Below are 87,533 nucleotides of genomic sequence, written 5' to 3'. Positions count from 1 at the left end.
CCTGATTGACTGACAAAAGATACTGTCTCTAGTGTTGAAGTGACCGTCAGTTCTGGATTGTAGAAAATTGAAAAGGAAGTGGGAGTCCAGCACTCTAGAATTAGATACCACTCAAATTATAGAAACGCTGTGAAAAAAACTCCCGTCTCTACGATGCCTTGAAAGCCTGGCTAGGTCAAGGCGAAAACTGGGTACATCTCACTCATTTAACGACATGTCTATGGATGGTCGTTGCGCTGATTCATACCGGTGAAGTGAACCTAACGAAGTGGGCCAAGTATATTCCCTGCCGAGGGCAGTACGCGCAAAGTCGCCAACGTCGTATACGTCGCTGGCTCGGGAATCCACGCATCAATGTACATCGGTTGTACAAGCCAATCATTCAAGCTGCGTTGGCGAATTGGGAAGACGAGTGTCTGTATGTGAGCTTAGACACCACCCAGTTTTGGGATGAGTACTGTCTGATTCGGTTAGCCGTGGTTCACCGAGGACGCGCCCTCCCGTTGTCTTGGCGTGTGCTCAGGCATTCGAGTGCAACCGTTGCCTTCAGCGAGTATCACGAGATGTTAATGCATGCGGCTCGATACCTGCCGAAGGCCGTGAAGGTTGTTCTGCTGGCGGACCGAGGATGTATTCACACTGATGCAATGGAAGCCTTGGGCCAATTGGGTTGGCACTATCGCATTCGACTCAAGAGCAACACGTGGTTATGGCGCTCTACCGGAGGCTGGATACAAGCGACCTCAGTGCATCTGGCAGCTGGTGACGTGCGCTGTTTCCACACGGTTAAACTGCACAAGCGACAGTGGTATGGTCCAGTCCATGTCATCGTCGGTCGCAATCCTCTCAATGGCGAACTCTGGGTCGTTGTCAGTGATGAACCCACTACGCTCAAAACATTGCAGGAGTATGGCTTTCGCTTCGATATCGAGGAACTTTTCAAGGATGAGCAGTCCAGCGGTTGGAATTTGCAAAAGTCCGAGATTCGTTCGGTTTGTGACCTCTCACGTTTATGTTTCATCTTAGCGCTCGCGACACTTTACGTGACCGCGCAGGGCGTTGCTGTCGTTGAGTCAGGCAAGCGGAGATGGGTTGATACTCATTGGTTTCGCGGCAATAGTTATTTTCGTATTGGTCTCGATTGGATTCATGCGGCCTTACTCGATGGCTGGCAGCTAGTGAATCGTGTTTTATTCTCGTCTAACATCGACCCTGACCCGGCGATGGCCTCTCGCTGGCAGCATGAAAAACGCTCCTTTCAGTTTGAATTTCAGGTCTTTACTACTCTGTTCAATCCTGACTAAACTTTTGTCAGTCAATCAGCAATAGATCACCAATGCTGCGCATTAACAAAGACATCAAAATTAATTGAGATCCAACTGTTGGCTGTATAGACGCAACACATTCAGGCCTTTAAAGGCTAAATCATTAGAGCACTCTCCTACGAGGACTACAACAACCTCACTCAACGATCATAGAATTGGACAAAGCAATGACACAGTCCCGACCATTATTTTTAGCATGGTAAAGTGCTTGATCAGCACAATTGATTAAAGTTTGAGGTGACTTAGAAAAAGCAGGAACAATAGCGACTGCCCCAATGCTTACAGTAACTATAGACTTTACTTTAGATGAAACATGAGGAATAGCAAGATTTCGCAGTTGCTCTTGTATTAATTTACCAACATGAATAACACCTTCAAGTTCTGTATTAGGCAAAATCAATGCAAATTCTTCTCCTCCGTAGCGAGCGGCCAGATCAGCAGGACGACGAGCACAATCATTAATTATTTTGGCAACTTGACATAAACACTTATCCCCATTTAGATGGCCATAAGTATCGTTATATGCCTTAAAATAGTCAATATCAATCAGGATAAGTCCAAGTTGTGATTGTTCTCGACATAACCTCTTCCACTCATCCTCAAGCCTTTCATTAAATACACGACGATTAGTAATACTAGTAAGACCGTCAATTGTCGCAAGGCTATGTAGTTGCTGATTAGCAATTTTAAGTTCTTTAAGGAGTAATCTTTCTTTCGCTAAAGCTTGTTTAAGCTTTTGATGAGCGAGATGAGAACTGATAGCTTGACGAACACGCCCAAGGAGTACAGCCCAATGAAAAGGTTTTGTTACGTAGTCCACGGCTCCTACCTTATAAGCATGCTCTACCGAATCGGTATCATTTAAGCCTGTAATCATAAGAATGGGAGGACAATTTTCACCATACAATATATGTAGCGAGCGACAACAGTTAAACCCGTTCATAACAGGCATAACGGCATCCATTAAAATAATATCTGGCAACTCTTTTTGACATGCGATTAAAGCAGCCTGGCCATCTTCAACTACTGAAGTCTTATAACCGTCTTTGTGTAAAACTTCAGAAAGCATCAAATTCGAAACGGCATCATCGTCTACGATTAGAATTAATGGAATATGCTCTGAGGAAGGAGTTATATCTAAGGCTGCATCCATAGTATTTTTAGAATCGTGGCAAGTATAACCACGGCAGATTATTTCAGCTTAAACCAGATAACTTATTATTAAAATTCCCTATTCCGCTTACAATCCTGAAAATATCTACTAAAACTAACAGATGATAGTTGATTGAAGAATAGATGCTGTATTACTTTAGTTAAAATTACAACACAAAATCAATTTATTCACATCTGTTGTTAATACAATTTTTATTGTGCGATATTCGTCATGCAAGTCTTCTAAAAGTTTTGTTGCATCATCCATCTGGTTCTCACGACCTATTTTTTCCAATCTTGCACATAAGTTAGACAATTCAAGTGCCCCTAAAGCATGACTACTTGATTTCAAAGTATGGGCATTATGTTCTAGGGCCAACGCATCATTCTGTATAACGGCCTTATCCATCCTCTGGATAAGATCAGGTGACTCACTAATGTAGGTGTCAACCAGTTGCTTCAAGACGGCTACTTCGCCTCCCATCATAGATACCAAATTACATAGTTGATGATGATCTATAGCTGATTCTATAGCCCGTACTTCCTTATCAATCTGTCTCCCATCCTTTACTGAAGAAGCTTCTGTTAATTCTTGAGCAAGCAACTGAACATCCTCATGCTCTTGAACTTTTGCATCAGCTTGTATTGCAGATTGTCTTTGGAAATTTTCTCGAGAACTACGGGAGGGCACTTGCTGTAAAGCTGTCACAAGTTCTTCAATTTGAATAGGCTTACTAATATAGTTATCCATGCCTGCTTTTAAGCAAGCCTCACGATCACCTTGCATCGCATTTGCAGTAACTGCAACAATCCAAGGCCTAACAGGAGCAGGCCAACGTTCACAAATCTTTTGTGTTGCTATTAAGCCATCCATCTCAGGCATTTGTAAATCCATCAAAATTACATCATAGGATTGGCGCTCTAACGCATTAATAACTTCCAATCCATTACCCACTACATCTGCACGATAGCCCATCTTTTTAAGCAACTGTGTTGCAAGTTGTTGATTCACACCATTATCTTCAGCCAACAAGATTTGAAGCGGATATTTTTCAGCCAAATGATGATCAATCGTTGTCACTAATTTTTTAGGTTGTTCAAACTTGATAGATTCACCTTCACAAAGCCTAACTAGATTTTCTAGCAACTGAGCCTGCTTAATGGGCTTGTTTAAAAATGCCACAAAATGTCTTTCAATGTCCGCTTGAGAAATTTGATACTTTCCCACAGAGGTTAACATCATCAAAGGCAATGCTTTTTGAGCTGGGAGAGCATGTATTTCTTGAGCCAGAGTCATTCCATCCATTTCAGGCATTTGCATGTCCAAAATCGCTAAATCAAAGACTTCCCCTCTTTCAAAACACTTTAGAGTTTCCGAGCCTGAGGCAGTTGTCCGGGTTAGCATCCCCCAAGTTTGAGTTTGTTTTTCAAGAATCTGGCGATTAGTAGCATTATCATCAACAATTAGTAAGCGTTTACCAACTAACTGAGCTGGAACTGTAATACTTCTATGGCTTCTTTTTTCTAATACGGTCTGCACGGTAACGGTGAAGAAAAAAGTGCTACCTTGATCGACTTGACTATCAACCCAAATATTTCCTCCCATCATTTCAACTAACTGCTTGCAGATAGCTAAGCCTAGACCTGTACCACCATATTTACGTGTAGTAGACGAATCTACCTGGCTAAATGCTTTAAATAATCGTTCTATTCTTTGGGCAGGAATACCAATACCTGTATCTTTAACCGCAAAGCACAGACTCTGATGGGTTTCAGCCAGCGATTGTGAACCTGGCTCAGCTAGTGATGAAGATTTCCAATGAGTCACAGAAATGGAAATCTCCCCTTGATGGGTAAACTTAACTGCATTTCCTAAAAGATTGACCAAGATCTGACGCAGACGGGTAACATCGCCCATAAATGTATTATGAACAGCTGAATCAATATGAAAGGCAAGCTCTAATTGCTTTTCAGCTGCTCTTGCAGAAATTAGATCAAACGCTTCTTCAATACATGCTCGTAAATTGAATGGATAGGCTTCAAGTTCAAGGTGACCAGATTCAATTTTAGAAAAGTCTAGTATGTCGTTAATCAGTGATAATAATGCATTGCCACTATTGCGAACAGTAGTCACAAAATTACGTTGCTCATCTGTTAAAGCTGTATCTAGCAAAAGGCTAGTCATACCGATAACAGCATTCATAGGCGTACGAATTTCATGACTCATCGTCGCCAAAAATTCACTTTTAGTCTTAGTAGCTGCCAGGGCATCATCTCTTGCCTTAGCGAGGGTAATTGCAGCTTGCTGACGTTCTATTTCTCGACCAACCCATTGTGCCATCAGCAGTAAAAGTTCTTTATCAAGAGCACTAAAAGCCTCTTCTCGCTTTATCTGGCTTGAGAAATTAAGGGTGCCATAAATTTGACCATCCACTGAGACAGGTGTTCCAAAATAAGCTTCTAACTTTAGGCTTTGGTAGCAGGCACTATTTGCCCAAGATGTATCTCCTGCCGCAAGAATACAAAGAGTTTTATTACTTGCAATCACATCTTGGCAATATGTATTCTCAAGATTTAAGAGTACTCTTTGAACAGATTTTCGAGTAGGTAATCGAGCCAGGCATACTTCATACTGCTTGTCTTGAATCCTAGACAAAACCCCTATCGGCAAGTTGAATTGCTCACAGCCAAAGTTGAGTAATTCTTCAATTGCCTGGTCGAAATCTAGTTTAGGAGAGGCTGTGACTTCATAAAGAGCACGAATCGCGGCTTCACTTTTAACTAAAAGTTTTTCAACTCGCTGACGTTCTAATAGCTCAGCCTGCAAATGCTCGTTAACATTACTTAGCTCAAGCGTTCGTTGCTCCACTAAGGACTCAAGCTTTTCTCGATACTTTTCAAGTTCTGCTTCTGCTTTTTTTCTTTCCGTGACGTCACGAATTGCTAATACTGCACTCGTTGATTGCGCATCTTCAAATTGAATCGAAGCCCAAGAAATCTCAAGAATTCGTAAAATGTTTTCCTGACAGAAATCATAGAAATTAGTGCCCTGACATTGTTGCGATAAAGCTAAATTTCCTGGGTGTTCCGTTGATGATAATACTTGATTGCTTTGAGAAAGCGGTAATACATCAATTAGGTTTTTACTCAGCAGCATTAGCTGCTGCTTCTGAACTAGCTTCTCAAATAAAGCATTACACCACTGTATTCGCCCTCGTTCATCTGTCCAGACGATAGCATCAGTCACAGCATCTAACGCCACTTCCATCTTTCCCAAGGTTTTACGTAGCGTGTGTAGTTGGTTTTCTAATGCCTTAGGATCAGCCTCTACAGACATTTAGGAGATCTCTTTTACTTTAAAGTGATAAGCTTGGACAATTATGCTGACTTAATTGAGGGGAGTAAGCATAGCGCCAAACAACCAATCATCTTCCACTTTCTCTGCAATGATGTAGTGTTCGGTCATAATCTCCTGTTGACTTTTCGTGATGGTCATTAATTCTAGGGGATGATTTAATACAGTAGCCTTTTCTGACACTTGAAATCGAGAGAACGCCAGATTATGAGAGTCTTTAAAGCTACTAGGAAGAATCATGGTAATCAATTCTCCTAAGAGATCATCTCGGGACCACCCTAAAACCCTTTCAAAACAGTCGTTGATATAAGTGATTAAACCTTGGCTATTGGCAATTACAACAGGCACTTCTTGAATCACTTTAAGGTCTTCAATGTTTTGAGGTCTAACTGCATTAGTCATCATTGTTTTCCCTATTTTCAGCAGTATGTTTGCCGCTAATTTATCTCTGCTTGTGAGAGTGCATTACAGTAAAGTTATGAGCAAAAAATTGCATCACTCAATTCTGACTTACGGAATCGAGCACCTGTCAGATTAGTCTTCAAAAACTTGGTATTTTTAAGGTTAGCTCCAGTTAAATCTGCACCTCGTAAATCCGCATGAGTCAAATTTGCTCCAGTTAAATCTGCACCTCGTAGATCCGCTTTGTAGAGATTTGCTTGACTTAGATCAGCACAGCATAAATCAGCTACGGTAATGTCTGAGTGACTCATATTAACTTGACATAATTTAGCATCCGACAAACAAATTCCTTCAACAATAGAAATAGAGAGATTAGCACCACTTAAATCTATGTCGCTCAAATTAGACCAGCTTAGAATTACATCGTGCAGATCAATATCTCGAAAATCTCGTTGCCCCATACTGTAACGGTCAAATAACTCACTAATTGCCAATCTTGTTTTCATAAAAAGTTTGATAAATTGTTTCCTAGTTTTTTGATCTCTCATGTATTTTTTTGACACCAGCACTCTTAAGGGGTAAAGTTGTTGCCTTCCTACTTCATTCTTTCTCTCTCAACATTGAGATGAAATCTATGTAATCAGTCAAATGCATGATGCTCTGACGTAGAGAATATTTTTCGAAGAATTGTTTGAGTTCTCGAAGAAATGGCTATTTGAAAGCCTCTGAACTTAGCGATCTCAATTTCATTAAAGACCTGCGCTGAACAAACAGCATCATACTGCATGCATAGTTATCCTGAAAAATAGTGAACGATTTCAAATTTATTAGTTTCCTCTAATATGCAAAGTTACTTAAGTCATAAAGATGATGAGTATATCCACCTAAGGAATTATGTTGAGAAACATATTTCTAGAACTGAAAAATCATCTTCTAAATTTGTCCCGCCATTTATACTAAAAGCTTTATCTGACAAAGGTTTCAGGTTAGTAGACTTAGTCTTTTTATGCTCCCTTAAAGCTTGTGCCCAAGCATCTAACCCCCAAATTTTGTGGTCATCTCCTACCGGAATCTCATAGACTCCATCACTAAAAAGATAAAGACTACTACCAATGGGAATTTCAACTTTCCTTACATCAAACGGAAAGTCAGGTAACAATCCAATGGCAATGCCATCACTGTCTAAATAGCAGGTCTTATAGTCGTCACCCTCAGGCATAGCCAACACAGCAGGGGGGTGACCAGCAGAAGCAAATGTTAATTCTCGGTTGATAGTGTTATAAATCCCATACCAGAAAGTGAAATAATCTTCACCATTATCACTAACTTGAAAAACATCATTCAAAGCCGTCAAAACTGTTTCAGGCTTATAAAAATCAGCTCCTTGCAATGTTCGTTTCCGCAAGATATTCAGAATCGAGACTGATAATAGTGCAGATTTAACTCCATGTCCTGCCACATCTAACAAATGAAACATCAGATGATTGTCATCTAACCAGGCATAGTCAAAAGCATCACCACCTAAGGTATGCGAAGGCTGATATTGAACATTAATCTGAATATTTGCCTGAATATTCTCCTTTGATTTCCTAGAATCATCGGTATTAGGAAGCAAAGCTTCCACATATTCAGCTGCTCGACGCAACTCTAACCGAAATCGTTCATTACTTTCCCGAACTTCTTTCTCAGCCTGCCAAGCCTTCAGTAAATAACGTACACGCCCTGTTAAAATCGGCATTTGAACAGGTTTAGTTACATAATCAGTGGCACCAGAGGCAAAGGCTTGATCCACTGATGATTGATCCTCAAGTCCAGTTACCATCAGAATAGGAATATGCTCTCCGTCGGGAAGTTGCCGAATTTTGCGACAACAGTCAAACCCATCCATGCCTGGCATCTTGGCGTCTAATAAGATGAGGGAAGGAGAATTCCTTTGACAAAGTTCTAACCCCTTCTCACCGCTATCAGCTTCAACAATTTGACAACCTACTTTTTGCAGCATTGCTTGCAATAGCTTGCGTGAGAAGAGATCGTCATCTATTAGTAGAATTTTAGAATCACTCTTTTCCATCTATAGTTATATTTGAAGCTCAAAAAAAGGGACTACTTTTTTCTAGACTTTGTAGATACTACTTTAGATATACCCGCAAGCCTAAGATGCTGAACAAGATATATCACTTTGCATTAAAAATAGTTGAAATTACTGATTATATATAGTGAAGGTAAAAGTTAATTTAGAAGCTGCCTCTTTCTGTCTACTACGATAGAGTTCACTAGTTGTTGCAGATCAATTGCTGTTGCATCTGCTGAAGTGGTAATGCATATGAATGAAGAAGACTTTATAGGGCCTCCAACTATTTGGGTAGTGCTCACAGTGCTTGGAGGTATTGCCACAGCATTGGGGTTGATCATCACCTTGGAGTATGCCATTAGACGTTTATCTCCAAAAACTGGTTCGGCAACCAAATTATCTTTGATCGTTTCTGTAGAAAGTCATTTAGAGAGAGAGTTTATCCGTTTTTAATTGTTCATTTAAGCGCATGGCAACATTCCGCTTCTAAGCAAGTGGAGCATTTCATCTTCTAGAACATCAATTAGCTCAACCATTAAGTTAATTTGAATCTGTATTTAAATAAGTTGTTCCTGTAGAAGTGTTAACACTATTGGCTCGTCATCGATTCTGGATCAGATTGATTGCCTATTGGCTTGTAGGCATATTTATTGCCCTACGTATATCCATTTTTCATATCTCTCCCGTTGTTGCACAAAACGGTCCAGAACAATGTGCTGCTATTACACAGCCCTTGACCCCCGAAGAAACGGGCTACGCTCAATCGGCCTGGAATTATTTTGTGGATAATGTTCAAGAATCCACGGGGCTTTCCAATTCTGCAGGCGGCTATCCATCAGGAACTCTGTGGGATTTAGGTAATTATCTGGCAGCCATGAATGCGGCCAGGTGGATGGGGTTAATTGATCAAGCAGAATTTGATAGCCGATTAAATAAGTTTCTCACTGGCTTGGGACAGCTGCGCCTATTTGAAGATACGCTACCTAACAAGGTTTATAACAGTGCTACTGGAGAAATGGTGGATTATGGCAACAATCCATTGGAGCGAGGCATCGGTTGGTCAGCCCTGGATATTGGACGCCTGTTAGCCGCATTTCATATTGTGCGTACATGTCATCCCCAGTATTCTGAGTGGCTAGCTGGCATTCTTTCCAGTTGGAATATTGCGGCTTCGGTCAGAGATGGTATGCTCTATGGAGCTGCTGTTCTGCCAGACGATAGCACGCTCCCAGTCCAGGAAGGACGATTAGGATACGAGGAATATGCAGCGAGAGGTTATGCATTGTGGGGATTTGATGCGTCTCAAGCTATAGCTTACGATCCGTTTGATTTCGTAGATATTTATGGTCTACAAATCCCATACGATACTAGAGATTTTCAAACAACGAATGCTAACAACTATGTTGTAAGTGAATCCTATATCCTGGATGCCATTGAATTTGGGTTGGCAGGTGATCAGGCGGATTATGCACGTCGAGTCTTCGAAGCTCAAAAACGACGCTTTGAAGATACAGGTCTGTTAACGGCTGTTTCCGAAGATAACATTAATCAGGCTCCTTACTTTCTCTACAGTACGGTTTACTCCAATGGTGTGCCTTGGGCCGTTATTACGGAGAATAATGAACTACACCCTGAACTGCGTACTTTAAGCACCAAGTCTGCGTTCGGATGGCGCTATGTCTATCCTGATGATCCCTATGCCCACAAAATTTTCGATCATGTAAAGGATACAACTAACTCTGGTCGGGGCTACTATGCAGGCATTTACGAATCAGGGCTGTACGACCCTCAGCCACCTATCAACGACATTCTCACTGGGAACAGTAATGGACTGATTTTGGAGATCCTTTACTACAAAGCTCGTGGACATGTACCGATGTTGGCAAGCGATAGTGCTCCTATTTCAGTGCCCACTGTTCCACCAGGGGAAACGACAGGGGATTTACCGCATCCTCCAGAAACAGCCAGTAATCCCGAGCCACCGATACCTGCTGAGCCACCGCCTCCTACACTTTCTCTAGAAACAGCCAGTAACCCTGAGTCATCGCCATCGACTGAACCATCATCAGCGGCAGCACCGCCGCCTGAAGCCCCTGAAAAGATCACTGTTGCGGCTATTGCTCCTGTTGAAAAACCGCGTTCATCAGCTTGCTCATCCGTAGCCAGTCCTTTAAATGTTACGGATATGCGTTATGCCAAAACAGCCTGGCAATATTTTGAAGCTAACCATACACCCTCAGGGCTAGTCCCTGATCGCAGCGACCTGGATGGTGTCACGCTTTGGGGGATAGGAGACTACCTGGCTTCACTCCATGCTGCCCGAGCTATGGATGTGATTAATGCTGAAAAGTTTGATGAGCGAGTCCGACATTTGTTAGGGGCTCTGCAGGAAATTGAACTGTTTGCAGGAGAACTCCCCCATCGTTCCTACAGCACTTTGACTTTAGAACCTATTGACTACGGCGGTAACTCCCTCCCTCAAGGAAATGGCTGGTCTGGCTTAGATATTGGGCGTCTATTAGCTTCTTTGCATACACTCAAAACCTGTCATCTTGAATATGCCGACGTTGTAGATCAGCTGGCCTTAGACTGGTCTTATCTGCGGGTAGTCAGAAATGGTCGTATTGCTAATGCGCGTTTAGCCCAGGATGATCGGGGTCGAGATCGCATCCGAGTCAAACCAGCAGAAATCCTCGGCTATGAAGAATATGCTGCCCGTGCTTTTCAGTTATGGGGATTTGATGCCTCTCGCTCAGCGGTGGGTGGCAATTATGTCACCGCTAAACTGGAAGAACAAGCGGTTCCCACCAATCGCTCTCAACCAGAGCAGCGTCGTCGAAACGAACTATTAAATACCACCAGCACACCATTCATTTTGTACGGTCTAGAATTTGGGTTTGACCCCCAAATCCGTTCTCTAGTAGAAGCGATCTACCAGGCTGAAGCCAACCGATATAGACGGACAGGTACATTTAGTGCCTCGGGAACTACCCTGGTGAATCAAGCCCCTTATGTGGTTCATAGCACGCTTGTGTCCGATGGCCGTTCTTGGGTTGCTGTGGACGATCAGGGCAACGTTATCCCAAACTCCCGCATAGTCAGTACAGCTGTAGCGTTTGCCTATCACACCCTATTTCCCAATAACGATTATGGTCGAGAACTATGGCTAGCAACTCTAGATTTATACAATCAACAACTAGGCTACTATGAGGGCTTTTATGAGAACGGTGGTCGCAGAGCCATTGGATTTACAGGTTCGACTAATAGTCTAATTCTTCAGGCTTTACTCCATAAAAATACTCGACAACAACCTCTTATCTATCCCCACGACGATATGGACTCTCCATGGTGGGATGCAATTCGTAATGGAGATGAGTTGGGGTTAGGTCTTCCCGAAAGCTCTCGACCAGCGATTGAAATGGTGACTAATGAGCAAGGGGCATACTGGATTGCAAAAGATACAGAAGTAGACATGGCCTTATTGCCCAGAGATCTTATTGAGGAAGTTCTTCCGGCAATACCGCTTGAGGAAAAAAAAAAGGCTCCTTCACAATCTGAACTATCTGAGTTAGTTAGTCCGACTCTACCTTTGGACAATGTGGAACAAATGGCAGATTCCCTAGATCGAGCAGCGGCTCAACGGGCATGGACGTATTTTGAGAATAATTGGAATCCCGATACCGGTATGGTTAATGCTGTTGACGGACTACCTTGGGCTACCTGGTGGGACCAGGGTAGCGCTCTTTTGGGCATCCATGCTGCTCGTCAACTGGGGCTGATTTCTGAAACAGAGTTAAATGAAAAGTTATCGATTCTGTTACGTACCCTGGAACAGTTGCCCTTACCAATAACAAGGTTACCAAACAAAGCCTATAGCACTGACACAGCTACAATACGGACATTGAGTAACCGGCCTGACCCCAATGGGACCAGTGGCTGGTCGGCCTTGGATCTAGGCCGATATCTGGTAGCTCTATACACCCTCAAAACCCATTATCCAGAGTTTCGCGATCGCATTAATACTATCGTAGCCAGCTATGATTTAAATAAGTCTGTTAAAGATGGTTGGCTGTGGGGCAGCGGAGCGAGTCGCAATGGATTGCAGTACTGGCAAGAAGGACGCCTAGGCTACGAACAATATGCAGCCTATGGCTTCAAACTTTGGGGAATTGAAGCCGATAACGCTCTGTATCATCCGCCTGCCCAGAGAGTTACCGTGGAAGGTGTGGAGCTGTTGGTAGATCAGCGCGATCGCAGTTCCTCAGGAGCTAGCAATCACCTCACTAACGATCCTTATCTACTCTGGGGTATGGAGTTAGGATGGCCCGATACAATCTTACCACAAATTGAAAATCTCTTGCAGGTTCAAGCAAATCGATATATTGACACGGGCATACTAACCGCAGTAAACGAAGATGCACTTGATCGCAAACCCTATTTCCTCTACTACAGTGTTTACGCTGATAATCAGTCTTGGCCAGCGACAGATGTAAAAGGAAAGAATCACCCAGACCTACGTTTCTTAAGTACAAAAGCAGCTTTCGCTTGGAGTAGTCTTTTACCTGACAACAACTACAGCCAAATCCTTAGACAAGCGGTGCAAAACCTTGCCGATGAGCACAAAGGATATCTATCAGGGCGATACGAAAACCCAGACCTTGGTCCCAACAAAGCGATCAATGTCAACACTAACGCCATTATCCTTGAAAGTTTGTTGTACAAAACCCAAAACGGACACCCACTTGCGCATACCTTTTAGAAAATATGAATTTCTATCAATCTCGAACTTTTATAGGTTTGTTTGCTAGCCTTCTAGCAATGGGTAGTTTGACTGCTTGTGCTAGTGGCACTATTGGTAGTGGGGGCCAAAAGTCTGATTTTCAAGCCGTCACAACTGATGCACCCTCTAACAACCTTTGTGGTCAGTTAACCGCTCCTCTAACCGAGCCCGAGCAAGAGTATGCTGCAACAGCCTGGCAATACTTTGTCAACAATCGACAACCAGATACTGGGTTTATCAATTCAGCTAATCAGTTTCCCTCCGGTACCCTTTGGGATCAAGGTAATTACCTAATGGCCTTGAATGCGGTTCGGTGGATGGGTTTAATCGATCAAGGTGAGTTTGATCTGCAACTCAATCAATTTTTAACCTCACTTGGTGACCTACCATTAGTAGAGGGTGCTCTCCCCAACAAGGTGTATAACAGCGCTACTGGAGAAATGGTAGACTATGGCAATAATCCTACCAAAAAGGGATTGGGCTGGTCGGCTCTAGACATTGGTCGCTTTCTCACAGCGCTGCATATTGTTCGCACATGCCACCCCCAATATGATAATTGGATCTCTGGTCTGATGTCAGGTTGGCAAATTCCTCGCTCCATCAAGGAGGGACAGCTCTATGGGGCAGTCTTCAAGTCTAATGGCCAACTTCTGCCAGTACAGGAAGGCCGCCTAGGGTACGAAGAATATGCAGCAAGGGGCTACGAACTCTGGGGATTTGAAGCTCCAAAAGCGTTAGAAACAGAACCGATGAAGTTGGTGAACGTGAGCGGAGTGAAAATCCCCGTAGACCAGCGTAATTTCGAAGAAACTGATGCCAATAACTACGTAGTTAGTGAGTCCTACATTCTAGAAGCCATTGAGTTTGGCTGGGATGAAACCCTGGCTGAGTATGCAGAAGCCATATTGACTGCTCAGGAAAACAGATATAAGGAAACAGGACATCTAACCGCTGTCTCTGAAGATAACATCGATCAAGTGCCTCATTTTCTCTATAGCACTCTCTATGCTAATGGAACTCCATGGGCTGTGATTACAGAAGAGAATGAATCTCACTCAGAACTACGTACACTTAGTACGAAAGCAGCCTTTGGTTGGTACTACCTATTTCCCCAAAAGCCCTACACATTAAAACTAATAAAGGCTGTAAAAGAGCTACAGGATCCCGATGGGGGTGGTTTTTATGCAGGTCTCTATGAAGAGAGTGACGAAATCAATGCCATCCTAACCAGTAATACTAACGGCCTTATTTTAGAAATCCTTTACTACAAAGCTCTTGGTAATAAACCTATATTAGATGTCATCGAACATTAAAAGTATAGTTTGACATCTTTTTAGCAAGCTTTCCAGAGCTTATTTCTTTGAGAACCGTCAAAAGGAAAAGAGCTGTATTCGATGCGGAATACAGCTCTTTTCCTTTTGATAAATCTCGTAACTAGACAGTGACCATCTTCTCTTGGAGAAAGCTCTGAATTTGGGATAGCGCTTGCTCCGCTACTTCTGCTGTAAAGTTTAAGTGGATCATCAAGTTTGGATTACTACTGTAGATATGAAGAGAGCCATATCCAGGCTGCCAACCAGAAAATCCAGCAATTTCTGTGTAGGGAATAAACTGAAAAGCGCCACTGTCTATGTTATGGTAATGCACCCCTGAGTTTGTCAGTTTAAGTGCGATTTCATTGGAGACGTCCTTAGGGTGAAATCCCTTGAATTCAAGCATGTTGGTTTCCTCAAAATGAGTATTAAGGCGATATTATCTATCGGGCTAAGATAGGTAGACTGGCTAACAACTTATATGTGGGACGTTCATGAACAAGAATATAGAAATCGGGAGTCAGAACCCATCTCATTAATGACTTCTGACTCCAAGATTCTAAAATTCTATCTGACTGAATGTTCCCGACTTAAGTAGACCACCATCGATCAAAGTTGTTGACTACACGTACAGAATTGATGTGTTGGATAGATCCATACCTAAAGTTCCCTCCAATGTAGCAATCAATTCATCCGATCCACTCAAGCTGCCGGTACCATCACTATCTAGATAGATGTTAGTGCTGGATCCAGAAGAGCCAAGGACATAATCACTAGCTGCACCGCTCAACTGAAGAATATCCTCTGAACCATTGAAATCTGTAATTAAGGCGTAATCAGACGTGCCAGCCGTTAGTAGGTCACCATCATCATAAAAGACTTGTCCTGATTCACCGAGGATAAAGTAATCGCTACCACCACCTCCAATGAGAATATCTATTTCACCTGCACCGTCTGTAGCACCTCTAAGGACATCAGCTCCCCTGCCACCTAGTAGGGTATCATTACCTTCACCACCAAACAGGCTGTCGCTACCTTCGCCACCATCTAGCGAATCATTCCCAGCATCTCCATAGAGTTGGTCATCACCAAGCTCGCCAAGGAGCTGATCTTTCCCTATGCCGCCAAAGAGTTGATCACTACCCTCGCCACCATGGAGTTCATTTTCGCCAGCAACACCATAGAGTTCATCGTTACCAGAACCACCGTAGAGGAAGTTATTACCGCTACTGCCATAGAGTTTGTCATTACCCGCTCCCCCATCAAGTAAGTCATTACCAACTTCGGCATTAAGGGTGTCATTGCCACCACCACCAGAGAGGATGTCATCTCCTAGGCCACCAGAGAGAGAGTCATTACCCTCACCACCGTAGAGAGTATCGGTATCATTACCACCTAGCAGCACATCATCCCCAGCACCACCTTCAAGGATGTCATTGCCTGCACCGCCATCTAGAGTATCCACACCGTCTCCAGCAGTCAGAGTATCGTTCCCGTTACCACCTTTCAGGGTGTTGTTGCCCCCAGTGCTGAGCAGGGTATCGTTACCGCTCCCACCTTCAAGGATGTCATTGCCTGTACCGGAAGTAAGCTGGTCATCACCAGTACCACCTTTCAGAGTATTGTTACCACCAGTAGTTGTAAGAATATCATTGCCATCACCACCCTCTAGTCGGTCATTGCCGCCTTCGGATGTGAGGATATCATCACCGTCCTTACCGTATAGTTTGATTTGGTTATTACCAGTGGCTGAGAGCTGATCGTTACCACTGTTCGCATAGAGCCTCTCAATGCCAGCATCAGTGACATTGATGTTGAGATCTGTATTGCTCTGGAAATAAGCGGTATCGGTACCGGTCCCTCCATCAATAACAGTATCGTCAGCATCAAAATAGAGCTTATCGTTACCGCTGCCAGCGATTAGTTGGTCGGTACCGCTGCCACCATCCAATGTATCATTGCCTGCACCCGCATCCAGGGTGTCATTGCCATCACCGCCATTTAGGGTATCGCTGCCATCACCGGCGGTGAGAATATCATTACCGTCACCACCGAGTAAAGTATTTTTGCCGCCACTGGTAGTCAGGACGTCATCACCGGTACCACCTTCCAGGATGTCACTATCATTACCACTGGTGAGACTATCATTACCAGCACCACCGATGAGAGTATTGCTACCACTACCAGCGTCTAGAACATCATCACCGCTGCCGCCTGCTAGGGTGTCATTACCGCTACCGGTGGTAATGGTATCATTGCCACCATCACTGTAAACGGTGAAATCCTGGCCACTGCTGGCGGTGATAGTATCGTCACCCACATTACTGTGGAGTATTTCAATACCGGTAGCATCTAAATCGATGGTAAGAGCATCACTACTTTCGTAATGGGCTATATCCTCAGTACCAACACCAGCATCAACACCAGTGTCTGCCGCATCAAAATAGAGGGTATCATTACCAGCTCCTCCAATGAGGCTATCGGCACCAGCTCCTCCTTTTAAGACATCATGGCCGTCTCCAGCAATGAGAACATCATCTCCAGCATCGGCAACTAAGGTATCGTTACCATCTCCTGTAGTAATAGTGTCATTGCCAAGACCACCCTCAATGTAGCTGTGACCACCTGTGGATGTAATGGTATCATTACCTTCGCCACCAAAGAGCTGATCGCTACCGTTACCAGTTTCTAGAGTGTCGTTGCCAGCACCGCCGAACATCTTTACAGCATTACCAGCGGTTGAAGTAAAGGTGTCATCCCCGACATTACCGTGAACTTCTTCCAGACTTACATCATCAATATTGAGATTAATACCTGTAAGCCCCTGGTAAACACCAACGTCACTGCCGCTACCACCATCTAGGGTGTCATCTGCATCAAAATTCAGGGTGTCATTGCCTTCGCCACCGGAAAGAATATCAGCACCTTCACCGCCTGTGATGGTGTCATTGCCACCTTCTCCTTGAACGACATCATTTCCAGCACCGCCTAGAACGATGTCATTACCAGTACCGGCTGCGATCGCATCATCCCCAGCACCACCATCCAGAATCTCATGCCCAGTCCCTCCAATGATGGTGTCATTACCCCCGTCACCATGAATTTCTACACTGTTGTTACTGGAGTTCGTAAAGACATCTGCTGCGTCAGTACCGTAGGCTAACTCAATCTGACTAGCACCCAAATCCAAAGTGACACCCACATCTCCCTGAGCTCTGGCAACATCGTAACCATCGCCACCATCTACAGTATCTGCTGCATCAAACTTCAGAGTGTCGTGACCATCACCACCAAGAAGAGTATCCGCACCATCACCGCCATCTAGAGTGTCGTGCCCGTCACCACCATCCAACGTATCATTGCCAGCGTTACCCTCTAGCAGATCGTTACCCGCATCTCCACTGAGGACATCAGCGCCATCACCACCCAGAGCGTAGTCATCACCCGCTCCACCACTGGCAACGTCATCCCCTGCACCAGCATCTAAATAATCATTAGCCGCTCCGCCAGTCAGAGAATCATTTCCGGCGTTACCAAACATGGCAACACTTTCACCACTGGCAGCACCTGCTCCATTCGTATTGGTAAATGTGTCGTTACCGGCATTACCATGGGCTTCGTTAAAGCTGTTAGCGCCCAGGTCTAAGCTGGCTCCCTCAGAGGTTTCCACAATGGCAACATCGTAGCCGACATCTCCTTTGACTACGGTGTCAGCAGCATCAAAGAATACAGTGTCATTACCAGTCCCCCCTTGCAGTTGATCGGCACCAGCCCCACCGCTCAATACATCATGGCCAGCACCGCCATCAACGATATCAGCACCTGCTTGACCAGATAGCCAGCCATCATCACCAGCCCCACCATAGAGCGCATCGGCTCCGTCGCCGCCTTCTAGGACATCAACGCCGTCACCGCCTTCTAGGACGTCATTGTCAGCACCGCCACTCAGGTAGTCATCCCCGAGACCACCCTTAAGAGTGTCATTGCCAGTCTCACCAAACAGGGCATCATTGCCAGTTTGGCCCTGGAGTAAATCGTTACCAGCGCCACCCTCTAAAACGTCGTGACCAGCACCACCATCTAGACTGTCGTCTCCGGCATCGCCCTTAAGAATATCTTCCTGGTTTCCACCACTAAGGGTGTCACTACCGTCGCCCCCTTCCAGAATGTCATAGCCGTCACCACCGTCGAGGGTATCGTTGTCAGCTCCACCCTGAATGGTATCGTTGTCGGCTCCGCCAATAAGAGTATCGTCACCTGCACCTCCAGCCAGGTAGTCATGACCAGCGCCGCCATCAATGGTGTCGGCCCCAGCATCACCCAGCAGGCTATCGTCACCGAGATCACCAGTAATGTTATCGTCACCTGCGCCGCCCTCAGCGTAGTCAACACCGTCACCGCCGTGAATTAAGTCAGCACCGTCAGCACCTTTAAGGGTGTCATTGCCAGTCCCCCCTTCGAGGAGGTCAGCACCGTCACCGCCATCAAGAATGTCATCGCCTGCGTCACCAAAGAGCTGATCGTTACCGGCATCCCCCAGCAGAGTGTCATTACCAGCACCACCGATAACAACATCGTCACCAACTCCACCTGTGGCGACATCATGGCCAGCACCAGCGTCAACGGTATCATTGCCTTCGCCACCATCAAGCCAGTAGTCATCGCCTTCGCCACCTAGGAGAACGTCATTGCCCGCATCTCCCAGGAGAACGTCATTGCCGGTGCCGCCCTGGAGCTGGTCATTATCGACCCCACCAGACAGGACATCGTCACCGGCATCACCAAAAATCTCATCTTGGCCCACACCACCGGATAACCAGCCGTCATTATCAGCACCACCACGAATTACATCGTTACCAGCACCGCCTTCAATGGTATCCATACCAGTGCTACCATCCAGGGTGTCATTACCCTCACCACCGTCAATATAATCATGGCCCTCGCCGCCATCAATCAGGTCATTACCGGCATCGCCGTAGAGGATGTCTTGACCGGTACCGCCTGCGATCTCATCATCGTTATCTCCTCCGTGGATGTCATCATCCCCAGAGTTACCCTCGATCACATCGGCCCCTGCGCCACCATCGATACGGTCAATGCCTTCACCACCATAGATCCGGTCAGCGCCCTCACCACCTAGCATCACATCGTCTTCACGGCCACCATACATGAGGTCATTACCGGTACCGCCATCCATAAAGTCATGGCCAGCCTCACCGTAGAGGGCATCATTCCCGCTGCCACCGAGCATGGAGTAGTCATCACCGGCTCCACCAATGAGAACATCTTCGCCATCCCCACCATCTAAGGTGTCATGACCGTCTCCACCTAAAATCTTGTCATTACCAAGGCCACCGGTCAGCTGATCGTGTCCAGCCCCACCGTCAACTAGATCAGCACCTTCACCACCATCAGCGATATCTTCACCGTCGCCCGCATAAAGAGTGTCCTGACCTGTATCACCGGTCAAAATATCGTTGCCATTACCACCATTCAAAAGGTCGTTACCAGCTCCTCCCTCTAGAATGTCGTTGCCATCATCTCCATTAATAGTGTCGTTGCCATCTCCACCTGCCAGCCAATAATCATTACCAACACCACCGTTGATAATATCATTACCTAAACCTCCTGAAATAGCATCATCCCCCCAACTACCGAGGATGATGTCACGACCCAAACCACCAAATATTAAATCGTTATAGATGGCTGAATTATCGCCAGGTGGAAACGCCAGGTTTTGTCTATTGCTTTCCGTTGAATTAACAGAAAGACTTAAGGGGTTATAGGAATAATTACCATCAATACCTAATTCCCAACCACTTCCCTCCGAAAAATCTCCATGCAATAAGTCATTACCCTCACCACCTGACAAAATATCATTACCAGCACCACCTGCTACCAGATCGTTACCAGCTTCACCACTAAGCCAAACATCATTACCCTCATATCCTTGAATTTCATCGTTGAATTCTAAACCGATAAGGACATCACTGAGGACACTGCCCTTCAGGACATTATCAATAACAGAAGAGTTTGATTTTGAGCTCATGATTAAAGATCACTGAATTAACAGGTTGAAATTGGCCAGAGTTTTCCTGACAGGAAATGTCAAACAAAACAAGGAAAACAAACCTAAAGCACAATAGCTTTGAGATTTTCTAGCCTCCTCAAACCATCAAAGTTTTGTTTTGAATTAGTAGATGCAAAAGACACCACAAAAGAAATGTGCCTTCAAATACCATATTGCTCCAGTAAATCTTCAGAGAGAACGACAGTTACACTGAACAGTTCCAAAATTCAGTAATCCCCATATCGCAGGACTCTTGAAGTGAAACGCCCTACAGAATGATGGTCATGACTTAAGCTTCAAAATTTAGCACGTACCTGTCCTGTAATTGTACGGTTATTAAAAGCACTACCCCCGGTTTGACCGATCACATTACTAAAGGCATAGCCCAAATCCATCTCCAGGGATTCTGCTATCTCAAAAGTGCATTTGGCATTATAGCTATAGGCCGATGACCAACTGCCGTTCAACCGCTGACGTCCCCAGGAAGCTACTGCGCCACAGTCTAACCACTCTAAGACTTCTCCTTGCCAGCCTATTTCAGCATTGGCAACTAAAAAATCAGGAGGCGAAAAGTAGCCACTCGTAGATTCAGCATCTTCTCGATATCTCCAAGTAAATAGATTACCTGCGACATAAAAATCCCCAAGTTTTTTTTCTAGTCGACTAAACGATTGTTGTTCTCGATTACCATCGTTATAGCGCCCCCAACGTGCTAACGAGAAAAGATACATATCGGGAGTGATCTGCCAATATAGGTTCGGCCCGTACCGCCAGGCTGTTATTTGATTATTTAAGGTAGTGGTATTAAACTTATACGGCCCATGATCCACAAAGAAGGAAAGTACGGCTTTCTTACCTACTGGAACAGAAGTACTCGCAATAAGATTAAGCGCAACTGGTAACTGATTAAAGAGATCAACACCTCCTCCAGCCGTTGTGGTAAAGTCCCCCATTTCCCTAGTCCATGAAGCTTTGAGAGGCACATTAAAAACGGTATCAACATCTGATTGAGCATATCTATTAAAACCCATCATAATTGCAAGTTGATCGCCATTAGGTAAAGAACCTGTCATAGTCGGTTCAATAATTCGGTTACCCTGACCAAAATTACTAAAATCGTCTGATAAATTGACTGTCAAATCATCAATTTCCCAAATTGGGACAGAGGTGTTTTCAATAGATTCAGGTTCTTCAAAATCCGGAGCGATTGGTTCTGGAGTAATCGGTTTTGACGATGGCTCAACTGGCGTTGGAATATAAAGGCCTGGATTAAGATTTTCTGGTGCTGCCAAGTATAATACATCAGAACTAATTTCTCCATGAGTAAGTTCTGAATGGATGCTTTGAGAAGTTTCTGAATCTTCTAAGGTGTATGAACTAACTGGAGAAGAAGTTGGGCTTATTGACGTTGTCTGCAGCACCGAAGCCAATAAATCCATAGAATCGGAGTCATCTTCAGGACTTGTTTGTAAATTACGTAACTCTAAATTAAAGGGGACAGATATTCCCCATGCTGCTTTTGGCAATTCCGCAGCAAAAAGGAGTAGGCACCAAATTGCATGCCGTCCCCAAGAATAGTGAATAAGTCTGAATAATTTGAGGACGCGATTGCTAGACAACATCTGTTTACTTTTACCTATGTTCGATACTACAGACCTATGCGATGTTTCAGGAAACTCTGTCAAGAAACCGCATAATTTTCGGTTCTTAAAAATCCAGTATTCAGGTTGGCAATAGAGATTTTTAAAACAGACTGTGACCATTTCACTTATGTCTGCCCACTACCCCCTTACTAGCTAATTGCTGTAACACTTCTGTTAAATCATTTATGTAAATTGTTATGAGAGTCTTATGATTTTATTGATTTTAAGTGAAATCACGCATCTTTCGAATATTTCAACAAGTTATACTTTTATATGAAAAATTCATATGTAGAGGTAAAATTGCCATTTCTCTTGATTGAAAAGAATAATATTTTCCCGGGAAAAATAAGTACTTCCAGCTATTATAAAGGCTAAAATGGTTGATGGATTCACTCGCAAACTCACGCATTGCGGGCAACGAATAGCAATAGCACTTGTCACAATTTTAGTTGTTCTAGGTATTAATTTTCAATCAAATCCATGGGTCGATGCCCATTTTATGCCTGATATGGGAGAGAGTAGCAATCACTTTTCTCTAAATGGAACTTGGAGGATTTGGCCTGAAACGATTGAACAGCAGAATAGACCTTCTCATGTAGCAGCTACCAACAACACAAAAGTTTTACCTGATTTTTCAAATATTACTTGGCAAGATATTTACGTGCCTGCCAATTGGTATCTACAGGGGCATGATTTGCATGATGTTGTTTGGTATCAGCGTATTTTTGAAGTGCCTCAGAGTCTGATCAATGAGAATAATGTCGTCAAGCTTGTATTTGAAGGTATAGATTATGAAGCTGATGTCTGGCTCAACGGTCACTATCTAGGCTCGCACCAAGGCTATTTCGAACCCTTTGACTTTAGAGTTAATCAACTTCTAAACCGAGATAGTTCCAATATTTTAACGGTTCGAGTCAATAGTCCCTTAGAAGAACAGGATCAAGATTGGTCTTTGCATAAACGTTTTATTAAAGGAATTTTTGCTCATCATGATACTCGTCCAGGTGGGGCATGGACAAAGCGTGGTCAAGAAAAAAATACTGGAGGTATTTGGGCTCCTGTTTATCTACAAAGCTCAAATACGCTAGCAATTGATAATATACAAGTAACCCCCAAACTGAATCATGACGGGAGTCATGCAACAGCAGATGTAGTCGTAGAACTTGACTATCAAGACACAGAAAGCCAGGAAATCACCTTAGACTTTCAACTGGTTCCTGAAAATTTCCTAGGAGATGCCGGGGAACACGTACGTATCCAACAGCGTATTCATCCTGATAACAACTCTTTTAGGATTCACTTGGAACAAAATAGCCCTAAACTATGGTGGAGTTGGGAACATGGTGATCCTAACCTATATCGTCTTAAATTAAAAATTACTGACTCTACACAGCTCTTAGATCAACATGAAACTGTATTTGGCTTTCGCTCTGTGGAATGGGACCACAAGCAACAGATTTGGAAGCTAAATAATAAGAGATTATTTTTACGTGGGACTAACTATATCGCAAGTCAGTGGTTAAGCGAGATGACTGCGGATAAATACCTGTTTGATATTGGTCTTATGAAAAAAGCTAATATTAATGCAGTAAGAGTGCATGCCCATATTACAGGTCAAGAGTTTTACGAAGGTTGCGATCGCAACGGTCTCCTAGTCTGGCAAGACTTCCCTTTACAGTGGGGATATGTGGATGACAGCCGCTTTCGAGAGGAAGCAATCCGCCAAGGGAAAGCCATGATCCAGACCTTATATAACCACCCCTCTATCTTTGCCTGGAGCCTACATAACGAACCTCCTTGGGATGCGGACTGGATGCAATACAAGTATAAAACCTATGACCCTCAGCAAAACTATCAGCTTGATCAAGCTCTGTTTAATGGGCTTAAGGGATATGATCCATCACGTTACTTGCATCAAGCTTCTTTAACATCTGAACATCCATGGTGGGGTTGGTATTCCAATACGTTCGAAAAGTATGCCGAACCTACGGAAGAACCTTTAATTACTGAATTTGGGGCTCAGGCTTTACCTGATATCAATGTACTTCGTCGGATATTTTCTGAGGATGAGCTCTGGCCAGATAACAAAAGTGACTGGGCTAAATGGGAATACCATAATTTTCAACAGCATGAAACGTTCAATCTAGCCCAAGTTCCTATGGGAAAAACTCTTAATGAATTTGTCAACAATACTCAACAGTATCAAGCCGTAGTCAATCAATTTGCATCAGAAGCCTACCGTAGACAAAAATATCAACCGGTTTCAGGGATTTTTCAGTTTATGTTTACTGAAAATTGGCCCTCGATTAACTGGGGAATTGTAGATTATTGGCGGACTCCAAAACCTGCATTTGAAGCACTCAGGCGTGCCTATCAACCGTTACTGCCCAGCATCGAATGGACTCAACAGCGCTGGCATCTTGGCGAAAAGGTTAATTTACCCGTTTGGCTGATTAATGATTTGTGGGAAGATTTTCCCAACGCTCAGATCACATTTTCTCTCAGTCATCAAAATAAAGTTATTGACAGTAGGCAATTTACTCATAATATTCCTGCAGACAGTAGGCAGCGTTTAAGTGTTGCAAACTATGCTCCCACTCAATTGGGTGAGTATGAGTTTATAGTGACTCTACGGGATCATCACGGTGATTTTCTCGCAGATAATTTATTTTTGTTTCAGATTGATCCGACCGCTGCTAGTAATACTGACAGATAAATCATTCGTTAACAAAAGAAGTCACTGCATAAGCTATGCAACGAGTTTACAGACTTCTTCTTTCAGTACTCATTACCAGTCTTTTAATTACTTGCGGTGCGCAATTCGGAGGACAAACCCAGACTCTAGACTCTCCAATGAAAGTCTTGCTAAACCAAGTAGGATATCATCTGCAATGCCCAAAGTGTCCTTTCTAGCGGATGCTCCCCATTGAAGCAACGGATCTGTAATTATTTTGAGTGTGAGTTATTGCCACCTTTTGCAAAAAAGACTGCTTGATTATGCATTAATAAAGTAATATTGTTTATCCATTCACACTAGCGGGCAAACTCATTAGTACTGCCCCACAAACGATTGCCAGCTTAAACATCTACTACCTCCATCAACAGAAAATTGAATTCCAGCCTCAGCACTCTTTGGCAGCTTGAGAGTTCATAGAAACATGAGGCAATTGGATTAGAGCAACTAGCATAACTTCATATAATCATTATTGTTGATCATGAGTAGCTTAATTGGTCAAATCGGCCAGAAACCAGTGATGAGCAATATTCAAGTGCGTCTGCGCGATCGCACCTTGCTTTTTCGTTATTTGGTTTTAGTGAATCTAATCGTTGGGGCATGGTATCTACAATGGCGATTAACCCAATCCCTTAATATAGATGCCCTTTGGTTTTCAGTCCCTCTCTTATTAGCTGAAATATATATGTTTGTAGGAGGAGTACTGTTTTTAGTTGGACTATGGCGACCCATTGAGCGTCAGGTCAAAAACCTTGATCAACTCACTCCAACGTTACCAAAAGCTGACTACCCAACTGTTGATATCTTTATTACCTGTTATAGTGAGCCCGTTGACATTGTCAAAGAAACGGCAGAAGCGGCTCTAAAAATAGACTATCCTGCCAACAAGCTTCGCGTTTATATACTGGATGACGGAAATTCTCCAGGTATGAGGGCTATGGCAGAACAGCTTTGTCTTGCAGATCTTAAATCACCAATCTTACAATTCATAGCTGAACAGATAGAATCTAAACGCTATTACTTAAGTAGTCGTCTAGAACAATTGCAGTATCTACAACAAGATTTAGAAACTGTTGAAAAGAGTCTCAGCTGTCAGAAAATTCGAGTCAAAACTGATTTTAATGAGTTGGATTCAATCATGGCTTGGTTTAGCACTCTGAAACAGCCCATGATTCCTGACAATGCTTGGTTCTCAGTCCAAACCTTATTAGGTGAAGGATTTGATAATGTAGTCAGCCATGCCCATCAGCATCTGGCATCGGAGACCCCTATTGATTTAGAAGTTGTCATTCTCAACTTCGCCATTATTATACGCATTTGGGATCAAGGTGCTCCCTTTGATTTTGAGAAACATTTGAAAACACTCCCCAATGAAATCGATCAAGATGCGGAACGTGGACGTGGCATCAGCATCTTGAAGCAGCTTGCAGATCACCTGGCCTATGTCCGTGAACCAGATGATCGTAACTGCCTAGTAATGATTAAGACATTTGTTTCCCAGAACTCCTCAGAAGGGTCGCAAGCTTCACAAACACAAGGACACCTACAAAGCTTACGACAGCTATTGTTGCTCAGTCAGTCAGAATACTCAACTACAACCGTAACGCTGGACTCTGAGATTCGTAAGTTAGAAGCACAGATTGATGAAAAAACATTTGCTTTGAGTGCTTTAGCACGCTGTCGCTATATTGCTCGACACAAGCCTAAAGATCGCCCACACCATGCTAAAGCAGGCAATATTAATCACGCTATTTTCTGTGGTGAAACCCAAGGAGACTTTATCGTTACGCTAGACGCAGATCACGTTCCTAAACCACAGTTTCTACAGCGAGTGCTACCCAACTTTTTTCGATTTAACTTAGATCAAGGGCGTTATGAACTCAATAAAGTAGCATTTGTGCAAACTCCCCAGGCATTTTACAACTTACCGAAAGGCGATCCCTTTGGTCATGAGGCCCACTTTTTTTATGGCCCCATTCAACAGGCAAAGGATGGTATGAATGCCGCATTTTATACCGGAACTAATGCAGTTTTACGGCGAGAAGCATTGGTAAGTATGGGTTTACAGCACTTTGCCGACGACTTTGCAGCTGATGAAAGCCGATTAGACGAATTTGACCTGATTGGTGGAGTATCCAGTATCAGCATCACAGAAGACATGAATACAGCTATGCGACTCCACTCAGCTGGCTGGCAGTCTGTTTATCATCATGAAATTTTAGCAGAAGGGCTAGCTCCAGACGACCTCAGTTCAACTTTGACTCAAAAATTACGCTGGGCTCAAGGAACCTTACAGGTACTAGTCCGCGATAATCCTTTGATTAAGTCAGGTTTAACATTCTGGCAACGACTGCAATATTTTCAGACAATGTATAGTTACTTTGCAGGCTTTTTCGTAATCATCTTTATAACCTGCCCGATTATATCTTTGTTCACAGGGTTAAGCCCTGTAAGTAGTTACGGCCCTGCATTTATACTACACTTTGCACCGACCTATGTAATCAACCGCCTAAATTTGCTAGCAGCAGGCTGGAAGGTACCCAAAAAGGAGTTATGGCGAAATGAACAATATGCCATTGCTCTTTTTCCACTACAAATTCAAGCTGTCTGGAGTGTTTTGACTGGCAAGAAAGTCTCATTTAAGGTCACTCCCAAACAACGACAGTCTGGAGTATTTTGGGGACTTGTACGTATGCAGTTAGTTGTTTTCGGTCTTACTATTGCAGGTATGCTCTGGGGGCTAATCCAATTGATCTTGGGGAACTGGCCAGATCCTTTAATATACCTAGTTAATGTTGGATGGGGATGCTATCACTTAGCGTTACTTTGGGTTGTTATCCGGGCAGCCTATTGGCAACCCGAGACAACCTCTTGAGACATACAGATTTAAGCCTGTGGTTTATACTACTATTTACCTCGAAGGTATTCTTGCAATTGCTGTAACCACAACTAAGCTCTGTGATCAACGGTAGGCATCAAATTCTCAATCCTATAAATTTCGAACACATCACTGTAGCAACTTAGGAGATTTTCTTATGGCAATCAACCTTAAAAAACTTGAACCAACAGGCATCTTAGATGGTGCGACAACCAACGAACTTAAGCTTCAAGTAAGCGACTTGCTGCATCAGGACATTGATATTGTTTTGTTAGATATGAGACAGGTCACCTTTATGAACAGTACTGGTATTGGTGCCATGGTTGCTATGCTAAAAATTGTTCGTGCCAAAGGAAAACGGATTTATCTTTGCGGTCTGACTGAGCAAGTTCAAATCATCTTTGAACTCACAAAAATGGATCGGGTATTTAAGATTTTTGCTGATCAACAGGATTTTGAGACCAAGGTTTTGGTAGCTTAAAGGAAATTGAAGCCTAATTTGTACTTTTACAAGGAATAGACGATAGAATAAGCCATTTTAGATGGCAATTTCAGCCGTATAATACTACTTGAAATGATCTCGGAGAATTACTTCTAGCTGTTCGTTTAGCTATGCTATCTCTGCTTAAAAAACTACTCGGTCCTTTCAAAGCACGTCTTTCCAGGCATATTGCTCTGTGGGTTTTTAGTAGTATTGTCTTGATAGAAGCTTTGATTGTTATTCCCTCTTGGGCAAAAAAAGAAAAAGATCTACTGCAACAGCTTGAAAATACAGGACTTGTTTCTATCTATCCTTGGGCAAGCATCAACAGTGTTGATATTGAGAGACAAACATTAGCAGAATTTCAAGAGGATCTTACTCTGGCCCCTTTAGTCAAAGGGGCCACTCTTTATGATCTTGATGGTCAAATCCTCAGTCAGCTAGGAGAGTCCCCTACTCTAACCTTTGATCAAGTAAAACCAGATCGTCCTCGACAGCGACGCAGTACTGATCGTCAAAGATATGATGTAGCATGGCCTGCCAATAGTCTAGGAGGTGAGTATATTGTCATCGCCAGACTCGATGCATCTAATATCCAGCCTGAAGTCATAGATTACTTTTGGCGCATGGTTTTTTTTGTTCTGGTAATTTGTTTGTTTGTAACAACAGCGACGATGTTGGCCCTAGGACCGGCAGTGATTCAACCAATTTTGCGTCTTCGGGATGATCTACTGCTGGCAGCTGAACAAGGAATAGATATACAGCAACAACAAACCGCTAACTTTTATTCCTTATCCGTAAAGCGTCAAGATGAATTGGGAGAGGTGATGGCCGCTTTTAATACCATGTTGAGGCGGACTTCAGAACATGTGACTCAGCTGAAAGATCTGGAAATCAAAATGTTAGAGAGGCGAGAGCAAGAAATTGCGATCGCACGAGATGAAGCCCTTGCCGCGGTACAATCAAAAAGCAATTTTCTTGCTAACATGAGCCATGAGATTCGCACTCCAATGAATGGAATCCTTGGAATGTCTGGCCTCTTACTCGATACCGAACTTACCCAGCAACAGCGTAATTTTTCAGAAACAATTTGGAACTGTTGTAACTCATTAATAACCATTATTAATGATATTCTCGACTTTTCCAAAATCGAATCTGGCAAACTTGATCTGGAAGAATACCCCTTTGAACTACGTACTTGTGTTGAAGAAGCGCTAGATCTGCTAGCCCCAAAAGCATCTAAAAAAAAACTAGAGCTCGCCTATATTACACATCCAGCTATACCCAATCGATTAGTAGGTGATGTTACTCGGTTAAGACAAATTTTAGTTAATTTGATTGGCAACGCTGTCAAGTTCACCCATGAAGGAGAAGTATTAGTCAAAGTTAACACAACTCCTTTAGAGACCTCGGTTCAGTCAAATACAGATGATGATATCGAAAAAAAATATGTCACTGTTCATTTTGATGTGCAAGATACAGGAATTGGTATTCCTGCCGACAAAATGGATCGTTTATTTAAATCATTTAGCCAAGTAGACTCATCCACGGCTCGTCAATATGGTGGTACAGGATTGGGGCTAACCATTAGTAAACAGCTCTGTGAGCTGATGGGGGGGACTATGACTGTAAAAAGTACTATAGGAGAAGGCTCTTGTTTTTCCTTTTCAATCGTGGCAGAAGTTTTACCTACATTAGCTAGTGAACAGGTATCAAACCTAGTACATCAACTTCAAGATAAACGGGTATTAATTGTTGATGATAATGCAACTAACCGTGAGATTTTGACCCTCCAAACCCAATCCTGGAAAATGCAACCCATAGTGGCCCAATCAGCCTATGAAGCCTTAGGCATCTTAAGTTGTCAGTCTTCTTTTGATGTGGCTATTCTAGACATGCAAATGCCAGAGGTTGATGGTCTCACCTTAGCCCACAAAATTCGTTCTCAGCCCTATGGGAAAAAATTACCTCTGTAATGTTAACCTCCTTAGGAAGGCCTGAGGTTGGTTCTGAGCCACTTAATGAGGCCAACTTCAGTGCATTTCTAAACAAACCTATTAAACAGTCACATCTCTACAATGTTCTCACTCAAGTATTTGTTGACCAACCTATCAAAATACAAAAGTCCACATCCGAGCAAAAATCTGGACTAGATAGCACTCTGGCTCAAACTTATCCTCTCAGGATATTGGTCGCAGAAGATAATCTGGTAAATCAACAACTTATCCGTCAATGGCTAGATAAGCTGGGCTATCGCCCAGATATTGTCGGGAATGGTTACGAGGTCATTGATGCGCTGAAACGACAAACTTATGATGTGGTTTTGATGGATGTCCATATGCCTGAAATGGATGGTCTGACTGCCACAACGAAAATCTGCGAGGAGTGGTCTGTTACAGAACGGCCTTATATTATTGCCTTAACTGCCAGTGCAATGAAAGGTGATCGTGATCTATGTATAGCCACTGGAATGAACAATTACATTAGTAAACCTATTCACGTACCAGACTTAGTTGCTGCTCTAAAACAAGTGCAACCTTTAGAGCCATCTCACCATAGTCCTTCTTTAGATAGGAGTCTACTTGAACCAACATTAATAGCTTTAGGTGGCCTAGAGTCTGACACCTTCTCAAACTTTAAACAGCTCTTTATAACTGAAGCATCAGACTTAGTCTCAAAAATTGTAGAGGCCATCGAAACAAATAACCATGAACAGCTAGAACACAATGCTCATGCATTAAAATCTAGTAGTGCTGCACTAGGTGGAATAAATCTTCAAACTTTATGTCAAACTCTAGAACAAACAGGTCGACATAAAAAAACTATGGAAGCTCATTATATTGATGAGATAACGTCAACATTCACAACATTCAAAGAAGCTTTAGCAGGCCTTTAGTGGCTTATCTTCCTAATGCACTTACTATCTCTAATACAATTTCTGTTAGTTTTCAAAATAATGAAGGAATATTTTATTTATAGAACTATGCGGCAATATTGTTGAATAGCCTTGTCCGCTACAACTTTATATACTATAACTCTAGGTATTATGTATTTTCTCTCGTCTAAGTCTGTCAACCTTAAAGTAATTCCTCTATTATTAACGCTACTCTGTGCAGCATGTAGCTTAAATAGTTCGGTTTTGAAAGACACAGACATTAATGAACTAAGTACGGTACAAGAGAATACCTTTGTAAACGAGGAGCCTGTTTATTTTGGAGTTTTAGCGATTGATAGTGCTGTATCAGTCAATGAACGATATGGTCCTCTTATTGATTATCTATCATCTGAAATTCAACGTCCAGTAGAATTAGTGATTCTTTCACAAGACAATCAATTTACAAAAGTAGAAGAAGACACATTAGATTTTATAACCAATAATCCATTGGCGGCTGTCCAAGTCCAGAGGCTTTACGAAACAAATTTCTTATTGACTCACACCCGCCCTAAAACCGGCACGAAATTCAGTGGCCTGATTATAGTAGACAATGATAGTAAAATTACTAAGATCGAAGATTTAAGAGGTAAGCGTGCCGCTTGCGTTAATTTCCAGACGGCAGCAGCAGGATGTACATTTCAAATTTACCATCTGCTCCAAAATGGTTTTGACCCTTACAAAGATTTCAGCAGCTTTATTGAAAACAAATCTCAAGACAACATAGTCTTAGCCGTACTCAATGGCAAAATTGACGCTGGGTTTATCCGCACTGGCCAACTTGAAAAGATGGTTAACAAAGGTTTGCTTACCAGTCTAGACGAGGTACGCATTATAGATGTTGCAGAAGATAACTTCTTCTATTCTCACACGACAGAACTTTATCCTGAATGGCCAATTGCCGCTTTACCAGATACTGAGCCCGATTTAGTCCATCAAGTTCAAGCAGCTTTGAGCAAACTTGCACCCGATCATCCTGCTTTAGCAAAGCTAAAAGCAGATGGCTTTGTCCCAGCAGTAGACTATAACCAACTACATGACCTGATTGAAACTTTAAAGCTAAAGAGTTGGGACGCTGGTAACAATGCTCGATAATGCTAATCTTGCAGGCATCTATACTAGATATGGCTTGTAATGCCTGCTCACGAATCTCCCTTCAATTTAATATGAAGACTTTGCCAGAAGAAATTTTCTGCCTCTATCTGAAATAGAACGTATCTTTAAAGTGAGCGATCTCTATTTGTTTATTAAAAGGACTTATCTGTTATGAACAGTTTGCAAAAGCAGATTTTGCGACGGTTTCAACAAAGTCTGGCACTACGCTACTTAACTATTGCAAGCTCTTTTGTGCTAATCATACAATTGGGTTTCGGTCTAGTTCAGATTCAGCGAACCCAATCACGCCAAATAAAAAGTTTACGTCATCAAGTACAAAACAAAGCTGATTTTCTTAGTAATGTTGTTCCAGAAGCAATACTGAACCTCGATCTTCTGTACTTAGAAACGCTAATGCAAAAGACTACAGAAGAAGTCGATATCGTTTACAGCGTGATTGTAGACAATGAGGGAAAGGCAATCACACAATATCTTGACCGTGAGAGATCCCTAATTGTATCTACATTAGAGAAAACTAGGGCATCATCTGAAGACATATTAGGTATTACTGAATCTCTCAATTCTCTACCTCAAGTACACCACATAAGAGCCCCCATTGAATCAAGTGGGCAGCCTTTAGGGGAAATTCAGTTAGGTTACTCACATCAAAGATTACGTCGAGAAAGTACCCTAGCAATCTTATTTAATATCAAAATAGCAGTATTTATAAGTTTGTTATTAGGCCTACTTACAATCATACTCTTTAACCGGCAAGTATATACTCCCCTAAGAGCTTTAAGCAAATTTGCCCAATCATTTGAAGAAGGAAATTTAGAACAACGAATCCAAATTAAGTATCCAGATGAAATTGGGCAAGTTAGCCAGGCTCTCAATCGAATGGCTGATCAACTACAGGAAAACTTAGTTGGGCTTGAGGTCGCAAGAGATGAAGCACTTGCTGCTGCTCAATCCAAAAATGACTTCCTTGCTAATATGAGTCATGAAATCCGCACCCCTATGAATGGGATTTTGGGTATGTCTGGCTTATTACTCGATACTAATCTCACCCAAGAGCAGCAGAATTTCTCAGAAACAATTCGAAATTGTTGTAATTCCTTAATCACTATCATTAACGACATTCTTGATTTTTCAAAAATTGAGTCAGGTAAGCTCGATATGGAAGAATGTCCTTTTGAGCTTCGAACTTGTATTGAGGAAGCTCTAGATTTACTGGCTACTAAAGCCGCTGAAAAAAACCTAGAACTAGCTTATCTAGCTGAATCAGGTACACCTAACCGATTGGTAGGCGATGTCACGCGCCTACGTCAAATATTAGTAAACTTGGTTGGTAACGCAATCAAGTTTACCCACGAGGGAGAAGTACTCATTAAAGTACACACATCACCTTTTACACCAAAGCCTCCATTAACAATAGAACAAAATATCGAGAAGGATTACATTACTGTCCATTTTGATGTACAAGATACAGGTATTGGTATCCCCGCCAATAAAATGGATCGTCTTTTCAAATCCTTCAGTCAGGTAGACTCTTCTACTGCTCGAAAATACGGTGGCACAGGGCTTGGCTTGGCGATTAGTAAGCAACTCTGTGAACTTATGGGAGGTACCATGAGCGTAACTAGTGTTGTGGGAGAAGGCTCTTGTTTTTCTTTTTCGATTGTTGCTGAAGTTCTCCCACCATCAGAACCTGAAATAGCTTCCGTTCCGCATCAACTTAAAGGAAAACGAGTACTTATCGTAGATGATAATGCCACTAATCGTAAAATTTTAACCCTTCAAACTCAATCCTGGGAGATGCAGTCAACAGTAGTCCAGTCCGCTTATGAAGCGCTAGGTATGCTAAGTTGCCATCAGGATTCCTTTGACGTAGCCATTCTTGATATGCAAATGCCAGAAATGGATGGGCTAACACTGGCTAATGAAATTCGCACTAAGTCTTATGGCAAAACTCTCCCTTTAGTGATGTTAACGTCTGTAGGAAAACCAGAACTCAATACAGACGCCCTGAAGCAGGCTAATTTTCAGGCATTTCTTAATAAACCAGTTAAACAATCCCATTTGTATGATGCTCTTAATCAGGTATTTGTTGATCAGCCTGTTAAGATTCAAACACCTGAATTAACAAATAAATCTGATTTAGATAATACTCTAGCCCAACAACATCCTCTTCGGATTTTGGTCGCAGAAGACAATCTAGTAAATCAACAACTGATCCAGCAATGGCTTGGGAAAATGGGTTATCGCCCTGATTTAGTAGGAAATGGCTATGAAGCCATTGATGCCCTAAAGCGACAAACCTATGATGTAATTCTGATGGATGTCCATATGCCAGAAATGGATGGACTGACTGCTACAGCTGAGATCTGTAAGAGCTGGTCTGAAACTGAACGACCTCATATTATTGCCTTAACAGCCAATGCCATGAAGGGTGACCGTGATCGGTGCCTGGCTGCTGGAATGAATAACTACATTAGCAAACCAATTCATGTACCTGATTTAGTTGCTGCCTTAAGACAGGTACAGCCATTGATTACCTCTTCCCAACCTCCAGCTTTAGATAGATCGGTGCTTGAATCAACGTTAGTAGCATTGGGTGGGTTAGAATCAGAAGCTTTTTCCAGTGTTCGTGAACTTTTTATCACTGAAGCTTCGACATTAGTGGATAAAATTGTTAAAGCTATTCAAATCAGTGATCATGAACAAATAGAGATAAATGCCCATGCATTAAAATCGAGCAGTGGGGCGTTGGGAGGTGTAGTGCTTCAGAACATGTGTCAAGCTTTAGAAAAATCAGGTAGACAAAAAGAAGCTATAGATCCATGTCTTACTGATGATTTAAATTTAGCATTTTCTAATTTCAAAACAGCTCTAACGAGCTTATAAGAGCAAATAGCAAATCCAGCATTACATCATTAAGGGATGAAAACAAGGTAAGTTACCCTGCAATCAGGGTTGGTTCATTGTGATAGGATAAAAAGTAGAATAGAGAATATGTATGACTGTTCTTTCTGATGCCCCTGATAGAAACCTTACAAAGGATTCCCGATCATTACTCGTCACAGACATAGCGTTGTCGAGCCGAATAGGTCGTATGCTTCCCTCCCTGAAAATGGCTTTCGCTCCACACTCAATGCAGAGAACGCTCTCAGGCCAACGCATTGTGCGAACAATCTCGTAGCATTTGTCCTCATCGATTAACGTAGAAAGCGTTATCAGAGGGGGGCTGATAGGGGGCTTTATTCCCTGACACTACTCTGCTCAACTTGAATTTAGCAACCTCCCTAAAACAGCTATTGAGCCAAAGGACAGAAGAGCCGACGTCTGTCATTGATTCTGTCCTTCTTGTGGAGGGCGGTATCCTCCTGCTTTTTGGAGAGGATTAGCCACTTGTTAGTAACCAAACATTTTCTATCGCTGCACATTTTCCTTTTAACCCACCTGGTACGTCTGTGCTTTGCAGGAGAGTTAAATCATAATTCTTTCCATAGTGCTGATTGACCTCCTCGTTACTAATGGAAAAAGGAGGGCCTGCTATCAAAGTTTGATCATAGTCATAGGTGACCAGCAGCTGCGGCACGTTATCTGTGATTGCCATCAGATGTGCAGTATATCGCTTGCGCATGTCTGTGGGCAAGGCTACCAAAGCGGCTCGGTCATAAATAGCATCGACTGGGCCAAGCATTTGGTTAGACAAACCAAAAATATCACCTACAGAAATGTCGATATTGGTTGCACTGTAGTGTTTTGTATCACCAGTTTCCGATATTGTTGGCTCCACTCCAAGCTCCATAAATAATTGCTCAATAGCTATTTCGATCAGCTCAGCTCCGACCACACGATAGCCATTGGTAAGTAGCCAGGTAATATCGAGGGTCTTTCCACATAACGGCACAAATACGCGATTGCCCTGATCTAAGGAAAGCTCTTTAAAGTGTTGCACCAGTAGGGGGTTGGCTTCACTTTTGTGAAAAGCAATATTGTTGGTTTCCCACCTCTGCAGCCAAAATGTTGTATCCATACTCACTCCTTTAAAGATTTGCTTAGCAATACTAGTGCTAACAGCGAATGTAGACCAAATGCTATTGTAGTCCGTTATCTTGGCATTATTAGCCGGTTACTGAATGCAGGCTAGCATCGCCTCATGGTAAGGGATTCCTGATTACTTTTAACCACTTCAAACCCAAAACGCCGGTAGAGCCTCACGGCTGGATTATTGGCTGAGACGCTTAATGAAATCGATGATTGTTCAGATGCAGCAAACAGATGCGTGAGCAATTGGGTGCCGATACCCTGACCACGATACTCAGGAAGAACCGCAATACTCAGTTCCGGTGTGTTGTCATCTATATGGCCATAGCCTTTGTTATTACTGATGAGTAAGCGTAACCATACTGCACCGATAGACTCCCCCGTTACCGGGTTGCTGGCGAGAAACCCACAATCTCCCTGATCGCCCCAACCGTTAACGTAGTGAGCAATCTCTGGAATTTGAACGATTTCCCGTGGCCAGGCAGGATGTCCTGCAGGTACGTAAAGAGCCTGATATAACATTTCCCAGAGAAACGGCTCATCTTCTAATGTGAGTGGTCGAATGATGCACTTCATAGTCTACTGACATGTCCTCATTTACTTGACCATGTTATTGAGATGGATACAGTCTCACGCAGGGAAAAATAATTATTAGGGGTATCAACTTAACGCGAAACATTTTCTTTAGGATAGGAATTAGTATCTAGAGATCAGCATCCAAGCTTTTCCACTTTCCATTTGCCGCTTTCTTCCCTGCTACGATTTTCTAACTTAAGTTGATTGATGCCCATTAGTAGTTAATCCTAACCAATTTAGAAATAGCTATGGCAAAACGAATATGGTGGCAACGGCCTTCGCTGCGCACAGATGAAGAAGAAGGCCGAGAGCGCTCAGTGGGTTGGCTAGAGCTGTTTTTTGATCTTTATTTTGTGGTGGTGATCGCAGAGCTAGCCCATCACTTGAAAAACCATGTATCTTGGTCAGGAATCGGTGAATTTATTTTTCTCTTTCTCCCTATCTGGTGGATTTGGATTGGGGCTACCTACTATACAGAGCGATTTGAAACGGAAGGAATTGAGCAACGGCTAATCGTATTTGCTCAAATGATTCCCATTGCTGGGCTGGCCGTATTTGCTCATGATGCACTCGGCGAAACGTCGGCAGGATTTGCCTTGAGCTATGCAGTGTGTCGCACATTTCATATCTTTTTATGGTGGCGTGCGGGACGACATGACCGAGGGTTTAGGCCAATATCTAAGCGCTTTGTTCTGGGCTTCTCAGTCAGTGTAGGGATCTTTTATTTATCAGTCTTGATGCCACTGTCTGCACGTTTTTGGCTATGGAGTGCAGCACTGCTAATTGATATGATTACTCCATTATTTACACTCAAGCAACAGGTGCGTTTGCCCAAGCTGAGCACGTCTAAGCTACCTGAGCGCTATGGTTTGTTTATGATTATTGTTTTGGGTGAATCTGTGATGGGTGTGGTTGCTGGTTTGGCTGAGCAGGAGGAATTGTCTCTTTTTGTGGCGATCGCAGCAATTCTAGGCATAGCGATGGCCTTTGGTCTCTGGTGGATTTATTTTGATTTTGTCGGTCGTAGACTCTTCAAGCCGGGCATTGGGTTTACCTTTGCTTGGAACTATCTGCATTTACCTTTAGCGATCGCAATGACGGCTGCGGGTGCTGGTGTTCTCAATGTAATTGCCGCTGATGAAAATGGACTAGACTATGGTGTTGGTCTCTTGATTGCAGGAGCTATTGGTAGCGTTTTAATTACCATAGGGCTGCTTGAAATAGTATCGCGTCGAGAGCCTGATGAGCCGACACATCCTGTTATTAGTCCTGCTTTGAAGTTTGTGGGGGGTGCGATCGCATTCCTGATCGGTATGATCAGCCACGGCTTTAACATTGTCGTCCTCGAAGGGCTACTCCTCATCCCAATTTCAATCCAAATGATTTATGGGCTACATGCATGGTTTACCCAAGAACTGGAAGCAGAAAGCCTGGATGTCATCTAGCACTTGTTAGATGCAGTCCATAACTGGATTTAGGCAGATGAGAAAATTGAGGTATTGAGAGTTTCTGCTGAGTCTTTGAACATAATCTCAAGTATCCACTTAAAGGACATTTTTTCAGGAAAGAAGTCGGTATTGGGAGGTCAGAACTGAGTGTTGTTCCAACTTCCCACTTCTTCCCTGACCCAGATCTTCGAGCCTAAGGGATCAGGATTTTATAAGATCCAAAAATGTTGTCTGCAGAGGCGCTCTATGGAACGCCTCTGCAGACAACAGATAGGACCTCCTCATTCCTAAGTTAATGCTCAAAATGTGTATGGAGCTGATTGAATCTACAAGAATGCTACGGTTTACGATCTGTATTACGCTGTCGTAGCGTTTTTGCTTTAGCAGTAAGGTCTTGAAAGAAATCAGTTTCTACAATCTTTTTGACCTGCTGTTGCTGCTTAACATCATCGATTTCAATTTTTAATGCCGTTACCTGTCTTTTAAGCTGCTGCTGCCGCGCAGCTACTTGCTGAGCCATCTTTTGAAATACGCGTGCGAGCTGACCAAACTCATCGTTGCGAATGGACAATTTGGTCAGACCCTGCACTTCAAAAGTCTCAGACTCAAGATCAGAGGCTGCCTGAGCCACGGTTAAAATAGGCTTAGCAATCAGCCGATCGGATAAGAAAACTGCCAGTCCAGCCGTCACTAGAATAAAAAAGATATTCACAATCAGCAAAATCTGGCGGCCTCTCTGGATTTTTCCTAAGTATGCATCGGTTGGCACAACAGTACCAACCATCCAATCTAAATAGCCTAAATCAGAAAGAGAAATATAGTAGCTTTGTCTAGATTCATTGTCTGTATGGAGAAAACTATCTGATAGCAACATTTCATTGCTCTCAGGATGGGACAGGGCATCATCCACTTGTCGTAACAATGGATTGTCCGCCTCACTCAATAATTTCAGCTCAACATTGTCGCCATCAAAGCTTTTTGGATGTATTTCCGTGACATCGGTGGATGCTAAAATTTCGCGATTTGAATTGATAATAAAAATTTCGCCACCCGACTGAATGGATAATTCTTTTCGCAAAAACTGTGAGAGTTGTTCCAGGCCAATACCAACGCCAACAACGCCAAAAAGCTCATTATTACGAGAAAGACTTACGGTGGCATCTAATCCAGGACGCAATGTAGAGCGATAGATATATACGCTCCAAACCTGCTCACCCAGATTCTCTACAGCAGCTTTATACCAGGGGCGGTCAGGTGCATAGAATGCAGGCTCCATCGGCTGAGATGTTTCGAAAATCTTAGAGTCTGGAGCAGAGGTCACATATGTTTTAACATTTTTTTGAGTGGTTTGAGTCTCTTCGTCCCAATCTCTAAAATGAGTTCTGAGATTACCATCATATAGCCGCTGTGCCCCTAAGAAGTCACCCTTTTCAAACCCTAGCTGTATCCAAGTAAAATCGGGATTAGATTCTAAAAGATTTAAAAAGAAAGATTCACTGGCTTGAGGATCTTCAAAATCTATGAGTTCATGTGAAAAGCTTTTTTGAATTAAGCTGTTGGCAGCACGAGCACTGCCTAATAGGCGTTTTACTTCGTGAGAAGCACCTAATACAATCTCTTCATTATTTTTCGCTACCATGGTCTTGAGATTGCGCCTGGAGGCGATCGCCCAGGGAATATATACAATAGCCGCCGTTAAGGTGACAGTGACCAAAACAGCACCTACCAGGGAAGCCTTTATTCCTAACGTTTTCTGAAAGTCTAAAGGCTTTTTAGTCTGTGATGCTCTATCCGGCATAGGGTCATATGATTCAGCTTGATCTAATATTGTCATGGCACGTTTTAAGGGCTTCGGTAGTATAACCAATTAAGCATTAGCGTCAAAGATAAGCTCACTGTTATAGTGAACAGATGATGGAATAAAAGCTACAGAGAAGACTAGTAAATCTAGGGTTTGATCGCGTTCAGGATAGTAAAGATATTATGGAGAGAGATAGATCGGAATTATTTAGGAAATAGGCTTTTGTAAAGCGTCGCTCATTTTTGTAGAGGCGTGCCGATGGGTATTCTTTGAGATGTATGCCAATGCCCAATATTCTACATAGGGAATAAGCTAGACGCTCCTAGCACCCCATGCAGAATATGATTTCTCTAACACAAAATTCAGAATTCGGAGTGCGGTCCCTTGCCGAAGGTCGAACTCTAACCTGGCCTGGATTTCTTGGCTTCAGTTGATGCCCGATTCAATCACCAATCATATCCCAAAGCTTTTCTGCAGAAGGTCTTTGAGGACGACTGCTTATGGCGATCTGATAGCTATCACTCTCAAGGTCTTTTGAGAGAAAGCCGTCGGTAACCAGTTGATTTAAGATAGGCTGTATATCCGCTACAGTTTTTTTGAAGTGATGAGAAAGCTGTGCTGGCGTACTACGCCGCTGACGCATAATATAGTGTACTACGGATCGTTCTACGTCTGCAAGTGACAGCACATCGATCATAGTTCGACGATTTTTCACATTGTGAGTCATGATTGCATCTGAAGTAATTGTTGTGCAACCTGCTGTACTTCTTGAGTAAACGGATGATCGCGATAGTGCAAGCCAAAAATACCGCTGCTAGCTAACTGAAGCATTTCATCATTTTCGTAGAAAAGCCCAGCCATTGGAGCGCCATAGCGTTCAGTTACCTGTTGTTCTAACGATCTACGCTCAAAAGATGGGGAGGCCTTGTTGAGTAGTAGCATGAGATTGGGCACGTTGAGTTTTCGAGCGACTTCCAAAGTGACGGCTGTACCCATAAAGTCTTGGCGATCGGGACGCAAAACGATCAGGGCCGCATCTGAAATGGCAATAGAGAGTAAGGTCTCTTCATTGAGCCCAGGGTGGGTATCAATAAACAGAAAGTCTAACTCCAAGGTATCGATCAGTTCGTGGAAGCCATCGTTAAGTAGACCGACATCAAAGCCCTGGCGGAGAATTCTAGCAATTTCACCTGCTTTTATACTGGAAGGTACTAAATAAATGTTGCCAGCAATATTTGCGGGGTTGCCTTCACCATCTACAAGATTGCCCCCGACTTCATAAGCTGTTTCTTCGACAGTACACTTACCCCAGAGATAATCATTGAGTGAGAAGGTGAACTTGTCTTCATCTAAACCAAAGATGACATGGATGCCAGGCGATTGAATGTCAGTATCGACAATGCCGACGCGCTTACCCTGTTGAGCAACAGCAACGGAAAGATTAGCGGTCAGGTTCGACTTACCGGTGCCACCTCGGAATGAATGAATGGATATGATTTGTGTCATGGTGAGAAATCTTATCGTATTGTCTGATGTTGCAGCGGGAACTGAATCTCAAAGTCGACGGACGGCTAACATAGTGATGTCGTCAAACTGGGGGGCGGTTGAAATGTGGTGTCGAACAGCTTTTTCGATTCGGTCTATGGTGTCTGTAATGGAGTCAGTGGGATGAGCTAACAGCTCAAGGATACGTTCGTCGGAGAACATTTCACCGGAAGGTGCATGGGCCTCAGGTACTCCGTCAGTATAGGTAAAGAGACTATCCCCTGGGCAGAGCTGGACCTGTTCTATCTTGAACTCCATGTTTGGCATCATGCCGACCGCAGGGCCTGTGGAGCCAAGATGCGCTTTAATCGTGCCGTCTGAACCACAAATCAGAGGAGCTTCATGCCCCGCATTAATGTAGATCATTTGGCCATTGGCCGGATTTAAAACGCCGAAGAACATAGTAGCAAACATGCTGGTGCGAAAGTGGGTTTCGGCAATATAGTTATTTGTTAGGGTAATAGCATTTTGTAAACCCTGGGTGCCGGTGCGTGGTAGATGAATGCGTGATCCGGTTTTTCGAGCGTTAGCTGGGCGCTGAGGTGTTTCGCCCGTGAGCTGATCTATCAGGCTCAAAGAATAGTTTTGACGCGCTAGTATCCGCACCAGTGTACGAAAAAGAGACATAAAGAGGGCTGCACCCACACCTTTGTCACAGACATCGGCAATTACCAGACCAATTCGACCGTTGGGCATGGGGAAGGCGTCGTAAAAATCTCCAGCAACGTCACGAGCAGGATGGAAGGTGGCGGCGATTTCCCAGCCGGGAATTTTTGGGAGGGTTTCGGGTAGAAAGTCGAGCTGAATTTGACGGCCAATTTGTAAGTCGCGTTCGCCCTTAAGAAAGTTAACCTGCTGTTGGAGAAGTTGTTGGTTATTAAGGGCGGCGGTAGATTGGGCTGCTAGCCACTGGATCACGTGCTGCTGGTAATCGCTGAAGGGAATAATGTCGCCGCTGGGAGTTTTGCTGTTAAAGAGTTGAAGAACGGCGATCGCACTACCATCAGTGTCGTTTAGCGGTACGGTTAAGCAAGAAATCGTCTCATAGTCATACTTAGCATCAAATGCTCGAATAACGGATACTTCAGCATCCTGTAGCTGCCTAGCATCGGCTATGTGTAACGTTTCACCGGATTGGGCTGCACGAACGACCAAGCTACTGGCATGTGTAGCAGCATCTTCTAATGACACTGGCTCGGTAGGTCTGTCTCTTTTTATAGAGTTACCTTTTTTTTCAATATTGAGCGTGTTGTTGTATAGGGCGACTAACTCTAAAGTATTATCTCTGCGCAGGTAAAAACAGCCCGCGTCGGCGTAGCAAAGTTTTCTGGCGGCTTTGAGCACGAGTTCTAAGAGGCGATCGCAATCGGTCTCTTTAGATAATGCTACGCCCAGAGGTAAAATTACTTCGGTGAGATCGGCAGCAAGCTTTTGAGCCTCGGGGGCTGTAAATTTTAACGGGATAGAAGGAGGGGGAGAGAGGGTTGGCATAATCATTTAGCGAGTAAGCTTGGTAACGGAGCGGTTAAGGGTGAAGTGGTTACGGTTACGGTTGTCAATGAATTCGTAGGTAAAGTCATCCACACCATCTATCGCTAAAAAGACGCCCAGCCCGCCGATGTCTCTTTCCGCAAGAGATTGATGTAAGTCACTCTCATCAGGACAATTGTGCTCAAGCGGATTGTAGGGAATAGCTGAATCTTCCAGAGTGATGGTAATCGTTTTATCGGTGATTTTGGTAGTAAGATCAATGTTGCCAGTGAGTCCAGCCTCTTCATAGCCGTGCAGGACAGTATTAGTGGCAATTTCATCAATAGCCAGTCTGAGTTTGTAGGCTTCTTTTTTCTCCAGCCCTGCTTGCTCAGCTGCAGACATTACATAGTTAGCAATGGTCTTAAGTGAGTCGAGCGTGCCGGGAACAGTCATTGGTTCCATAGGGCAAATTGCAGTGAGAAGATGTAACTGTTTGGCATTGCTGATCCTCGGGATGACTTGAGTTAGGAGACACTGTTAAAGAGGAATGGCGCTAGATCGGTTCAGCCCCTGAATCAGCAATCGCAACTATTTTTCTGCCCTGGCTCTAAGAGATAAGGATTTTACAAAATCCAAAAATTGTGTCTGCAGAGGCGTTCCATGGAACGCCTGTACGGCATTCCTAGGTCATATAAATTCCAGGGCAGAAATCGATTAAAAGAGGGATATTTCGGCTAAGCGGTTACAGCTTTTTCGTATTTATCAACAATCTGAACGCTGTGGTGGAAGCCAGTCTTTTCAATCGTGCTGCGCACGAGTTCTTGAGGTGAAACCAAATAGATATCTACGTCTTTCCCCATTTTTTGATTGGCAAAAATGAGAACACGCAGACCAGCACTGGCCATATAGTCAAGTGAGGTCATATCCAAAATGAGGGCCGTAGGCTCGGTGGCTGCGGCCTCCTCTACCTTTGCTTTAAATTCGTTGGCAGTACTGGCATCTAGATCGCCGGAGAGAATAATAAAAGCGTCGTTGTTACGGGTTTCAAGGGTTGCTGAAAATGTCATGGGTTTATCTCTTAGTAAAAGTTAGGGAAAGTTAGGGAAATGGAAAAGAGGGGCACCTTTAGAGATCGGCTAAAAATAAGATCCCTGGATTAGAAAGGAAGGAAGGAAGGAAGGAAGGGAAAAAGCACATCGGTGGTACTTTGTTTACCTACGAGTCTTTTATCGGTCCGTTTATCGACCGACAAGAACTACAACCGATCTGTCGCGGAGCAACAGTCCTTTTTGATCGTCGAGCAAAGGTTCGTGATTTAGGCCAAAGTGATCTGTTTCATCAGCCCCTGTATTTGCAGAAATATACCACTGTTTACCCTCAGGGAGCCCAGGCACATCAAACCACTGGGTTTGCCAGTGCATATTCATAGCCACGTAAATGAAATCGTCTTGAACGCGACCACTTTTGGCGTGGCTACCACAGAGCATAAAGGCAAGGCAATGACTCCCGTTACTCCAATCGGCGTTCCAGGCTTGTGTACCATGCCAGGTGATGTCAGCGTAGCCGCTGCCCATATAGTCACGATTTTGGAAGTGCTGATCGGAACGAAGAACCGGGTGGGCTAGGCGAAAGTTGATACAGTGCTTGGCGAACTGAAACAGGCTTTGATTGGCGTTGAGTAAATCCCAATTAAGCCAGTTGAGTTCATTGTCATGGCAATAGGTATTGTTGTTACCATTTTTACTGCGACCCATTTCGTCCCCCATGAGCAGCATGGGAACACCTTGGGACACCATGAGCAGCGCGATCGCATTTTTCATTTGGCGCGATCGCAACGCATTAATGCCAGCATCCTCAGTCCAGCCCTCAGCCCCACAGTTCCAGCTATGGTTGTCGTTGTCGCCATCATTATTCCATTCCCCATTGGCTTCATTGTGCTTCTGATTAAACGAGACCAGATCGGCAATGGTGAAGCCATCGTGGGCGGTAATGAAGTTAATTGAGGTAGCCGGAACCCGGCCTGCGGGTGCATAAAGATCAGGAGACCCCTGCAAACGCTGTGCCATTTCACCAATAGTGTCGGCGTCTCCTTTGAGAAATTGGCGCACACAGTCGCGAAACTTACCATTCCATTCAGCCCAACGGCCATAGGCAGGAAAAGACCCCACTTGATATAGACCACCTGCATCCCAAGCTTCAGCGATCAGCTTGCACTTAGCCAAAATCGGGTCAAACGCCAGGGTCTCTAGTAAGGGGGGATTGGCAAGCGGGGCTCCCCAAGGATCGCGCCCTAAAATGGCCGCTAGATCAAAGCGGAAACCATCGATGTGATATTCTGCCGCCCAGTAGCGTAGACAGTCCAGCACAAAGTTGCGAACAATGGGATTGTTGCAATTGAGCGTATTGCCGCAGCCACTAAAGTTGTAGTAATATCCCTCGGGCGTCAGCATATAGTAGGTCTTGTTATCTAACCCACGAAAAGAGATTGTTGGCCCCCGCTCATTACCTTCAGCGGTGTGGTTAAACACCACATCAAGAATCACTTCAATACCGTTGGCATGGAGTTCTTTGACTAGGGCCTTGAACTCATCCACCTGCATACCGAATCGACCAGTGGCAGCGTAGCCAGCCTTGGGCGCAAAAAAGCCTACGGTACTGTAACCCCAATAGTTATACAGGGTTTCTCCAGTGTCTGGATTAGGTCGAGAGTTTTCAAACTCATCAAATTCAAACACAGGCATCAGTTCAACCGCGTTGACACCTAGCTCTTTCAAATAAGGGACCTTATCGCGGATACCGGCGAAGGTGCCTCGATGACTCTCTTTAATCCCAGAAGAGAAGTGGCAGGTAAAGCTGCGTACGTGCATCTCATAAATTACCAGGTCCTCGTGGGGAATCTCCAATGGCCGGTCATCTTCCCAATCAAAATCGTCCAGCACAACCTGGGATCGATACTGCTGAGGCGCACTCCAGTCAGGTGTTTTGCCCCAAGTTTCTCGCCCGCCGAGCACCTTCGCATAGGGATCTGCCAGTACTTTACTGGCATCGAACCAGTCTCCAGCCTCCGGATTGTATGGCCCATCCATGCGATAACCGTATTCAATGTTCTCGTGATCGAGGCCGAAGACGGTCATCGCGAAAACGTTACCCGTGCGAAACTCCTGGGGAAACGGAATTTCTGCAAAGGGCTGACTCTCCCGTCGCTTAAATAACACGAGCACACAGCTAGTCGCACCACTAGAAAAAACTGAAAAATTGATGCCATTGGGAACCAAGGTTGCACCATAGGGAAAGGGGCGACCGCGACGAATCTTAAATCCAGCCTGGGTGTGGGTGGGCCGCGCATCAATGCGTTCCATAATCATGGGTAAAGCCTCCTAGCAGGGCACTTGGTTTTGCAATTTTTCAAGGCCCGCTGCTCGGGTCTCACAAATAGTGAAGAAGTTCAAAAATCCGGTGACAGACATGGTGTCTTGAATTTCTTCGGAAAGACCTACTAAGACAAAGTCAATCGCTTCAGCCGTCACTTGACGGTAAATAGAGAGCAGCACCCGCAGGCCAGCACTCGACATATAGGGCACGTTGGTGAGATCGAGGAGTACGGGGAGCCCTGCTTTAGCAGCAGGCAAAATCTCCTCCTGGGCAGTGGGTGCAGTGCTGGCGTCAATATCGCCACTGACCTCAATAACCTTGATCTGATCGATATCAGTGATTTTGATTTCCATAAACTATAGCCAAATAGGAAAGAAGAAAAACAAAGAGAAAAACATCCTAGTGCTTTTTTGATGAAGCACTAGGAAACGCAGGATTACACAACAGCTTCTAAGCGAACCTTGACCTTTACGGGTTGATCAGCGTTAGGTAGAGAGACTGTCAAATTTTCAGCATCAAAGTTATCGTAGGGCTTGCCATCAATCTCTACTTTACTGATGCGAACGCGACCGGCAGGCAAAATATCAGGGGAGACCCGCAAGATGCCGTCAGGGAAACCGTTGGGCTGGGGTTTGAAGTACAGATCCATGGGCTGATTTTTCACTAGCAGGTTGGTGTAAATCGCGGCTAGGTAGCAAAGCTCTGTAGAGTGATAGCCACTCATAGAGTGAGATCCTTTGCCCCGTTCGTTACCGCCAGCGAGGAAGGGTAGACCATTGGCCAACACATTGAAGTATACGCCGCCATCTTCGGTGTCGAGGAACCAGGCATTGTAGAATGCAGAGGCTTCTCTTGCATGGCGCAGATATTCATTGTTCTCATTACCCAGACAGCCTGCCAAAATCAGGTAGGCTAGGATGGCTTGCTCCTGTTGCCACCAGGCTTTGCGATCGTGCCACACCACCCGATGAAATTTTTGACCAAGGGGGACAACTCGCTCAACGACATCGTACCAACCACCGCGCTGCTGGTCGCTACCGACGGAGGGCATTGTTTGAGCCAGCTTTTCAGCCAAGTCCACATACTTATCTTTAGCCTTGAGGCTCTGCATACGCATCAGGTTCCACGCGATTTTGAGGTTGTGACCAACCACCGCGCGATTTTGTTGCCAGCCATAGGTTTGATCCTTTGACCAGTCTTCAAAGAAGCGCTCTTGCACAAAGGGACTTTCTTCAAAGTCGGGCATCCGGGCTTCAATGGTGTCAAAAGTATATTCCAGCATATCGGCATACTCCTGGCGACCGGTGGCCAAAAAGAGATTGACCAGATAAGCGGGCGCGTGATCACCCACGGAGTTCCAGTTTTTCTTGGCTTTGTTAGGGCCAAGAGATTCACTACGAGGATCGAGTGTGAAAGGGTCCAGGTGAGAGAAGTAACCACCGTGCTGAGTTTTATCTAAGAAGAACTTATCAAACAGGCTGATGGTCTTCTCAGCATCGTCAAGAATGCGAGGATCGCCTGTGACACGATAGGTTTGGGTAGGGCCAGCCAGGGCATAAATTTGCTCGTATGCGGGGATGGCGTCGTAGTCGTCACCGAATTCAGAGGCAAAGATTTTTTGTTCGCGATCGCCCTGTACATCAATGCCGTGGTACCAGTAAACGATGTCTTCATCCTGGTCCACAAATCGCATGTGCTCGCGCAAATACTCAGTGCCCTTTTCAGCAGCTTCGAGGAATTTGTCTTCCCCAGTCATCATAAAGGCGGTTGCAAATCCGTACACTAGGCGAGAGATCGTGTCGGTTTCTTGGCGATAGTTAGTGGTGGACTTGACTCCAGAGAGGTTGAGCGTGGTGCGATAGTTACGATAGTCGACAGACTCATCGCCAAACTGTGCTTTAAGATAGAAGTTAGCGAGCGATCGCACCTGATCAATCCACCAGTTTTGCTTTTCAAAACTATAGTCTTCAGCACTGCGACCTAAGAAGACAATTTGCTTGGCCTCGAACTTAGGAGAATCAGGATAAAAGACGCCGTAGGTAAACAACTGACAACCCGGTGTCAGCTGCTCCCGCATACTACCAGTGGCATCGAGGTAGGCGTCATCCAGATTTTGGACGACTTTTGCATAGGTCATATCGCCCAGGAGAACATCATATTCTCTACCATCAGAGGTCTTTAAACCAAAGACATCATGCTCAGCGTCAAAATAGGTCACATAACCGGCGATCAGATCAGACAAGGGATAGGCAAATGTTTGCATAGTGGGAATAGCATATGGGTTTACAAGACAATCATTAGGATCGAGGATTTTATAACTGCCAAGATATTGATGGCTATGCCTTGTTTTACAGGCATTTAGGTCAATGGCGAAGCCATCTATTTGATCCTCGATACTTAAGCTGCGAGCTGAGGGGGATTCTCTTGATCGGTGAAACCTTCGCTAAGCTCAATAATACGTCCGTCAGGATCGGCAATCCAGACTGTTCTCCATCCAGGGATATAGTCGTCAAAGTTGAGTGGGCCAAGGGTCACGTCGGCTGCGCCACCCAGTTCGACCAGCTTGGCATCAACGCTGGCAACTTTGAAGGCCAAATGACGAACGCCAGGATACTGAGGGCCATCATTCGTGGCAGCAGGTACCGGGGAGTCTTCTGTCGCTTGAAACAGTTCCAGATAAAAGGCACTGTCACCCATTTTAAGAAAGACAATTTGAGCACCATCGGGTAGTTCGGCAACGCGGGCACGGCGAAAGCCAAAATATTGGGTGTAGAATTTTTCGGTTGCGATCGCATCTTCACAGGTAATCGCCACCTGTGAAAAAATTTGCATAACGTTCATCAATGATCCCCTCTAGGCAACAGCATAAATTTGACGTTGTTTACGATATTGCTTGGCATTGGCCAACAGACTAATAATCTCTTTTGCAAAGAGATGACAGTGAGCTCCGCTACGACCAGTAATTAAGTCGCCATCATGAACAACATCTAAATCGATATAAATCGCCCCCATGTTTTTGACATCACCATAGAGGTTGTTGTGACAGGTCACCCGGCGACCGCGCACAAGTTCAGCAGTCGGTGATAATAGCCACATGCCATGACAAATAATGCCTTTGAGAATGCCGGTTTCGGCGAAGGCCCGTTGGATAAATTTAACCGCAGGCGAAAGCTGACGAGGATCTTCGCTATAGCGCAGGCGATCGCTGACCATCGCTGATGGCACAATAATTGCATCGTAGCTTTTTAAATCGTCATCACTCATGTTCTCAAAGCTTTCAGAACAGGTGAAGGGCGCTTTGTATTCGTGACCGGTAAACGTAATCGCAGGCTGACCCCATAAACGGGAGAGAAAGTGTACATCAGCGCCTTCTTCAGCAAAGCGATAGTTGTAATACCAAATCTCATGTTCGTAGAAGTCACTCTCGATCAGAATACCGATCTTTTTATCTTTGAGGTTCATAGAATTTCGATAAAGGCGGTGGAATTTACGCGGCGTTGCTGATCCGAACCATGTTTTTCTCTGAAAGATGCTGATATATGACACCTCTAACAGCTCGGTTCATCCTCTAAATCAGCAATGGCATTTACGCTTTTAATTGCTGAACAAGTGTGAACTGATCCCAGTTATTCCAGAGCTGGTTGATTTTGCCATCAATAACTTCAAAGATAGTGATGCCGTTCACATCAATGGCTTTGCCAGTGGGCTCAGAACCAAAGAAGTTGCCAGTTTGAGTCCCGGTGCAGACCCAGCGCGTAATCACCTTGTTTTCAGTAACGAGGGTTTCTACCACTTTGTAGTTGGCATCGGGAATCCCCTGAATAAAGCCACCGATAAACCCTTTGGCAGCTTCAGCCCCTTTAATATCATGAGCATTGACATGGCCAACGTAGTTAGCGCTCAGAATCTCGTCCAGCAAGTCGAGATTGTGGGTGTTGTAGACTTCGTAAAACTTAAGTGCGACATCGAGGTTGGTATTAGACATAAGAAAATGTTCTCCAATCACAGGAATATAAATGAAAAGTCGCCAGAAAGCTGGGTTGAATTCAACTTTCTGAACTGGAGTTACGCAACAGACCCATCAGGATATTGAGTCATACCCGCAAAGTGAATGGCAATTTTGCCATCGCGCAGCACCCAGCTATCGGCAAAGCGCATTTTTGCCTCACCCTCGTCAGTAGTCATCGTGATGGCTTCTACAATCATCAGCGTTGTCGGATCTTCTGTCTCAGCCCAAAAGGCAATCTCCGTCTCTAAACCTTGAATACCCAAAATACCTTGGAAATGCTCTTCAAGCTGTTGATGACCACGATAATAAATGGGCTTTTTTAGAAAAGAACTAATCAAAACAGCATCCTCAGTGTACTGATTCAACAGACCCTTAATATCTTTTTTGAGGATAAGGTTAATGTGCTCTGCATACATCAGCCCCAGCGGGCTATCGGGGACGTTTTTCATGGAGAGTCTCCTTGTAGATAGAGTATTGATAATGGAGTATTGTCAGATTCGGTGTCTGAAAAGATGTCGATCAAACAGCCGTTAGCGATCGCTCCAGACCATGAGATGTCTTGATCAAATCAGCTGCTTTTTCGGCGATCGCTAACACAGCGGCATGGCAGTTTCCAGAAGGCACTGCTGGTATCACACTAGCGTCTACCACCCGCAGATTTTCAACCTCACGCACCCGGAGCTCTAAATCCACCACCGAGAGGTCGTCGATGCCCAATTTGCAAGAACCGCACTGATGATGATAAGTCTCTGCTCGCTGTCGAACAAATGCTTCTAACTGTTCATCTGTTTGCACATCAGGTCCAGGCAACAACTCTTCAGTGCCCCAAGCAGCAAATGCCTCGGTGTTGAATAAAATCTCTTGACCAATACGCACTGCTTGCATCAGCCGCTCTACATCTTCCCGCTCAGCTAGGTAGTTCGGATTAATCAATGGAGCTGCCAACGGATCATTGCTAGCTAACCGCAACCACCCCCGTGACTTGGGCTGAGTTACGCCAGGAATAACACTGACTGAATCGGGATTGGCCTGACCAATGATGATATCAAAGGGCACATGAACAAAGCTAAGCTGCAGATCAGGGGCTGCTAAAGACGGATCTGATTTGGTAAACAGACAGCTTTCAGACATGTTTTGTTTGGGAGCGGGCACAGCCTGGTTAGTCTTGCCAATAATGCCCGTGAGGACATGGTTGTGAAAGTTTTCACCAACACCAGGCAAGTCAACCACCAGGGGAATTCCCAAAGGCGCTAACTGCTGGGCATGCCCCACACCAGAGAGCATCAGCAACTTAGGAGACTCAATCGCACCTGCACTGAGAATCACCTCTCGATCGGCCTGGGCCGTTTGTTGCTGCCCGTCTGTAATATACTCCACCCCGGTGCAACGTTTTTGATCAAACCGTAGCTGAGAAACAACAGCTTCGGTAATTACGGTTAAATTAGGGCGAGCTAACACAGGCAACAGATAGGCCTGCGCCACTGTCTGTCGTTTGCCATCTTTAATGTTGAGATGGTGCCAACCAGCTCCTTCCATCTGGGGACCATTAAAGTCTTCAGTTGCAGGATAGCCCAGTTCTTGACAAGCTTCTAAAAAGACTTTTGATGTGGGATTAGGATCGTGAAGTCGAGCGCTTGTAACAGCAAAAGGGCCACTATGTCCGGCCCAAGGGCTGGTATTGTCTTCTTGGTTTTCTACCTTTTGAAAGTAGGGCATCAGGTCGTCATACCCCCAGCCAGTCGCCCCCTGATTCACCCAGTTGGCATAGTCCGCTTGGTGACCGCGAATGTAGATCATCAGATTGAGGGCACTGCTGCCACCGATAATCTTGCCTCTCGGTTCGTGGGTTTGGCGTCCCCCTAAGGACGGTTGCGGAATGCTCTGATAGTCCCAATCAACGGGGGTATGCCAAAGAAAGGGCCACATTGCTGGGAGATGGACATTTTCAGGCACTTGACGACTACCCGCTTCGATCACGAGTACTTTGATGTCCGGGTTTTCAGAGAGCCGGTTCGCCAAAACACAGCCTGCCGACCCTGCGCCGACAATTATGAAATCATATGACATAGGAGATATTATTCAGATTGCGATTTATACTGCTGCAGGTGCTGCTTCAGGCATAAAGGCCTGACGATTGTCTTGAATAAACTGCTCAAAAGAGCGGGGAGCATGGCCTGTGATCGTGGTGAAATCCTCGGTTACTTCTGCTCCCCAGCCCGTACGGTAAAGGGCAAACATCTCGTTAAAGGTATCGGCTAACCACTCCGGCTGTCCCCAGGCCAGCATATTGGCTTTAAATTCTTCTGGTGCCTGGTCAATATATTGAACTGTGTGACCCAAGACTTGAGAAAAGTTGGCGGCCACTTGGTCAAACGAGAGAGATTCTGGACCTGTGAGGGTATAGGCTTTACCCGCGTGAACGGTTTCGTTTAACAGTGTTTGTACAATGGCTTCACTAATGTCGCGAACGTCGATATGACTGATAGAGGACTGGCCACCTGGTTGTGCAAAAAGACCCTGGTTAGCAATCAACGGGGCAAAGGCGAAGAAGTTTTGCATAAAGCCATTGGGCCGCAGGGTGCAATAGGCAATACCAGAGTCCGCTAACAGCTGCTCGGCATCGCCATGCCAGCGCCCCAAGCGCATGGGCGAATTTGGATCTGCGCCAATGGCAGAGAATTTGACAATGTAGGCCGTACCGGCTCTTTTGGCAGCTTCGATAAAGTTGCGCTGCAGCTCTACGGCATTGGGGGCAATCGGCGGTAGCATGAGCGCTTTGTCTACGCCTTTTAGGGCCGCGTCAAGTGATGCGGGATTTGAAAAATCGCCTTCAACAAGTTCTACATTAAACGCTTTTAGCGGCTCTCCTTTGGCGAGATTACGAACCATGGCCCGAACAGTAACACCTTGTTCAGCCAGCTGTTTAACGATTTCCTGGCCATTGGTGCCAGTTGCGCCAGTAATTAGAATCATAGCTTTGCTATTTGAAGATAAGGGATATAGATTTTGTCAGATCTTGTTCGAAGAGTCGTTCCATGGAACAACTGTAGGTCAGGCAATAGAGCCTAATTAAATCTTCATTCCTGAGTGAATATGAAAAAACAACGTTGGAGAGATGGCGTCTCGAATCCTAGAAGGAGAAACGATTGCTGATGCCAAATACCAAGGCATCGTCGCGATCGCGATACCCACCGGGGTTAATAATGTATTGAACGCTACCAATCACATTCCACCACGGGGCAATATCAGCGCTGTAAATTAGTTCCGCGACGGTTTCTGCGTCTCGAACACTAGTACCCGCAATGCGGTCAGCATCCCGTAATCCTTCGCTGATTTTGGTATAGGCGACCGCCAGCCCAAGAACATCGCGATCGCGATTGGGAATCAGCCCCTCATAGGTCAGTCCGCCCGCCGCATGAAACTCCACCATATTGATGTCTTCATAGGGGGTAAAAACAGTTTTTAAGAAGCCGGTGAGCCCCTGGGTGCGGGAGCCTGGCTCAGCATACAACATCTGGTCTCCCATGGCATAAATCGCTCCATTTCCCCACTGGGTAGTATTCGAATTAGCCGTGTTATTCACGTTGAATCGACCGGTATGAAACTGTATGCCAGCTTTATAATTACCAGGCAATCCTGTCGAACCAGGCCGTTGGTTGGGTTTGTAGCTTAGCTCTAAAATGCCTTCCATACCTTCTTGAGCACTGAGGCCAATGCTGAGATTTCGATAGTTTTCAATGCCCCCACTGGGATCTTGAAACCCGTCGCTTAGCTGACCAATAAAGAAGATTTCAGGCGTAAAGCTGTAGCTGAGCTGTATGCCGAAGGGGGCGGCGGCATAGGGTACGCTCATCCCCAGGGCAGGAGTCGTCCCCAGGAAATGGGGATAGTCAAATGCCGTGTTGGAGAACATGGACGAGGGTTGATTGGACGCAATGCGTACAAAGGGGTATTGTGTCCCTACCCTAACCTCACCTTTGTTGTTGTCGAACTTTTGTCCGTACCACACTTCAAATAATCGAGCGCCGTTAGTGGGTGCATCGTTGAAGTAGGTAGAATTCAATGCACCAATAGAATCCCGTGCTAAACTCTCGGTTTCTATTAGGGCAGCGGTCACATGAATTTGCCCGTTAGGCCACCATCCTAATCGATCGGTGTGTAAATCGGTGCCGACTAGCGTGAGGCTGTTGACCGTAGAACTTTGTGAGAGTCCACCTGTGGGCTGCACATAGGTATCAACAATCTGTAGAGCATACAGATCTATCCCTTGCTCATAGAGCCGATCACGCCAGCCGTTCCAGTCGCCCGTCAAAAAGTCCCGAGTCCAAAATGTTGGATTGTCTGGGCGTTGACGTAAGGGCGCGCTCAACCCTGTATCTAGCACTCTCTCAGTCAGTGGCTTCTTTAGAGCCCGTAGGGCACCCAGATTAAGCGCGCGCGATCGCACAGATGGTCTGGGTGCACCAGCGGCCAATCCTGATTCTTCCGGTTCAGAAGACTCCGCTGGCAGATCTGCTGTCGACATTGAGGGTGACGGCTCAAGCTGCAAATCCTCTGCCTGGAAAGATATCTTCTCTATCGGAGACTCCGTTAACAGATCTGCTGTCAAGGCCGATGGCTCAGGCTGCGAATCCTCCGCCTGAAGAGATGTCTCTTCCTCCTGCAAAAGCAGGTCTGATGGCCCAGGCACTGATATTTCAGATGCTGATGGCTGAAGTTCGACTCGCTGCAGGTCAATCTCATCTTCTATCGATGACTCTACCAACGGCGATGCCTGAACTCTCTGTGTAACCACACTGGTCCAAGCCAGTAAAGTAGCAACCAAAATCAGTGACCAGCGACTAGATACAAACAGTAAATGGAACATAGAAAAAAGCCACTGCATCAATCAACAAACGAATATTGGCTAATTCCTTACTGTCCTGACGGAGTTTCTCCACCACCGATGGGAGGAATCACGCCCAGTTGTTGCATAAAGCCAAACATATCCAACTGAGACCAGCGAGCCACAATCTTGCCATCTTTAACGCGCACTGTTGTTGTTCCCGTTAATACCAAGTCTTTGTTAGTGGGTGGCACCCCAAAAATTGTGCCTTTACTGTGGGTGCCAGAAATCTTCCAGAAATGGGTCACCAAATCACCTTCAGCCATTTCACTGCCTTCAGCTGTAATGCCATCCATGGCCTCATGGAACATGCCAATAATGCCTTTGAAACTCTCAGGCCCGACCCCTGACCCCAGGGGAGAATAATCCTTAGCATCAGCCGGAATCTTTTCATCAATCAGTGCAAAGTCGTTGTTCTCCCAAGCTGTCACAAAAAATTCGTGAACCAATCCTTTGTTGATCTCTAGTTCTTCTAAAGAAAGTGTCCCTCCTACGCAAGGAAAAGGAACGCCAGGGCTTTCTTCAATAGTGCTACAGTTTTTTTCTGAAGCCGCCTCTACAGAGGCTGCAGTCGTCTCAGCTGTTGTTGGATTAGGCGCGACAGCAACCCCACCAGTACAGCCAGCAATTGCTAGTATCAGCAGTACTGAAAATGATTTAAATAGTCGAATGTTCATGGTTCAAGTCTCCTTTGGTATTGATTGTGGCGATAAGTAGGTAAACTCAACTCTTTGTAAGATTTGAATAACCTGTTTAACTTCCTAGGGTCTGCCCCCAAGCCCCCAGGATTGGAGGCTTTGAGTTTGGTTTTTCCCAAGATTGGGGGACAGCAGGAGGTCTGAATATCTTGTAGCTAATTGAGACCATCTACTCAGTCGCTACTCAGTCGCTACTTAGTCGCTATGGTCTTGACTGTGCGCTTTAAACAGCTGCAGGTTCTGGTGGAGCTGATGTTAGCTGCTCCAATAAGCCCAAGTCATTCTCGTTAATCCAAATTTCTGCAATTTGGCCTTCTTCTAAACGAAAGAGGCTTACTCCTTGCATAGTTACCGTGTTGCCACTCGCTGGAATACCGCGAAATGGGCCTCTGTGAGTCCCCGTCATATGCCACCTTAGTGCAGTCATGGTGTTATCACACATTTCTCGTTCTAGGGTGTAGCGAATGTCGGGAAACGCTGTGCGCATTGTGGTAACAAAGCGCTCCAGTCCAGCCTGCCCTCGAACAGGTGTGGGCAGTGCAGGCAGATGTAAAATAAAGTCAGGGGTAACAAGCTCTGCAATTTGGTCGATGTGTCCGCCCGCAATAATCTCTTCAAAAAATTGACGAGAACGAGCTTTGCTCGCCTCAGGCGAAGTGGTGGAAGGAGCAGCAGGAATCACTCCAATCTGCTGCATCAAACCTAACGTATCCTCATTGGCTAAAGACTCAACAATCTTACCATCAACAATCTTTAGCCAGCTCACACCGTCAATTACAAATCTTTTACCACTGGCAGGAATATCTCCTTTGACCGTGTGCAATGGCCCACCGACATGGGTGCCACTACCCATCCAATGACCAACTACGGTATCACCATCTACAAGCAGATGCTGCACCTTCAAATGGACATCAGGGAAAGCTCCGTGGAGCATTGTGACCAAATCCTTAAAGCCATCGGGACCATAATAGGGGTCTGGATGGGTAGGAATGGTGAACATGAAATCTGAACTCATCAGTTCATCAATGACCTCAAGCCTAGCTTCATTGAGAATCTCTTGGTAATAGCGATGTGCGATCGCTTTTTTTGCTTCAACAGAATTCTCTTGATGAGGATGAATTAAATCGACGATATCGGTATTAAGGATACGACGAAGATCCTTTAGGACACTGACCATAGGACTCTCTAAGAAGACAACATAAAATAGATGGAAAGCAGCGTCTTCACTCTCTCAGTAAAGACGCTGACAGTAACTAGAGCTTGGCTGAGCCCTCAGCGTAAACTAACTCATCAACAGTGTAGGTGACGATCAGCGGCTTTAGAGTCTCCTCAGAGCGACGCACCTGCCAGGTTTGGTAGGCATCGAGAACAATTCTCTGGCTATTTGGCTCAGGTGCATTCCATAGGCTAGCTTCCCAGGTTACCACCACTTGATAGGTGGCAACTTTATCGGTTTGGCTCATGAGCTTAACATCTTTGACCGTATGCACCTCGTCAAAGAAGAGATTGATCACCTTGTCGTACCAGCCTGCAAAGCCTGCAAAGCCTTCGACAGTGACTTCAGGGAAGATCATTTTTAAATCTTCATCAGCTAGCAATGGCTTATAGTTAGCCAACGGCTCATGGATATCAAGCTTACGATACCAGGCCTCGGCAAACTCGCGGACTTCAGTCAGCGAAAGGGATTCTAGTGCAGTAATTGCCATGGTTTAAGAATAGGTAAAAAGTAAACAATGAGAAGCATACTTCTGATGCTTTTCTAGATGAGAGAAAGCCTTGATGTCTAAAGGTCGAATTACAGCTCAGATGAACGACTGAGCGCTGCGATCGCTTCTGGCTGAAGATTACCTTCAATGACCACATCTAGTAAAAACGGACCTTGATGGGCAAGGGCCTTTTTTATGGCGGGCTCAATCTCTTCGGACTTCTCTACTCGGATCGCTTCAACGCCCATAGAACGTGCCATCTCGCTAAATTGGATCGCTGGATAAGATAAGTCAAAGCTCAGGGGAAAGGTGTGAGCAGGAATAGACTCTTCTTTCCAGAACTGTTCAATATTGAGTTGAAGCAGCTTATAGGAGCGATTGTTACAGATGACAAATTTGGCATCTATATTGTAGCGAGCAGCAGTCCACAGGGCTTGTATAGTATACATACTACCACCGTCACCGGTAAAGCCCACAACAGTCTTATCAGGATTGGCTAGTTTAAGTCCAATAGCCCCCGGAATCCCCACCCCGAGAGAACCACCTCGGGTAACAAAATAATGACCTGTCTGGCGAGGAGGTAAATATCGGGTGAGCATTGGAGAAGAGGTTAACGCTTCATCAAAGACAACCGTATCTGTCGGTAGCTGCTCTGCAAACGCCTGCATAAAGCTGGAGAAGTGGAGCACATCAGGATTAGCTGCGAGATCATCAGCCAAGGCCTGTTGTCGTTGCTCATCTTTTGCCGCTGCGAGCGCTTGCTTCCGTTCAATCGCTTGTAACCGCTGTGCGTCTGTTTGTAGGGTTGGGATAACATCTGCTAATAGTGCCAGTGTCATCTTCGGGTCACACACCACACCTAAATCAACGGGATGGTTTTTCGCAATCTCATAAGCATTCAGGTCAATATGTAACACCTTGGCATCAGGTGCAAAGATATCGCCGACCTCTGGAAAAACTTCGGGCAACAAATACGTGCCGCAAACGAGATTAACGTCACCACGCTGGAGAGTTGACAAGCTACTACTACCAAACATATGGCCCGTAGAGCCCTGGTACAGGGGATGGGTGGTGTCCATATTCAGTTCACCAGAGTCCACATCTCTGACTTCTGCGCCGAGCAGTTCAGCAACTCTGGTTAACTCTTCCTGTGCACTGGCGTAAGCGATGCCATCTCCTATATAGATCATGGGTGCCGTCGCCTTCACCAACAGCTCAGCCATGGCTTGCACGGTTTCGGCATCGGGCGCTACTCGGGTAGAAGGTAAGGATGTTGGCCTTACCGGCTCTACGGCTATCTCATTTAAGATGTCTTGGGGCAGACAAACGTACACAGGCCCCATGGGTGGTGTTGATGCGATTTTGATGGCGCGACGCAATACTCTAAGCAAAGAGGAGGCGTCAGAGACCATGGTGGACCACTTGGTCACAGGCTCTGCGATCGCAACTAAATCCGCTGCCATTTGGGCATCCAGCGCCTGATACTTGATCCCCGCATCACCGCCGATTACCACCAAGGGCGCATGGCCACGCATAGCTTGATACATGGCGCCCACGGCATTACCCAGACCCGGAGCACTGTGAATTTGTACTACGGTTGGCTTTTGAGTGGCACGGGCATAGCCGTCAGCAGTCATCAGCGCCACGCTCTCCTGCAGCGTGAGCACGTATTTAAGCTGAGGATAGTCGGCGAGGGCATCAATTAGCCCTTGCTCAACGGTGCCAGGATTGCCAAAAATATATTCCACACCATCCGCGAGAAACTGTTCTAGAATCGCGTAATGACCGGTTTTTCCTGTCATGATTAATTTCTGTCAAAAAAACTAACAGCTATCAAAAGAGATTTTTATGGTTAAAGCTTTGATAGGGCAGGGTAGAGGCATAGCGTGCTATGCCTCTACATGCACCCTACAAGAGTCAGGCTGTTGCTTATAGCTCTATTCTCTACCAACCGTAACGCTCTAAACCATTCTCTAGCACTTCAACCATTTTCTCCCCAGTGAGATAAGAATCTGGTGTAGAACGTCCCGTAATAAAGGGATAGTCCACAATCACAGAGGTCTCTTTGCCAAAATTGCCAATGTAAGAACCCTCAGGACCTGTAGCATCGCGGAGAATGTACTCTAAGGGGTAGGGGGGTGGCCCCATATTGAAGTCTGTACCCATAAAGCCAGTGCCGTCATGATAGTCATATTCTTTACAGTGACCGGTAACATGCTTGCCCCAAATCAGACTCTTACGGTTTTCTAGCTCACGGGCAAAGGCCAAACAAGTGACACCGTAACACTCTGCACCAATGGGCTTGTTCATGCGGTAAAAGCTAAGAATAATATCGTGAATTCGCTGATTGTTAGCGAGATCGACGATGGGACCACTACCGCCAACAATTAAGAGGGCATCGTATTGTGTCAGATACTCTCTCTCGACTTTGGCAACTTGAGCATAGTAGGCTTCCAAATCCCTAATCAGACTCGGCGAGCTGAAATAAGGCATTTCAGGCAAGATTTCAGCAATATTAAGAGGATAGTTTAGTCGAGGAGATTGATCGATCTCTTTAACTTTAGCTGCAACTTCTGGAGAGGTCACACTTCTACCTAACGGTGGATCAATGTAGTCCGGATCCATGCTGGGGGGGAGAGCGACGGGTCTTTTGCCATTGGGTGTGGCAAACGTCACTTCATAGCCAGCCTTGTCAAACATTTCCAAGGGACCGATCAGTTCTTCACCCCAATAGCCCCATTCCGAAAGAATAATAAGAATCTTTTTCAATGATTTAATCCCACTGTGAACATGATTGATTCTAAGAAAATTGGAGAGCTGTGCCAGAAAAAGAGCCCCTCTGCTTCGCTCTCCATACTCCTTTTCCCAGGCTTGGAATAACGCCTTAATACTCAAACTGTTTCAATAGAAGCGATAGGGAAAAGAAGACTTTGAACGCTTCAAAATTAGATTTCCCAACACCCAAAAATAATAACAAGAAAAATTGACTGTTCTTGATCTCGAAGATGCACCGATCTGTCAAACCTTTTCTATTGGAAGGCTTGACAGATAAAGGCATTCCCAGAATCGGCAACATAACATTTCTAAATATATGTTGAATTTAAGTGGGCTGATTGATAAGTAGTATCTTTTGTGCTCTGAGCAACCAGAGATTTACATAGAAGCTAACCTATGGCTCGAACAACAAAAGTTAGAAATACTATTGAAAAATGCTCAGCCAGTGTGTAAAGCCCATCGAGACAATCAGAAAAAAGGCACATTACTGCGCCTCAAACAATCGTAAAATAATTGAAAGTTTGTTGATCTCTTCTCTTAGGTATTTTCGATGTCGGCAATAACGGAGGTCGCTGCGATGCCAGTATGAACAATGCCCAGGGTGCGCAATGGGTCCATCATTGGATCAATAGCAATAAATAGTACCAATACAGCTTCAAGGGGTAACTGCAATGGTTCTAACACAATACCTAACATGGTTAATGTGAGAATACCAGTCACACCAGCGGTAGCCATACCTGCAAAGATAGAGCCAACAATTACAATCAGTATATTGTTTAGCCCTACTGGCTTATCATACAGCTGCATCACAAATACAGATCCTAGAGCAAAATAAATCACAGAGCCAAATCGACAAATTGTAATCGATAGGGGGGTCACTAAATTGACAGTCTGACGATTAAAGTTTAAAGCATCGCTCAGTTGGGCAATGGAGGACGGTAAACAGGCCAGGCTGCTAGAGGTGGCTAAGGCTAAAATGCTAGGCTCTCGCAATGCTGCCAGTACCTTTAACAAAGAAACTTTTGACTGTTTCCAAACCACTAATGTACTGAACACATATATGACGAAAGACGTAATCAGTGCAGCGATGACAAAATTAATCATCGATAGCATTACATCTAAGCCTTGCTGAGAGAGTTGATAGGCGAGAAGACTAAATAAACCGATAGGTAGAACAATCGTTAACCAGTCGATCAGTTGATTAAAAGTGCGATATATAGCTTCTAGAATATCGAAACAGGGTTCGGTAACGCGATCGCGAATCAGCCCCAATGAAACCCCCACGATAATAGAAAACATGAGCACCTTGAGGGTGTCTCCTTGACTCAAAGCATTAAAAATATTATCAGGCACCAGACCAATTAAAAATGTCTCCATACCTTGGCTTGCTTTCTCCGGCAGTGGTCCCGTCAGGGTCATTTCTAAATCGATGCCCGAGTTGTTAACCAGCACACCCAAAGATTTTAATGTCTTGGTCGATAGATTGCGGCCAGGCCCAGCAATTGTGGCGATCAAGACAGTTAAGCCACTGGCTGCCACCAGCCCCACAGGAAACACCACTAAGATGCGTTTGATATATAGGGCCGCATCGCTACTGCGCATTAGCCGCCCAATACTGGTGGTTATGGCGGCAAGTAGAATTGGCAACACACACATTTTGAGCAAACCCAAATAAAAGCTACCTAAGGGAGCTAGCAAAACAGCCATATCTTTATGGGCTGTGCCGATGTAGATAGCTAGTACAACGCTGATTAAAATTGCCCAGGGACTCCGCAGCCACCCAATGGCAGGAGTATGCAAGCTAAGGCGCTGTTGTTTTGTAGTCGGATTGATGGTCATACTCGTTACTTCTGTAGGTAGGCCGCGTACTCATCTAGCACGTCATCAGCGGTGAAACTCAGGTTAAACGTGTCTAAATACTGATTCACGAATGCTTGTAAATTTTGGCTATCCCAGGGCAAAGCCATGGCAATTTGGTCTTGGGTGTCGTTGAGGGCAATGGTTTGTAATCTCAAGGCAGCATCTGGATTTTTGAAGATTACTTTTTTTACTTCCAGCTCATCTCGATACGCCGCTTGAATTTCACCATTAACCACGGCTTCAACAATGTCATCCCAGATAGGATATTCCTGAATTGTTGCTTGTGGAAATTTTTGTTTGATAAAACCTACGTAGGAGGACCCCTGGATGACGCCAACATTGCCGTTGAAGTTACGGATAGCCTCAATGATCTGGTTACCTTCACTTTGTTTTGCTAATTGCAAACGGTTCATCAGTAATCCTTGGCGCATAGTGACATAGGGCTGAGAGAAACGTACACGTTGGGCACGGCTGAGGGTACGGCTCAACTTAGAAATGGCAATATCGGCCTCTAGCCCATAAACTTTATCCACCACGTCATCAAAGGTGTGTGCTGAGCGATTAAATTCTAAATTTACACCCAGGGCATCGGCTAAGCCCTGGGCAATTTTGATATCGAGACCAACAGAATCGCTAGTATTGATCTCCTCTGTAAAAAAGGGAGGATTGTCAGTACCCAATAAAGCAACAATCAGCTTACCGCGGTCGAGAACTCGCTGAATGTCGGGAGGCATGGCCGTGCGGGGAGCATTGAAAGCAGACTTTTCAGCCAGCTGACGATGGGTCTCGGCACCCGCTATACCATCGACAGATAGGCCGCTATCTTGTTGGAAATTCTGGATGGCCTGGCGGGTGAGTTCATCATAGACTCCAGTAACATCCAGGTCTACATAGCCTATGGATCTCAACTGAGTTTGTAGTTGTTCAACCAGTGCTCTTTCGCTGCCCAAACCTAGCGAACTGGCCAAAGCCGGATGACTCAGGCCGATTACTTGTAATAAACTGCAGCTGAGAATGAGAACAGTTGTAAAAAGAGTGCGAGATAACCAGTAGTATGGCCGTGGCAACAAAAACTTAATCATGAGGAGACTTTTAAACTGGCACGTGGTTGAGTGCAAGACCATAGGTCAGGTCAAGGGTCAGATTAGCCATCACGTCTAGGGGGTCGATCCAATGAATGGGTAGCTGACTGAGTCGGGCGAGGCCAATGGATATCTCGGTACATCCGGCGATGATCAGCTCTGCACCCTGCTCTGCTAACCAGCGCGAGGCAACAATTAGCTCGATTAGAGCAATGTCTGAAACCCTAGCACCCGTAGCTTTAATACCCCAATCGGGGGAATAAATCGACTCCATTATGCGTTTCTGGATAGGAGATCCCAGGGGCGGCAAAATAGGGGAAATACCATACTGAACGAGACTTGTCCTATAGAGTTGCGATCGCAATGTGCCATCTGTCGCCAAAACACCGACTTGTTGCACCGTTGGAAAATTCTCAGCAATATATTTCACTGTGGCATCCATCATATGCAGCCAGGGAATATCCAACTGTGCCTGCACCGCATGGTAAAAACTATGGGCGGTGTTACAGGTCACCACTAAAAAGTCAGCTCCCATCGTTTCTAGCTGATGAGCACTATCTATCAGGTACGGCATGCAGTCTAGCCCCGTGCCCATCAGACTTTTGGTGCGATCTGGCGTTGATGCAGCACTGAGAACGATCCAGTCGGGATGATCTTGATCGTACTGTGCTCCCCGACGTGTACTTTGATGTAACAAGCGCTGTTCGAACTCAATGTGGGCTAATGGACCCAACCCACCTAAAATGCCTGGAAGCTTTAATTGCCGAGAAGGAGTTTTTAGGAAAGAGTTTGACATTGCTTACCCATGGCGATTTGAGGAGAGATTATTCTTTGGGTGCTGCTGCTCAGGGTAATTGAATCTGAAAAATGCTTATACAGCGGGTTTTACAGATCGGTTCATCCTTGACATCAGCAACAGCACTCTCTGAGAGTGCCCGTGTTGAAGTTGTTATAATCTCAGGGAGATCAACTAGTACAGTGTCGAAGCTAATAGCTGAGGCGGTATAGCTGTAGCTAGCCCTCAGCTATGAATACGGGGAAGAGAAACTGTAAACAAACTACCGCGACCCATCTCGCTTTGCAGCGTCAGATGGCCTTGATGTCGTTGGGCGATCGCCTTAGCAATGGCTAATCCTAAGCCCGTGCTCCCCGTCTTGCGGGAGCGATCGCAATCTACTCGGTAAAATCGTTCAAAGATCTGGCGGTGTGCAGCAGCAGGAATGCCAATCCCCGTATCTTTAATAGTGATCAGGGCTTTTCGATCTTGCGCTTGCAAGTTCACCACCACAGCCCCTCCGGTGGGGGTGTACTGAATGGCGTTGGCGATTAAATTTGAGACCAGTCGGTACAGCTGAGATTCATACCCCGAAACGTAAATTTCAGCGTCCGGCCTGTGGTTGCTCAGGTGAATGTCTGAGACCGTCGCCAGTTCCGAAAATTCTTCCGTTAAATCTGCAATCAAGTCGTTGAGACAGCAGGGTTGCGGCGGTTTAGGGGAAGTATCCTGCTCCAGGCTAGTGAGCAACAGCAGGTCGGCCACCAGTTGGCTGAGGCGGCGACCCTGGCGTTCTACGGTGTGCAACATCGCTGGCACATCCTGTTGAGACGGTAGCCGCAGGGTGGCTTCCACCGTGGCAAGCAGACTGGCCAGGGGCGATCGCAACTCATGGGCAGCATTGGCAGTAAATTGCTGCTGTCGCTGGTAAGACTGGTAAATCGGCTGCATCGCCAGCCCGGATAGCCACCAGCTGGCAACGGCGATCAGTCCCAATGCCAGGGGAAAGCCACCGCCGAGAATCCACCGCAATCGCTGTAGTTCGGCATCAAAGGCGGCCAGGGTGCGCCCCACCTGCAGATAGCCCCAGGAGGGATGCTCATGGGAGGGCTCACCGGCAGTATGGGGGTGGGCAGCACTGTGCAGGATCGTGGTGAACTGGCGGTAGCGGCTGCCTGCTAAGGGCTGCAGGGTTTGCCAGGCAGTGGGATTCAGGGTGGCAGGGAACGATTCCGGCTGGTTGGGAGAAAAAGCCAGCAGGTTGCCCTGGCTATCGAATAGACGGATGTAGTAGGTGGTGCGATCGCTAATGCCGATGGTATGACGTTGAATCAGCGACGGATTGGTTTCACAGGGCTGATTCGCAATACAGAGGTCAGGAAAAATCTGTTGCAATACCTCAGTCGGATCGTCTGAGGTGGGCAGCATCGGCTCCAGGCTGTCGTGCAGCGTGCCTGCGATCGATTCAATTTCTCGCTCTAACGCCACCCAATTGGCCTGCACCAGAACATGGGTCATCCCTAATCCTGATAGGCTCAAAATACCCCCCATCACCAGGGCATACCAGGCGGCTAATTGCAGACGGCTGCGACGAAAAAGCTGTTGACTATTCATGACCTACCCGAAAGCGATATCCCTGCCCTGGCACCGTTTCGATAGGGCAGTTACAGTCGTAGCGAGCAAATTTGCGGCGCAGCAGGCGAATCTGGGCCGCTACTACATTGCTAATGGGTTCTTCGTCAATATCCCACAATTGAGAACGCAGTTTGCTGCTGGGGATAATGCGATCGCAATGTTCCATCAGATAGGCCAACACCTGAAACTCCTTCAAGGTGAGGAGAATCTCCTGGTCAGGTTGATCAGGCTGTTTGACTCGCAGCAGGGTATTGGCATCATCCAGGGTGAAGGCTCCGACGGTCAGCTGCGGCGGCTTTAACTGAGGAGAGCGCCGCTGCAAGGCCCGCAACCGCGCCAACAGTTCTGCCATGACAAAGGGTTTCACCAAATAGTCGTCCGCCCCAGCATCCAGTCCGGCAATGCGATTTTCCGGCTGCCCCAGAGCCGTTAGCATCAGCACCGGCAGCGGATTTTGGCGAGATCGCAATCGCTGGCACAGCTCCAGCCCGGAGAGTTCTGGCAACAGCCAGTCAAAGATGGCCACGGTGTAGTCGGCCCACTGGCTCTCCAAACAATGCCAGGCCTGAGCCCCGTCGGTGACCCAGTCCACCACGTACTTTTCCCCAATCAGCACTTGTTTGATTGCCAGGCCTAAATCTTCTTCGTCTTCGACTAGTAGGACGCGCATTGCACCCACACCCTTGACTACGAAGCCGATTTTACCGGAGTCATGGCGATTTCATCTGGTTTTCATCGGCCCTGTGCCATTCTGTTGGAGCTTTTACTGTAGCGGTTAAATCCAGTGAGGAGATATCGATGAAACGCTTACCTCTGTTGAGTGCTTTACTGACGATGAGTTTGGTGATCAGTGCGCCTGCTGCCCTGGCCCATGTAGGGCATGGGGATGAGTTTCAGGCCGAAGGCGGTGTCAATCGAGTGGAGGTGAATGCAGAAACCGATCCCCTGTTTGGCATTCAGGTGAGTCCCATCGAGGCTGCCGCTGATGGTAGCGGTGCGGTGATGATTCCAGTGTCTGCCCTGGTGGCAGACAACGGTCGGCAGCTGGTGTTTGTGGAATACGAGAATTTTTACGAGCCGGTGGATGTGATCACTGGGGCCAGCCAAGGGGAGCTGATTGAAATTGACGAAGGCTTATCGGTGGGTGAGCAATTGGTGACCCAGGGCAGCCTGTCTCTCTATGCCGAATCGAGAAAAACCCAAACCGCTGACGAGGCTCCCGAGGCGGTTGCAACGGCCTCTAATGAAGAGTCCGTCGTGGAATCTAGGGCAGTGGAATCAGCGGCTCAGGCACCGGTAGAAACTGCTGAAGCAGCGGCGAGTTTACCAATGGGCTTGTTAGCCGCCATCGGCGCGGTTGCCGTCATCGTCATTGGAGCTGTTGTTGTCCGCCGGGGTGGTCAGCAGAAGGGAGGCGTTTAGATCGATGCTGAATACGGGTCTGAACCAAATTCTCAAAAATTCCATTGCTCAACGGTGGTTGATCGTGGCAGGTGCGATCGCAATCACCGTCTGGGGTGTCTTTAGCGTTACCCAGATGCCACTGGATGTATTTCCGCCCTTTGCCCCACCCCAGGTCGATATTCAAGTCGAAGCAGTGGGCCTAGCCCCTGAAGCCGTGGAAACCCAGATTACCGTACCCATTGAAAGTACGGTGAATGGTTTGCCGGGAGTGACCACCGTGAGATCGTCCTCCAAGGTGGGGCTATCGATGGTCAGTGTGGTGTTTAACCAGGATGCTGACATCTACCAGGCGCGACAGGCCGTCACTCAACGACTGCAGCAGATTCAATTGCCAGAGAATGCTCACCCACCAGAAATCTCGCCGCTGGTGTCGCCGTTGGGCACAGTTTTGCAGTATGCCTTCACCGTTAATGGCCAGGGGCCAACCTCAATGATTGATTTGCGCCGCCTGGTGGATGTGACGCTGAAAAATCAGATACTCTCGGTGCCGGGTGTTTCTCAGGTGACAATTTACGGCGGCGACGAACGGCAGGAACAGGTGCTGGTTGATCCTGAGCAGTTAGCTGCCCTCAACCTGTCTCTTAATGAGGTGGCCATCGCCGCCGCCGGAGCCAACGCCAACGCACCGGGGGGTTTCCTGATTGGTGGCGGACAAGAACTGTTGGTGCGTGGCATCGGCCAGATCCAGTCCATTCAAGACTTGCAGCAATCGGTGGTGAAGGTGCAGGATGGGCAGCCGATTTTGCTGCAGGATGTGGCCACGGTGCAGACTGGGGCCGCTCTGAAGCGAGGCGATGCCAGTCTCAACGGTCAACCTGCAGTAGTGCTGATGATCAACAAGCAGCCGGAGGTGGATACGCCTACGGTGACCAATGCCGTCGAGGCTGCGATCGCCACGTTGCAGCTCACCTTTCCTGCCGATGTGCAGGTCACCCGCACGTTCCGGCAGGCCAACTTTATTGATGCCGCCATTCGCAATGTCAGCGGCTCCCTGCTGCAGGGTGTGGTGATTGTGTCGGTGATTCTGCTGTTGTTTTTGATGAACTGGCGCACAGCCATCATTACCCTGAGCGCTATTCCCCTGTCGCTGCTGCTGGGTCTGCTGTTTATGAATGCCTTTGGTCTGGGCATCAACACCATGACCCTGGGAGGGCTCGTAGTGGCCATTGGTTCGGTGGTGGATGATGCCATCGTGGATATGGAGAACTGCTATCGCGGGTTGCGTACCAACCAGGCTCAGGGTAATCCCAAACATCCCTTCCAGGTAGTGTTTGAGACCTCAGTGCAGGTGCGACTGGCGGTGATTTTTTCCACGGTGATTATTGTTGTCGTGTTTGCTCCCATCTTTAGTTTGACTGGAGTGGAAGGACGCATCTTTGCGCCGATGGGGCTGGCCTATCTGTTCTCAATTCTGGCCTCTACTTTGGTGGCAATGACCCTATCGCCTGCCCTCTGTGCCATGCTGTTGGCAAATCAGAATCTGCCGCGCGCAGGTACGTTTGTATCGCGGTTAGCTGAACGTCTTTATCGTCCCCTGCTGAGATTTTCTCTACGGGCACCGCAGCTTATCCTCACCCTGGCTCTGGCGGCTCTGGTGGCATCAGCGGCGATCGTCCCCTCCCTGGGGCGCGTCTTTCTGCCGGAGTTTCAGGAGAAATCTTTGGTGAACTCCATGGTACTGTTTCCCGGCATTTCTTTGGATATCACCAATGGTGCGGGCCATGCCCTGGCCAACTCGCTGCAGGATAATCCTCTCTATGAGTGGGTGCAGGTGCGAGCCGGTCGTTCTCCAGGGGATGCTGATGGGGCTGGCGTTAATATGGCCCACGTCGATATCGAACTAAGTGACGCTGCGCTTAAAGACCGGGAAGCCACCATCAAACAACTGCGAGCAGCGTTTCTGGAACTGCCAGGCGTTGCTCCTAATATCGGCGGGTTCATCTCCCACCGGATGGATGAGGTGCTGTCTGGGGTCCGCAGTGCGATCGCAATCAAAATCTTTGGCCCCGACCTGGCAGAACTGCGGCGCATTGGTGAACAGGTACGCGACACCATCGAACCGATTGCAGGGTTGGTGGACTTACAGCTAGAGCCCCAACTGCCCATCCGTCAGGTGCAGATTCAGTACGACCGGGCAGCGGCAGCAAGCTATGGCTTGACCATGGCTCAGATTTCCGAGGTGGTGGAAACAGCCCTGAATGGTCGCAGGGTTGCCCAGGTACCGGCAGATCAGCAGCTGGTGGACATTACCGTGGCGCTACCGGAGTCTGCCCGCAACAGTTTGGATGCCATTAGTGCGATTCCGATCACCGCCTCTACTGGCGAGTTGATTACTTTGGGAGATGTGGCGGCTGTGGGCTACGCCATGGGGGCCAACGTGGTCAACCGAGAAGATGTGTCTCGCCTGATTGTGGTATCGGCAAATGTGGCCGAGCGGGATCTGGGCAGCATCGTCGGTGACATTCAGACCCAGATTCGAGAGCATGTACAGTTGCCGAATGGCTACTTTATCCAGTACGGGGGACAGTTTGAAGCAGAGCAAAACGCCACCAATAATCTGCTGGTGTATAGCATTCTGGCGGCGATTGCGATCGCGGTGCTGATGTTCTTCTCTGTTAAGTCCCTACCGGCCACCGTGGCGATCATGATCAACCTGCCCCTGGCGCTAGTGGGCGGTATTATCTCCATCCTATTGACCGGCGGCGTCATGTCGGTAGCCTCCCTGATTGGCTTCATCACCCTGTTTGGGGTAGCCGTCCGTAATGGGCTGCTGCTAGTGGACAACTACAACACCAAGTTTGCTGAAGGTTTGCCGCTACAGAAAGCGATCTTCCAGGGCTCTCTAGAACGGGTGAATGCCATTCTAATGACGGCGCTCACCTCCGCTCTGGGGATGCTGCCCCTGGCGATCGCCAGGGGTGCGGGTAACGAAATTCTTCAGCCATTGGCGATCGTCGTGCTAGGGGGATTATTTACGGCCACAGCCCTCACCCTGCTAGTGATTCCGGCTCTCTATGCTCAGTTTGGTCGCTGGTTTATGCCCCAATCGCAACGAACAGATTTAGCAGCGGCCTGGGCCAAGCATGGCACATCGACGGTGATTTATAGACAGTAGTTTGTCGAAATGCTGACCTGAAGGCGCGATGATGCGATCGCGCTTTTCAACCAGCCAAAGGAGACCGGCAATAATCAAACGTCAGCTGGTGCAGCCAGAGCTACCATGGAGCCCGTGTTCGGTAGAGAGATGAGAGAAAATCGGGCGTTGCTGAAAACTGAGGGAGAGCTATAGCAGCTTTTCCATTGCGTAATTGATGAATGTTTCTCCTCGACGAGTCACCGCCTGCTCCGCAACTACCGAAAACCCCATACGCTGAAAAAACAACTTTGCAGTAATGCTGGCATCAGTAAACAATCGGCGTACTGACAACTCCACGGCTTTTGCTTCAATTGCCTGATAGATCTGTCTGCCTACGCCGCAACGTTGATAGTCTTTATGACAGTAAAAGCAATCGATATGCCCCGTCGGCTCTAGCTCTCCAAACCCGGCAATCACCCCGCCATCATCAGCCACATAGGTAAATCGGTTTGCACACACCTCTACCCAATTTCTGAAGTGGATATCATCAGGTGCCCACGCCCTGACCTGATTGATGGAGTAATCATGGACATTGATTTCACGGACTGTTTCATGAAACAGTTGCGCGATTTGTTCAGCATCCTGTGGAGCAAACAACCGGATCTCAATCACAAGCGTACTCCACTACTGAACTCCACTGAACTCCACTGAATCTCCACAAAACGGAGCGAGAAACTTTATACCTCCGCTCCACTGTCATGTTCTATCATCGCTTCAACCTGCTCAGTCACAGACCAAACCCAGTTTTCCATGATGCGGAGTTGAGTATCTAAAGGGATCTCCTTAAATGCATAACGTGTGCGCCCTGTTTGCTTAAGCTCTCGATTACACTGCTCGATCTCAGGGAGGGTAGCCTTGACTAAAGCTGGGCAGATGACTAAAGGCATCTCTGGGACCCCAATATACTGAGGTTGAAATCGATGGGCGACAAAAGCAAGTGAGCTCCCAGGATTAGCAACATTCAAATTTTCACGCTGAGGCAGCTCTAACTCGAAAAAGCCTGAATGCCAAGCATGCTTGGCAAGTCCAGTTGGATCGTGAGGCAACAACAAGATCCAGTCTGGTGTAGTCTTGGCCACCTGGCTGGCCACTTGATTTACCCAGTCCGGATTAGACGTGCTACCCACATAGAAAAATAATCCTGGACTAATACCATGGGCGGAATGCAGAGAGAAATAAGCATCAATGCGGTTGAACTGGGCCAGCCATTGGCGAATGGCCACACACTCAGGATAAGTATCTGTTGTGAAATACCCCTCCAAGTCTCGCTGATGATTGAGATTCAGTAGGGCTTGTAAGGTCACGTTTGCCGGTAGCTCATTAGCATTTCGAGCAACAACGTCTGGGTCTGCTACCGGAACAACACAAAATCGCACAGTCTTAGACGGCTGGCTCACTAGTGTTTGCAGAATGGAGATCGCAGTTAGTGGAGCGATCACTTCAGCCCCATGGAGTCCAGCTACAATCACCACCGTACGCGTTGCCTGTTGAGCGCCAACCGTCACTCCATAAATCGATCGCCCTTCGCCTGATATGCCAATTTCTTCGACACAAGCACCCAGATCTTCAATCTGCCTGATTAGCGTATCAAGCTGTTTCAAATCAACCCATTCCATGGCACCTCCTGTCCCTCCTGCAATCATAGCAAGTGGGCCTTGGCTTAGTTGGGGATGACTTCAAGCCAAGGGTGGCAACAAACGCTAGCACTCAAACGATAGGATTGAATTTAAGCTCTGCAGACTCACCAGATTTAATCAGCATGACAAACCTGTTTGTGGGGTAACCCCTCGGGTAAAGTTCCTGCTCGATAGGCTGCAACTGCTTTATCTGGATGAGTCTCACTGGTTGTCAGCAGCTCTGTATTTCGTTGTTGTAGTCTTCGCCGAACACCCTCACCAGCAGACGCCGCCAGGACAATATCGACAAAATGTAGGGGATGACGATTACCGTCGCCTCGAACATGCCATTCGTGCAGAGACCCCATCTGAGTTAAATCTAACGTCCAAGCGAGGTTCGTTTCCGCTTCATCAGCAACGACATATACTCTCCACTGCACGGCTCTTCCGGCATGGGGGGCAAGGCTGCCATCGTCTGTTACGGCTACAGCAATCAATTTTTCCGTCATTTGATCAAATCCTCTCAATCAACACGATGTCATGAAGTCGTTTTGTGATGCTTATAGCGACTGGTAGAGAGGCTACTAAGCTGGATTCTAGAAGAGATATGCAAATGGTAAGGGATGACAATTGCTAGCGTGCAGATGCTATTAAACCTGTACTCAAAGGCCAGAAGTGGCTGATTTATTGTTCTTCACACAATAGCTTGGGCCAATGCCCAGGTATTTTTGCCTGAAACCGGGAGGCAAATCTACAAGTCCTGCCTAACGCTTGACTTGAGCCGCGATCGCAACCTGGCGTACAAAATTTAGAGAGCCTGCTTCACCGCTCACGTGTTAGTGATCCCAGGGTCCAGTGTTGTCTAGGAAAGGAGAGTATTCTGGAGCTGACCAGCTTAAGGGGATGCCACCTGTCACAGCCAGTCCTTGTTCCACATGATATTTCAATAGGCGCTCAGCCCCCTGGTACCGTGCAATCTCAGGGGCATCATCCCAAATTATCTCAGCCTTTCCCGTCAGATATAACAAATTTCCGCTCTCAAAATCCATAAAGAGTAAGCCAGCACGGGGATTGACTTCGATATTGCCAAAGGTGTTGAACATACAATTGCCAGTAAAATCAGGAACGGTGAGAGTATCGCCCTCAATATGCACAAAGCCTTTTTTTCCACCTCGATGGGAAACATCCACACCTTTAGCCGCCCCGGCGGCGGCATCTAGATACGCCGTAGCGATGAAAAAGGTATCGGCAGCGGCGATCATAGCCTGTTCTGTTTCTGCCAATGCTGTCAGGGTCCGTAGCGGTTTTGTCTCGGCTGGGTCAAACGACTGCAGAGCAAATTGTCGAGCCTGGATATATTTGGGACAGTTGCCAAAGGTCTGACTGACCTGGACCTCGAAGCCGTTGGTCGTCAGCGCACTCACTACACCGTTGATGCGATTGCGGCGGCGAGTGTGAAGCTCGATCCCAAGAAAGCCAATATCGATGCCTGTAGCAAGATTTTGGGTCAGAGGATCGCCAAAGAGAGGCTGGGCCGCAATGTGTAAGGTGCGATCGCTCGGCGTTGAAATAAATCCTGGGGCACCGACTAAAATCGATGCCCAGGGATTACCGTCTACATCCACCGTACCCACTAGCAAATAAGACAGCTGGGCATAAAACCGACGGTGCTGCTCCGGCAAAAAATCACGGATCATGCGTCGACCAAGCGTTTCCATGTGCTCTCTACCTCCCAGCTTTTCCTGGATCGCTTGTTCTCCTGGATGAAAGGGGGATGCTTCTTTTTGCCAGCCGGGAATGGCCATCGTTAGACTCTCCTAATTGATCAACTCGTGGATACCTCTGCTAGGACATGACGACCAAGGTGAAACCATTGAGAAATGGTCATCATGCCGCCCATGCACTGACCGGGTTAACTGGCGGTCGCGGTTAACTCCATGCGAATCCCGCCGGGAATGTAAAACATCATGTGTTGGGTGGGGCCACCACCCAGTAATTCTGGAGCAAATTCGATTTCAACCCCCTCGGTATTTTTGAGCTTTTTGTATATGGCATTGAGGGTTTCTACACCGTCTACTTTGAATGCAAAGTGATGTAGGCCAATATTAGCCTTTCGATCAAATGCAGTAGCACTTTCAGGATCTGTAGCTTGCCAGAGCGTGAGGAGTGTGGTGCCATCGGACAGAAAGCAAGCCGGGTAAGCGGGGACAATCCCTACTTGCTTGAATTCCAATACATTTACAAAAAAATCGCGGGTGGTGTCAATGTTGGGAACGGTCAAGCCAAGATGGTGAGCGCCTTGGGTAATAGCCATGGTGAAAAGTCCTTGAGTGAGGGGGATAGTTTTGGCAAGGTGAACAATTACTCAGACCGAGCTATGCGGCAACGGGAACACGTCGGGTGCCTTCGGTACGGCGGATATCACGCCAGATTTGGGTGGCCGCGTTGGCACCGTCAGCCGCTGCAATGACGACCTGATTCATACCAACTTTTAGATCGCCGACGGCAAAGATGCGGGGATGGGAGGTACGGTTCATGGTATCGGTCACCAGGTTGCCGCCTTTGTAGTCCAAGTCAATGCCTTGCAGGTAATCAGCATGATACTTAGACCCCATGGAAATGAGTCCGGCATCCAGGTCCACCATAGACCCATCGGCCAGTTCCACCCCCGACATTTGATGGTTTTCACCTAGGAATTGATGAATAGGTTGTTCGTTTAGGGTATAGCCTGCGGCGGCAAAGCGATCGCGCAAGTCATCACCCACTGCAAACGCGCCGTTAGTGAATAGGGTGATGTGGGGAGTGAACCAGCCCAGCGGGAATGCGACTTGCAGGCTGCCTTCACTACTGCCAAAGACGCCAACTCGCTGATTGCGCATTTCGTAACCGTCACAAATCAAACAAACGTGCAGATTGTGCCCGGCATAGTCGAATACGTTTTTCATATCCCCAAGCTGAGGCAGATGGTCAATAATGCCGCTGGCGGCGATTAAATAGCGAGTATGGAACACTTCATAGGTGGGATGATTGCGACCAATGCGCACCTTCACTGCAAAGGTTTCGCCTTCATCAATTACCTCTTCCACATAGGCATTCAGATAGTCGCCCTCCAGGGAGAGATAGTGGTCCTTGCCCTGTTTGAGGACGGCACGACCGGGGGTTTCCGGGGGCAAACCCAGATAGTTATGTAACTCCTGCATCCAGAAAGATCGGGCTTTACCTTTGTCAATGATCAGCGTTGAGAGCAGATAACGCTGGAGATAAATGCCGGCAGATAGTCCGGCTGCGCCACCGCCAACCACCAGCACATCGTAAACGTGGTCGGTTCGTTGGTTGAGGGTCTGTTTGGTTAGTTGCATGGCAACCTCTGTGTGTGAGTATGTGAGGCTTGAATAACTAAACCGATCGTTCGGTTCAATACAAATCAACTGTACCGAACGTTTGGTATACTGTCAATAGTTGAATTAAAAATCCCTTGAAATGCCCAAAGAGACCTACATTCCAGGTTTGTTTTCCCTATTTCAGCAGTACGGTTATGACGGTGCGACACTTACCAAAATTTCGGCGGCCACTGGATTAGGCAAGGCCAGTCTCTACCACCACTTTCCCGGCGGCAAAGATGAGATGGTGGCATCGGTACTGAGCTATTCCGAAAGCTGGTTGCAAGCAAATGTGCTGCAGCTCCTTGCTAGCAAGGGAAGTCCCCAGAAACGGTTGCAGAAAATGTGCGATCGCATCAACGATCTGTATGCAGGGGGTACTCAGCCTTGCTTACTAGCAATTTTGCAGGCGGGCACCGGGCGTAATATATTTCACGACCAAGTGAAGACATTGTTGGCAACCTGGATTGGCGCGATTGCCACTATTCTGATTGAAACGGGTCTTGATGAAGCCCTGGCTCTGCAGCGCAGCCAAGACGCACTGATTGCTATTCAGGGTGCATTGATGATGTCGCAATCTTTAGATGATGCGTCTCTCTTTCAGCGAACTATACAACAGCTACCTCAAGTGTTGTTGCATGAGAGAGTGAGCATGGATTGAGAATGGCCCTTTTAGCCATAATTAAATTACCAATCAAGCAGCTAACGGCAGCGTTGCGGGGCAGTTAGCTGTAAGAATTATTCAACAACGCTGGTTTGGATAAACCCATAACGACCTGAGATAAAGCGAACATGAATCCAGGGTTCTCCAGTTTCAGAGAGAACAAACTGCTGCAGTACGATGATCCTGGCCGGTGGATCAAACGTAAAAGTATTGCCATATCCTGGCACCACCCATACAGTAGCGGATTGTACGAGTTCTGCTAGTTGGTAAATTGTGTGGATGTCTTCAATTCTATTCTGGTAAACTTGTCGAAGTCTGTAGGTCTCCTGACAATCTGTTTTTAATGTTGGTTCAATGATGGCTGTACATTCTTCAGCCCTAGGGAAAAGTATATCTTGAGCTTGGGCAATCTCACCTCTAGGATTTAAGCATAACAAAGCTGTCAGCGTACCAAATAACAGAGTTTTCATAGGGAGACTGAAATAGATATACTCCTTATACTACCCGGAGATCCCTGTAGGCAGTTTCGTAAGCTACCGTTTTGTCTAGCTAAGACTACCGCGCCTAAATAATTCCCCCGTTACCCCATCACTCATCTACCCATCTATAACCTCAACCAATGTCTTGACTATCCTCTTGCTAAATAACGCTGATATACGTCTTGAGCAACTTGTTTACTGGCACTGGCGACATATCGAAAGTTGTAGGTGCGAAGGTCCTTGAGGCCGCCTAAGGTTTGAAACACATCGGGGCATTCGGTAAAGTCTTGACCCGTTGCATCAATTAGGGCACCTCCTTTTTGTTTGAGAAATGCGATCGCACCACACACATCCCAGAAAGATCCCTTACCCATCAAGGCAAAGTCGAGTCGCGGCCGGGGACGATGTCGCGAGTCACAGCACCACAGCAGGGTGGGCACCGCCGCGCCCAATTGACGTCGTTTGAGGGTTAGCCCCTCCAGGGGAACGTTCTCAAACGTACTGTCGATGCCATAAAACTGAGCGTCTGATACTGTTTCTAGCGGTTGTGTGATCGGGACCGCATCCGTACTGCAAAAGATTTCGCCAGTAAAGGGTAAGGAGATAATGCCGCTGTCTACGACACCATGCTTCACCATGCCAATGGAAATGGCCCATAGGGGAATACCCGCCTTAAAGTTGGCAGTTTCATCTAGGGGATCGACCAAAAACCACGTGCCATCCTGGGATGGTTTGTCCTGACCGACTTCTTCTGCCACAATGCCAGCGGCGGGAAAATATCGTTCAATGGCAGCTAGAATCATGCGTTGCGATCGCACATCCACCTCCGAAACAAAGTCAAACTGATCGGCTTTGGTGCTGAATTCAATCGTCGCATCATTAAACACCCGTCTCTGATATTGGGCCACCTCCGAAACAGTCTGGATCAGACGTCCAATCATAATTTAAGTAATTTTTGGGACTTTAAAGAGAGACAGTTGGCTGATCTATCTCCACCATGACGCCTCTCCTATAGGTATTTGCTGATCATAGGTATTTAATCAGCGCTAGTCACCTGACATTAAAACTAGACATCATCCCTGGCAAAATCAACAGGTGCTGCTACAAACGGACACCAAAATGAGCACAATCCCGACTGATTACCTGGTCAAAAAAACAGGTATCAGTGAGTCAGGTTAGCCCCACTGGCTAATTTACATAAATAGACGTTTTTCTCAACTTGGGTTCTAAAAGATTAGCAAGCCCAGCTAAAAACTCTCCTAAAAGACGGTTCTCAAGCCCTCTAGAATACAAAGTTAAGGAAAACATGATCAAAGCAATCAATTGACCGAGCTTTTTGAGTAGTTTGACCATGTCTGGCACTGGTGAAATCAACAGTTAAGGCCACCTGTACTCATCTAGGGTTATGACCTAGATGAGTACAGATGACATTTTCACGTGAATGCCAGATAGTATCAAATAAACTCTATAGAGTTTGGCGAGATGCTGCATCCTCTTGAGACAGATGACGGCGACCTAAGACAAACAGCTGATCACGCTCACGCAACAGAAATAACGCAATTAACGCCGCCAATGTGGGAATGGCTGCCCAGAATAAATAATTAGGCGCTGTGTATGGATTGACCAAATTTTTGAGTGAAACGAGTACTGAAACAGAATGCATTCCCAGCAGCAAGCCATAGGTCCAGGTCTTCAATAAACCCGCCAAAAAAGTTAGAACAATCACTAACTGTAGAATCCCCATAACAGCCGAAACAGATCCTGTCACAGGTGAGGAGTAGTAAGATTCAGCAACGGCTTGAGTGATTCCAGGGGCAATTATTTTTCCAATTGCCCAAACCAAGAAAAAGGCGGCAACACTAATGCGGATTAAGAACAGAGAGATTTCTAAGGGTTTGTCAGTTTTCATAATAGCCTCCTTTGGGCTTATAGAAGTAGGGAGAGGTGAGGAAAAGATTTGAGATCAGCTTTCGACAAAACACGCGCCAGAAACTGACCTATATGTATGTAGATAAACGAGGCAAAAAAATATATCAGCCGTGGATGAAACTCTTCAACGCTTGACCAACAATTTGAGGATCACCCTCAAGTCTTGCCAGCAACAATGAGCCTTCCGCTGTGCTGACAAACCTGAGTGCCCTATTTTGAGCATCGGTTTCTCCCATTGCCACAAACTGCTTAGTGAGCCAGGCTTGAAGGTCCTTAAAATACAGAGTAAGGTGACTTCTCACGGCGGGGCTCACTGATTGCAATTCTGCCGCCATCATTCCACACAAACAGAACTTCTCGTCCTGAATGTAAGCTTGGAAAGAATCGGCCACTGCTTGCAATCGTTGTTGTGGCGTATCGAGAGTGTTATCGAAAGCATCAAGGGCAGTACTTTGGACTTCATGAACGCGCTCAACCAACGCCAAAGCCAGGTCAGCCTTAGCTTTGAAGTGGTAATGTATGCTTGAATTCTTGATGCCGATAGCATCAGCCAAATCAAGATAACTGAAGCCATTGAACCCCTTCAATTGGGTCAAGTGCTCCGCCACGTCCAAGATTTTTGTCCTCGTATCGCTCACAGCGCCTTCAGCATCTATCTACATGTATGTAGTTTACTGTGAATCACCAAAAAGTGCAAGGCCATCATTTGGGAGTGATCTAATTTGTCGTAGGAGCGACGTTCAGGGTATCGATAGGGGACTTGTGATCATTGATCGAATACTGATAGTGCTTAGCCAAGACCGAGAGCACAAAACTTTTAGTAATTAGAACTATCCGAAGTGCGCAAAATTAAGAATTTCAACAGTTGGTACGGTTGCCAAATCAGCAGCAGATAGCCCTGAGGAAGCCATGGCTTGCTCGACTATGTAAGTCCCAGCTTTATAGCCTATCCAGCGGCGTCCATCGGGATGGTAGAACATCCATTGTTGACGCGGGGCATCTTTTGGCAAAGCTAGAAGCTCATCGATCCAAGCTGTAACATCCTCTGGATATTTTCCCCAAGGCGCTGCTCGTCCAGCCATATCGCGCTCAAACACTGTTGCCAGCCCCTCACTGATAACAAAATCCATCAGCGATCGCTGCAAAAGCATCTCTTTGGTTTTTCCCTGTTTGCGCATTACGTGATGTAACTCATGAAAGAGTGTAGGACGTAGATGAGATCTAGCAATTACTACGACTCCTTCAGGGCGAGTGGCATCCACTGTCCAAATGATACGAGTATGGCCCACATTAGCACCAGTTTCGCCAGTTTCAGGAATGACACGGAGACCTGTCTGTATAGACAAATTAATCCTTGATGGCAGCTGTGGCAGCCATTTTCGAACCTCAACCTCCACATCCTCAATCATATCCTCGATGCAATCACGTTCTTCCTGCAAAAAGATATACGTATCAGTATCTAGAAATTCTACGAACATCAGTGAATACTAACTTAAGCCAAGCTTCTCCAAATATACTCTTTCATTAGAGCAGTTGTGTTGGAATAGTTGTCGTCAACTTCCTTGCGCGCCGTTGCATGAAACGCAAGATGATGCAGTCCTGGTGCGTAATCATAATGCCTTGATTCAATATGCTCTTCCTTCGCCTGCCATAGATTTATAGCAGTGCCGGTCAAATTGGTATTTATCTAGCCTCTATGATTGCGGGTTGAATCGTCGCATGCATTCTGGGTATACAAGCCTACTCCTCCGGTGAAGCAGTCCAAACTGATCTATAAACTTAGTCAGATAGTGAGTTAACTTACGGTCTAACTTTAGACCAAATTATTCTCTTCAATATTATGGATACTGTCCGCCTCAAGCTCTGTATTAAGAGATTGAATCTGTTGGATAATATCAATCAGCTTTTGGCCTAATGGCGTTGTGGAATATTCCGTACGGGGTGGCACTTCAGGGAACGTATGTTTTTCTAAAAGGCCATATGCCATTAGCTTTCGTAGCCGCTCTGATAGTACTTTTTTGGAAATACCGTTGATATGCTTTTCCAAAGCTCCTGGCCGGATAACACCATTATTAACAGCAAGTAGGACAGATACGGACCACTTACAACCAAGAACATTTTCAAGTTTTCGAGAGTTACTGTGCATCTGTCACCTGATTTTTCTCTAGACAGCTTACTAAATTCAACCAAAAGGTGCCTACCCCACTAAAAAGTACCCTCTTTCCTAAAAGGTTTACCTACGTTTAATTTAAGCATATGCGTACATCGCCTATAGATGTACATTATCCAACATCTCATATTTAGGAAAGAATCATGAGTAAGACAGCTACTTTTTACCATGCTGGTTGTTCAGTTTGTGTTGCGGCTGAAAATAATCTGGCAACTGCAATAGATACGTCTCGCTACAATGTGGAGAGCGTGCATCTTGGCAATGATCAATCTCGTATTGCTGAAGCTGAATCAGCGGGTGTCAAATCTGTCCCCGCATTGGTGATAGACGGTGAACCTTTCCACATCAACTTTGGTGCTAATTTATCTGATTTGAAATAACTTAAACAACCCTAGCAACATTTCAGCGTATGGGAAATGTTGCTAGAAACCTCTATCGCATCTGTCAGGCTAGTCAGTACAATTGGTATCCCTTAAAGCCTTTATTAGCAACGGCTAACCTGACGCACAAACGTCCTAATGCATCAGGACGTTTGCTATAACAGCCCAATCTTATGGGCAAATCTTAAGACTCTACATCATGACTAAATTTCATCTGAGCACTGAACAAATTCTTCAGGGTGATTTCACTCCTCAGTCTATTAATCTCATGCTGATCTTTCAGGTGAACTGTCCAGGATGTTTTATTTATGCTTTGCCATTAGCAGCAAAATTGTATGAACAGTATAAAAATCGCATCAATATTTTGGGTCTCTCCACTGCGTTTGAAGATTTTGAACTCAATACAATAGCCAATACTAAACAGCTATTGCAATCTGGTGAGATGGTTGGGGTCACTCGACAATATTTTCTGCAAGAGAAAATTGAGCGATATCAGGTACCTCTGGAGTTTGCGATCGCATTTGATCGTGAAACCTTTCATCGCAATTTTCTGCCAGGAACCCCTAGTTGGGTTGTTTTTGACCAAGACTGCAATATGTTAGTCAGTTGGTTTGGTCATAAATCTGAAGAGGAGGTTCAAAGCATCCTTGGTCAGCATTAGGAAGTACTACCACTCATCAACAAATGAACAGAATGCATTAGTTTTCTCCTAGTGGGGTAGGGCTGATTCTTTATACAGAAAAATCTTAGTAATAGAGTTTTGTAGAGGGTACCGGTTCTGTAAGGTGGAACGCATAACGAGGAGCTGAGCGGCGGCCAGTATTTCCTGATTAGCTGGCTAGAGTTTTCAATCCGTCCGCTCCTGCGCAGTGTTATGCAGCTTATCTAAGTTTAAGTTAGAACTTCGGTCTGTAGGAAATCACTCTAAGAGTCGTATCCTATGCAAATAAAGGGATACGATCCACTACACAAAACTAAGTCTGACATTTTTTCAAAAAATTAGCCTTAATAGTTGACAATGTCAGAGTCGAAGGCTACCTTTGGAGTATCAACGAACTCCATGGACGGAGGTCAGTTACCATGCCAGATGGAGACATTGTCCACAGCAGGCTTAGACGCCTTTTCCAAAAACCATATAAGTGGCTTTGTGAAGGAGCCGCAACCAGTGATGACTGTGCGCGTGTTGTGCTGGATAAGCTTAAGCAAGATATTAAAACTAAAGGCGATCTGCCAATTTCGCTGGCTCAAGAAATGGCAGCCAGCATTTCACAAGTCATGGGTGCTATCGATGAGCCTGGTGAAGGTGACTTCGCTAGGCTTAGTATGGAATTCGACAATTTAATCCAATGTGCAGATGGACGGCCTGATCTGAAAGAACTCACCTTACGGGCAGGTAAAAGTTTTCTTAACGACCTCCGAAATGGACGAGAAGTAGATGTCACAAATACTTCAGAAGCTATTGTAGAGCGATACATGAATGAAGTTTATGAATCGGAATTTAAGGAACGGATTCCGTTAACTGCGGAACACCACGCAGGAGCCACACAGGAAATCCTTGAAAAACGAATTGAAGCGATGCAGCCAAGTATAGATTCTGGGATTTATAAATTTGCTCAGAATGCTATTAAAAACCAAAGTGTAGCCAAACTATCACTACCCCGACGGTCTTCTCGAAAAGCAATAGATTTAGATGAAGATCTTTTAGCAGGTTAAGCCAGATGAAAAAACAAAACATTCTCGATCCTGACTTTACCTTGCTTTTCGACTCCATAATGGATGACGGAGGGAGGATTCGTTTTTGCGACCACTCAAGGAATAGAGAAAGTAAAGTAAGAGTTGCAATTCACGATAGCCCTTTTAGTTACCGAGTGCAAAGAGAATTTCCTTCTGTAATTGCTGATCTTATTGATCTGGCTGTTGCTATTTGTGCGGCTGATCGTTTGACATTCCAAAATCTAAGGCAGCAACAAACTCGGATTCACGTACTTCTTCCAATACGCCATCCAGAAATTTTAAGCAAATCCTCTTTTCAAACTAAGCTTTCTAGTTTGCTTGAATGGGCTACTGGCAGTAGATGGACATTCGAATTTTCTAACAGGAATGATTCAGGACGTACTATTGAGCAACAACTTCTGCTTTCATCTTCGGACCCGCATGTTGATGAAGTAGCATTGTGGAGTGGCGGACTTGATGCTTTAGCTGGGCTGTACACTCGTCTAAAGGAAAACCGTGAAGTATCTTTCATGCTGTTTGGAACAGGTAGTAATGATAATGTATATGCACGCCAAGAGCAGGTATTTCAAGCACTTCAACCTTCTTTTCCTAATCGGCTAAACCTTTGTAGAGTTCCAGTCCGTTTTTCTGAAAGCAACCTACATACAAAAAATAAAATCTCTCGTGCACGAGGAATTGTATTCACTTTGCTTGGTTCAGCTTGTGCATATCTGATGGGACAGCAGGTTCTAAGCTTATACGAAAATGGTATTGGTGCAATTAATCTTCCATATCGAAAATCTGCTGTTGGACTTGATCATACTAGGTCAGTTCATCCTTTGACTCTTCTTAAGGTCGGCGACCTTGTATCCGACCTTATAGGAGAGGAATTTAGAATTCAAAATCCTTTTCTCTTTTGGACTAAAGCCGAAATGTGTAAGCAATTGGCTGAGGATGAAAGGCATGACTTGCCTCCTCTGACTATTTCATGCGATAGTCCACACCGTAGACAACCAATTCAATGTGGATATTGTTCATCTTGTATCTTAAGAAAACAAGCACTTACTGCCTCACAGATGATGGATAAAACTCGTTATATAGTACCTCACGGAATTACTCCAGCAGGTGATACTAGATTATATCTTCAACATATGTTGGCACAGGTTTCCACTTTCAAAGAACTGTTGAATTTTTCGAATGGTTCTAGTTCACAATGGGGGTCCCTAACCCGAAGATTGCCTGAACTTGACGATATCGTAGATAGAACTAATAAGTTAGAAGGCTTGGAATCTTCTGAAATGAAGCGAACTTTAATTCGGCTCTACCGTACTTATGTTGCTGAATGGGACATAGTGGAGCCCCATATCTTAAAAGATTTCTTGAATCAAACTGACAATCGATATATCTCTCAGGATTCTCAAGTCGTTGTTTAGTCAGGGTGAGAGGAAAATGCTATGGCCACCAATATTCTCGACAGTATCGATTTACGAAAGCTAGGTGAACTCCTACAGCAAGCACGAAAAAAAAGTGGTATGACTCAAGCTAATGCAGCTAAAGTTATCAATGCTGCGCGTACCACTATTGTTGCTATTGAAAAGGGAGAGCGGCGTCTCAAGCCCAATGAATTAATTAAATTGGCTCGTGCGTATGGGCTAGCTGTTAGTGATTTTGTGAGTTCTAGTTCTGTCACTGAGCCTTTTTCAGTTCAGTTCCGAGCTGCTTACAAACAAAGTGATCAGGAAGCGGCAAAAATCAATCCAATCATTCAGCGTTTTGAGGAACTGTGTCGTAAATATTTGGAGCTTGAGAAGATAATGGATGCTCCAATTCCTCGCAATTATCCACAGGAATATGATGTGACCAATATGCCAATAGAAGCCGCTGCGGAAAGTATCGCAGTGTCAGAGCGTCAAAGACTAGGGCTTGGCGATAGCCCAATTCCAATGCTTCGAGACATCTTAGAGCAAAGTGTAGGAATTCGGGTTTTTTACCTAAATATGCCAGCAAAATATTCAGAGATTTATAGCTACGATGACCAGCTTGGCGGTTGTATGGCAATAAATATAGGTCACTATGAAGAACGTCGGCGCTGGTCTATGGCACATGGTTATTTGCATTTTCTGGCTCACAGGCGAAAGCCAGTCGTCGATTTTGAGGGGCAATATAAAAGAATTCCAGAGAGTGAAAAATTAGCTGAAGCTTTCCCCAAGTATTTTCTAATGCCCACAAGTGGCTTACTGAGTCGATTTAACGACATGTATCGGACTCATGGAAAATTTACTCCAACTAACCTGTTTACTCTTGCTCATTATTACGGAGTATCTATAGAGGCTCTTGTTTATCGGTTGGAAGATATGGATCTTCTGCCATCAGGTACCTGGGATCGCCTACGAGATCGAGGATTAAAAGTTAAGAAAGTACAGCAAGAGTTAGGCTTAGAGGAAATCGATCAGCGCTCTGATGCACTCCCTGTTCATTATCAGCACCTTGCAATTGAGGCTTTAGATCAAGGCCTGATTACTGAAGGACGCTTTGCAGATTTACTCGGTGTTGATCGCTTAGAAGCAAGACGAATAGCAGAAGCATTGCGTGAGCATTCAAGTGGAATGGTGGAAGAATCTGCTTATTTAGATTTGCGTAGAGCATAAGGTATTGGGAGGAAAATTATGAGAATTGAACACTCCCATGTAGTTCTTGATGCCTGTTGCGTCTTGAACTTCTGTGCCTCAGGGTATTTGATCGAAATTTTAAAGTCCATTCCGGCTCAAGTTGTTGTTACTGAGGTAGTTAGAGAAAGAGAATTGCTGACCCTTCAACGCCTTAAAGAAGAGAGTAATGAGGATGCCATTAAGTTTGAGATGGCTATCGAACAAGGGTTACTTCTAGTAACGGACTTTGATTCTGAGATCGAGGAAGAAACATTTGTAAACTATGTTTTTGAGCTGGGTGACGATGGTGAATCTGCAACATGTGCAATTGCAGTTCATCGAGAGTGGGCAATAGCTACTGATGACAAGAAGGCAATCTCATTTTTTCAAAAAGAAGCACCTAATCTGCAAACTCTATCAACTTTAGAAATAGTCAAGAACTGGTCAGAGAACGGGAAGATTTCTTCAGCTACTTTGAAATCCGCACTCACTGCGATACGAATTAAGGGACGTTACATGCCACACCGAAAACATTCTTTACTGCAATGGTGGGAAAGCATTATGGGATGAGCTCAAACTCTCAGCTATAGTTCATCTTAACTCCATAGGTAAAGCTTAGACGGCTGTATAACTATGAGTTATACAGACTTTGTCTGGATAAATACCTCCCAGTCGGAGTTATCCAGAAAGTTTCTGGATAATCACCCTATAGGCGTATCGCCCAGAAACTTTCTGGATAATACCCTCAGAGTCGGAATTATCCAGAAAGCTTTAAGGTATCTTTACTAGTTCATACGAACTATTGAGTAATAATTGCTACATAGGAGTTCATGATTTTTGTGTAGTCATTCATATGCAATCTAAGCCGAGGACCTTGCTGGAAGCCGTCCGTGATGCTATTCGTATAAAACATTACTCGTATCGAACCGAAAAAAGTTACATCAACTGGATTAAGCGATACATTCGATTTCATGACTGGCAGCATCCCAGAGAGATGGGAGGTCCAGAAATTGAAGCCTTTTTAACGCATTTGGCCGTTACAGAAAAGGTTGCTGCTTCCACGCAGAACCAAGCTCTAAGTGCTTTGTTATTTCTGTACCGTACCGTTCTGCAACTGGACCTAGACCTAAATATTGATGCGGTTAGGGCTAAACGCTCTCAGTACATCCCTACAGTTTTATCAAAAGAGGAAGTGAGGGCTGTTATTCAGCAACTTTCAGGTGTTTATCGCTTGGTAGTACAGCTTTTATATGGATGTGGTTTTAGGCAGATTGAATGTTTACGGCTCAGGGTAAAAGACATCGACTTTGCTCAACACCAAATTGTTGTGTGGCATGCTAAAGGAATGAAAAGTCGGGTGACCATGCTGCCTGACCTGTTGGTAGTGCCCTTACAAGAACATCTGCAAAGCGTTAAACGTTTACATAACCACGATTTAGAGAGAGGTCAGGGGGCTGTTGATTTGCCATTTGCCATGGCTAAAAAGTATCCCAATGCTTGTCGGGAGTGGAGATGGCAGTATGTGTTTCCCTCGGAAAGACTTTCTCAAAATCCTCGAACTGATCGGTGGCAGCGTTTTCATCTCCATGAAACAGGTTTGCAAAAAGCTGTTAAACAGGCCGTACGGCAAGCAGGTATCCATCAGAAAGTCGGTTGTCATACGTTTCGCCATAGCTTTGCGACTCACTTGTTACAGAATGGCTACGATATTCGTACGATTCAAGAGTTGCTTGGTCATAAAGATGTGAAGACTACGATGATCTATACCCATGTACTCAATTACGGCGGACGTGGAGTACGAAGTCCGCTGGATTCCTAAGCACCTGCAATACTTTTGGCTTGACGTGAGAAATGTCTTAGCGGTACCTTAGTTCTCACGCCCTTCTGGGCATGACTACAAAGCTCAATATTTAGCACTGGCGGTAGGTGCGTCCAACACCTAACCGCCAGCTAACCCCCGACTGGTCTACGCAGTCCGGTCGGGTAAGGAGGAGCCATCGCTGACTCCCCCTCCCCTAAGAACCGTGCGTGCG

At 45.7% G+C, this 87,533-nt stretch carries 70 protein-coding genes; 22 read left to right on the top strand and 48 right to left on the bottom strand.

The annotated features are described in order from the left end of the window. Positions 1–158 precede the first annotated feature (158 nt). Complete coding sequence (locus N836_RS77340; RefSeq protein WP_152532018.1) at positions 159–1,304, top strand: transposase; 1,146 nt, start codon at positions 159–161, stop codon at positions 1,302–1,304. A 157-nt stretch (positions 1,305–1,461) separates the two neighbouring features. Here N836_RS77340 and N836_RS41060 read toward each other — a convergent pair whose 3' ends face one another. From N836_RS41060 to N836_RS41040, 5 genes are all read right to left on the bottom strand, one after another. Next, a complete protein-coding gene (locus tag N836_RS41060; protein ID WP_023070320.1) occupies positions 1,462–2,478 on the bottom strand; it encodes a GGDEF domain-containing response regulator in 1,017 nt (338 codons plus the stop codon). Positions 2,479–2,634: 156 nt separating this feature from the next. Next, positions 2,635–5,814, bottom strand: coding sequence for a response regulator (locus tag N836_RS41055; RefSeq protein ID WP_023070319.1), 3,180 nt, complete (start codon positions 5,812–5,814; stop codon positions 2,635–2,637). 51 nt (positions 5,815–5,865) lie between these two features. Beyond that, positions 5,866–6,237 carry a PAS domain-containing protein gene (locus N836_RS41050; RefSeq protein ID WP_023070318.1) on the bottom strand — a complete coding sequence of 124 codons (372 nt, stop codon included), beginning with the start codon at positions 6,235–6,237 and terminating at the stop codon, positions 5,866–5,868. A gap of 71 nt (positions 6,238–6,308) precedes the next feature. Next, positions 6,309–6,782 carry a pentapeptide repeat-containing protein gene (locus N836_RS41045; protein WP_235071002.1) on the bottom strand — a complete coding sequence of 158 codons (474 nt, stop codon included), beginning with the start codon at positions 6,780–6,782 and terminating at the stop codon, positions 6,309–6,311. Positions 6,783–7,126: 344 nt separating this feature from the next. After that, positions 7,127–8,305, bottom strand: a complete 1,179-nt coding sequence (locus tag N836_RS41040; RefSeq protein WP_023070316.1) for a PP2C family protein-serine/threonine phosphatase — start codon at positions 8,303–8,305, stop codon at positions 7,127–7,129. Positions 8,306–8,557: 252 nt separating this feature from the next. Between N836_RS41040 and N836_RS41035 the strand changes: the two genes are divergently transcribed. From N836_RS41035 to N836_RS41025, 3 genes are all read left to right on the top strand, one after another. Next, complete coding sequence (locus tag N836_RS41035) at positions 8,558–8,758, top strand: hypothetical protein (RefSeq protein WP_023070315.1); 201 nt, start codon at positions 8,558–8,560, stop codon at positions 8,756–8,758. Positions 8,759–8,885: 127 nt separating this feature from the next. Beyond that, on the top strand, positions 8,886–13,064 hold the full coding sequence (locus N836_RS41030) for a DUF3131 domain-containing protein (RefSeq protein ID WP_023070314.1): 4,179 nt from the start codon (positions 8,886–8,888) through the stop codon (positions 13,062–13,064). Between the two features lie 59 nt (positions 13,065–13,123). After that, positions 13,124–14,398, top strand: a complete 1,275-nt coding sequence (locus N836_RS41025; protein ID WP_036052065.1) for a DUF3131 domain-containing protein — start codon at positions 13,124–13,126, stop codon at positions 14,396–14,398. Between the two features lie 121 nt (positions 14,399–14,519). Here N836_RS41025 and N836_RS41020 read toward each other — a convergent pair whose 3' ends face one another. From N836_RS41020 to N836_RS41010, 3 genes are all read right to left on the bottom strand, one after another. Next, positions 14,520–14,804, bottom strand: a complete 285-nt coding sequence (locus N836_RS41020) for a hypothetical protein (RefSeq protein WP_023070312.1) — start codon at positions 14,802–14,804, stop codon at positions 14,520–14,522. Positions 14,805–15,020: 216 nt separating this feature from the next. Then, positions 15,021–20,447 carry a beta strand repeat-containing protein gene (locus N836_RS78010; protein ID WP_023070311.1) on the bottom strand — a complete coding sequence of 1,809 codons (5,427 nt, stop codon included), beginning with the start codon at positions 20,445–20,447 and terminating at the stop codon, positions 15,021–15,023. A 317-nt stretch (positions 20,448–20,764) separates the two neighbouring features. Further along, on the bottom strand, positions 20,765–22,090 hold the full coding sequence (locus N836_RS41010; RefSeq protein WP_023070310.1) for a hypothetical protein: 1,326 nt from the start codon (positions 22,088–22,090) through the stop codon (positions 20,765–20,767). 397 nt (positions 22,091–22,487) lie between these two features. Here N836_RS41010 and N836_RS41005 point away from each other — a divergent pair, with 397 nt between their 5' ends. From N836_RS41005 to N836_RS40980, 7 genes are all read left to right on the top strand, one after another. Beyond that, positions 22,488–24,827, top strand: a complete 2,340-nt coding sequence (locus N836_RS41005) for a glycoside hydrolase family 2 protein (protein ID WP_081716763.1) — start codon at positions 22,488–22,490, stop codon at positions 24,825–24,827. 499 nt (positions 24,828–25,326) lie between these two features. Continuing rightward, a complete protein-coding gene (locus tag N836_RS41000) occupies positions 25,327–27,720 on the top strand; it encodes a glycosyltransferase family 2 protein (RefSeq protein WP_023070308.1) in 2,394 nt (797 codons plus the stop codon). 160 nt (positions 27,721–27,880) lie between these two features. Then, complete coding sequence (locus N836_RS40995; protein WP_023070307.1) at positions 27,881–28,204, top strand: STAS domain-containing protein; 324 nt, start codon at positions 27,881–27,883, stop codon at positions 28,202–28,204. A 131-nt stretch (positions 28,205–28,335) separates the two neighbouring features. Continuing rightward, positions 28,336–30,180 (top strand): ATP-binding protein, encoded by a 1,845-nt coding sequence (locus tag N836_RS40990; protein ID WP_023070306.1) that lies wholly within the window; start codon positions 28,336–28,338, stop codon positions 30,178–30,180. Beyond that, positions 30,180–31,100, top strand: coding sequence for a response regulator (locus tag N836_RS77320; protein WP_023070305.1), 921 nt, complete (start codon positions 30,180–30,182; stop codon positions 31,098–31,100). Before N836_RS40990 ends, N836_RS77320 begins: the two co-directional genes overlap by 1 nt. Positions 31,101–31,211: 111 nt before the next feature. Beyond that, positions 31,212–32,231, top strand: coding sequence for a phosphate/phosphite/phosphonate ABC transporter substrate-binding protein (locus tag N836_RS40985; protein ID WP_235071001.1), 1,020 nt, complete (start codon positions 31,212–31,214; stop codon positions 32,229–32,231). Between the two features lie 171 nt (positions 32,232–32,402). Then, on the top strand, positions 32,403–35,135 hold the full coding sequence (locus N836_RS40980) for a response regulator (protein WP_023070303.1): 2,733 nt from the start codon (positions 32,403–32,405) through the stop codon (positions 35,133–35,135). A gap of 496 nt (positions 35,136–35,631) precedes the next feature. On the opposite strand, the gene tmpT is transcribed toward N836_RS40980, so the two are convergent. Both tmpT and N836_RS40970 read right to left on the bottom strand, forming a co-directional pair. Continuing rightward, complete coding sequence (gene tmpT / locus N836_RS40975) at positions 35,632–36,270, bottom strand: thiopurine S-methyltransferase (RefSeq protein WP_023070302.1); 639 nt, start codon at positions 36,268–36,270, stop codon at positions 35,632–35,634. A gap of 110 nt (positions 36,271–36,380) precedes the next feature. Further along, entirely contained in the window at positions 36,381–36,857 is a 477-nt protein-coding gene (locus N836_RS40970) for a GNAT family N-acetyltransferase (protein WP_023070301.1), read from the bottom strand. Between the two features lie 248 nt (positions 36,858–37,105). Between N836_RS40970 and N836_RS40965 the strand changes: the two genes are divergently transcribed. Beyond that, the gene (locus N836_RS40965; RefSeq protein ID WP_023070300.1) at positions 37,106–38,302 is read left to right on the top strand and encodes a low temperature requirement protein A; all 1,197 of its coding nucleotides are present in this window, start codon (positions 37,106–37,108) and stop codon (positions 38,300–38,302) included. 340 nt (positions 38,303–38,642) lie between these two features. Here N836_RS40965 and N836_RS72690 read toward each other — a convergent pair whose 3' ends face one another. The 26 genes from N836_RS72690 to rppA form a co-directional block, all read right to left on the bottom strand. Next, the gene (locus tag N836_RS72690; protein WP_031291250.1) at positions 38,643–40,139 is read right to left on the bottom strand and encodes a cache domain-containing protein; all 1,497 of its coding nucleotides are present in this window, start codon (positions 40,137–40,139) and stop codon (positions 38,643–38,645) included. 409 nt (positions 40,140–40,548) lie between these two features. Continuing rightward, entirely contained in the window at positions 40,549–40,833 is a 285-nt protein-coding gene (locus N836_RS40955; protein ID WP_023070298.1) for a FeoC-like transcriptional regulator, read from the bottom strand. After that, the gene (locus N836_RS40950; RefSeq protein ID WP_023070297.1) at positions 40,830–41,612 is read right to left on the bottom strand and encodes a MinD/ParA family ATP-binding protein; all 783 of its coding nucleotides are present in this window, start codon (positions 41,610–41,612) and stop codon (positions 40,830–40,832) included. Before N836_RS40950 ends, N836_RS40955 begins: the two co-directional genes overlap by 4 nt. A gap of 48 nt (positions 41,613–41,660) precedes the next feature. Next, the gene (locus tag N836_RS72685; protein ID WP_161634916.1) at positions 41,661–43,142 is read right to left on the bottom strand and encodes a GAF domain-containing SpoIIE family protein phosphatase; all 1,482 of its coding nucleotides are present in this window, start codon (positions 43,140–43,142) and stop codon (positions 41,661–41,663) included. Positions 43,143–43,148: 6 nt separating this feature from the next. Continuing rightward, positions 43,149–43,586 (bottom strand): ATP-binding protein, encoded by a 438-nt coding sequence (locus tag N836_RS40945; RefSeq protein WP_023070295.1) that lies wholly within the window; start codon positions 43,584–43,586, stop codon positions 43,149–43,151. Between the two features lie 272 nt (positions 43,587–43,858). Beyond that, positions 43,859–44,191 carry an anti-sigma factor antagonist gene (locus N836_RS40940; protein ID WP_023070294.1) on the bottom strand — a complete coding sequence of 111 codons (333 nt, stop codon included), beginning with the start codon at positions 44,189–44,191 and terminating at the stop codon, positions 43,859–43,861. Positions 44,192–44,362: 171 nt separating this feature from the next. After that, a complete protein-coding gene (gene glgX, locus N836_RS40935; protein WP_023070293.1) occupies positions 44,363–46,489 on the bottom strand; it encodes a glycogen debranching protein GlgX in 2,127 nt (708 codons plus the stop codon). A gap of 12 nt (positions 46,490–46,501) precedes the next feature. Next, positions 46,502–46,849 (bottom strand): anti-sigma factor antagonist, encoded by a 348-nt coding sequence (locus tag N836_RS40930; RefSeq protein ID WP_023070292.1) that lies wholly within the window; start codon positions 46,847–46,849, stop codon positions 46,502–46,504. 83 nt (positions 46,850–46,932) lie between these two features. Continuing rightward, entirely contained in the window at positions 46,933–48,759 is a 1,827-nt protein-coding gene (locus N836_RS40925) for an AGE family epimerase/isomerase (protein ID WP_023070291.1), read from the bottom strand. Positions 48,760–48,893: 134 nt separating this feature from the next. Continuing rightward, the gene (locus N836_RS40920; protein WP_023070290.1) at positions 48,894–49,328 is read right to left on the bottom strand and encodes a VOC family protein; all 435 of its coding nucleotides are present in this window, start codon (positions 49,326–49,328) and stop codon (positions 48,894–48,896) included. Positions 49,329–49,349: 21 nt separating this feature from the next. Continuing rightward, positions 49,350–49,958, bottom strand: a complete 609-nt coding sequence (locus tag N836_RS40915) for a DJ-1/PfpI family protein (RefSeq protein ID WP_023070289.1) — start codon at positions 49,956–49,958, stop codon at positions 49,350–49,352. A 124-nt stretch (positions 49,959–50,082) separates the two neighbouring features. Continuing rightward, positions 50,083–50,481 (bottom strand): ester cyclase, encoded by a 399-nt coding sequence (locus N836_RS72680; protein WP_023070288.1) that lies wholly within the window; start codon positions 50,479–50,481, stop codon positions 50,083–50,085. An 80-nt stretch (positions 50,482–50,561) separates the two neighbouring features. After that, positions 50,562–50,954 (bottom strand): nuclear transport factor 2 family protein, encoded by a 393-nt coding sequence (locus tag N836_RS40910; RefSeq protein ID WP_023070287.1) that lies wholly within the window; start codon positions 50,952–50,954, stop codon positions 50,562–50,564. Between the two features lie 70 nt (positions 50,955–51,024). Continuing rightward, on the bottom strand, positions 51,025–52,572 hold the full coding sequence (locus N836_RS40905; RefSeq protein ID WP_023070286.1) for a GMC family oxidoreductase: 1,548 nt from the start codon (positions 52,570–52,572) through the stop codon (positions 51,025–51,027). Positions 52,573–52,596: 24 nt separating this feature from the next. Continuing rightward, positions 52,597–53,478 (bottom strand): SDR family oxidoreductase, encoded by an 882-nt coding sequence (locus N836_RS40900; RefSeq protein WP_023070285.1) that lies wholly within the window; start codon positions 53,476–53,478, stop codon positions 52,597–52,599. A 157-nt stretch (positions 53,479–53,635) separates the two neighbouring features. Then, complete coding sequence (locus tag N836_RS40895; protein WP_161634915.1) at positions 53,636–55,372, bottom strand: carbohydrate porin; 1,737 nt, start codon at positions 55,370–55,372, stop codon at positions 53,636–53,638. 47 nt (positions 55,373–55,419) lie between these two features. Next, positions 55,420–56,067 (bottom strand): ester cyclase, encoded by a 648-nt coding sequence (locus N836_RS72675; RefSeq protein ID WP_023070283.1) that lies wholly within the window; start codon positions 56,065–56,067, stop codon positions 55,420–55,422. A gap of 244 nt (positions 56,068–56,311) precedes the next feature. Beyond that, the gene (locus tag N836_RS40885; RefSeq protein WP_023070282.1) at positions 56,312–57,265 is read right to left on the bottom strand and encodes an ester cyclase; all 954 of its coding nucleotides are present in this window, start codon (positions 57,263–57,265) and stop codon (positions 56,312–56,314) included. 76 nt (positions 57,266–57,341) lie between these two features. Next, positions 57,342–57,794, bottom strand: coding sequence for a hypothetical protein (locus N836_RS40880; protein WP_023070281.1), 453 nt, complete (start codon positions 57,792–57,794; stop codon positions 57,342–57,344). Between the two features lie 89 nt (positions 57,795–57,883). Further along, positions 57,884–59,596 (bottom strand): thiamine pyrophosphate-binding protein, encoded by a 1,713-nt coding sequence (locus N836_RS40875; protein WP_023070280.1) that lies wholly within the window; start codon positions 59,594–59,596, stop codon positions 57,884–57,886. A 142-nt stretch (positions 59,597–59,738) separates the two neighbouring features. Beyond that, positions 59,739–60,563: a type 1 glutamine amidotransferase domain-containing protein gene (locus N836_RS40870; protein WP_031291234.1), complete on the bottom strand. Its 825-nt coding sequence runs from the start codon at positions 60,561–60,563 to the stop codon at positions 59,739–59,741. Between the two features lie 543 nt (positions 60,564–61,106). After that, on the bottom strand, positions 61,107–62,408 hold the full coding sequence (locus N836_RS40860) for a dicarboxylate/amino acid:cation symporter (RefSeq protein ID WP_023070277.1): 1,302 nt from the start codon (positions 62,406–62,408) through the stop codon (positions 61,107–61,109). A gap of 5 nt (positions 62,409–62,413) precedes the next feature. Next, positions 62,414–63,511 (bottom strand): peptidoglycan-binding protein, encoded by a 1,098-nt coding sequence (locus N836_RS40855; RefSeq protein WP_023070276.1) that lies wholly within the window; start codon positions 63,509–63,511, stop codon positions 62,414–62,416. Between the two features lie 10 nt (positions 63,512–63,521). Continuing rightward, complete coding sequence (locus N836_RS40850; protein WP_023070275.1) at positions 63,522–64,307, bottom strand: aspartate/glutamate racemase family protein; 786 nt, start codon at positions 64,305–64,307, stop codon at positions 63,522–63,524. 225 nt (positions 64,308–64,532) lie between these two features. Continuing rightward, entirely contained in the window at positions 64,533–65,900 is a 1,368-nt protein-coding gene (gene rppB / locus N836_RS40845; RefSeq protein ID WP_023070274.1) for a two-component system sensor histidine kinase RppB, read from the bottom strand. Continuing rightward, positions 65,893–66,591, bottom strand: a complete 699-nt coding sequence (rppA, locus tag N836_RS40840) for a two-component system response regulator RppA (protein ID WP_023070273.1) — start codon at positions 66,589–66,591, stop codon at positions 65,893–65,895. The genes rppB and rppA overlap by 8 nt, the downstream gene beginning before the upstream one ends. Before the next feature lie 128 nt (positions 66,592–66,719). On the opposite strand from rppA, the gene N836_RS40835 reads away from it, so the two are divergent. Next, entirely contained in the window at positions 66,720–67,343 is a 624-nt protein-coding gene (locus N836_RS40835; RefSeq protein ID WP_023070272.1) for a hypothetical protein, read from the top strand. 4 nt (positions 67,344–67,347) lie between these two features. After that, a complete protein-coding gene (locus N836_RS40830) occupies positions 67,348–70,500 on the top strand; it encodes an efflux RND transporter permease subunit (RefSeq protein WP_023070271.1) in 3,153 nt (1,050 codons plus the stop codon). Positions 70,501–70,668: 168 nt separating this feature from the next. Here N836_RS40830 and N836_RS40825 read toward each other — a convergent pair whose 3' ends face one another. From N836_RS40825 to N836_RS40800, 6 genes are all read right to left on the bottom strand, one after another. Next, on the bottom strand, positions 70,669–71,133 hold the full coding sequence (locus N836_RS40825) for a GNAT family N-acetyltransferase (protein ID WP_023070270.1): 465 nt from the start codon (positions 71,131–71,133) through the stop codon (positions 70,669–70,671). Positions 71,134–71,198: 65 nt separating this feature from the next. Continuing rightward, entirely contained in the window at positions 71,199–72,137 is a 939-nt protein-coding gene (locus N836_RS40820; RefSeq protein WP_161634914.1) for a M14 family zinc carboxypeptidase, read from the bottom strand. Positions 72,138–72,271: 134 nt separating this feature from the next. After that, the gene (locus N836_RS40815; RefSeq protein ID WP_023070268.1) at positions 72,272–72,646 is read right to left on the bottom strand and encodes a NifB/NifX family molybdenum-iron cluster-binding protein; all 375 of its coding nucleotides are present in this window, start codon (positions 72,644–72,646) and stop codon (positions 72,272–72,274) included. A 327-nt stretch (positions 72,647–72,973) separates the two neighbouring features. Continuing rightward, the gene (locus N836_RS40810; RefSeq protein WP_023070267.1) at positions 72,974–73,942 is read right to left on the bottom strand and encodes a pyridoxamine 5'-phosphate oxidase family protein; all 969 of its coding nucleotides are present in this window, start codon (positions 73,940–73,942) and stop codon (positions 72,974–72,976) included. A gap of 107 nt (positions 73,943–74,049) precedes the next feature. Continuing rightward, on the bottom strand, positions 74,050–74,451 hold the full coding sequence (locus N836_RS40805; RefSeq protein ID WP_023070266.1) for a VOC family protein: 402 nt from the start codon (positions 74,449–74,451) through the stop codon (positions 74,050–74,052). A 61-nt stretch (positions 74,452–74,512) separates the two neighbouring features. After that, on the bottom strand, positions 74,513–75,496 hold the full coding sequence (locus N836_RS40800) for an NAD(P)/FAD-dependent oxidoreductase (protein ID WP_023070265.1): 984 nt from the start codon (positions 75,494–75,496) through the stop codon (positions 74,513–74,515). A gap of 121 nt (positions 75,497–75,617) precedes the next feature. Here N836_RS40800 and N836_RS40795 point away from each other — a divergent pair, with 121 nt between their 5' ends. Next, a complete protein-coding gene (locus tag N836_RS40795; protein WP_023070264.1) occupies positions 75,618–76,178 on the top strand; it encodes a TetR/AcrR family transcriptional regulator in 561 nt (186 codons plus the stop codon). Positions 76,179–76,255: 77 nt separating this feature from the next. Here N836_RS40795 and N836_RS40790 read toward each other — a convergent pair whose 3' ends face one another. The 6 genes from N836_RS40790 to N836_RS40765 form a co-directional block, all read right to left on the bottom strand. Next, on the bottom strand, positions 76,256–76,651 hold the full coding sequence (locus tag N836_RS40790; protein ID WP_023070263.1) for a hypothetical protein: 396 nt from the start codon (positions 76,649–76,651) through the stop codon (positions 76,256–76,258). A gap of 158 nt (positions 76,652–76,809) precedes the next feature. Next, positions 76,810–77,601, bottom strand: a complete 792-nt coding sequence (locus N836_RS40785) for an inositol monophosphatase family protein (RefSeq protein ID WP_023070262.1) — start codon at positions 77,599–77,601, stop codon at positions 76,810–76,812. A 524-nt stretch (positions 77,602–78,125) separates the two neighbouring features. After that, the gene (locus N836_RS40780; RefSeq protein ID WP_023070260.1) at positions 78,126–78,569 is read right to left on the bottom strand and encodes a hypothetical protein; all 444 of its coding nucleotides are present in this window, start codon (positions 78,567–78,569) and stop codon (positions 78,126–78,128) included. A gap of 124 nt (positions 78,570–78,693) precedes the next feature. Further along, complete coding sequence (locus N836_RS40775; protein ID WP_235071003.1) at positions 78,694–79,197, bottom strand: TetR/AcrR family transcriptional regulator; 504 nt, start codon at positions 79,195–79,197, stop codon at positions 78,694–78,696. Between the two features lie 222 nt (positions 79,198–79,419). Further along, positions 79,420–80,067: a DUF2268 domain-containing putative Zn-dependent protease gene (locus N836_RS40770; protein ID WP_023070258.1), complete on the bottom strand. Its 648-nt coding sequence runs from the start codon at positions 80,065–80,067 to the stop codon at positions 79,420–79,422. 335 nt (positions 80,068–80,402) lie between these two features. Next, complete coding sequence (locus N836_RS40765) at positions 80,403–80,735, bottom strand: winged helix-turn-helix transcriptional regulator (RefSeq protein ID WP_023070257.1); 333 nt, start codon at positions 80,733–80,735, stop codon at positions 80,403–80,405. 167 nt (positions 80,736–80,902) lie between these two features. Between N836_RS40765 and N836_RS40760 the strand changes: the two genes are divergently transcribed. The 7 genes from N836_RS40760 to N836_RS40730 all read left to right on the top strand — a co-directional run bounded on the left by N836_RS40760 (position 80,903) and on the right by N836_RS40730 (position 87,319). Then, positions 80,903–81,139, top strand: a complete 237-nt coding sequence (locus tag N836_RS40760) for a thioredoxin family protein (protein WP_023070256.1) — start codon at positions 80,903–80,905, stop codon at positions 81,137–81,139. A gap of 199 nt (positions 81,140–81,338) precedes the next feature. Further along, positions 81,339–81,800: a hypothetical protein gene (locus N836_RS40755; protein ID WP_023070255.1), complete on the top strand. Its 462-nt coding sequence runs from the start codon at positions 81,339–81,341 to the stop codon at positions 81,798–81,800. A gap of 419 nt (positions 81,801–82,219) precedes the next feature. Next, positions 82,220–82,852 (top strand): hypothetical protein, encoded by a 633-nt coding sequence (locus tag N836_RS40750; protein WP_023070254.1) that lies wholly within the window; start codon positions 82,220–82,222, stop codon positions 82,850–82,852. A gap of 5 nt (positions 82,853–82,857) precedes the next feature. Continuing rightward, positions 82,858–84,285 (top strand): 7-cyano-7-deazaguanine synthase, encoded by a 1,428-nt coding sequence (locus N836_RS40745; RefSeq protein ID WP_023070253.1) that lies wholly within the window; start codon positions 82,858–82,860, stop codon positions 84,283–84,285. 21 nt (positions 84,286–84,306) lie between these two features. Next, positions 84,307–85,500 carry an XRE family transcriptional regulator gene (locus N836_RS40740; RefSeq protein ID WP_023070252.1) on the top strand — a complete coding sequence of 398 codons (1,194 nt, stop codon included), beginning with the start codon at positions 84,307–84,309 and terminating at the stop codon, positions 85,498–85,500. 18 nt (positions 85,501–85,518) lie between these two features. After that, positions 85,519–86,070 (top strand): hypothetical protein, encoded by a 552-nt coding sequence (locus tag N836_RS40735; RefSeq protein WP_023070251.1) that lies wholly within the window; start codon positions 85,519–85,521, stop codon positions 86,068–86,070. Positions 86,071–86,353: 283 nt separating this feature from the next. Further along, positions 86,354–87,319, top strand: a complete 966-nt coding sequence (locus N836_RS40730) for an integron integrase (RefSeq protein WP_023070250.1) — start codon at positions 86,354–86,356, stop codon at positions 87,317–87,319. The last annotated feature ends 214 nt before the right edge of the window (positions 87,320–87,533 follow it).

Origin of the sequence: Leptolyngbya sp. Heron Island J (genome assembly GCF_000482245.1) — a bacterium.
Classification (GTDB): Bacteria; Cyanobacteriota; Cyanobacteriia; order Phormidesmidales; family Phormidesmidaceae; genus Leptothoe.
The sequence above is the reverse complement of the archived record's forward strand: the minus strand, read 5'-3'. Positions and strand labels throughout refer to the sequence as shown.

What these genes read in the sequence shown, in the direction of transcription:
- N836_RS77320 (WP_023070305.1), top strand. Translation starts at nt 30,180, where the DNA reads ATGTTAACCTCCTTAGGAAGGCCTGAGGTTGGTTCTGAGCCACTTAAT.
- N836_RS40920 (WP_023070290.1), bottom strand. Translation starts at nt 49,328, where the DNA reads ATGCAAATTTTTTCACAGGTGGCGATTACCTGTGAAGATGCGATCGCA.
- N836_RS40855 (WP_023070276.1), bottom strand. Translation starts at nt 63,511, where the DNA reads ATGATTAAGTTTTTGTTGCCACGGCCATACTACTGGTTATCTCGCACT.
- N836_RS40990 (WP_023070306.1), top strand. Translation starts at nt 28,336, where the DNA reads ATGCTATCTCTGCTTAAAAAACTACTCGGTCCTTTCAAAGCACGTCTT.
- N836_RS40910 (WP_023070287.1), bottom strand. Translation starts at nt 50,954, where the DNA reads ATGAAAAACGTCCCCGATAGCCCGCTGGGGCTGATGTATGCAGAGCAC.
- N836_RS40835 (WP_023070272.1), top strand. Translation starts at nt 66,720, where the DNA reads ATGAAACGCTTACCTCTGTTGAGTGCTTTACTGACGATGAGTTTGGTG.
- N836_RS41045 (WP_235071002.1), bottom strand. Translation starts at nt 6,782, where the DNA reads ATGAGAGATCAAAAAACTAGGAAACAATTTATCAAACTTTTTATGAAA.
- N836_RS40755 (WP_023070255.1), top strand. Translation starts at nt 81,339, where the DNA reads ATGACTAAATTTCATCTGAGCACTGAACAAATTCTTCAGGGTGATTTC.
- N836_RS40970 (WP_023070301.1), bottom strand. Translation starts at nt 36,857, where the DNA reads ATGAAGTGCATCATTCGACCACTCACATTAGAAGATGAGCCGTTTCTC.
- N836_RS40795 (WP_023070264.1), top strand. Translation starts at nt 75,618, where the DNA reads ATGCCCAAAGAGACCTACATTCCAGGTTTGTTTTCCCTATTTCAGCAG.
- N836_RS41035 (WP_023070315.1), top strand. Translation starts at nt 8,558, where the DNA reads ATGAATGAAGAAGACTTTATAGGGCCTCCAACTATTTGGGTAGTGCTC.
- rppA (WP_023070273.1), bottom strand. Translation starts at nt 66,591, where the DNA reads ATGCGCGTCCTACTAGTCGAAGACGAAGAAGATTTAGGCCTGGCAATC.
- N836_RS40760 (WP_023070256.1), top strand. Translation starts at nt 80,903, where the DNA reads ATGAGTAAGACAGCTACTTTTTACCATGCTGGTTGTTCAGTTTGTGTT.
- N836_RS41020 (WP_023070312.1), bottom strand. Translation starts at nt 14,804, where the DNA reads ATGCTTGAATTCAAGGGATTTCACCCTAAGGACGTCTCCAATGAAATC.
- N836_RS40930 (WP_023070292.1), bottom strand. Translation starts at nt 46,849, where the DNA reads ATGGAAATCAAAATCACTGATATCGATCAGATCAAGGTTATTGAGGTC.
- rppB (WP_023070274.1), bottom strand. Translation starts at nt 65,900, where the DNA reads ATGAATAGTCAACAGCTTTTTCGTCGCAGCCGTCTGCAATTAGCCGCC.
- N836_RS40750 (WP_023070254.1), top strand. Translation starts at nt 82,220, where the DNA reads ATGCCAGATGGAGACATTGTCCACAGCAGGCTTAGACGCCTTTTCCAA.
- N836_RS40860 (WP_023070277.1), bottom strand. Translation starts at nt 62,408, where the DNA reads ATGACCATCAATCCGACTACAAAACAACAGCGCCTTAGCTTGCATACT.
- N836_RS40830 (WP_023070271.1), top strand. Translation starts at nt 67,348, where the DNA reads ATGCTGAATACGGGTCTGAACCAAATTCTCAAAAATTCCATTGCTCAA.
- N836_RS41010 (WP_023070310.1), bottom strand. Translation starts at nt 22,090, where the DNA reads ATGTTGTCTAGCAATCGCGTCCTCAAATTATTCAGACTTATTCACTAT.
- N836_RS40785 (WP_023070262.1), bottom strand. Translation starts at nt 77,601, where the DNA reads ATGATTGGACGTCTGATCCAGACTGTTTCGGAGGTGGCCCAATATCAG.
- N836_RS41060 (WP_023070320.1), bottom strand. Translation starts at nt 2,478, where the DNA reads ATGGATGCAGCCTTAGATATAACTCCTTCCTCAGAGCATATTCCATTA.
- N836_RS40880 (WP_023070281.1), bottom strand. Translation starts at nt 57,794, where the DNA reads ATGGCAATTACTGCACTAGAATCCCTTTCGCTGACTGAAGTCCGCGAG.
- N836_RS40805 (WP_023070266.1), bottom strand. Translation starts at nt 74,451, where the DNA reads ATGGCTATTACCCAAGGCGCTCACCATCTTGGCTTGACCGTTCCCAAC.
- N836_RS41000 (WP_023070308.1), top strand. Translation starts at nt 25,327, where the DNA reads ATGAGTAGCTTAATTGGTCAAATCGGCCAGAAACCAGTGATGAGCAAT.
- N836_RS40730 (WP_023070250.1), top strand. Translation starts at nt 86,354, where the DNA reads ATGCAATCTAAGCCGAGGACCTTGCTGGAAGCCGTCCGTGATGCTATT.
- N836_RS40745 (WP_023070253.1), top strand. Translation starts at nt 82,858, where the DNA reads ATGAAAAAACAAAACATTCTCGATCCTGACTTTACCTTGCTTTTCGAC.
- N836_RS40965 (WP_023070300.1), top strand. Translation starts at nt 37,106, where the DNA reads ATGGCAAAACGAATATGGTGGCAACGGCCTTCGCTGCGCACAGATGAA.
- N836_RS72685 (WP_161634916.1), bottom strand. Translation starts at nt 43,142, where the DNA reads ATGCCAACCCTCTCTCCCCCTCCTTCTATCCCGTTAAAATTTACAGCC.
- N836_RS40780 (WP_023070260.1), bottom strand. Translation starts at nt 78,569, where the DNA reads ATGAAAACTGACAAACCCTTAGAAATCTCTCTGTTCTTAATCCGCATT.
- N836_RS40895 (WP_161634915.1), bottom strand. Translation starts at nt 55,372, where the DNA reads ATGTTCCATTTACTGTTTGTATCTAGTCGCTGGTCACTGATTTTGGTT.
- N836_RS40940 (WP_023070294.1), bottom strand. Translation starts at nt 44,191, where the DNA reads ATGACATTTTCAGCAACCCTTGAAACCCGTAACAACGACGCTTTTATT.
- N836_RS40810 (WP_023070267.1), bottom strand. Translation starts at nt 73,942, where the DNA reads ATGGCCATTCCCGGCTGGCAAAAAGAAGCATCCCCCTTTCATCCAGGA.
- N836_RS40885 (WP_023070282.1), bottom strand. Translation starts at nt 57,265, where the DNA reads ATGGTCAGTGTCCTAAAGGATCTTCGTCGTATCCTTAATACCGATATC.
- N836_RS40800 (WP_023070265.1), bottom strand. Translation starts at nt 75,496, where the DNA reads ATGCAACTAACCAAACAGACCCTCAACCAACGAACCGACCACGTTTAC.
- N836_RS72680 (WP_023070288.1), bottom strand. Translation starts at nt 50,481, where the DNA reads ATGTCTAATACCAACCTCGATGTCGCACTTAAGTTTTACGAAGTCTAC.
- N836_RS40900 (WP_023070285.1), bottom strand. Translation starts at nt 53,478, where the DNA reads ATGATTCTAATTACTGGCGCAACTGGCACCAATGGCCAGGAAATCGTT.
- N836_RS40955 (WP_023070298.1), bottom strand. Translation starts at nt 40,833, where the DNA reads ATGACTCACAATGTGAAAAATCGTCGAACTATGATCGATGTGCTGTCA.
- N836_RS40950 (WP_023070297.1), bottom strand. Translation starts at nt 41,612, where the DNA reads ATGACACAAATCATATCCATTCATTCATTCCGAGGTGGCACCGGTAAG.
- glgX (WP_023070293.1), bottom strand. Translation starts at nt 46,489, where the DNA reads ATGATTATGGAACGCATTGATGCGCGGCCCACCCACACCCAGGCTGGA.
- N836_RS40945 (WP_023070295.1), bottom strand. Translation starts at nt 43,586, where the DNA reads ATGGAACCAATGACTGTTCCCGGCACGCTCGACTCACTTAAGACCATT.
- N836_RS40980 (WP_023070303.1), top strand. Translation starts at nt 32,403, where the DNA reads ATGAACAGTTTGCAAAAGCAGATTTTGCGACGGTTTCAACAAAGTCTG.
- N836_RS40905 (WP_023070286.1), bottom strand. Translation starts at nt 52,572, where the DNA reads ATGTCATATGATTTCATAATTGTCGGCGCAGGGTCGGCAGGCTGTGTT.
- N836_RS41025 (WP_036052065.1), top strand. Translation starts at nt 13,124, where the DNA reads ATGGGTAGTTTGACTGCTTGTGCTAGTGGCACTATTGGTAGTGGGGGC.
- N836_RS41005 (WP_081716763.1), top strand. Translation starts at nt 22,488, where the DNA reads ATGGTTGATGGATTCACTCGCAAACTCACGCATTGCGGGCAACGAATA.
- N836_RS40815 (WP_023070268.1), bottom strand. Translation starts at nt 72,646, where the DNA reads ATGACGGAAAAATTGATTGCTGTAGCCGTAACAGACGATGGCAGCCTT.
- N836_RS41055 (WP_023070319.1), bottom strand. Translation starts at nt 5,814, where the DNA reads ATGTCTGTAGAGGCTGATCCTAAGGCATTAGAAAACCAACTACACACG.
- tmpT (WP_023070302.1), bottom strand. Translation starts at nt 36,270, where the DNA reads ATGGATACAACATTTTGGCTGCAGAGGTGGGAAACCAACAATATTGCT.
- N836_RS41040 (WP_023070316.1), bottom strand. Translation starts at nt 8,305, where the DNA reads ATGGAAAAGAGTGATTCTAAAATTCTACTAATAGATGACGATCTCTTC.
- N836_RS40770 (WP_023070258.1), bottom strand. Translation starts at nt 80,067, where the DNA reads ATGTTCGTAGAATTTCTAGATACTGATACGTATATCTTTTTGCAGGAA.
- N836_RS40925 (WP_023070291.1), bottom strand. Translation starts at nt 48,759, where the DNA reads ATGCAAACATTTGCCTATCCCTTGTCTGATCTGATCGCCGGTTATGTG.
- N836_RS40765 (WP_023070257.1), bottom strand. Translation starts at nt 80,735, where the DNA reads ATGCACAGTAACTCTCGAAAACTTGAAAATGTTCTTGGTTGTAAGTGG.
- N836_RS72675 (WP_023070283.1), bottom strand. Translation starts at nt 56,067, where the DNA reads ATGAACATTCGACTATTTAAATCATTTTCAGTACTGCTGATACTAGCA.
- N836_RS40820 (WP_161634914.1), bottom strand. Translation starts at nt 72,137, where the DNA reads ATGGAATGGGTTGATTTGAAACAGCTTGATACGCTAATCAGGCAGATT.
- N836_RS40790 (WP_023070263.1), bottom strand. Translation starts at nt 76,651, where the DNA reads ATGAAAACTCTGTTATTTGGTACGCTGACAGCTTTGTTATGCTTAAAT.
- N836_RS40740 (WP_023070252.1), top strand. Translation starts at nt 84,307, where the DNA reads ATGGCCACCAATATTCTCGACAGTATCGATTTACGAAAGCTAGGTGAA.
- N836_RS40875 (WP_023070280.1), bottom strand. Translation starts at nt 59,596, where the DNA reads ATGACAGGAAAAACCGGTCATTACGCGATTCTAGAACAGTTTCTCGCG.
- N836_RS40915 (WP_023070289.1), bottom strand. Translation starts at nt 49,958, where the DNA reads ATGAACCTCAAAGATAAAAAGATCGGTATTCTGATCGAGAGTGACTTC.
- N836_RS78010 (WP_023070311.1), bottom strand. Translation starts at nt 20,447, where the DNA reads ATGAGCTCAAAATCAAACTCTTCTGTTATTGATAATGTCCTGAAGGGC.
- N836_RS40850 (WP_023070275.1), bottom strand. Translation starts at nt 64,307, where the DNA reads ATGTCAAACTCTTTCCTAAAAACTCCTTCTCGGCAATTAAAGCTTCCA.
- N836_RS40735 (WP_023070251.1), top strand. Translation starts at nt 85,519, where the DNA reads ATGAGAATTGAACACTCCCATGTAGTTCTTGATGCCTGTTGCGTCTTG.
- N836_RS41050 (WP_023070318.1), bottom strand. Translation starts at nt 6,237, where the DNA reads ATGATGACTAATGCAGTTAGACCTCAAAACATTGAAGACCTTAAAGTG.
- N836_RS40995 (WP_023070307.1), top strand. Translation starts at nt 27,881, where the DNA reads ATGGCAATCAACCTTAAAAAACTTGAACCAACAGGCATCTTAGATGGT.
- N836_RS72690 (WP_031291250.1), bottom strand. Translation starts at nt 40,139, where the DNA reads ATGACAATATTAGATCAAGCTGAATCATATGACCCTATGCCGGATAGA.